Source organism: Butyrivibrio sp. MC2021, from assembly GCF_000621605.1.
In the GTDB taxonomy this organism is placed as follows: Bacteria; Bacillota; Clostridia; order Lachnospirales; family Lachnospiraceae; genus Butyrivibrio.
On record NZ_JHXX01000010.1, the window covers coordinates 57,672 to 146,650 of the forward strand.

Annotated in this window: 74 protein-coding genes, 6 tRNA genes, 1 rRNA gene and 1 other RNA gene (1 of these 82 only partly in view); 6 read left to right on the forward strand and 76 right to left on the reverse strand. The window is 46.2% G+C overall.

What is annotated here, in order from left to right:
- From gpmI to T359_RS0113675, 11 genes are all read right to left on the reverse strand, one after another.
- A protein-coding gene (gpmI, locus tag T359_RS0113620) for a 2,3-bisphosphoglycerate-independent phosphoglycerate mutase (protein ID WP_026517958.1) crosses the window boundary here: on the reverse strand, positions 1–378 show its beginning. The gene continues 1,197 nt to the left of window position 1, outside the view; the window shows 378 of its 1,575 coding nt (coding positions 1–378); the start codon lies at positions 376–378; the stop codon falls past the left edge of the window.
- Positions 379–405: 27 nt separating this feature from the next.
- Entirely contained in the window at positions 406–1,032 is a 627-nt protein-coding gene (locus tag T359_RS0113625; protein WP_026517959.1) for an HD domain-containing protein, read from the reverse strand.
- Positions 1,033–1,043: 11 nt separating this feature from the next.
- Entirely contained in the window at positions 1,044–1,589 is a 546-nt protein-coding gene (locus T359_RS0113630; protein ID WP_026517960.1) for an NUDIX hydrolase, read from the reverse strand.
- A gap of 177 nt (positions 1,590–1,766) precedes the next feature.
- A complete protein-coding gene (locus T359_RS0113635; protein WP_026517961.1) occupies positions 1,767–2,342 on the reverse strand; it encodes a dTDP-4-dehydrorhamnose 3,5-epimerase family protein in 576 nt (191 codons plus the stop codon).
- 162 nt (positions 2,343–2,504) lie between these two features.
- Complete coding sequence (locus T359_RS0113640) at positions 2,505–2,999, reverse strand: NUDIX domain-containing protein (protein WP_026517962.1); 495 nt, start codon at positions 2,997–2,999, stop codon at positions 2,505–2,507.
- A gap of 90 nt (positions 3,000–3,089) precedes the next feature.
- Positions 3,090–3,599: a hypothetical protein gene (locus tag T359_RS21730; protein WP_051545419.1), complete on the reverse strand. Its 510-nt coding sequence runs from the start codon at positions 3,597–3,599 to the stop codon at positions 3,090–3,092.
- 125 nt (positions 3,600–3,724) lie between these two features.
- The gene (locus T359_RS0113655) at positions 3,725–4,420 is read right to left on the reverse strand and encodes a polysaccharide deacetylase family protein (protein WP_026517963.1); all 696 of its coding nucleotides are present in this window, start codon (positions 4,418–4,420) and stop codon (positions 3,725–3,727) included.
- Positions 4,421–4,634: 214 nt separating this feature from the next.
- On the reverse strand, positions 4,635–5,432 hold the full coding sequence (locus T359_RS21735) for a response regulator (RefSeq protein ID WP_051545421.1): 798 nt from the start codon (positions 5,430–5,432) through the stop codon (positions 4,635–4,637).
- Entirely contained in the window at positions 5,422–8,886 is a 3,465-nt protein-coding gene (locus T359_RS20435) for a DegV family protein (protein WP_081795588.1), read from the reverse strand. Before T359_RS20435 ends, T359_RS21735 begins: the two co-directional genes overlap by 11 nt.
- The gene (locus T359_RS0113670; RefSeq protein ID WP_026517964.1) at positions 8,883–10,952 is read right to left on the reverse strand and encodes a hybrid sensor histidine kinase/response regulator; all 2,070 of its coding nucleotides are present in this window, start codon (positions 10,950–10,952) and stop codon (positions 8,883–8,885) included. Before T359_RS0113670 ends, T359_RS20435 begins: the two co-directional genes overlap by 4 nt.
- Positions 10,953–11,106: 154 nt before the next feature.
- Positions 11,107–11,754 (reverse strand): hypothetical protein, encoded by a 648-nt coding sequence (locus tag T359_RS0113675; protein WP_026517965.1) that lies wholly within the window; start codon positions 11,752–11,754, stop codon positions 11,107–11,109.
- A gap of 163 nt (positions 11,755–11,917) precedes the next feature.
- Here T359_RS0113675 and T359_RS0113680 point away from each other — a divergent pair, with 163 nt between their 5' ends.
- On the forward strand, positions 11,918–12,490 hold the full coding sequence (locus tag T359_RS0113680; RefSeq protein ID WP_026517966.1) for an Hpt domain-containing protein: 573 nt from the start codon (positions 11,918–11,920) through the stop codon (positions 12,488–12,490).
- Here T359_RS0113680 and T359_RS0113685 read toward each other — a convergent pair.
- The 3 genes from T359_RS0113685 to T359_RS0113695 all read right to left on the reverse strand — a co-directional run bounded on the left by T359_RS0113685 (position 12,487) and on the right by T359_RS0113695 (position 17,968).
- Positions 12,487–13,788 (reverse strand): ABC transporter substrate-binding protein, encoded by a 1,302-nt coding sequence (locus T359_RS0113685; RefSeq protein WP_026517967.1) that lies wholly within the window; start codon positions 13,786–13,788, stop codon positions 12,487–12,489. The genes T359_RS0113680 and T359_RS0113685 overlap by 4 nt on opposite strands.
- Positions 13,785–16,292: a response regulator gene (locus tag T359_RS21740; RefSeq protein ID WP_051545424.1), complete on the reverse strand. Its 2,508-nt coding sequence runs from the start codon at positions 16,290–16,292 to the stop codon at positions 13,785–13,787. The genes T359_RS0113685 and T359_RS21740 overlap by 4 nt, the downstream gene beginning before the upstream one ends.
- 107 nt (positions 16,293–16,399) lie before the next feature.
- Positions 16,400–17,968: a hypothetical protein gene (locus tag T359_RS0113695; protein ID WP_155840130.1), complete on the reverse strand. Its 1,569-nt coding sequence runs from the start codon at positions 17,966–17,968 to the stop codon at positions 16,400–16,402.
- A 221-nt stretch (positions 17,969–18,189) separates the two neighbouring features.
- Here T359_RS0113695 and T359_RS0113700 point away from each other — a divergent pair, with 221 nt between their 5' ends.
- A complete protein-coding gene (locus T359_RS0113700; protein ID WP_026517969.1) occupies positions 18,190–18,993 on the forward strand; it encodes a hypothetical protein in 804 nt (267 codons plus the stop codon).
- Positions 18,994–19,051: 58 nt separating this feature from the next.
- On the opposite strand, the gene T359_RS22220 is transcribed toward T359_RS0113700, so the two are convergent.
- The 7 genes from T359_RS22220 to tig form a co-directional block, all read right to left on the reverse strand.
- Positions 19,052–19,993: a GNAT family N-acetyltransferase gene (locus T359_RS22220; protein WP_081795589.1), complete on the reverse strand. Its 942-nt coding sequence runs from the start codon at positions 19,991–19,993 to the stop codon at positions 19,052–19,054.
- 35 nt (positions 19,994–20,028) lie between these two features.
- Entirely contained in the window at positions 20,029–20,862 is an 834-nt protein-coding gene (locus T359_RS0113710) for a hypothetical protein (RefSeq protein ID WP_022778998.1), read from the reverse strand.
- 888 nt (positions 20,863–21,750) lie between these two features.
- Positions 21,751–23,301: a glutamine-hydrolyzing GMP synthase gene (gene guaA / locus T359_RS0113715; protein ID WP_026517970.1), complete on the reverse strand. Its 1,551-nt coding sequence runs from the start codon at positions 23,299–23,301 to the stop codon at positions 21,751–21,753.
- Between the two features lie 180 nt (positions 23,302–23,481).
- Positions 23,482–24,294 (reverse strand): alpha/beta hydrolase, encoded by an 813-nt coding sequence (locus T359_RS0113720; protein ID WP_026517971.1) that lies wholly within the window; start codon positions 24,292–24,294, stop codon positions 23,482–23,484.
- A 1-nt stretch (position 24,295) separates the two neighbouring features.
- Positions 24,296–25,648: a C40 family peptidase gene (locus T359_RS0113725; RefSeq protein ID WP_026517972.1), complete on the reverse strand. Its 1,353-nt coding sequence runs from the start codon at positions 25,646–25,648 to the stop codon at positions 24,296–24,298.
- Between the two features lie 254 nt (positions 25,649–25,902).
- On the reverse strand, positions 25,903–27,288 hold the full coding sequence (gene asnS / locus T359_RS0113730) for an asparagine--tRNA ligase (RefSeq protein WP_026517973.1): 1,386 nt from the start codon (positions 27,286–27,288) through the stop codon (positions 25,903–25,905).
- Positions 27,289–27,326: 38 nt separating this feature from the next.
- Positions 27,327–28,580 carry a trigger factor gene (gene tig, locus T359_RS0113735; protein WP_026517974.1) on the reverse strand — a complete coding sequence of 418 codons (1,254 nt, stop codon included), beginning with the start codon at positions 28,578–28,580 and terminating at the stop codon, positions 27,327–27,329.
- 173 nt (positions 28,581–28,753) lie between these two features.
- Between tig and T359_RS0113740 the strand changes: the two genes are divergently transcribed.
- The gene (locus tag T359_RS0113740; protein ID WP_026517975.1) at positions 28,754–29,230 is read left to right on the forward strand and encodes a hypothetical protein; all 477 of its coding nucleotides are present in this window, start codon (positions 28,754–28,756) and stop codon (positions 29,228–29,230) included.
- Between the two features lie 44 nt (positions 29,231–29,274).
- Here the strand turns inward: T359_RS0113740 and T359_RS0113745 are convergent, their stop codons facing one another.
- Positions 29,275–29,727, reverse strand: coding sequence for a DUF1934 domain-containing protein (locus T359_RS0113745; RefSeq protein ID WP_026517976.1), 453 nt, complete (start codon positions 29,725–29,727; stop codon positions 29,275–29,277).
- Between the two features lie 17 nt (positions 29,728–29,744).
- The gene (gene ispE, locus T359_RS0113750) at positions 29,745–30,614 is read right to left on the reverse strand and encodes a 4-(cytidine 5'-diphospho)-2-C-methyl-D-erythritol kinase (RefSeq protein ID WP_026517977.1); all 870 of its coding nucleotides are present in this window, start codon (positions 30,612–30,614) and stop codon (positions 29,745–29,747) included.
- A 216-nt stretch (positions 30,615–30,830) separates the two neighbouring features.
- Here ispE and T359_RS0113755 point away from each other — a divergent pair, with 216 nt between their 5' ends.
- The gene (locus T359_RS0113755; RefSeq protein ID WP_026517978.1) at positions 30,831–31,454 is read left to right on the forward strand and encodes a hypothetical protein; all 624 of its coding nucleotides are present in this window, start codon (positions 30,831–30,833) and stop codon (positions 31,452–31,454) included.
- Positions 31,455–31,517: 63 nt separating this feature from the next.
- Here the strand turns inward: T359_RS0113755 and T359_RS0113760 are convergent, their stop codons facing one another.
- The 3 genes from T359_RS0113760 to T359_RS0113770 all read right to left on the reverse strand — a co-directional run bounded on the left by T359_RS0113760 (position 31,518) and on the right by T359_RS0113770 (position 34,616).
- Positions 31,518–32,423, reverse strand: coding sequence for a dihydroorotate dehydrogenase (locus tag T359_RS0113760; RefSeq protein ID WP_026517979.1), 906 nt, complete (start codon positions 32,421–32,423; stop codon positions 31,518–31,520).
- Positions 32,424–32,434: 11 nt separating this feature from the next.
- Positions 32,435–33,235: a dihydroorotate dehydrogenase electron transfer subunit gene (locus T359_RS0113765; RefSeq protein WP_026517980.1), complete on the reverse strand. Its 801-nt coding sequence runs from the start codon at positions 33,233–33,235 to the stop codon at positions 32,435–32,437.
- Positions 33,236–33,299: 64 nt separating this feature from the next.
- Entirely contained in the window at positions 33,300–34,616 is a 1,317-nt protein-coding gene (locus T359_RS0113770) for a dihydroorotase (RefSeq protein WP_026517981.1), read from the reverse strand.
- Positions 34,617–34,733: 117 nt separating this feature from the next.
- Here T359_RS0113770 and T359_RS0113775 point away from each other — a divergent pair, with 117 nt between their 5' ends.
- On the forward strand, positions 34,734–35,462 hold the full coding sequence (locus tag T359_RS0113775) for a lysophospholipid acyltransferase family protein (protein WP_026517982.1): 729 nt from the start codon (positions 34,734–34,736) through the stop codon (positions 35,460–35,462).
- Positions 35,463–35,514: 52 nt separating this feature from the next.
- Here T359_RS0113775 and T359_RS0113780 read toward each other — a convergent pair whose 3' ends face one another.
- The 7 genes from T359_RS0113780 to tadA form a co-directional block, all read right to left on the reverse strand.
- Positions 35,515–36,723: a D-alanine--D-alanine ligase family protein gene (locus tag T359_RS0113780; RefSeq protein WP_026517983.1), complete on the reverse strand. Its 1,209-nt coding sequence runs from the start codon at positions 36,721–36,723 to the stop codon at positions 35,515–35,517.
- A 41-nt stretch (positions 36,724–36,764) separates the two neighbouring features.
- On the reverse strand, positions 36,765–38,396 hold the full coding sequence (locus T359_RS0113785; RefSeq protein WP_026517984.1) for a Mur ligase family protein: 1,632 nt from the start codon (positions 38,394–38,396) through the stop codon (positions 36,765–36,767).
- A gap of 24 nt (positions 38,397–38,420) precedes the next feature.
- The gene (locus T359_RS0113790) at positions 38,421–39,212 is read right to left on the reverse strand and encodes an alpha/beta fold hydrolase (RefSeq protein ID WP_026517985.1); all 792 of its coding nucleotides are present in this window, start codon (positions 39,210–39,212) and stop codon (positions 38,421–38,423) included.
- Positions 39,213–39,461: 249 nt separating this feature from the next.
- On the reverse strand, positions 39,462–41,030 hold the full coding sequence (locus T359_RS0113795; RefSeq protein ID WP_081795590.1) for a glycoside hydrolase family 9 protein: 1,569 nt from the start codon (positions 41,028–41,030) through the stop codon (positions 39,462–39,464).
- 35 nt (positions 41,031–41,065) lie between these two features.
- Positions 41,066–43,357 (reverse strand): hydratase, encoded by a 2,292-nt coding sequence (locus T359_RS0113800; protein ID WP_026517987.1) that lies wholly within the window; start codon positions 43,355–43,357, stop codon positions 41,066–41,068.
- A gap of 82 nt (positions 43,358–43,439) precedes the next feature.
- Complete coding sequence (locus T359_RS20450) at positions 43,440–44,984, reverse strand: DUF3502 domain-containing protein (protein ID WP_035784537.1); 1,545 nt, start codon at positions 44,982–44,984, stop codon at positions 43,440–43,442.
- Positions 44,981–45,514, reverse strand: coding sequence for a tRNA adenosine(34) deaminase TadA (tadA, locus tag T359_RS0113810; RefSeq protein WP_051545426.1), 534 nt, complete (start codon positions 45,512–45,514; stop codon positions 44,981–44,983). Before tadA ends, T359_RS20450 begins: the two co-directional genes overlap by 4 nt.
- A gap of 169 nt (positions 45,515–45,683) precedes the next feature.
- Here tadA and T359_RS0113815 point away from each other — a divergent pair, with 169 nt between their 5' ends.
- Entirely contained in the window at positions 45,684–46,124 is a 441-nt protein-coding gene (locus T359_RS0113815; protein ID WP_026517989.1) for an RrF2 family transcriptional regulator, read from the forward strand.
- A 228-nt stretch (positions 46,125–46,352) separates the two neighbouring features.
- On the opposite strand, the gene ffs is transcribed toward T359_RS0113815, so the two are convergent.
- The 43 genes from ffs to T359_RS0114035 form a co-directional block, all read right to left on the reverse strand.
- Positions 46,353–46,452, reverse strand: an RNA gene (gene ffs, locus T359_RS22225) — signal recognition particle sRNA small type.
- A 93-nt stretch (positions 46,453–46,545) separates the two neighbouring features.
- The gene (locus T359_RS21745) at positions 46,546–47,334 is read right to left on the reverse strand and encodes a response regulator (RefSeq protein ID WP_051545428.1); all 789 of its coding nucleotides are present in this window, start codon (positions 47,332–47,334) and stop codon (positions 46,546–46,548) included.
- A gap of 27 nt (positions 47,335–47,361) precedes the next feature.
- Positions 47,362–48,885 (reverse strand): alanine/glycine:cation symporter family protein, encoded by a 1,524-nt coding sequence (locus tag T359_RS0113825; RefSeq protein WP_026517990.1) that lies wholly within the window; start codon positions 48,883–48,885, stop codon positions 47,362–47,364.
- A gap of 29 nt (positions 48,886–48,914) precedes the next feature.
- On the reverse strand, positions 48,915–52,337 hold the full coding sequence (locus tag T359_RS20460) for a DegV family protein (RefSeq protein ID WP_051545431.1): 3,423 nt from the start codon (positions 52,335–52,337) through the stop codon (positions 48,915–48,917).
- Positions 52,334–54,385, reverse strand: coding sequence for a response regulator (locus tag T359_RS0113835; RefSeq protein ID WP_026517991.1), 2,052 nt, complete (start codon positions 54,383–54,385; stop codon positions 52,334–52,336). Before T359_RS0113835 ends, T359_RS20460 begins: the two co-directional genes overlap by 4 nt.
- A gap of 37 nt (positions 54,386–54,422) precedes the next feature.
- Positions 54,423–55,514 carry a PucR family transcriptional regulator gene (locus T359_RS0113840; RefSeq protein WP_026517992.1) on the reverse strand — a complete coding sequence of 364 codons (1,092 nt, stop codon included), beginning with the start codon at positions 55,512–55,514 and terminating at the stop codon, positions 54,423–54,425.
- 698 nt (positions 55,515–56,212) lie between these two features.
- Positions 56,213–57,322, reverse strand: a complete 1,110-nt coding sequence (locus tag T359_RS0113845; protein ID WP_022778831.1) for an ABC transporter ATP-binding protein — start codon at positions 57,320–57,322, stop codon at positions 56,213–56,215.
- Between the two features lie 236 nt (positions 57,323–57,558).
- Positions 57,559–58,374 (reverse strand): YesL family protein, encoded by an 816-nt coding sequence (locus T359_RS20465; RefSeq protein ID WP_051545432.1) that lies wholly within the window; start codon positions 58,372–58,374, stop codon positions 57,559–57,561.
- Between the two features lie 51 nt (positions 58,375–58,425).
- The gene (locus T359_RS0113855) at positions 58,426–58,923 is read right to left on the reverse strand and encodes a GNAT family N-acetyltransferase (RefSeq protein ID WP_026517993.1); all 498 of its coding nucleotides are present in this window, start codon (positions 58,921–58,923) and stop codon (positions 58,426–58,428) included.
- Complete coding sequence (locus T359_RS0113860) at positions 58,910–59,860, reverse strand: alpha/beta fold hydrolase (RefSeq protein ID WP_026517994.1); 951 nt, start codon at positions 59,858–59,860, stop codon at positions 58,910–58,912. The genes T359_RS0113855 and T359_RS0113860 overlap by 14 nt, the downstream gene beginning before the upstream one ends.
- Before the next feature lie 149 nt (positions 59,861–60,009).
- Positions 60,010–62,055, reverse strand: coding sequence for a methionine--tRNA ligase (gene metG / locus T359_RS0113865; RefSeq protein ID WP_026517995.1), 2,046 nt, complete (start codon positions 62,053–62,055; stop codon positions 60,010–60,012).
- A 95-nt stretch (positions 62,056–62,150) separates the two neighbouring features.
- Positions 62,151–63,026, reverse strand: coding sequence for a methionyl aminopeptidase (locus T359_RS0113870; protein ID WP_026517996.1), 876 nt, complete (start codon positions 63,024–63,026; stop codon positions 62,151–62,153).
- A gap of 165 nt (positions 63,027–63,191) precedes the next feature.
- The gene (locus tag T359_RS0113875) at positions 63,192–64,724 is read right to left on the reverse strand and encodes a bifunctional metallophosphatase/5'-nucleotidase (protein WP_026517997.1); all 1,533 of its coding nucleotides are present in this window, start codon (positions 64,722–64,724) and stop codon (positions 63,192–63,194) included.
- A gap of 131 nt (positions 64,725–64,855) precedes the next feature.
- Positions 64,856–65,539 (reverse strand): methyltransferase domain-containing protein, encoded by a 684-nt coding sequence (locus T359_RS0113880; protein WP_026517998.1) that lies wholly within the window; start codon positions 65,537–65,539, stop codon positions 64,856–64,858.
- A 23-nt stretch (positions 65,540–65,562) separates the two neighbouring features.
- Entirely contained in the window at positions 65,563–66,585 is a 1,023-nt protein-coding gene (locus T359_RS20470; protein WP_242839099.1) for a glycoside hydrolase family 43 protein, read from the reverse strand.
- 265 nt (positions 66,586–66,850) lie between these two features.
- A complete protein-coding gene (gene bglS / locus T359_RS23295) occupies positions 66,851–68,128 on the reverse strand; it encodes a beta-glucanase (protein WP_035784540.1) in 1,278 nt (425 codons plus the stop codon).
- A 307-nt stretch (positions 68,129–68,435) separates the two neighbouring features.
- Entirely contained in the window at positions 68,436–69,092 is a 657-nt protein-coding gene (rpe, locus tag T359_RS0113895) for a ribulose-phosphate 3-epimerase (RefSeq protein WP_026518000.1), read from the reverse strand.
- A gap of 2 nt (positions 69,093–69,094) precedes the next feature.
- Positions 69,095–70,036, reverse strand: a complete 942-nt coding sequence (locus T359_RS0113900; protein ID WP_026518001.1) for a transketolase family protein — start codon at positions 70,034–70,036, stop codon at positions 69,095–69,097.
- Between the two features lie 16 nt (positions 70,037–70,052).
- A complete protein-coding gene (locus T359_RS0113905) occupies positions 70,053–70,883 on the reverse strand; it encodes a transketolase (RefSeq protein WP_026518002.1) in 831 nt (276 codons plus the stop codon).
- A gap of 149 nt (positions 70,884–71,032) precedes the next feature.
- On the reverse strand, positions 71,033–71,737 hold the full coding sequence (locus T359_RS0113910; RefSeq protein ID WP_026518003.1) for an L-ribulose-5-phosphate 4-epimerase: 705 nt from the start codon (positions 71,735–71,737) through the stop codon (positions 71,033–71,035).
- Positions 71,738–71,748: 11 nt separating this feature from the next.
- Positions 71,749–73,344 carry a xylulokinase gene (locus tag T359_RS0113915; RefSeq protein ID WP_026518004.1) on the reverse strand — a complete coding sequence of 532 codons (1,596 nt, stop codon included), beginning with the start codon at positions 73,342–73,344 and terminating at the stop codon, positions 71,749–71,751.
- Between the two features lie 15 nt (positions 73,345–73,359).
- Entirely contained in the window at positions 73,360–74,436 is a 1,077-nt protein-coding gene (locus T359_RS0113920; RefSeq protein WP_197027099.1) for a GntR family transcriptional regulator, read from the reverse strand.
- 888 nt (positions 74,437–75,324) lie between these two features.
- The gene (locus tag T359_RS0113925) at positions 75,325–75,867 is read right to left on the reverse strand and encodes a flavodoxin family protein (RefSeq protein WP_026518006.1); all 543 of its coding nucleotides are present in this window, start codon (positions 75,865–75,867) and stop codon (positions 75,325–75,327) included.
- An 87-nt stretch (positions 75,868–75,954) separates the two neighbouring features.
- Positions 75,955–76,200 (reverse strand): hypothetical protein, encoded by a 246-nt coding sequence (locus tag T359_RS0113930; protein ID WP_026518007.1) that lies wholly within the window; start codon positions 76,198–76,200, stop codon positions 75,955–75,957.
- Between the two features lie 254 nt (positions 76,201–76,454).
- On the reverse strand, positions 76,455–77,060 hold the full coding sequence (locus tag T359_RS0113935) for a helix-turn-helix domain-containing protein (RefSeq protein ID WP_035784541.1): 606 nt from the start codon (positions 77,058–77,060) through the stop codon (positions 76,455–76,457).
- A gap of 126 nt (positions 77,061–77,186) precedes the next feature.
- The gene (locus tag T359_RS0113940) at positions 77,187–77,738 is read right to left on the reverse strand and encodes a hypothetical protein (RefSeq protein ID WP_026518009.1); all 552 of its coding nucleotides are present in this window, start codon (positions 77,736–77,738) and stop codon (positions 77,187–77,189) included.
- 73 nt (positions 77,739–77,811) lie between these two features.
- On the reverse strand, positions 77,812–78,225 hold the full coding sequence (locus T359_RS0113945; protein WP_026518010.1) for a WapI family immunity protein: 414 nt from the start codon (positions 78,223–78,225) through the stop codon (positions 77,812–77,814).
- An 18-nt stretch (positions 78,226–78,243) separates the two neighbouring features.
- Positions 78,244–79,059, reverse strand: a complete 816-nt coding sequence (locus tag T359_RS20475; protein WP_051545435.1) for an esterase/lipase family protein — start codon at positions 79,057–79,059, stop codon at positions 78,244–78,246.
- 316 nt (positions 79,060–79,375) lie between these two features.
- Positions 79,376–80,917 carry a hypothetical protein gene (locus tag T359_RS0113960; RefSeq protein ID WP_026518012.1) on the reverse strand — a complete coding sequence of 514 codons (1,542 nt, stop codon included), beginning with the start codon at positions 80,915–80,917 and terminating at the stop codon, positions 79,376–79,378.
- Between the two features lie 133 nt (positions 80,918–81,050).
- Entirely contained in the window at positions 81,051–81,344 is a 294-nt protein-coding gene (locus tag T359_RS0113970) for a hypothetical protein (protein WP_026518013.1), read from the reverse strand.
- A 68-nt stretch (positions 81,345–81,412) separates the two neighbouring features.
- The gene (locus T359_RS0113975) at positions 81,413–81,769 is read right to left on the reverse strand and encodes a hypothetical protein (RefSeq protein ID WP_026518014.1); all 357 of its coding nucleotides are present in this window, start codon (positions 81,767–81,769) and stop codon (positions 81,413–81,415) included.
- 139 nt (positions 81,770–81,908) lie between these two features.
- The gene (locus T359_RS0113980; protein ID WP_026518015.1) at positions 81,909–82,499 is read right to left on the reverse strand and encodes a guanylate kinase; all 591 of its coding nucleotides are present in this window, start codon (positions 82,497–82,499) and stop codon (positions 81,909–81,911) included.
- Between the two features lie 38 nt (positions 82,500–82,537).
- Entirely contained in the window at positions 82,538–83,947 is a 1,410-nt protein-coding gene (gene pyk, locus T359_RS0113985) for a pyruvate kinase (RefSeq protein WP_026518016.1), read from the reverse strand.
- 69 nt (positions 83,948–84,016) lie between these two features.
- Positions 84,017–85,468, reverse strand: a complete 1,452-nt coding sequence (locus T359_RS0113990; RefSeq protein ID WP_026518017.1) for an aminotransferase class I/II-fold pyridoxal phosphate-dependent enzyme — start codon at positions 85,466–85,468, stop codon at positions 84,017–84,019.
- Positions 85,461–86,054, reverse strand: a complete 594-nt coding sequence (locus T359_RS0113995; protein ID WP_155840131.1) for an HD domain-containing protein — start codon at positions 86,052–86,054, stop codon at positions 85,461–85,463. The genes T359_RS0113990 and T359_RS0113995 overlap by 8 nt, the downstream gene beginning before the upstream one ends.
- A gap of 82 nt (positions 86,055–86,136) precedes the next feature.
- Positions 86,137–88,044 (reverse strand): M3 family metallopeptidase, encoded by a 1,908-nt coding sequence (locus tag T359_RS0114000; protein WP_026518019.1) that lies wholly within the window; start codon positions 88,042–88,044, stop codon positions 86,137–86,139.
- An 85-nt stretch (positions 88,045–88,129) separates the two neighbouring features.
- Positions 88,130–88,202: transfer RNA gene (locus T359_RS0114005), tRNA-Phe, on the reverse strand.
- A 6-nt stretch (positions 88,203–88,208) separates the two neighbouring features.
- Positions 88,209–88,282: transfer RNA gene (locus T359_RS0114010), tRNA-Met, on the reverse strand.
- Positions 88,283–88,343: 61 nt separating this feature from the next.
- Positions 88,344–88,425 (reverse strand) — tRNA-Tyr (locus T359_RS0114015).
- A 4-nt stretch (positions 88,426–88,429) separates the two neighbouring features.
- Positions 88,430–88,502, reverse strand: a tRNA-Thr gene (locus T359_RS0114020).
- Positions 88,503–88,531: 29 nt separating this feature from the next.
- Positions 88,532–88,604 (reverse strand) — tRNA-Val (locus T359_RS0114025).
- Positions 88,605–88,641: 37 nt separating this feature from the next.
- Positions 88,642–88,715: transfer RNA gene (locus T359_RS0114030), tRNA-Asp, on the reverse strand.
- Between the two features lie 75 nt (positions 88,716–88,790).
- A 23S ribosomal RNA gene (locus T359_RS0114035) occupies positions 88,791–88,979 on the reverse strand; the annotation flags it as partial.

An 88,979-nucleotide genomic window follows, 5' to 3' on the forward strand; every position in this document is an offset into this window, starting at 1 on the left:
GGAATGGACATTTCCATCGGATAAAAGACCTAAGAAATGGAGAACGGAATTCTTGCTCTTTACGTTGGACATAGCTTCCTTCCAGGAATCGGAAGCAAACATTTTGCCGTTGTCGATGGACTCGTTAACAAGCTTGGCGCCCTGGGAGTAGATCTGGCCGCAGCCAAGGGCATTGTGGCCAACTTCTGAGTTACCCATGTCGTCGTCCGAGGGCAGGCCTACGGCGGTGCCATGGGCTTTGAGCCTGGTGTTGGGGCAGGTCTTCAACAGCTCATCAAGTACCGGTGTATTGGCTTCTGTAACCGCATCGCCAATACCCGTGGTGCTAAAACCTACGCCATCCATAACGATCAGTACTACCTGTTTCCTGTTCTCCATGTTATCCTCCTTTTTCTGTTGTAAAGTTTACGCTGATACCGGTGGTTTCCAAGGCTTGGGGGGTAGAAGACTCGTCTTGCCTATATCCGGCAAAACATCATAGATCGAGCATCCCATGCGGGCCTCGAAGTCCTCTTTTATCTTGAAGGCAATCTCCCAACCCTTGATGTAACCTTCCATGATGCCATATCTTCTGGTGACATCCACAAATCTTTTTTCCAGGATGACAAAACCGTAATCCACAGCCAGTGAATCGCAGAGCTGAATAAGTCTGTCGTAATCGTCGGGCTCGCACTCTGCGATATAAGCCTTTATGGCCTTCTCGTGCTCTGTCTCAGGCTCGTAGTCGAACTCATCGCTCATCTGCAGGTAGGAATGGGTCATGCAGATTCTTGCGACTTCATCCCAGCCCTTTGACATGGCATATTTGTACCCGTCATATACGTGGGTAGGAATGTCTGTGATTCCTTCTCTTCGTCCAATATCATGCAGGATTCCCACGATATAAGCCTTCTTGGGATCCATTCCCGGGACTTTCTCCGCGATATATTTTGCGGCAGCTCCTGTATTCAGTGAATGTTTGATCCATGGTCCCGGATTAAGCTTTTCAGCTACTTCCAACTCCCTTAGTGCTTCTTCCTTCGTCGGTAACATAACTCCTCCAATCATTTATAAAATTGCAACGCATACAGAATCGCCAAAATAGTGACTCCATCCTTGGTTCCGTTATCTTTAAGCAGTTTCATATACTCATCTTTTGAAAACCACTTTTTGCTGCTTATCTCATCAACGTCCGTCAATTCCCCTTCTTTCAGGACTTTTGCCGCAAAGCAGTGGATAAGCGAATCCGACATGCCATTGGAAGGGTTATACTCACACAGGTATTTAAGGTCTGCCAGCTCGCAGCCGGTCTCTTCCATGGCTTCTCTTCTGGCAGCCTCCTCCAGGGATTCCCCATCTTCGATCCTGCCTGCAGGTATCTCCCACTCCAGTTGTCCCACGGTGTATCTTCGATTATGGATAAAAAGAATGTTGTCGTTCTCATCGAAAATCACGATGGATACTGCTTTTCTGGGATAATGGATCTGATGGTAATCTTCGATTATCTGACCACTTGGAAGTTCCACTCTGTCGGTATAAAGACATACGAAACTACTCTCGTAAATAGTGGTTCTCTCAAGCCTTTTGGGCATTTTGCAATCTTCACTCATTAAAATTTCTCCTGTTTTTACAAGGGCCTGGTGCCTGACCGGCATAGACTTTGACCTGTGCCTGACCCCATCAACAAATTGTGACCTTCTCAGACTAGCGCCAGACTATGTTGGTCACAGTTTGTTAATGGGGTCAGGCACCAGGGCGTTAGTATACTGGGGGCAGGCGCCAAAGCTTCAATCAACCCCAAGCTTCTCTCTAAGCTCCTGAAGTGTTGGCGCTTTGGAATCTTTCTCTGATATCTGGTTAAGGTCTGTTGTATCTACAGCGATAGGCCACTTGATATCAAGCTCGGGATCCAGGGGACAAAGAGCTGTTCCTGGCATGCCGGGAGCCCACTCATTGTCAAAGAAATAGAGGTACTCTGTATCTTCCAGCGCCTGGAAGCCGTTGCACACGCCCTGGGGAACAAAAACCTGAACTCCGGGAGTGATATGCACGGTCTGAACAGCACCGAAGGTCCTGCTGCCGGGTCTTGTATCAACATACGCTCCAAATACGGAACCGTAGGCCACTGTCACAAGTTTGTTCATGGCTTCACCGTGAAGGCCTCTCACAGCGCCTTTCTTTGTTCTTGTAAGATTGATCTGCTTCCAGCTGTTAACTTCAGCGGGAAGAACATCATCGTAAACACTGCCTCGGAAAAGTTCTCTCACTGTTCCGCGATCGTCGGTCACCATCTTGGCACTGATGACCTTTAATCCTTCTATGTTGGAATCTTTTGCTGAAAAAGGCTCTATCTGTGTACCCATTTCTGTATCTCCTTAAATCACATTATTTTTGCAAACTCATATACCTTCTCGGACAACTTCATCATAACATTCCCCTGCCAATCATATATTCCGCCGCTGCTTTAAAAGCGGTGTAGTTACTGTGTATATCTGAAATTACGCCTATCTGTTTTGTCATATTTTTTATACCAAATATTCTCTGCACATGTCAAAATGCATTCCGGAGCAGTTATTAACTCTGGCTATCACAGGCTCTACTTCATCTATCTTATACCATTTGAGATCGTCTACCTCAACAGAATCGGCAAAGTCGCTCTTATTTACATAGGCAATGAAGCCAATCATGATAAGCTGCTTGGGTTCAAAATAGTAACTGGATACATACTGGCATCTGGTTACGGTCTGGCCGGTCTCTTCCTTTACCTCTCTGGCAACAGCTTCCTCTATGGTCTCGCCCTCTACCATATAGCCTGAAACTACGGTCCACTTATCCTCGGAAATGTAGTTTTGCTTCAGGAGAAGGACTTCGTTGAGCTCGTTCACCACCAGCACTTCCACTACAGGCAGGGGATTGTTGCCGTATATTCTTTTGCAGGCTGGGCAGATCTTGCAGTCGTCATCCCCAAGCCTTATTTCATCAAGTTTGTGTCCACATTCTGCACAGTATTTAAAAACCATTGTTGCTCTCCTTTAGATGTTTACTTTCTCTTTTTCCATATTAGTTTTACTTTGGCATGTCGAATTAAGGTTATGGTCATTCTCTTGTTTTTAGACTCCCTTTAAACTATAACGCAGCATTATCAGATAGCTCTTTATTTCTTTGAGAAGTGCTCCTATTGCAATTCCGAATTTCGCGTAGGGCTCGCCTTTTTTGGCTCCGAGAGTAACCTTCAAAGGAATCGGTGCGTCGTGATAAATGCCGGAGATCTTGTAATCAGTCAGTTCCGCGCTCTGTACATAGTTGGCAAGCTGCCTGGCAGCAATCTTGTACACCAGATCATTTCCTGCGCCGCCTATAGCCGGGCCTGATGGGCCATGATAAGCAGTGAGAATCAGTTCATTCCCCTCGGGATCCGTGGCTGTAATGCAGTATTCAAAGAGATTTTCCATATCATTTGAAGTGCGCATAGGCTCCCCAAATCTGGTCTTCAACTGTCCCAGGGCCTTCGCTTCGTTCTCCAGAAGCTGATTCCAGCTGTCGAACATGTCATATAACCCGCATATCCATGACGTTCCCGCCATCTTGTCTTCTTCACATACCGTAAATGTAAAACTCATAAACACTTCCTCTCCAAAACTCCACCGCACTTTTCCACAGTCTTCCAAGAGGCGATGATGCTTTCATGTACCCCAATAAGCACTTTGTATATCTTCTTTGCTCTGGCCTCTTCCAGCATCATTTCTCAAATAAACTCAGGCTCCTTAAAAGTAACACCGTTCTCCATTATATGCTCGATCATAATCTTGTAGTAATCAGGAACCATGGCCAGTGTCTCCTCGTGGTCATGCATAAGGATGATATGGTTGCTGCCCTCCTCAAGAAGAACTCCGCCGCTGCCGGGATTTGTGTCATGAACTCTCTTAAACACATCCTCCATGGTAAAGCCGCTGCCGGGACGGATCTGATACTCCGCAAAATCAAAGGTCCAGAGGGTATCTATGTCCTTATCAAGGCCGGTCTCTTTCCACCAGGGATAGGAAATTGCCCTGTCGTCCAGCTTGCTGAAGCCATGATCCCTAAGATACTGCTCATACTTCTCTTTATTTTCACCACCCTTGCTTCCGTAGGGGAATCTGAAAGGTCTGTATTTCCTCTCAACACCGGCCTTTTTATAGATATCATCAAGAATAGACTCTGTCTTTTCAATCTCAGCTATTCCCTCTTCAAAAGAAATCTCGGCAAAATTGGGATGAGTATAGCTGTGGTTTCCGATGATCATCCCATGCTGCAGGGCATAAATCGCATTTTCAGGATGTTTTTCTACATTTTCTCCCCAGGCAAACATCAGGACCCTGATCCCTTTTTCCACCAGATAGTCCACCAGGGCAGGGGTATTATTTGTAGCTATGTCATCAATTGTAAGTACTGCTGTGCTCATGAGCCTTTTCTCCTTATCCTCTTTTCACAATCATAGCCCTTATTATATTAGATTTTATCTGAGTTTGAGAAGTCGCAAATGTCATAAAGCCGCACAGTTTCTATTATTAAATTCGCCCAATAAAAAATCGTATTCTCAGCATAAATTTTCTACGACTGAAAATACGATTTATTTCGTAACTAAAATGGTCCACTAACCCCGTCCCCAGGGACCATTATTTGCATTCTGAGGCATACAGCTTCTCAAATATGGTCTCCAGTGATTTCAGCAGTTCCTCTTTTGTGGCGGTTTTCAGGATGTAACCCTGGGGCTTCAGGTTCATAGCCCTGGTAATACTCTCTTTTGTCCCTACTCCGGTCAGAAAGACCACCGGAATATTCGCAGTTATCGTATCGCTCCTTAACATCTCCAGAATCTGGGGTCCATCAACAACAGGCATCGCATAATCCAGGAGCACCAGATCGATCTGATTCTGCATAAGAAAAGTAATTGCCTGCATGCCGGCCGTAACAATGCTTATAGAATAGCTGTCTTTAAGCCATTCCCTCACCGTTTTGGCATAGGAGGGATCGTCGTCAACAATAAGTATTTTCTTTGTTTCCTTCATCCTGACTTCCATCCTGAAGATCTTGTTTACCATGTCCGCGACTTCTTCGAGTTTTAGCGGTCTGTTGATCCAATGTGTCAGCTTGATCTCCGGTATGCGTTTTAATAGACCATTGTGATAGGACTTGTTGCCTATCAGAATGAGATATTTATTCTTATTCAGGATAGAATCGATGATTTCCTCAAGGGCCTCCTGCTCCGCGGAATCACTCATGATCTCTTCGGGAACAGCTATTACATACATGCTGGTCTTATCCAGGGTCTTCAGGATCTTGTCGATATCAGCCATCATGATTTCAGTAAAATGCCCCAGATCCTTTATGGTCTTCTCAATACCTCTCACTTCCGTATTCTGCTGAAAAGTGATAACTTTTACGTATTTTCCTCTAATCTTTTTACTGATCATCCGCGTTCTCCTCTATAAAATCCAGTATTTTCAGCATCCCGTCATAGTCAAAGCTGTCATAGCACTCCTTTAGTCTGGCCACTTTGTCCGCCTCCTCTTGGGAGAGTATGCAATCCTCCAGCTTTTCAAAAGCGCCATCTATCATATCAAGGTTCATTGCCCCTGCTCCCTCTTTCAGTTCCTGATAGACTGTCTTAAGCAGGAACTTGTTGGCAATAGGCTTGGAATCATCATCAGCCTCACTATTGTCTCCTTCAAAGCATGGTGCAAGGCTGGTCAGATATTCTCCGTATTCCTCCATGACTCTGTCATGATTTGATCTGATATAAGAAATATCTCCTTCTTTTCCGGCAAATTCCAGCAGTCTTGCATCTATAGAAAGGTCCATGGCACCTACCAGTTTTGCCGAGCTCTTTAAGGCATGGACTTTTATCGTGTAATTCTCCCAGTCCTCGGTCTCGAAATATCTCTGAAGCTCTGCTTGTTTAGCCGAGATTGAATCATAAAAGATTTTTAGTACCGTTTTAAAGGAATCCTGGGATCCGCTGTTTTTGAGGCCTTCCTCCACATCTATTCCGGATATGTTTTCATACCAGCCCAAGCCGCTTTCCTGCTTGCTTTCTTCATTTAAGACACTTGAAAAGCTGCTATTTTCATGATAATTATCCTGATAATCCTCCTGATTGCTCTCTTCCGTAATGTCATCTTCTTCATCCAGTATTATCTGCTCCTTAGGAAGAAGAAGTCCCAGATTATAGCGCTGTTCACCTTTGTTAATAAAAGCCATTCCAATGGTTCCGGGACCACAGTTCAATGAAGCAGCAGCACATGCTTTTTGAAAAATGATATTTGCAAAGTTATATTTTTTCTTTATCTGCTCTTCAACCCTGACCAGATCCTTTTCCTTAAGATCCGCATAGGTCACAAAAAGTACATCCAGATCCGGGGATATCCCGGGTGTAAACACGGTGTTGATATATTTCTCATAGCATTCCCGCTTACCACCGGTAAACATCTTATACAGCCTGAATTTATTATTTCTGACTATAATCGAAGGCTTTAGGGCAAGGTTCTTGATAATGCTGTAAACCGCATAGCTCATGAAGCCCTGCCTCATCATAAACTCCGGCTCCGGTACAATGAAGCTGCAGTGGATATGCTTTTTAATATTCTCAAGTTCTTCTACTATCTTCTCCACAGACAGGTTCTGCTGTGCCATTCTGTAGGCTATAAGAACCATAAGACCCATAGCGCTGGAAATACTCTCTGAGTCAACGACCGTTACATTGTCGAAGACACTGGCAGCTTTTCCGGCCCTATGGTACTCTTTGCTCATGCCTGAAGAAAAGGCGATATGGATAATGTTATGGGCCTTCTTTATGTTATCTGCAAAGAATTTTTCGAACTCTCCAACCGTAGGAGGCTCAGATTCAAACATCTTGCCATCATTATTCATATAGGAGATCAGCTCGTCGGCGCCGGCTTCCACATTATCGGAAAAGGTCTTACCATCCACGTGAATATTGAAAGGTATTGTTTCAAGCTGGATCAGATTTCTTACAACGCTCTTGGGCAGATCACACATGGTGCTTGTGGTGATAAGAATCGGCAATTTACGGCTGTATCCCCTGGCCATGTTCATTTCTTTACCGGAGTTTTCAACGTAGTCTTCGGTGCTGATCTTGTAATCCGGCAGATACTTTATAAGCATATCTTCCAGCTGTTTTCCCGATACGGGTTTTACAAGATAGTCGTCAAATCCACTGTTAGTGTAAAGTTCCCTATTCTCAGTACCGGCATTTGCGGTAAGGACTATCACCGGAGCATTATTGTTCAGACCTCCGGTCTGGCGTCTTATCCTCTCAAGACATTCGATACCGTCCATTTCCGGCATGAGGTGATCCATCAGAATGACATCATAGGTTCTGGTAAGGGTCTTTTCCAGGGCCTGCTGCCCTGTAAGAGCCACATCAATGAACATTTTTGTGGATTCAAGAAGCTTCTTTTCAACCTCAAGATTCATCTCGTTGTCATCCACAATAAGGAGCCTTGCTTCAGGGGCTTCAAAACTGCATTCATAGGTATTCTGGAATCTGGCAGAACCAAAATTCGCTATATTGATCTCACCAACATGCTGAGCATTACTTATCTTTTGCCACAGGGAAACTGTAAAGATCGAGCCCTGGGTATAGACACTGTTAACAGAGATCTTTCCACCCATAAGCTCTACAAGCTGCTTAACGATAGATAATCCCAGTCCCGTGCCTTCTATAAACCTGTTCTTCTCTTCATCTTCTCTGTGAAATGCATCAAAAAGATACGGCAATGCCTCCTGCTTTATGCCCATTCCGGTATCAGAAATGCTGAAAACAATGAGAACTCTGTCCCCTTCTATCTTCTCTCTTTCCATATGGAGGCTTATCTGCCCCTCATTGGTATATTTGACTGCATTATTAAGAATATTGACCAGGATCTGCTTTATACGAACCTCATCTCCATACAGCTCTGTGGGTATGGCCGGATCTATATCCACTTCAAACTGAAGGCCCTTCTGCTCTGCATTAAGCCAGATCATGTTAACGATCTCTGATACCAAAGAAGCTACACTGTAATTCACCGGAATGATATCCATCTTATTTGCTTCGATCTTACTGATATCAAGAATGTCGTTTACCAGGGCCAGCAGCATTTTTCCGGCGCCCTGAATATTTCTTGCATCTTTTATGATCTCTTCAGAAGCATCGTTCTGTCTCAAAATGATCTCATTCAGACCAAGAATTGAATTGATGGGTGTCCTGATCTCATGGCTCATATTGGAAAAGAATCGGCTTTGCTGTCTGTTTGCTTCTTCTGCTTTCTTGGTCTCTTCCTGGGCACGCCTGTTTTCCTGCATGAACATATCCTTTTGAAAACGAACCATGGCGTATATACCGGTGCCCACCAAAAGCACTGAAGCTATAGAATCCACGCAAAATTGCATGTCAGTATGGCTATAGATATATTCAGGATGGAAAAAGTACACCACATAGTTCACTATTGTAAGAAGGCCGAGAACTGTCCTGAACGCAGTGCGCTTTGCTCCGGAAAGGGTGAAACCCACATACATATAGATGAACGGAACCCATATTATTCCGCCACCTTTAGGTCCTCCTCCGAAGAAAAATGTGACCGGCACAATAATGAAGATCAAAGTCGCAACCTGAATAATCGCCCCGGCTGTGATCTTTTTAAAGTGAACGCTAAGACATGTCACAACAGGACAGGCTATTATAACAATCCCTAGAACAAAAACTTCCACAGGATGCTCTTTTATCAGAATATCCACAATAAAAGCCAGAGCAGCTGTCACGCCGCCCATAATTGCCATGAAACTTATGGTCCGTTCCTCAAAGCTTCTTTCGGAGCTATGGAGTTGTTGGTCAATGTAACGAATTTTATCCAAAATTAGCTTCATGACTGTTTTCCTCCCTCATCATTCGAAATATAATTTGGAAGTACTTTTATCATGACTTTTTCGAAATCACTAATATTTATGGGCTTACTGATGAAACCGTCAAAGCCCTCTCTGATAAACATTTCCCTGGCCCCGGCCACTGCGTTTGCTGTAAGGGCAATGACTTTGATGTCTTTTCCGTTATCCCTGGCCATCTGCTTAATGATCTTCATGGCCTCAACGCCGTCCATCTCCGGCATCATGTGGTCCATAAAGACAACATCATAGTGGTTCTCGGAGATCTTCTGTATGGATTCTTTTCCGCTGCCTGCCGTATCGGTCACCATCTTGTAATTCTTCATAATTCCCGTTGCAACAACCAGGTTCATGGGTTCGTCATCTACAACCAGGGCACGGATTCCGTCAAATTCCGGCTTCTCCACAAGGAGCTCTGTTCCAACAATGCCCCTTGTAATCTCTCCGTTAAGTACCTTGGCAACAGGATAGCCATACAGCGGTTTTTGCATAACAATAACTCTGCTTCCCAAATTCACCTTAAATCCGGGATTTGCAGAAATAGCAACTATTATTCCCTCATCACTGAGCTTGTCAAAAAAGAAGGGTATCTCCGAATACTCCTCGGGGCCTGTAAAAATATGAGTGATGTTTTTCTTTTCCAGCAGTCTCTTCAGTTCCTTGATGCCGTTTACAGAGTAAAGATTCTGCTTGAGAGCCGATGCAAAATTAAGAGCCATGGCATCATAGAATTCACGGAGCTTCGGTATCTTAAATTTCTCACTTCTAACATAAAAAACTATGTTTCTTGCAACATTCTGATCCACATAAAGGCACTGGCTGGAGTCGATAACCTCCTGTGGTACACTGACACTTACGGTGGTTCCCATGCCTTTTTCGCTCTCTATCTGAACAAAGCCGCTCATTCTGCGGACAAAACCATAGACAATATTAAGGCCTATTCCTATTCCGCCGGTGCTTCTGTTTCTTGTCTTATTCGCCTGATAGAGCCCCTTGGAAGCGCTGGCAACCTCTTTTCTGGACATGCCTATTCCGGTATCGGAAACTTCTATATTCAGGTTTATTCCATATTTTCTTCTGGTGGCGTCAATCTTGAGATACACCCCTCCATGTCTGGTGAACTGCAGGGCATTGTTGAGAAGGTGCCTTATTATCTTGTGGAGCTTTTTGATATCTCCCTTCATCATTGTGGGAACATTGGGACTTAAATCGATTATGAATTCCAGCTTACCCTGATTTACATACCCCGAAAGTTCCACAAGAATATCATTGATAAGAGAAGTGATCATATACTTCTCCTCTTCCAGGGGTATCTCTTTCCTCTGAATATCAGTGTAGTCCTGAATATCCTCTATCTGCTGGGCAAGCCTAAGTCCTGCATCACGGACTGATGCTATATCCTGTCTGTCTTCCTTTTGCAGGATCAGGGTTGTGAGGCCGTTGACCACATTTATAGGGGTTCTGAGCTCATGGGAGATGTTAACAAGGAAATCATCCGTCTCTTTTTCCGCGGTCTTCCTTTCTTCTTCGTTTTCCCCTATGACCGCCGCATAGCCTTCCCTCTGCCTCATGACACGAATGCAGACATAGTAAATACAGACTTCTGCCACAATATGCAAGATAATTCTTGATATCACAAGGGATGTGAACTCAACAGAATCACCTCTGATCGCCATAATAAGGTTAAGGAGTATCAGAGAAAAGAATTCCAGCAATATACAATTTAGATAAGCAATTTTATCAAACATTGAAAAAGCGACCAACATAAGTGAAGATACCACTTCCAGGTCAAAGAAACTGGTTCCGTGAACACCATGGAACAGCGTCGCCATGGAGGCAAAGATAAAATAGAAATTTTCGCGAAAACTTACTGTGGAATACTGAAATAAGTGCATCACCCAGGATGCAACGAGACCGGCAATCAAGAGAGGTGGAACCCAGAATTCCCACCCCTCTGATATACTCTCTATCACCAAACCGGTGCCGGACACAGATATAAGAATCATCAAAGCCAAATGCACACTGGTCTTTGTATTTATTCTATCCTTCATATAAGGCTCCAAGTATATATAATAATCCCATTATCAACGTTATTGTGTGCATAATTATGATAATATGTTTTGCAAGATTACATATAAACTCAGAGTGAAATTTTATAGAAAAAACAATAAAGCCAATGTAGTCGCTTATATAAACTGAAAAGCTTTATAAAATAAACAACAGGATGATAAGCGGAAGTGCCTTTCTGTAATCCTTATTCACAAAAAGATATGCTGTTCCAAAAAGGAATCCGGCAACCAGGGAAAATAAGCCAACCATGAGGCTTCCCCTTGAACCGATGTGGGCAAGGCCCCAGGTAAGACCGAGAATTATGCCGCCGTAGGGGATCTTCTCGTTGCCAAACCACTTCTCGCAGGCCTTCTGAGCATACACGATAACAAGGGAGATCAAAAATCCCTCAGCAATATAGTAAATGTACTGGAAAACAAATAAAGGAAGACCCAATCTCTGGAACTCAAGTGCTATCTTGAATCCGTTCCAGTCCAGATACTTGGTAATGATATTAATAACAATGCAGGCCGCTATGGCGATGTACTGCCAGCCCTTGATCCTGGCCTTTGTCTCTAATATCTCGAATCCGGTGGTCTTTTTTCCGATGAAAATAACAAGAATACCGATGGCGATCCAGCCGATGGTAGTTACGATAAAATGAACAATGTTCTGTGCGGTAGTCAATTCCCCGACGCTGAGCCCCATCATCTTTTCGATCTGCACCAGCAGAAGCTCAAAGGCAAATCCCGCGCAGGCATATAATGCGCACCATAAATAATCAAAACCCGTTACTTTTTTCATTTTAAACTCTCTCCTATATCCCCAAATTATAACTTGATTTCCGCCTAAAAAAGCGGAATCGACTAGAAAAATGTACACTAAACAGGCCCCAAAGTAAAGCACTGGAAAGCGTTTATTCAGGCACTTAATAGTGATATACTCAAAATATCGGAGGGTGACTTTTATGGATATTAATATTCCCGGAATTGATATAGAGAAAGCCATTGTGAATTCTGGCTCAGAGGAGCTTTTCATTGAACTTTTGGGTGATGTTTACAAGCTCATGGATGAAAAAAGCGATCTTGTAGAAACATACCTGAGAGAAAAAGACCTGCAGCGCTACACCGTTCAGGTCCATGCCCTGAAGACCACCTGCCGCATGATAGGCGCCATGGATCTTGGTGAGGAGTTTTTTACCCTGGAAAAGCTCGGAAAAGAAAATAATCTAGAGCAAGCGGTTAAGCTCACTCCAGATGTTTTGGATGCTTTCAGATCTCTAAAACCATTTCTTGAGCCCTATGCCTCCACCGGCAAAGGCCCACAGAAAGAATTCGACAAGGAAGCCTTTTCTGCTCTTCTTAATAAACTCCTTGAAGCCATAGATGATTTTAATCTGGGCGCCGCTGAAGATATCACAAAGCAGCTGCTCTCCTATAGCTGCGATGAAGATCTTGCAGACAAACTCAGCACCCTTGACAAATACGTCTCTAATCTCGATTATGATCAGGCAAAAGAGCTGATCCGGCAGCTAATCTAGTTCGATAACGTTCCGTACCCTGCCACTGCTTCATCCACGGTCAGTTCGCCGTTGATGACAGCGTAGGCTGCAGCCCTGAACTCTTTTACCGCAGTATCAAGAATCTCTGTGTCACTGGCGCTGATAGTCCGCTTCTCCGGGAAACCGGAAAGAGAAGCATAGACCTCATCCAGGGAGTAGTCCTTAGTGGGGGTTATAAGTCTCTTCATTTCCGCCATAAGCCCCAGCTCCTCTTCGCTGGTAAGGAATCTTATGAATTCATTGGTCATGTCAAGGTTTGCACTGTTCTTATTTACGCTGAAGGTAATCGACACTGAATCCATGTAATATCCGCCGTCATCCCCGGAAGGCGCCACATAGAAGTCATATTTGAAAGGATTGTCTGAAAAGGCCTCCGATTTACTCTCACGCTTTTTTGTTCCGGAAACCACATCGCCGGAGCAGAGCATCATTGGCACATCTCCTTCAAAAAACCGCATGATAACCGCATTGTAATCATCTTCAATCTCAGCTTTGCACTTATCTATATCTATGCAGCCGCTGTCCACAAGCTCTTTTAACCTGGTAAGGGGCTCTCTCAAGGCTTCCCCGGCAGAGGGTACAAGATTATTAAGGTCCGCCTCTATGCTCCTGTCATTCTTTACCACGTTTGCAAACATGGGATAAGCAAAGGCATAGCCTATTCCCGGGGTGGTATTGGTATTGCTGCCCATGAGAGGTGATTCGTAGCCCGCTGCCCTTAGCTTTTCACAGGTTTCCTTAAGCTCGCTGAAATTCTGAGGCACCTTTAGTCCCTCTTTTTCAAAGATATCCATATTAACCAGCATTCCGTAGGAGGTGGCAAAAACAGGCAGTGTCAGCATGCTTCCATCCTCCATCTCCCTTTTGACTCCGGGCCTTAAGCAGTCAAGATCGATCTTGAGGCTTGGGTCCGAAAGCACCTCAGCTGCTTCAAATAATGACTCGAACTTCTCATTTCCGTACATCCAGGGCTGGACAACGTAGATATCCGGAGGCTCCTGTCCTGCCAAAGCCTGGACTATGGTATTGCTATAGTCATCAAGGGAGGTGTACTGGATCTCACCGTTGGGATAATGGGCATAGAATCTTTCAAACTCTCTTTCAAGGGACTCAAAATTGGAGTAGGTTCCCACCACTGACAGCTTGTACTGGGTATCCTCTGAATATTTCGGAGAAAACTCCTTGGGGGCGCCTCCGCTCTGCCCGCAGCCTGCCACACCCAGGATCATAGCTGCCGTAATGGCAGTAGAAACAATTCTCTTAATTCCTTTATTCATGATTCGCTCCTTTCGATAAACTCTTTTATCTGGGAAGTGATTTCGTCCCGATTCATTCCCTTGAAACTACCTCTCAAAAGCTTTCCTTTGTCAAAATCGTTTTGCTCCGGCATATGGTCATCCATAAGGATCAGGTCCGTTTCATGCTTTTCCAGGTATTCACAGGCCTGTTCCACAGATTTGACCACCACGAGGTTATAGCTGCCCGACAGCCACTCCCTGAGCTTTCGCAAAAAATCTATATCATCATCCACCGCAAGAATATTTTTGACTGCAGCAGGTTCTGATTTTTCTTCTTCCCCGGAATCCTCCGGCGACTCCACCAGGTCGGAGGGCAGGTACATAAGAAGCATGCTCTCAAGCCTTCCCGTATCAATGGGCTTTGTCAGATAGTCATCAAAGCCGGCATTTATGTACATTTCACGCATTCCGGAAACCGCATTGGCCGTGAGGCATACCACGGGAGTCTTGCTGTTTGGTGTGTCCTTGCACGCCTTCATCTCCCGGATGGTCTCGATGCCATCCTTGTCCGGCATCATGTGGTCCAAAAATATCACGTCGTAGAGATTTCGCTTAAAAAGAGCTATGCAGGCATCTCCGCTGTCTGCGGTATCTATCTGCATTTTTGTCCTGCTAAGGAGGTTCACAAACACCTTGAGGTTGACCTCCATATCATCCACCACCAGTATCCTTGCTTTAGGCGCCGTAAACTGGACTCTGTAGAGCTTTCTTTCGCTGACAAAGCGCTTAAAAGCTTTATCAAACTCGCCCAGCGGCTCCCATTTCACTACTTTTTGTTCCAGGTCAAAAGAGAACTCGGAGCCCTTTCCATACTCGCTTTCCACCTGTATCTTGCTGCCCATCATGTTAAGAAAACTCTGGGCAATGGCCATTCCTAGGCCCGTACCTTCAATATTTCGATTCCTCTTTTCCTCGATTCTCTCAAAGGCCACAAAGAGCCTGTCCAGCTCCTCTTTCTTAATTCCTATTCCGGTGTCCTTTACGCTGACATGGAGGATCACCGTATCGGGCTTGTCCTCGCATTTTCTGCCTGATACAGAGAAGACTACACTGCCTTCCTTGGTGTATTTGACGGCGTTTGAAAGGATATTTGTGATGACCTGTTTTATCCTTATCTCATCACCATGAAGTATTCTGGGTATGCTTTTGTCCACCTCAAGACTGAAGTTGAGGCCTTTTTCATCGGCCTTTCGCTGAACCATGTTCACAAGGTCGTTTAAAAGGGACACAAAGTTATAGTCCACATCGATGATTTCCATTTTGCCGGCTTCGATCTTGGAGAAATCGAGGATGTCATTGATGATTCCAAGAAGGGTGTTGCCTGCGGCCCTGATGCTCTCGGAGTAGGTCAGGATTGCCTCCTCATGACTGTCCCTCAGGACCATTTCATTCATGCCGATAATGGCATTCATAGGAGTTCTGATGTCATGGGACATGGTGGACAGGAAGTAGGATTTGGCCTCATTTGCCTGATTCGCTGCCTCTGCTGCCACCGCCAGCTTGCGGTTGAAGCCCATGAGTATAAAGAGATTGAAATGTAAAAGAACCATCAGTCCCGCGGATACTATTCCCAGCAGGAGCCAGTCAATGGACCTGCTCACCGTCAGCTCATTTGCCGGAATATAAGCCACAAGGAACCAGGAATCAAGACCGGTCAGAGGGGTATAGGCTATGACACAGTCCTCATTCTTGGAGTTTCGGATATGCATGGAGCCGATGCCGGTGCGGATGGTCTCCACCACCTTGTTGTATTCCTGAGTGGTCATGGGATTGTAGGATTTGAAATATTCAAAGAAATTGCTGTTTTTCAGGGATTTGCCGTGGATCATGTAGTCGCCGTCCCAGTCAATAAGGGATATTTCCACTTTTTCATACTCACCCTTTAGGAAAATCAGCTTCTGCTCGAGGCGGCTTACGGGAACCACGCGGAAAAGAAGCCCTTCTCGCAGGACTCCGGTCTCACGGTCCAGAACCTTTACTTTTTTCAAAAAGGCAATGGACTGAACGCCGTTCAAAGGGTTGGTATAGGCCCTTGTCAGGTTAACCACGCCATCGGCAACATTATCGATTTCAAAATTGTCAAAAATACTGATATGGGAATAATTTACGGAAAAATTTGACGGATCCGTTGTGCTGGCGGAAGTCGAAATTCCCTTCATGGAACCGTCATCGATGTAGATAAGATGTCCCTGGATCTCCGGGGATATCTTAGCTTTTCTTATATAAGAAATGGCCTCATCAACGGTCATTGGAGTTCCAGCCTCCGCAGACCTGTTGATGTAATTGGACCAGATATCGCACAGATGCTGCTCATCCTCCAGGTAGTTGGCGATGATCTGCTCTGTGGTGATTGTCATCTTCTCAAAAGACGCAATCGAAGCATGGTTTGATTCTGTCGCCCTATCGTTGGCATATTTCACGATGATAAAAAGAATCAACCCTACTATCAAAATATTAATGATGATAATAAATCTCTTCTTCAATCTGCATCCTCTGTAACAAAAGTGATTTACATAATAATACAGATTAATTTTACCATTTTGCGTTTGTTGTTTTTCTTAAAAAAGTATAAATGGGCCATCCGCTTGCATCAATCCTCAATGAAGTGCATATACATTTTGTTGTCTATATAGTTCCGGATGTATTCGTCTGAAGTCATACCAAAATCTTTTTCAAAGGAACCCGAGGATTCAACAAGGCTATCAAGGCCATACTTTGCGATAAGGTCTTCTGTGATAACCATGGCTGCTTGGTAGGTAAGGTCAAATCCAAGGTCATCCATTTTTTCCATGCTACCGGCTATGTCGTATACGTCTCTTATTGTTTTTATATGCTTCAGATTCTCACGGGTTTCCGTTCCAAAGAAAGACAGATCGGTAAGACCATTTGCATATTCATAGCAGGTATACTGATTATTCTGATCCTTATCTTTTTCTCTCAATTTCTGATAGTAATCTACTATTGTCAATTCATATTCTGCTGCTCCATCCTGTTCCATTTTTGCCATGGATTCATCATCTATAATGCCTTCTTCATACCATTTCTGGAAGGAGTCACCAAACATGTTATGACCACGCACATAGGCCTCCTCATAGTCCCTGCTGTAGTATACTGCCAGCCCTTCAGCAATCCAGCCTTCCTTAAAGGAATAGTTTAACGTATGATGGATATACTCATGAACGAAAGTAATTGGATGAAGTAGTCTTATTACTCCATCTCTATATGTTGATAATTCGCCCTTGTCCGTCAGAGTAATCTGAACACTTTTGTGAAAGCTTTCTTCAGTATAAATGTCTGATTCTGCTGCGATTCTTTTACACAGATTTTGGATTCCCTCCTCCGCCTCGTACAGAAGACAGTAAACATCATCCACAGTTTTCAGCCACTCAACCTCTGTTATATCCCAGATGTTTCCGGCGCACTTAACAGTGGCGCCTGTTTGGCTTTTAACGGCTGTGGCAGCTTCTACTAATTCATCTATCTCATCGAATCTGAAATTGCCTGTGGATCCAAGATCTGCGAGCCATTCACCTCTGTGATCATTTACGGAAAAGTCGTTAAATGAGTATTTATCCAGAGCGTATCTAGTCAGGTAATATGCGCAGTCTCTGGACATTTGCAGGTCACTTTCTTCTGAAAATTCCTCAAAAAAGTATAAAGCGAAAAGAGGAAGTGTTTTCTCTTCTCTTTTATCAAGGTATTCTTTTACCTGATCCTCTGTATTAACAGGAGTATAGCCAAATGCATATTCTGTCAGGCCAACTGTTTTCCAGTATGCTAAGTCTGTGCACTTATCAGTGAATACCTCATAGAAGTTGTCAGCGCTGATCTCCTTCTCGGTAAAGTTGACAAGTCCGTCTCTTTTTATCTGCTTGCCGGAAGGTCCAATACCAATTTCAACGTCTGAAAGAGATACAACTTCATTTAATCTCTGCCATGCATCCTTTACCTTATTTACGGATTCTTCGGTCACATCCTCTGAGAAAAGTGTAACATTTACGTCTGTGGTACTTGCTAAAGTGGTGCTTGCTTCTATGATGCTCGCTGAAGTTCCTGCGTCTCCTCCTATATTCCCCATGTTCCCCTGAGCGCCGCATCCACAAAGCATTGCTGCAGAAAGCAGAACTCCTAAACTTTTATAAACAATTTTTTTACCCATTTCTTTCATACTCGCTCCCAACTGATTTGTTGTTTTTTCTCATAATAGCAGAGCCTGTCTTTCAGACAATGCGTATCCTCTGAAATATACAAAATCGGAGCTGAAATGTCAGAAAAGGGAGGTATCTATATATAAAAAACCCGAAAACCATTGACAACCCCCGGCTCAGGAGCCTAAAATCCTCATTAAATTGAAAAAAGTAACAGTTGGAGGAAATTTTAATGAGAAGAAAAGCAATTACTGCAGCTGCTTTGACCGTCCTTATGACCATGTCATTGGCAGGATGCGGTGAAAAAGCAGAGACAGTCTCTGCCAGCAGCGAGCAGGCATCTATTGTTGATGAACCGGCTCCTGCTACAGCATTCCCATCACCAGAAGAGAATGCAGCTGTGGAAACAACAACCGAATCTGCTATTGTAGTACAGAGCACAGAAGCCCCGGTTGGTGATGCGCCCGTCGGTGATGGTGCTGTTGGGGATTCATATGTCACAGATGGCGATGAATACGCAACCTGGCTTACCGGCAGATATGTCTGCACAAACAAAAATGAAGAATCTCTTGCTTTTGAGTTTTTTGAAGATGGTACTGTAGATACTCCGTCCGATGGCAGCGGTACATATTATATCGATTTTGACTGCAACTTTACTGTAAATCTTGCTATGCTTACCGGTAAAGGCAATTATGACCCAACCACTGATACTATAGATTTTACATTTGGAAATAGTGTCTATCACATGGAGCGCGATAAGAGTTACGATAATTCTGACGTAGAAAAGAACGTTTTATATCTTGAAGGCACATACTACTGCCCTGAACATCCTGATCCCAGCGATGACCTTCATTTCCAAAAAGATGGTACCGTAGAGCAGGCCGGTATGACAGGAACATACCACATCGACTCTGACAGAACCATAAGCGTCTCATTCCCGATTATTGGTGGCAGCGGAACCTACAACCAGGACGGTTCTCTGGACATAACCGTTGGTAAATTAAAGTATCACTACATACCGGATGACAGACAATAAAAAACTTAAGCTCAGCTGGTTACAATTTGTAACCAGCTGAGCTTTTTATATCAGGTGATTATAACCCCCGATCTATCTGATAATACTTAAAGTCAGCATCCTCATTCACATATTTAAAGCCAACTTTCTCCAAAACATGCTGGCTTCTCGTATTGGGTTGTATGGAATCTGCATACAGCGTTGGTATATCCAATTCATTAAAAACATAATCCACAGCAAGCTTCTCTGCCTGCGTCCCTATGCCTTGATCTTTATACTTTCCGTTTTTCAAACATATTCCTAATGTAGCGCAAGTATGATCTTCTATATTTTTTATGATTACTTCCCCGACAATCTCTTCGCCGTGCATGATTGCAAGAGTTTTTCTCTTAAGAGTCATCTGGCGTTTAATATATTGATCAACCTTTTCCTCACTGTACTCGTACGGAACGTACTTTGTTTTATCAAGCCATAGATCCGGGTCATTTTCATATTCTTTAAAATATCTGTGATACATTTCCGGAGTCATCGAAGTAAGATAAATGGCTCTATCTCTATTGCCTGCAGTCATCTCAACCATCTTAAGATCACATTCATCAACATAACCGATATCTTCCTTTAAATCCCACAGACGGATTCGTTCCATTTCATCTCCTTCAGAGTGAATGAATGGCTGCAGTTCTGATAATTCACCGGTAAATACTGCCTGATATTTGATAATTCCCCTGCAATCCCTGACTTTAAACAATCCAGCAAATCTAAGATCCCGGTGTGCCTGATGAGTCTCTTCAAACAACTCACGAATCGCTGCCTCACGGGCTGTTTCTCCCTGCTCTATTCTTCCAGCAGGAAATTCCCACTGCCCTCTCCAGAAATTATATCCAATAAGGAATTCACCATTTACCGATATAACAGCAAACGCACCTGTAACCGGATCGTAATTCTCTATTTCTTCTTCACTGACCTTTAAATATTCAAGCAGCGTCCATCCGCTTTTATTCTGTGCTAACATATCCTCCATCTATATTAAGTCCTCCTGCCCCCGGCGAGTTTTAACTAAACCAGGTAATTTTCAATCATAGCCTTTATTATATTAGAACTTAAGGCATGTTGAGAAGTTTCAAATGTCATTATCATGTTTTTTCCCTGAAAATATCCATTCTGTTCATAGGTATTAATCTTCGCTACATTCTTGTTGGCATAAGCTATGTTATCCATCATTCCAAAATGTTCCCATATAAACTCTTGTCTTGTACTCACATTTAGGCACATAAAATCAGGACGAACCGTTTCCTGTCCCTTTAGGGTGATTGGATATTCATAACGATAAGGGATGCCCTTTTGCTCAAGCATGTTAGCAATAATCAGCTCTGACTTGGATCTTACCCTGACTCCACAAGTTGAATAAAAGCTTATATCCTCGCTGACTGACATCGGCTCATAACTCACGCTAGTCCACCTCTCAACGAATTGCTCACTAGATAGTTCTGTCGGAACAATCAACCTTCTCCTGCCGTCATGTAATGATTCATAGACGTCGGATATCATATTTTTTTCTAGAAGTTTTTCATATTTTTTTGTTAGCTTTATTTCTGCCTCTGCAATCTTTAATACTCTTGAATCATAGTCTTTCTGGGCAAGTTTACAGGCTAACTGGCAATTATCATCTTTAATGTACTCTCCATTAAAGTCTTTCGGATCAGTTCTATAATAATACTGAATACGATTTCCACTTCTTGAGATCCGTAATAGCCCTTCCGGCGCTTTGGCTATTGTCTTTTCTTTTTCAGTGATTATCTTTTTTAGGTATAAATTTCTCGCCTTTAGCGCTTCAAGAAGCTCTTTTTCTTTATTTGCTCCAATAATTTCATTATACGTTTTTACTGTCATTATCATTTCCCCTTAGTATTAGTTATATTGACAGATAGATTCGGAAATTATCCTTCTCATATCCGTCGTAAATTCTTTAATCAGCTCGCTCAAACGGATATGATTCCAAAAACCAGCTTATCTATCCGTCAATTTCGCTCTATATCTCGGAACTCCAGCAGATATAACCGCACAGATTGCCTCAGCTATCCGCCAACATTCTCACCATAATTCTCTTTTATACAGATAGGTTGTGCCAAAACAACCAAGCTATCCGTCATAATAATTGTTAAATGCATTTACTTGCAGATAGATAACACAAATCTCCTGGTTCTATCTGTATAATCTACAAAAATACTCAACAAGTGAAATCCTGGCCGCTCCAGAAAGAGCAACCACTTCAAAAGATACTTTGAAAAAAGAATTCTCTTGAAAATACAATGCATAATATACAGCAAAAAAACATGAAAGTAAAGGCTAGCTATTTCCGCCTTCCCCCTTGACCACCAAAATGCCCTCTCTGTGGGAAGGCGGTTTATCACTCCTCTTATAGAAATCGCTTGAAAACGCAGCGATTTCTAGAAGCGTCTGTTGTCGCCAGATACTTCGATAATTCATATGAAAATCCCTTCAGGATTTCCGCCGATAACAAAGGAGCCAGGACTGAATGCGAGCATTCATCCTGACTCTCTCATCACTCCTCTTCTAGAAATCGCTTAAAAACGCAGCGATTTCTAGAAGCGTCTGTTGTCGCCAGATACTTCGATAATTCATATGAAAATCCCTTCAGGATTTCCGCCGATAACAAAGGAGCCAGGACTGAATGCGAGCATTCATCCTGACTCCTTTGTTATCGACTAAAACCACTGCGTGGTTTTTCATATGAATTATCTCGTGCCTGGCTCGTTATCACTCAAGTTCTACAGTTCCCGGGGGCTTGGAGGTGAGGTCATACATTACGCGGTTAACGCCCTTGACCTCGTTGATGATGCGGCTCATAACGCGCTGGAGTACCTCGAAAGGAATCTGTGAGGCTTCGGCTGTCATGAAGTCGATGGTCTCAACTGCGCGGAGGACTACTGCGTAGTCGTAGGTACGCTCATCGCCCATAACACCTACGGAGCGCATGTTGGAGAGAGCTGCAAAGTACTGATCAGGGAGCTTCTCCAGGCCTGCGGCTGCAAGCTCTGTGCGGTAGATGTAGTCGGCATCCTGAACGATGCGAACCTTCTCAGCTGTAACTTCACCGATGATACGGATGCCAAGTCCCGGTCCGGGGAATGGCTGACGGTAAACAAGATACTCGGGAAGCCCCAGCTCAAGGCCTGCCTTTCTTACTTCGTCCTTGAAAAGAAGACGAAGGGGCTCGATGATCTCCTTGAAATCTACATAATCAGGAAGTCCGCCAACGTTGTGGTGTGACTTGATAACAACGGATTCTCCGCCGAGACCTGACTCTACTACGTCGGGATAAATAGTTCCCTGGGCAAGGAAGTCAACTTTTCCAATCTTCTTGGCCTCTTCCTCAAATACACGGATGAACTCCTCGCCGATGATCTTGCGCTTGCGCTCGGGCTCTTCTACGCCCTTGAGCTTGGCATAATATCTCTCAGCCGCATTTACGCGGATAAAGTTAATATCGAAATTACCGTTGGGTCCGAATACGCCCTCAACCTCGTCGCCCTCGTTTTTACGAAGAAGACCGTGGTCTACGAATACGCAGGTAAGCTGCTTGCCGATGGCCTTGGCAAGAAGAGCTGCGAGAACCGATGAATCAACGCCGCCGGAAAGAGCAAGAAGAACCTTGCCGTCTCCAACCTTATCTCTGATCTCCTTAACCGTATTTTCTACGAAGGAATCCATGCGCCAGGTTCCGGAAGTCTCACAGATTCCGCGAACAAAGTTGTGAAGGATCTCTTTTCCCTTAACTGTGTGGAGAACCTCAGGATGGAACTGGATCGCATAGAGCTTCTTCTCAGGGCAGGCTGCTGCTGCAACGGGACAGTCCGCTGTGTGGGCCACTACTTCAAAACCCGGAGCAATCTTACTGATATAATCGAAATGACTCATCCAAACGATGGTGTCATCTTCGATACCTGCAAAAAGAGTATTCTTCGCACCATCGATATAAGTCTTGGTCTTACCGTACTCACGAACGGGAGCCTTCTCAACATTACCTCCCATAAGAAGCATCATAAGCTGTGCTCCGTAGCAAAGACCAAGAACGGGGATCCCCAGTTCAAAAAGCTCTTTGGTATAAGTTGGAGCGCCCTCCTCATAACAGGAGTTAGGGCCCCCTGTAAGGATAATACCCTTGGGATTCATCGCCTTGATCTGGTCGATGGGGGTGCGATAAGAATAAATTTCGCAATAGACGTTACATTCTCTGACTCTGCGGGCAACCAACTGATTGTACTGCCCACCGAAGTCGATAACTATGACCTTTTCTTCTGAAGCCATGCTTTCCTCCAATGTTTTATATAAACATAATTACTGCATAACTACTACGACAGGAATCTGCCATAAGCAAATCCTCAATTGCGTTGATTATACAATAGGACCCTCGATTGCACAAGCAACATAACTAACAAAACCATCCTGTTCAATCAGGATGGTCTGTCATCTATGCACAATGCACTGTCATTTCTGTACATTACCACTATTCATGCCCTGACTGCTCTCCTCAAGAGGAAGCCAGTCTATCACCTTTTTAATCTGCTGATCCCAGAAGTCCCAGTCATGGCCGCCCTTTTCTTCATCCCAGGTAAGGTCAGCACCGTTTTTGACAAAAAAGTCTCTGAGTTCAATGTTGGCAGGATACAGGTCGTCCTCAGTTCCGCAGGACATATAGATCTTGGGAAGTGGCTTTCCATTGCTAAGAAGCTCATTAAAGGCAACAGTGGGATTCATATTGCTGTCGGCCGCCTCGTCCACATCCCCCATAACAGCATACTCAAGGCCGAGATGTCCGATATTCTTGTCAAAAAGATGTACGGCTGAGGACAGTCCTGCTATAGCCCCGAAGGTATCAGGGTTATTAAGTCCGTTTACGATCGCTCCGTAGCCGCCCATGGAAAGACCTGCAATATAGGTATCTTCCCTTTTATCAGATAAGGGGAACATTTTTCTTGTTATATTAACCAGCTCTTTTCCGATAAAATCAGCATAATTTACCTTAGTCACAGGGCTGTTCAGGTAAAAAGAGTTATCTCCTGAGGGCATCACCACTGCAAGATTCTTCTCTTCTGCCCATCTCTGGATTCTGGTTCCGCTGACCCAGTCTGTGTAGTTGCCAAATACTCCGTGGAGAAGATAAAGGGTCTTGAATTTACCTCCCTTAGGCATTGCATAGTCGAAGGTGGTGTAATCCAACTTGTCTGCCGGAAGAATGACATTCACCGGCACGGTGCGCATAAGATTTTTGGATAAATAGTTTACCTGAATAAGTGCCATTTTATAAAAACCTCCTTACGGAAATAATTGACCTGTAGGTGGCGGGACTGTATTTGATTCCCGTCTTCTGAGTGCTGGCATGGACAATCTGTCCGCCGCCGATGTAGATTCCCACGTGTCCGCCATAGTAGATGACATCTCCGGGCTGGGCGTTGGCATAGGATACCTCCTTGCCGTAGGCTCCCTGAGCCCAGGAGGTTCTGGGAACCGATATTCCGAAGGCCTTGTAAACAGACTGAACAAAACCTGAGCAGTCCGCTCCGTTGGTGAGGCTTGTTCCCCCGGGAACGTAAGGATTTCCAACAAATCTGCAGGCATAGGCTGCTATATTACTACCTGTGGCACTTCCGGGATTGGCTGTGTTTCCGCCTCCTCCGGAACTGTTATTCCCTCCGGAGCTGCCGGATCCACCGGTATTTCCACCGGAATTGTCCGAGCCGCCTCCGCCGTCTCCGTTTTCCTTCTCCGCCTCAGCCTTGGCTGCATCCTCTGCTGCCTTGGCTGCCTCCGCAGCCTTCTTGGCGGCGTCAACTTCCTTCTGCTTGGCTTCAAGCTTCTTCTGAAGGGATGCGATGCTGGCCTGCTGGCTCTTGACCTGGGCTGTGTAAACCGCCGCGTCCTGCTTTGCCTTGGCGAGCTTCACCTCATAGTCAGCGTACTTGGCCTTGTAATCCGAAAGAAGCTGCTCCATGTAGTTCTGCTCTTCCTCAAGCTCATACTCAGAAGCCTCCAGCTCGGCCTTTTCCTCCTCAAGTTGATTTCCATAGGCCTCAGCGGCATCCTTGGCTGCTATATACTCCGCCAGCTTGATCCTGTCGTATTCGTAGAGTTCTTCCACATACTGGGCCTTGTTAAGGGCATCGGAATAACTGGTCGCTGTCAAAAGAATCTGCATATAAGAGAGATTGCCCTTCTCGTACATGAACTTGACTCTTTCCACCATGGCAGTGTACAGGGTCTCTTCCTGGGCCTTGGCCGCCTCATACTCCTGTTGTGTCTGCTCTATCAGATTCTGCTTGTTCTCAATATCTTCCTTGATAAGCTCAATATCCGCCATAAGCCCCACCAGTTCAGCCTGGGTCTCGTCAATAGCTTCCTGGGTCTCCGCCTCTGCGTCCGCAATATCACCGATCTTGTCATTGGCCTCATTAAGCTTATTCTGGCTGGCATTCTTCTCGTTCTCCGCCGCCTTCTTCTGCTTCTCCAGTTCCTTCTTTTCCTTCTCCAGCTTCTTCTGCTGCTCCTGGAGCTCCTCACTGGTGGTGGCAAAAGAGGTCATGGGACTGGCCGCAAGCATACTGACAGCCAGCAGCGCCGCCAACAATCTATTTCTAAGTAATCTTCTTTTCTTCATATCCACCCGATTCAAATGAATCACAAAATGTACAGACTAATAAAAAAACACTACTAAATATAGTATAACATTCCCGCTAACTTCTATCTATAAGAAAACCCCCTTGCCGTGATACGCAAGGGGGGTGATGTATGATTTATGAATAATTAAATTTTTTAATGATATACGAATTGCTCCATGGCTACGCCATTCTCGCAATTCTACAAAAATTCGGAAATCGCGGGGCCCCTGCCCCACTTTATTCCCCTATATCATTAAAAATCGCAATTTCTCGGAGTCCTAGGATAAGGAATTACGTCACGGATGTTCTCAACGCCGGTTAAGTACATGATAAGACGCTCAAAGCCCATACCGAAGCCGCTGTGGATGCATCCGCCGTATCTTCTGGTGTCGAGATACCAGTCGATGCCTTCCTTATCAACGCCCATCTCATTCATTCTCTCAATGAGCTTGTCCAGATTCTCTTCTCTCTGGCTGCCGCCCATGAGCTCGCCTGCCTGAGGAACAAGAAGGTCTACAGCAGCAACAGTCTTGTTGTCAGGGTTAACCTTCATGTAGTAAGCCTTGATGTCCTTCGGCCAGTCTGTGATAAATACAGGGCCGCCAAAGTGCTCAACGATGTATTTCTCGTGCTCTTTAGCTATATCCTCGCCGTAGTCAGGCTCGAACTCCCACTTAACATCAGCTTTCTTGAGGATGTCTACAACATCATGGTGACTGATACGTGTGAAGTGTGCATTAACGATATCATTAAGCTTGTCCTTAAGTCCCTTGGATACGAACTGGTCGCAGAAATTGATCTCCTCAGGGCACTTGTCACAAACATATTTAACAACGAACTTGAGCATATCCTCTTCGATATCCATAAGTCCCTCAAGATCACAGAAAGCCATCTCAGGCTCGATCATCCAGAACTCGTTGGCATGGGTCTGGGTGTTGGAGTTCTCTGTTCTGAAGGTAGGTCCGAAGGTATAAATATCACCGAAGGCCATAGCGAAGGTCTCGCCCTGAAGCTGTCCTGAACCTGTGATAAAGGACTGCTTGCCGAAGAGGTCCTTGCTGAAATCAACCTGACCGTCCTCGGTCTTGGGAAGATCGTTCATGTTGAGAGTTGTGATCTTGAACATCTGATCTGAACCCTCACAGTCAGCACCGGTGATCAGAGGAGTGTGAACGTAAAGGTATCCTCTGTCCTGGAAATAGGTGTGAATCGCCATAGCTGCCACACTTCTGATGCGGAATACAGCGCTGAAGAGGTTTGTACGGGGACGAAGATGTGCCACGGTACGAAGATACTCTCTTGTATGACGCTTGGGCTGGATAGGATAATTCTCAGGGCAGTCACCTAAAAGCTCAACTGCAGTAGCCTTAACTTCGAAAGGCTGCTTATTTTCGGGAGTGAGCACCAGGCTACCTGTTACCTTAACGCTGGAACCGACTCTTATCTTGGAGATGTCATCAAAATTATTAAGTTCCTGATCGTAAACAACCTGCAAATTTTCAAAGAATGAACCGTCGTTTACGTTAAGGAATCCAAACTGTGCCTGTGCGCGGTTAGTACGTACCCAAGCGCAGATGGTCACTTCTTTGGAAGCATACTCAGAAGTATTTCTGAACAGCTCTTTAATTTTTGTTCTCATCTTTTTTCTCCTCTTAGTTAATATTTATTATGTAAAAATTATTCTGCCTCACCGTCAACAACATTGGCGTGCTCTTTAAGGAACTCTACAACCTTCTCAGCCATAAGTCCTTCTCTGTAAAGCTCAAGATCGAGAGAAGCCTTGTACTCCTCAAAGCTGCTGAAAGCGGTAGAAGAAGCGCTCTCATAAGCCTCCTTGAGATACTTGTCAATGTCTGCATCTGTAATAGTGATGCCCTGCTCATCAGCGATAGCCTTGAACATTACATACTGATCAGCCATATCTTCGGCTGTCTGCTTGAAGAACTCCTCCTCAGTGCCTGCAAAGCCCTGGGCCTGAGCCATCATTGAAAGAATGTTGGAAGCAGAGTACTGCTGACCGTACATATATGAATACATGCTTGCATAGTAATCAAGCTGATCAACCTGCTCCTTCATGAATCTGTTAAGAAGCTTCTCAGGGAGCTCTTTGAACTCTGCGCCCTCTGTTACAGCCTTGATAACCTCGTTCTCAAGCTCTGTCTTATAGTTGCTCTCACCCTCTTCTGTAAGGGTCTTCATTACATGAGCGCTGAGCTCCTCAAGATTGGTAACGTCCTCATAGCCAAGGCCTGCTGCCCACTCATCTGTAAGCTCTGTGCTGGTCTCGCTGATGGTGTTAACTGTTACGGTAAATACTACATCCTTGCCTGCAAGATTGGCTGCGCCGTAGTTCTCAGGGAAAGTGAGGTTAAGATCTCTTGTCTCACCAACCTTGGCGCCGATAAGTCCGTCCTCGAAGCCGTCGATATAAGAATGGGAACCGATAACAAGATCAGCGCCCTGAGCTGTACCGCCGTCAAAGGCCTCCTTGGTATCAGCATATTTGCCCACATAGTCGATATTTACTGTATCTCCGCTCTTAACAGGTCTGTTTACCTGGGTAAGAAGTGGATTGGACTGGGTCAGAGTGTTGTTGATGTAGTCCTGAACATCCTCCTCTGTAACATTAACAGCGGGAACCTCAACGGTTACGCCGTCATACTCGGTAAGAGTAACATAATCGGATGCATTGATCTCGCTGAGGGTCATCTCCTCAAGGCCGTCAACATATGCGGCAACATCAAATCCGTCTGTCTCTGTGGTTGTCTCGGAAGCTGTCTCTGTAGAAGCGCTCTCAGCGGGAGCCTCTGCTGTCTCGGCTGTCTCGGCTGTCTCAACGCCGCTGCCGGCATTCTCTGTCTCCTTGCCGCAGGCTGCAATTGTTGTAGCCATTACAGCACCTATAAGTATAACTGCTATTTTCTTTTTCATAATTTCTCCTTTAACATAAGCTAATTAACGGTTAGCCCACACCTTTCTTTCAAACAATATTTTTTATACTACCACACCTTCGCTTCTTATTAAAGTATTTTATTTGCCTTACGGACCAATCAATGCTACAATAGTTTAGCATTTTTATTCAGAATCATTCGGAGGGTTTTGTTGTGAGTACTGGACTTATAGTATTAATCGTTGTTTTAGTCGTTTTGGCAGCCTTAGTTGTAGCACTTATTTTCCTTGGAAAAAGAGCTCAGAAGAAGCAGGATGAGCAGCAGGCTCAGCTGGATGCTATGAAGCAGTCAGTTACAATGCTTATTATCGATAAAAAGCGCATGAAGCTCAATGAAGCAGGTCTTCCTCAGGCAGTTATCGAGCAGACACCCAAGCTCCTTCGCAGATCCAAGCTTCCGATCCTCAAGGTTAGAATCGGTAACAGAGTTATGAGTCTTATCTGCGACGAGAAGATTTTCGACAAGGTTCCTGTTAAGAAGGAAGTTAAGGCGTCCGTAAGCGGAATCTATGTAACAGAGGTCAAGGGCCTTCGTGCCAACAAGGGTCCCGCTGTAGAGGAAAAGAAGGGCTTCTTCAAGAATCTTGTTGCTAAGGCTCAGGAAAAGGCCGGCGCCAAGATGGTTAAGTAATTAAATAAGAAATTGAATATTGTATGCAAAATAATCGGAGGTCCTTAAAGGGCCTCCGAATTTTTTATCTCTATTACCATCATGGAATCCGACAAAACTTCGCCACCCATCTCCAGGGCGTACTCCGCCATAAGCTTCATCTCTTCATCCTGTCTGGTTCTTATAAAATCAAAATTGTTGGTGCGAACCTTCATCTGCATTGAGCCGTAGGGAGTGTGATACTCCGTGTCGTACTCAAGCCTGTCCGCAAAGGCGAGCTTGGACTTGATATCTCCGCCTCTGATGATCTCCATGCCCTTTCCGTCAGGGGCTATGGACACCTTGTTGTGGACCTTCACGGTTCCGCCGCCGGCATCCTGCTCCTCGTCATATTCAAGGACGCACATGCCGTCTTCCATTTCTTCAAAAACACCTGCGGAATTGGTAATGATCTTTTCCGTAGGCTCACCGGCTCTGGAATGAATGCCGGTTACTGTTACATCGACATTTTTTTTCATAATATTGCTCCCTCAGATCAGTTGTTAGGGTTGATCGGCCCTGATAAAAACACCTCTTTCGTTATATGACTTGATAAAACCTTATCCACTGCCTCTTTTGCCTTGTCCTGATCCTCAAATATAGCAAAAACTGTGGGGCCGCTGCCGGTCATAAATGCTCTTACAGCGCCGGCCGCTTCCAAAATCTCCTCAAGCTGCCCTATCTCCTGATATCTTGATGCAGTTACGGGCTCAAGAACGTTGCCTATAAGGTCGCACATCTTTCTGATATCACCGGCCTCGATGGCTGCTCTTATGCCGTCTATATCCGGGTGGCTCTCTATCTCCTTGCTGTCCAGCTCCTTGTAGACCCAGCCTGTGGAAACATCAATGGGGGGCTTGGCAATTACAATGGGACAGTACTTCATGTCCTTCAAAATAGTGAGCTCCTCGCCGATACCCTCAGCCAGGGCTGTGCCTCCCAGGATGCAGTAGGGAATGTCCGCTCCCAGCTTGACCGCCAGTCTGCAGAGCTCCTCTTTGGAAAGTCCCAGGCCCCAGAGCTCATTCAGTGCGGTGTAGGCCGCTGCTCCGTCTGTACTTCCGCCTGCCATGCCCGCTGCCACGGGAATCCTCTTGATAAGCCTTATATCTGCGCCTTTTTTGACGTTATACTCTTCCTGGAGCTGCCTTGCAACCTTGCAGATCAGATTGCTGTCATCAGAGGGAATCTTGTCGGACTCTGTAAAAAGAGCTATCTCCCCAGTGTCGTTGTCGGAAAAAGTAAGGGTGTCATACAGATCCACGTTCTGCATTATCATTCTCACTATGTGATAGCCGTCAGCCCTTCTTCCGGTGACATCCAGTCCCAGGTTTATCTTGGCATAGGCCTTTTTTTCAATCGTCATAATTACCTACCATTTTCTTACATATTTGCTAAATCGATTAAGTGCAGATATTCTCTGCTTTTTTAATCTTCCCACTATCCATCTTTAAACTCAAGAAAAAAAATTCAAAAAAAGACTAAAGTTTTTTGAAATTCTGCCGATAAGAGGATTAGGTAAACCATGGTTTTCGTTTCAAGCGCGGTATTTAGTAAACCTGTCGCGGAAAAGGAGTTCGGTATGGGCGTAAACGGAGTTACCGAGGTTACTAACAACATCGCAACAGCTTATACTTCCACTGTAAATCCTCAGGTTGAGGAAAAGAAAAAAGATTCGGAAGTACAGGCAAAATCGGAAGCTGCAGCCGTTTATGAGAAATCTGATGAAAGCGCGCAAACCACCACGATTTCTCAGAAGGAAGCGGACAGAACCAAGATCATCAGACAGATGCAGGCTGACGTAGAGCAGCGCAAGGCACAGCTCCTTGACATCGTCCAGAAGATGATGGGCAAGCAGGCCAAGGCCTATGGCATCGCCAATTCTGACAATGATGAGGATTCCATCTGGAAGTTCCTTGCAAAGGGCGACTTCACAGTGGATGCAGCTACCAAAGCACAGGCACAGGCTGACATAGCAGAGGATGGATACTGGGGCGTTAATCAGACCTCGGAAAGAATCCTCGACTTTGCCAAGACACTGGCCGGGGACGATCCCGAGAAGCTGGAAAAAATGAGGGCAGCTTTTGAGAAGGGCTACGCACAGGCTGAAAAGACCTGGGGCGGTGAGCTTCCTGATATCTCAAAACGCACCTATGAAGCAGTGATGAAGGGCTTCGACGATCTCACCGGAAAAACAGAAACTTAAACGTTGCTAGTAACACATTGAGCCGGGTACTCACAATACCCGGCTCAAGTTTTGTTATTCTTATTATTCTACAATTCCTCTTAATTCGTTTATATCCTGCACTCCGTATCTGGTCATGTACTCCTCGATGCCTTCTACCACCTTCTCTGTGGTGTAGGGATCATGGAAGTTCATGGCTCCCACGGCTATGGCTGTGGCTCCCGCCATGATAAACTCTATGGCATCCTCAGCGTTGGCGATTCCGCCCATTCCGATAATGGGAATGTTCACCGCATGAGCAGCCTCGTATACCATGCGAACTGCCACAGGCTTGATGGCAGGGCCTGAGAGGCCTCCTGTCTTGTTGGCCAGGGCGAATTTCCTCTTGTGGATATCGATCTTCATCCCGGTAATGGTATTGATAAGGGAGATGGCATCCGCTCCCGCAGCCTCTGCGGCCTTGGCCATCTCAGCGATGCTGGTGACATTGGGGCTGAGCTTCATGATAATGGGCTGCTTTGCCACCTCTTTTATTCTGGAAGTTATGTCATAAAGAGCTGCGCTCTTTTGTCCAAAGGCGATGGCTCCCTCTTTTACATTGGGACAGGACACGTTGATCTCCAGCATGTCCACTCTCTCCTCATCTCCAAGGCGCTCCACAACCTCTAAATAGTCCTCCACGGATTTGCCGCAGACATTGACGATGACCTTGGTGTCATAATCCTTGAGGAACTTCAGGTCTCTGTTTGCAAAAACCTCAACTCCCGGGTTCTGAAGGCCGATGGCATTGAGCATTCCGCCGTAAACCTCAGTAACTCTCGGGGTGGGATTGCCGGGCCAGGGCACATTGGCAACGCCCTTGGTAACCACAGCTCCCAATTTATTAAGATCAACAAAATCCGCATACTCCATGCCGGATCCGAAGGTTCCGGAGGCTGTCATTACGGGATTTTTGAATTTTACTCCTGCAATTTCAACTGATGTATTCATGTCCGCCCTCCTCACATATCTAAGTCATCCGCGTCAAACACCGGTCCGTCGGTGCAGATGCGGGCATTGTTAACGTGGGAATGGTGATCCACCTTAGTGGTCTTGCAGATACATCCAAGGCAGGCTCCGACGCCGCAGGCCATGCGCTCTTCCAGTGAAAGGTAAGCCTTGATGCCCTTTTCCTGAGCGTAATTCTTGATAGCCCTAAGCATAGGCATGGGGCCGCAGGCAAAAATTACATCGGCTTCTATGTTCTGCTCTCTCATGGCGTCAATGACATTTCCTTTGGTTCCGATGCTGCCGTCCTCTGTGGCGGTGAACATGTCCGCATATTTGGCAAACTCCTCGGAAAGGAAGGTCTCAGAATTTCTATAGCCCATAACGGCGCTGACCTTAACAGGCTTAACAGCTGTTTCTGCAGCCGCAAGTCTCTTGGCTGTTTCAAGAAGGGGAGGGACTCCGATGCCGCCGCCCATGACAACGACCTTTTTTCCCGCAGCAGCTTCCAAAGGGAAACCGTTGCCGAGAACCCCCAGGATCTTGATGTAATCCTCGGGCTGATACAACGCAAACTCTGCGGTGCCGCTTCCTACAACCCTGTACACAAGACGGATCGCGGATCTCTCCTTGTCCACCTCGCAGATACTGATGGGTCTTGGAAGAAGTGTTGATTTATTGGTGGGATATACCCCAACGAACTGCCCGGGACAAGCGTCCTGTGCTATAGGGGTCTCAAGCCACAGATCATAGATACCCTCAGCAAGAAGGTTCTGGCTCAAAACCCTCGCTGCCGCCATACTTTTCTTAGACATCACAAGCTACCTCGTTTCAAATCTCTGTTTTCAAAGCATTCGCAATAAACAATACCATATATGCTTAGTCCATGTAAACAATCTTGCCGCGGCAAATTGTGTAATGTATCCTGCCGGGAAGTCTCTCTCCAAGGAAAGGTGTGTTGGAGGATTTGGACTTGGACTGAACAAAGCTCCACTCCTCGTCTGGATTAAAGATCACAAGATCCGCATCGGCTCCCTGTCTGATATATCCCGCATCAAGGCCGTAAACAGCAGCGGGGCCCCAGGTCATTCTGGCGATAAGCTCAGCCAGGGTCAAAAATCCGGGCTTAACCAGCTCTCTGATTCCAAGAGCCAGGGAGGTCTCAAGGCCTGTAATGCCGCTGGGGGCCTTGGTGAGCTCTTTTCCCTTCTCCTCTCTTGAATGAGGGGCGTGGTCTGTGGCTATCATCTCGATGGTGCCGTCCTTAAGGCCTGCGATGATGGCCTGCCTGTCGCTCTCTCTGCGAAGGGGAGGATTCATCTTGGCCAGAGCCCCGTATTTAAGCACAGCTTCCTCTGTCAGGGTAAAATGGTGAGGTGTTGCCTCTGCAAAGACCTTAACGCCGCGCTTTTTGGCTTCTCTTATCATATCCACGGCTCCGGCGGTACTGATATGCTGAACCACGATTCCGGCGCCGGTCTTTTCTGCGATCTTGATATCCCTGTCCACCATGGACATCTCTGCGTTTCTGTGGGAACCTCTGATTCCCAGGGTCTCAGCCACTTCTCCTGCGTTGATGCCGTTCTCTGCGATGAACTGGGGATCCTCCTCGTGAAGGCTGATGAGCATTCCCAGGTCCTTGGCCACTTCACAGGCCTTCTCCATGAGCTTCTCATTGAGGACCGGCACGCCGTCATCGGTAAAAAGCACTGCTCCCGCCTCAGCCAGGGCCTTCATGTCCACCAGCTCCTTGCCCGCCATGTTCTTAGTTACATTGCCGCAGCAAAGAACCTTGATTCCGGTCTTCTCGCCCCTGGCGATCATGTCCTTTACGGTCTCTGTATTATCGGGATGGGGATTGGTGTTTCCCATCATGACAACGGTGGTAAAACCGCCCCTTGCGGCAGCCGCAGCCCCGGTGTCTATGTCCTCTTTATAGGTAAAGCCCGGGTCTCTGAAGTGCACGTGGCAGTCCACCAGTCCCGGAGCCACAACGCAGCCTGTGGCGTCGATCTCTGTGACCTCAGCCTTGCCTGTGGTCTCATCCGCCCCGTACATGGCAGCCTCTGCGGCCACGTCGTCGAGACTTCCGCAGGCGCCTACCATGGCGATATTTTCATCGTCGATCAAAATATCATATAACCCGCTGATGCCGCTGGCGGGATCAATCAGATTTCCGTTCTTAATAAGGATCATTCCCTGTTCCTCCCTTTTTCTGTCCAAAACTACATCTACTTTAACACCGGAACTTTTTTACTGTAAATGATTATATGTTATAATCATCATTGAAAAAATAGAAATGAGGTAATTTTGATGATTCGATCAATTCTGGCAGTACTGTTTGTGGTTATTTTCCTGATAGTGAGCCTTCCCATCCAGGGAGTTCTGCTTATAATCGGCAAGTTCAATCCCATGGCAAAAAAGAGAGCTTCTCTCGCCATCGTAGGCTGGGCCTTCAACGTGGTTTCCTTTATCAGCGGTGTTAAAAGAACCGTCATCGGCGAGGAGAACGTTCCCAAGGATCAGGCCGTTTTGTATGTGGGCAACCACCGCAGTATTTTCGATATAGTTATCGCTTATCCGAGGGTTCCCAATCCCACAGGCTTTATCGCCAAGAAGGAGATCCTGAAGGTTCCCCTTCTTAACATCTGGATGATCTACCTGGACTGCCTCTTCCTTGACAGAAGCGACATCAGAAAGGGCCTGGAGATGGTCCTCACCGCAATAGAGAAGGTAAAAAGCGGCATTTCAATATTCATTTATCCTGAGGGAACAAGAAACAAGACAGACCAGCCCCTGGGGGAATTCCACAAGGGAAGCTTCAAGATAGCCCAGAAAACAGGCTGTCCCATCGTTCCCGTGGTAATCAACAAATCAGACGAGATCCTCGAGAAGCATATGCCCTTTATCAAGAGCACACATGTAACCATCGAGTATTGCAAGCCTATTGTAATTAAGGATTTAGATAAAGAAGATCAGAAGAATATCGATCAGTACGTGAAGAATATCGTTGAAGAAACATATTTGAAAAATGAAAAGTAACGGAGAAATGGACCTACACCCCCGTCCCCCAGGTCCATTTCTTTGTTACTTTTTACATCTTGCTTCCTTTAGTTCCGCCGCCCAGGTGAACGCCCTCCAGGACGTTGGTCTCGAAGGAGTAAACCACCTTGTGACTCTCTCTGTCTGCTTTAAGGGCAAGCTCAATCATATTGTCCAAAAGTGTCTCGTACTTCATTCCCAGGGGCTCCCAGAGATAGAAGGAAAGGGATCCAGGAATGGTGTTGATCTCGTTGAGATATACCTTGCCTGTAGCCTGATCCAGCATAAAGTCGATACGTGAAACGCCGCTGCAGCCAAGGCAGATGAAGGCATCTACAGCCATCTTTCTGATGTCATCGCGCATCTGGCTGCTGATCTCAGCAGGAATCTTTCTCTTAAGAGAAGCCATTCCCTTGCTGCCGCCGGTCTTGGCACCGCCCTTGGCTGAACCCTTGGCGCCGCCTATATATTTATCCTCGAAGGAGAGGATATCGTCTGAGTTAACAGGTTCTTCGCACTCGGAGGCCTGAGCATATTCATAGTCACCCAGAACCGCGCAGTTGATCTCCTTGAGATCTGTGATGGCAGGCTCTACAAGGATCTTTCTTGAGAACTCAAAGCCCAGCTCCAATGCCTCAAGAAGTCCCTCTCTGTCAGAAGCCTTCTTGATTCCGATACTTGAACCAAGGTTAAGGGGCTTAATAATAACAGGATAGGTGAACTCCTTCTCGATCTTAGCCACAAGGCCGTCCACATCCTCGTAATCCTTCCAGGTGTAGCACTTGCAGTCAAGAACAGGGATTCCGTTGTCCTTAAGAACTGTCTTCATTACATATTTGTTCATACCAACTGCGGATGAAAGAACGTCGCAGCCCACAACGGGAAGTCCCAGAGTAGCCAGGAAGCCCTGAAGGGTTCCGTCCTCCACGTTGGTTCCGTGAACGATGGGGAATGCCACGTCAACAGTGGTGATGACGTTGTTTCCAAACTTCTTCATGGGATAGCGCACAAGAGAAACCTTCTCTTTTTCCTTGATCCATACAACCTGTGTGCTCTTGGCAAGGAGCTGGGGGATATGGGTGTACTCCTCGATCTTGCCGATGTCCTCGCCCACATAGAAGTCATTTTCCTTGGTGATGTAAACAGGAATCACCTCGTACTTGTCCTTGTTGATATGGCCAATGGCCTGGATGGCAGAGATAATGGAGATCTCATGCTCTGTACTTTTTCCGCCGAATAAAACTGCAACTTTTAAACTCATAATATCCTTCTTTCTATTTCTTCAATAATAGGACACCTATATCAATAGTTGTCCGGTAAATCATTCTCCAAAAGAATTACCTTTTCTCTTCCTGCATCAAGCTCATACATAAGGGCTGAAGCCTCATTGAAACTGTTCTTTACAAAGAGCCTCTCGCTGTCAAAGCCCGCCTCAAGGATTCCCTCCTTAATGGCCTGGGTCTGCTTCTCACCCACCAGGATGATGTAATCGCAGACAGCTGCTGCCTGCTTACCGAATTCCTTGTTGTACTCATCCTCTTTTTCACCCAGCTCCACCATTCCGGGGGTAACCAGGATCTTGACGCTTCCTTCAAAAAGAGAAAGGGTCTCCAGAGCCACCTTGGCTCCGTTGGGGTTGGAATTGTAGGCGTCGTCTAAGATTGAAACATTGCCGTGCCTGGTAAGCTCAAGTCTGTGGGGCACGCTCTGGAGCCTTCTGACCGCCATCTTAAGCTTGGTAAGCGGGATTCCAAGGCTGCTTGCGCAGGCGATGGCGCCCATGATATTCTCAACGTTGTGTCTACCCACAAGTCTTGTGGAGAACTCTGCGGTCTCGCCCTTTGGTGATGTGACGGTAAAAGAGGTTCCGGCGCCGGTGACCTTAAGGTCCGTTGCCCTATAGTCGCAGCCTTCTGAAAGTCCGTAGGTTATGGCATCCTTGTACTTCATGTTGGCGCGGATTATCTCGTTATCTGCGTTTACGAATTTGAGATGCTTGCCTTCCTGCCTGCCCTCAGCCTTCTCCTTCTCATCCACAGCATCAAGCAGCTCGTACTTGGTGCTGATGATGTTATCAAGGCTGTGGAAGGTCTCCAGGTGCTGGTATCCGATGGAGGTGACAATACCGTCATCGGGATGAACGAAATCTGTGATTTCCTTGATATCGTGTAAATGCCTTGCACCCATCTCGCAGACGAAGATCTGGTGGGTAGGCTTCATATGCTCTCTTATAGTTCTGACAATACCCATGGGAGTGTTGAAGCTCTCGGGAGTCATAAGGACTCTGAAGCCCTCTGATAAAAGAGTGGTCAGATAATACTTAACGCTGGTCTTGCCGTAGCTTCCTGTGATTCCGATGATACGAAGGTCCTTGTTGCTCTTAAGGATCCTCACCGCATCATCAATGTAGTGTTGATTGATGCTCTTTTCAATGGGCTTATTGATGAAATTGGCCATTGCGGGGATAAAAGGAATCAACGAAACATAAATAAACGCCGGCCTGTAAACATCTCCGCCAATAAAAGCATTGCCCCTTGCTGTTTCTATAATTAACACAATCCAGGGAAGGAAAAGTATCAGAACTGACAATACAGTGTAGGTTGCAAACAAGCGCTTAACTCTTGCTGTCACCACGAACTTTTTCTTGGCAGGCTTTGGTATATACCTAAAAAGAAGCCACAGGTAAGCCGCAAGCAGCGCCAGAGCACCGACAATTCTCACAGACTTGGGAAGGATCTCCACCGCCCTCTGGGCAATTCCCCTTATTAAAAAAAGAAGATGCGCCAGCAGCAACAGCTTACTGTTCCGCAGGTGTCTGAAATACCCCTGGAACTGATAGCTGGAGAGCTGCAGCATATGGGTGTGATAACGAAGTCCCAATACTGCAAGTATAATCGGCGGCGCGTACACCATAAGTACTATTGCAAAAACCATAAAAAACCTCACATTAAGTAAACTTTAGTTAATTCCCAAAAAGCTTCCGAGAATCTTGTTGTAAAGGAACGGATTCTCCAAAAATGAGTAGTGTCCCACGCCGTTAATGACCGCAAGACCTGCCTCAGGCATAAGCTTCTCCATCTGCTGACCGTCCGATAAAGGTGTGGCGGTGTCCTGATCTCCCCAGATAAGAAGAGCCGGCATGGTCACGGAAGGCATGTAGGGCGCCAGGTCCTCATTAACAACCTTCACAAGGCTCTGCCTCATAACAGGAGAAGCCGCGGCGTAGTCCGCACTTCCAAACTTCTTCTGAAGGGCATCGAGAGTTCCCGGGAAGAGCTTAACGATCCCGGTCCTGGTTATGAGATTCTTATAGAACTTGTATCTCTTTGTTCTCTTATTCTGAGCCGCTGTCCTTACAGGCTTGATGCCCGCTGCGTCCGTAAGGATGACCTTAGGCACTGTGAAATCAGCCTTGATCCTGCCGTCGTGGATCCCGGCGGTAAGCTTGATGATGATCCTTCCTCCCATGGAATGGCCCAGGAACATGATCTCTTTTTCCTGAGGATACAGCTCTTTAATAAAGGCCAGCACAAAATTCACGTAGTCGTCCACATCCATGGGCTCCTTCGGCTCATCGCTCTTACCAAAGCCCGGCATATCCATAGCCACCACGTGATATTTGGTGCGGGTGAAATCAATGACACCCTTAAAGAGCTCAATATTGGAGCCCCAGCCGTGTAGAAGCACAAGAAGCGGTCCCTGTCCCTCATCTATATAATTTATATTTAGTCCATTAATATTCGTATTCATATTTTTCCACTCAATCCTGTCAACATCTTAGCACTGACCCTTCAGAGGTGCAAATCCTTATCCTTGCATGTACATGGTAAAAAATGCTGTGACCCTTTTTACTGTTACTATTCACAGTCTTACGCCTGCTCATAGTAACATTCGGGGCGATATTAAAGTTTTGCTTCGCAAAAGATCGCCCCTCACTCTTGTATCATATTCTCACGAATCACGCAGCTAGTGCGTGATTCTACTGTGAATAGTAACTTTTTACTTCCCGGTTATGGCACTGAGCATCAGTATCAGAAGGGCATTCTCTCCGGGATCGTTCATGACGCCGCTCTTATCAGCATCAAGATAGGTCCTCTCGGTGTCCTCCGAAAGGAAATTGATGGCCTCGGGATTCATTCCCAGCATATAGTGGGCGTGATTCTCTATTATAGTGGTATATTCGTGATTGTAAATAATGTGATTGGTTATGGAAAGACATCTCATGTCATCCAGGATCTTATCAAAGTTCCCCTCGTTCTCGGGATCGGAGACCCTGAATACCTCCTCCTGGGAGGTCTTGGCGATGGCCTCAGCCCTCTTCATAAGAGCCTTCATGATAACGCTGCAGCGGTCCATATCCACGGGCTGACTGGTGGAAATATAAGTTACAGCCCCGAGGAAAACATTCTCATCCTCGCCGAAGTTATCCAGAAATCCCTTGGTGGAAAAACAGTCCTCCAGAACCTTGGCATAGGTCTCACCGCCGGTGGCGCGATAGAGCTGGGCTGCAGCCTTAAAAGCCTCCGGTGTGTTGGGCGCGGTCTGATTATTCAGATAACAGTTAAAGGCCCTGTCAGCGGCTCTAAGACAGGTTGTTGCATATTCAGAATCAAACTTCTGATAAAAATAGGAAAATCTCGCCATCATGGAAGCAAAAGCTATGGTTGACTCCATGGAAACAGGAGTTACTGCAACCGGCGCGGTGAAAACATCACTTTCCTGGCCCATGACCGTAAGGGCTGCCCCATACTCGCCTCCTGAGGTGGAATCCTGCATCTTAAGAAGCCAGTCCACTTCGTATCTTATCTCGTCCAGAATATCCGGAACTCCGTTGCCACTCTCGGGGATACCGCACTCATCGCAAAAGACCTTCTCGTTGAGCTCATAGGCAATAAGAAGCTGCTCCGCTATCCTGCTGCCAAGGGCTGTGTCCCTGTCAGCCTGGGCATCCATGTGCCAGCCTCCGGTGACATCCAGCTCCTTTGCCGGGTCCTCCTGAAGATGGGCCATGGAGGTGTGGCAGGCGCTGCGGGCACTGTCCCCTGCAAAGCCCTCGGAAAGGCTGCTGCCGCATCTGTTGAGGTAATATTTCCTGCAGGCGGTATTAAACACGCCTCCGTATACATCATCATCAATAGAAAAAGAGTAGGATTCTCCGAGAGTATCGGTGTAGATACAGTATTTTCCCCTGGTCTTAAAATCCGTGAACCTGGAAAGGGTGTAGGTCCTGCCCTCAGATACTTCCGGAATATCCCCGGTATATACCACTTCACCGGTCTCTAAGTCCTTAATGGAAAAACTCTTGGGAAGGTTCTCACCCTTAAAAATAACTATCTTGTCGGAGCCGGTATTAAAGCCCACCTGGTCCACCAAGGTCCCGGGAATCTGCACCGGAGACTCATAGTCAGTGTTGACGTTGGTTGCTGCCACCTGGGCCTGCTGCACCGCTTCCGGTTCCTCAGTTTTTGTTTCAACCGAAGAAGCGCCGCAGCCTGCGACGCTTCCAAGCAGCATAACCGCTGCAAGATATTTAGAAATCCTTTTTGCCCCTCTTAGAAAATGTGCCATAAAAAACTTTCTCGAATTATAGTGTGTGAACACTCTTACTTTACTCGATTATAGTTAATTAAGCAACCATCAAGAATGATCTGTCTCTCATCATCTGTAAGTCCGCCCAGTGTAAGAGTAAACTCCTTGAGCTCGCCATCCTTAACCGCAAAGGCCTTAATCTCGCTGTCCTTGTTCTCAACGGCCTTCCTGATGCCGGGAAGGAAGATGTAATCAAGGTTCCTGAAGGGAAGCTCGCCCTCCTTGATTATGAAAGGAAGCATACCCCAGTTGATAAGATTGGAGCGGTAACGCTTGGTGGCGTACTCGTTGGCGATGTTAGCCCATCCGCCAAGAACCTTCTGGCAGGAAGCAGCCTGCTCTCTTGCGGAGCCATCTCCGGGCTTCACTGCAAAAATGGTGGAGCCGATGCCGGTATTGGATGAGGTAACATCAGGATAAGACTTAAGGATAGCTTTAACAGCCTCTGCAACCTCAGGCTCCAGTGTATCAAGAGCAGTATTCTCACGTCTCTTGAGCTCCTGGGCATAAACCTCTTTTGCTCTTCCTACGTACTCAGGATCCTTTCTTGAAAGAGTGAACTCTGCAAGGCCCAGAGGATTGGATCTGTAGGATGAGGTCTCTCCTGAAGGGATCAGCTCATCTGTTGTGGTAACAGGATCATGGATCTCTGATACAACCTTGAGAAGCAGGTTATCTGTAAGAGCCACCATGCTGGGCCAGTCCTTGATGTTGGGGCCAAGCTGCAGCTCTACTGAAGGGTCTGCCTTACCCTTGGAATCAAATACGCGGTTAGCGTAGATCTTGCTGTCATAGTGATATTTATATTTCTGAAGCTCACCGTCGAACTCTGTAGCAGGAGTGAGAACACCCTGATTAGCAGCAGTTGCGGCGATGGATCTGGCATCCATAAGTGCCACGGAAGCAACCTGACCGTTCTGAACCTTGGAGCCCTCACGGTTAGGGAAGTTTCTGGTGGAGTGTCTGATACTGAAGGCGTTGTTGGCAGGTGTGTCGCCTGCGCCGAAGCATGGTCCGCAGAAAGCGGTCTTAAGGATCGCACCGGACTCCATGATAGCTGCAGCCGCGCCGTTCTTGACGATCTCCATATATATAGGTGTTGAAGCAGGGTAAACGCTGAGGGTAAATCTGTCGTTTCCGATAAATCTGCCCTTGAGGATGTCAGCTGCAGCGCAGATATTCTCAAATCCGCCGCCGGCGCAGCCTGCGATGATTCCCTGATCAACCATTAACTTGCCGTTCCTGATCTTATTCTGAAGAGAGAACTCAACCTTGTCACCGAAGCTTACTCTTGCGCGCTTCTCAACGTCAGCCAGGATGTCGGCTGCGTTTGCGTTAACCTCAGCGATCTCATATACGTTGCTGGGGTGGAAAGGCATGGCGATCATAGGATTAAGAGCTGAAAGATCAACCTTAACTACACCGTCATAGTAAGCAACCTTGCCGGGCTTAAGTTCCTTGTAACATTCGCTTCTTCCGTGGATATCATAGAAATCCTTTATCTCATCATCTGTCTGCCAGATTGAAGACAGGCAGGTGGTCTCTGTTGTCATTACGTCCACACCGATACGGAAGTCTGCGGAAAGCTTCTCAACACCGGGGCCTACGAACTCCATTACCTTATTCTTAACATAGCCGTCGCCGAATACCTTGCCGATGATAGCCAGGGCAACGTCCTGAGGACCTACACCCTTCTTGGGCTCTCCCTCAAGGTAAATAGCTACTACGCCGGGCATGTCAACGTCATAGGTCTGTCCCAGAAGCTGCTTAACAAGCTCGGGGCCGCCCTCTCCGATGGCCATGGTGCCCAGAGCACCGTATCTGGTGTGGGAGTCGGAACCAAGGATCATTGCTCCGCTCTCAGCCAGCATCTCTCTTGCAAACTGATGAATTACCGCCTGATGAGGTGGTACATAGATTCCGCCGTATTTCTGCGCAGCGGTAAGTCCAAACATGTGGTCATCTTCGTTGATGGTTCCGCCTACTGCGCAAAGTGAGTTATGGCAGTTGGTCAAAACGTATGGAATAGGGAATTTCTCAAGGCCTGAAGCCCTTGCTGTCTGAATGATTCCTACGTAAGTGATATCGTGAGAAGTAAGCTTATCGAACTTAACGCAGAGCTTGTCCATATTTCCGGAAGTGTTATGGGCCTTTAGAATGCCATAGGCAATGGTATTCTGTCTGGCGGTCTCCTTGGTAGCATCACCTGCTCCCAAAGCAGAAAGCTGCGCCATAGCTTCTGAATTATCGGGTACCAAAGTATTTCCATTTACCAGATAGCATCCGGTTTCTAACGTTGTAACCATAAAATCCCTCCTGCCTTATACATGTATACAATTCTACAAGCGCAATCATATCATAATTATTTCACAGTTGGTAGTGGCAAAATTAATGAGAATCCAGGATTTTCTGCAATTCTTTTGTCACAAGTTCAAAGCCCACCAGCCTTAGCTGCTCTCTGAACTCCGCCACCTCTTCCTCGGGAGTCTGCCTATAGGTTCCATAAACGATCTCAGGAAGGTACCGGGCACACACTCTGTTTATCCTTCTGAGCCTGTCATTTATATCCGCCGCCCCAAAGGGATACCGGTCCCAGGGATAATCTATGGCTGTCTTCTCGTACTCTTTTACCAGCTCCTGATAATCATCCCAGGCATTCCCGGAGTCCCTAAGCTCGTACTCATCCCTCCGGCCCCACCAGAAATTCAGGGTCATGCTGTCCTTATCGGGATTGTAGCCGTTGGGTTTTTCAATGCTTCCGTCCTCTAAAAGCTCGTACTGAACACCGTTTATTCCGTAGCACATAAGCCTGTAGCAGGTCTCATCATTTCTAATGTAATCATAGACCATAAGGGCTTTCTCGGGATTCTTGGATCCGGAGTATACCGCCATGGCGCCGTGAAGAATGCTGTTTCGAAGAACATTCCCTGACTCCTTGCCGAACCAGTAAAATCCGGCATCTGAGCCAATCTGTGACAGCTCCACATTGGGCTTTATCTCGTTAAAATAATTCTGGGTATGGTGCTGCTCCACAGAGGAGAGCCCTGCGTAAAACTCCGCCTCATTATCTCCGGCGATGGCGAAATCCCCGCGCCAGACGCCCATTTTACCCCATTGCTTCATGAGGGTGGCAAACTCAATGAGCTCATCCCCCTTATAGAAAGGTGAAGTGATTTTGGTCATATCATGCTGGTAGGCCCCCCAGAGGCCGTAGGTTGTTATCTCATAAATAGGAACATAGTCCGACTTGGACATAAGATATCCCAGAGCTATGACCGTATTGTCCCCGGTGGCATCCCAGGGTATCATATCCGGTCTGTTTTCCTTAACATAGGCAAAATAGTCGGTGAGGTCCTCCCAAGAATTAACTCCCTGAAGCCCCGCCGCTTCAGCGATATCACCTCTGTAAATGAAGCCGTGATTGGTCCACTGGGTGAACTCATTCTCAGGGATAAAATAGATCATTCCCTTGTATCTGCAGGCTTCCCACTCTTTTTCGCTGACCTTGGCATAGGTTCTGGGGCAATAGGTCTGGAGCATATCCTCCGTCAGAGGGCGGAAATTGCCGTTGACCACATTTGGCCAGGCGTCAAGCCAGTCCGTTCCGGTTCCCACCAGATCTATGTTGACACTGTCTTCATTCAGAGTCTGGTTGTAGTTATCCAGATAATCTGACCAGCTTATGTAAAAAACATCAAGTCTTGCATTAAGTTCTTTTTCCAGAATCCTGTTTAGCTCCGCCACAACGGCCTCGGTTCTTCCGTTGGTGGGCTTATCTCCGATAGTCATATAGGTTATGGTCACCGGCTCCCTGCTAAAGTCAATATAAGGGTAAAGCTCGCTCTCTGCGCTGCGTCCGTCCAGATCACAGGCGCCCAGGCAAGCCACCGTCAGCAAGGTAATTAGAATTACGGAAAAAAATCGCTTTTTCAATCGGGAGTCCCTTTCTGCTCTTTCTCAGCTTTATTTCTGATCCTAAGTTCCACAAAAAAATCCTTCAGAAGTTTACTGCACTCCTCCTTAAGCACTCCCCTTTTTACTGTGACCTGATGATTAAAATCAGGATTGTTCAGAATATCCAGTACCGTTCCTCCGCAGCCGGCCTTGGGGCTCTCCGCCGCCATGATGACCTCCGGTATCCGGGCCTGGACTATGGCCCCGGCGCACATCTGACAGGGTTCCAGGGTCACATAGAGTCTGCACCCCTCCAGTCTCCAGTCTCCGATGACCTTACTGGCCTTTTTTATGGCGGTTATCTCCGCATGCGCCAGGGTTGTCTTGTCTGTGTTTCTTCTGTTATAGCCCCTTCCTATAATCTTGTCCTCGTAGACAATTACGCAGCCGATGGGTACTTCCCCCAGCTTGTATGCCTTTTTGGCCTGAGCGATGGCAGCCTTCATATACTTGATATCCTGCTGCTCCTCAGGACTTATCCCTTCCCTGGGTAATATTTTCTTAGCCATATAAAAATAAAAACCTCGTATTTCCTGTTTTCACACATTTCATATCAAATTAGTAGTAATTGAATAGATTTTCTGATATAATAACAACCACGCTATTTTCATTATAAATAATAATTTACAGATTTTAATACTTCTAACGAGTATTTCATTGAAATTTAAGGAGTCATAAATGAAAATTTCCACAAAAGGAAGATATGCTCTCAGAGTCATGATAGATCTTGCCCTTCACAACAACGGGGAATACATAGCCCTGAAGGATATTTCCGCAAGACAGAACATCACCATCAAGTATCTGGAGCAGATCGTATCCGTTCTGAACAAGGCCGGCTTCCTTCGCAGCATGCGAGGCAACAACGGCGGCCACAAATTGGCCCGGGATCCCAAGGATTACAGGGTAGGGGACATCATCAGAGTCATGGAGGGCAACCTTACGCCGGTTGAGTGCTCCGCCCAGATAAACGGCACCACCTGCCCCCTTTCAGATAACTGCGCATCCCTGAACTTCTGGCAGGGTCTTGATAAGGTGGTCAATAATTACGTAGACAAGTTTACGTTAGAGGACCTGGTAGCCCAGTACCGCCAGGGCGCGAGAGACGATTACTCCATTTGAATGATATAGGAGTCAAAATTAAAAGTGCTTAACATACTCGTATGTTAAGCGCTTTTAATTTATGACCCGAACAAACATGAGGAATTAGCAATTTACGCAGTAAATTAGCGGTTTCCGAATGTTTGTAGAATTGCGAAAATGACGTCAGTCATGGAGCAATTCGTATATCATTTATATATATTCCTACATAAAGAAGCGGCTCTGGGAGAGATGCATACAGGTCCAAGATGACAACAGGCACCCTTACAACACATGAGAGGTTCTACTTAGTGCTGCTTCGTTCCCGACCTGACACGGTTCGTAGATTCCCATTGCATAAGACCCGCTGCCAAACAAGAAGGACACTGCATACACCTCTCGCAAAGCCGCTAATATAATATACTTAATTTTCTAAAATTTCGCAAGTCTAAATTGTTTTCCCTTAATACTCCGATATCCTGAGTTTGTTCTTTAAAAAGGTTAGAAGATTCGCCTTGCTGGTGGATTTAAGAAGATATCCATCGGGCTTAAGGCTCATTACTCTTGTTACGCTCTCCCTGTCTCCTACACCGGTGAGGAACACTACAGGGATCTTCTCCGTGACGGGGTCAGACCTTAACATCTGCAGTACCTGTGGCCCGTCCACCACAGGCATCTCATAATCAAGAAGTATCAGGTCCACCTGGTCGTTAGCGGGGAGCTTCATAAGGAAATTGATTGCCTGAATTCCCGCAGTTACGATATCCACCTTGAAAACATCCTTTATCCACTCTTTTACGATCTTGGCATAATCCGGATCGTCGTCCACGATAAGGATCCTGCACTTGGCTCCGGGAGGCCGCACTCCCGCCATGGCTTTCTCAATGGCCAACGCCAGTTCCTTCATCTCCACGGGCCTGAAGAGCCAGACGTAGCTGGTTATTCCGGTATAGACCTTTCCCAGGTCCTCCCAGCCCTCCGGGTCTCCCACGATGATCATCTTCATATCGTTGTCTTTCATCTTATCGCAGATCTGCACCAGAGTATTGATCTCCTGGGAGTTCTCCGCCACCTTGGCAGGAAGATGGAAGATAAAAAGATCCGTGAACTCAAAATAGGTATCCAGTTTTGAAAAATCATTAACCAGGGACGTGACAAAATTGCCGGTATCCGAAAGCTTTTTTTCAAGGCCTCTGGCAACGATACTCGGCTGGAACATAAGCATCACGATTCTGAGATTATTGATTTCCATGTCGTCCTCCAATCACGTAAAACAAGGTCAGTCAGCTCCCTTATTTATTGCTTTTATGGCTTCCTTCTGAATATCGGGATCATAAGACAAAAGAGGCTCTGTCTCTTTTCCCTTTATCCTTCTGTCTATATAGTTCCTGGTGAGTCTTATAAGAAGGGGTGTCATAACCACAAGTCCGATGAGATTTGGTATCATCATAAGTCCGTTAAAAGTATCCGAGATATCCCAGGCCAGATTGGATTCCATGACCGCTCCAAATACCACCAGCAGCAAAAAAATCACCCTATATACTCTGGCAGCTGCGACCCCCAGCAGATACTCGGTAGTCTTAGCCCCATAGTAGGACCATCCTATGACAGTGGTGAATGCCACCATGGTAATGGCAATGACCACAAACCATTCCCCGGGCTTGCCATAGTATTTTCCAAAAGCCTGAGCCACCAGGGTTGCATCGTTGATTCCCTCTTTTGCAAGGCCTGTCGTAAGATCAATATATCCTGAATCAAGGACCACAAGGGCTGTCATGCTGCAGATGACAATAGTGTCTATAAATACCTCTGCAATTCCCCACATTCCCTGATGTACCGGCTCTCTTGAGCAGCTGGTGCTGTGGACCATAACAGAGGATCCAAGGCCTGCTTCATTGGAAAAAACGCCTCGTTTACAGCCCTGCTTAATGGTGCCGATAGCAAGCTGCACAGCTGTTCCTGCCGCTCCGCCTTTTAACGCTTCCGGCCCCAGGGCGAATCTGAATATGGAGGAAAAGACCTCCGGAACCCCAGTAATATTCCTTGCTATCACCAGGAGGCAGCCTGCAATATATACAATTGATATCACCGGCATCAGCTTCTCGGAAACCTTGGCCACGCGCCTGAAACCGCCCATGATGATGGCTCCTGCTGTGATCATGAGGACAATTCCGATACCCCAGTCAACTCTGGGGATGCCCCAGAGGGTTCCAAGGTCCGCTTCCGCCAGGAATGCTGATGCCACATTCAGGGTTATCTTGTTTATCTGTCCCATGTTTCCTATTCCGAAGGATGCAAACACGGTAAAAATACAGAAGGCAATACCCAGAACTTTTCCCAGCTTTTTGCAGTGCTTAATGGAGCCAAGGCCGTCCTCAAGATAGTACATAGGGCCGCCGGACCAGGCTCCCTCTGTGTTTCTGCGTCTGTAATAGATACCGAGAACGCACTCGGAATACTTGACCATCATTCCCAGGAACGCCGCAACCCACATCCAGAACACCGCCCCCGGGCCTCCCAGACATATGGCCGTTGATACTCCCGCAATGTTTCCTGTTCCGATGGTGGCGCAGAGGGCCATACAGAAGGCTCTCCACTGGGAAAGGGCGCCGGCATCATTGATGATCCTGCCCTTGCCCTTTATGATTCCAAAGGTATTTTTAAACCAGTGACGAAGATGTGTTATCTGGAAAAGCCCGGTAATAAGCGTGCAGAGAAGTCCCGTTCCAAGAAGAAGCGAAAGGCCCACGTTGCCCCAGGCAAAGGAATTCAGGGCATTATTTATACGTACCACGGTTTCCATATAGCTTCTCCTTTCCCGGTTTTGTAACTTTACTCACTGAGCTTTTTTACAATTCCATCGTAGTCAAAGGCTGCTGCCAGCTCCTTCAGGGCCTTGTACTTCTCCTTGTGCTCCTGAGGGATAGCATAGTCCTCTATCTCTTTAAATACTTCGTCTATAATATCGCAGTCCATGGCCTTTGCGCCGTCCATAAGGCCCTCATAGACGCTCTCCATGAGGAATTCATCCGCAACAGGCTTTCCCGCATCCTCATCTTCAGAAGTTCCCTCACCCTCAAATACCGGGGCCAGGGCCTCCTTGTAGCTGCAATATTCCTTCATGAAGCTGTCGTGATGTTCCTTGATATAATCAATATTTTCTTCTTTTCCCGCATTCTCAAGATGCTGGGCTTTTTCTGCGGTGTCCATGGCTCCTATGAGTTTGGCTGAGCTCTTAAGGGCATGGACCTTGATGGTGTAATTCTTCCAGTCGCCGCTGTCGTAGTAGCCCTGTATCTCCGCGGATTTATCTCCTATGGAGTCGTAAAAGATCTTGAGAATTGTCTTAAAGGCATCCTCAGAGCCGCTGTTCTTAAGGGCCAGCTCTTTGTCGATTCCTGTTATGCAGTCGTACCACTTGGGCTCCGGGGTGTCCGTCTTTGCAGGTGTGGTCACAGCCTCTGCTGCCACAGTCTCTTCCTCTTCATATGACTCTTCCGGTTCCTCCGGCTCTTCCTTGTCGCTTCCAAAGCTCATCATCTCAGGATCCAGGAAGGAGCTTATGTTGTAGGACTTGTTGGACTTGATAAAATACAGGATTCCAAAACATCCCGGTCCGCAGTTGGAGGAGATGGCCGCGGAGGCCTGCTTGAATACTACGTTTTCAAAATATGCTATCTTACTGATCTCCTCTTTTACCCATAAAAGAGTATCAATAGGAACGTCAATATAAGTGATGAAAACCACCTCGGGATCCGGGATCACATCCACAGGGAAGGCCTTGGCGATGTACTTCTTGTAGGCTCGCTTTCTGGAGCCGATCCAGGCGCCGCCCACTCCCGACTTGTTATCCCTGATAACTATGCAGGGGTGCAGGTACAGAGCTCTGGCAACCCTGTCTATGGTGTTGCTGATAAGGCCTTTTCTTGCCATATACTCGGTGGTGTCCGCGATAAAGCTGCACTGAAGCCTCTTTTTTACCTGGTTGATCTCTGCCACGATTTCTTCGATGGAAGTGTCCATCTGGGCAAGCTTGATGGCGATAAGCACCAGAATACCTGTGGCTGAGGACAGGCACTCGGAGTTGATGACCGTCACATTGTCAAAGGACTTGGCGGCTTCGCAGGCCATATGATAGTCCTCACTCATGCTGTCAGTGATGGCGATATGTATGATGTGGTGTGCCCTTCTAAGCTGCTCTGCAAAGAAGTCTCTGTAGGCCGTCTCGTTAGGCGGCATGGATTCCACATTCTTGCCGGTGGACATGTATCTTACCAGCTCGTCGGAGCCAATCTGAACGCCATCCTTGAATATACCCTCCTCTGTCCTTACCATGAAAGGCAGGGTAGGGATGTAGCTCTTGCTGGTGAGGGAATCCGGCAGGTCGCACATACTGGTACTGGTGATGATGACCGGCATTTTGCCTGAATAGCCAAGGGCCGCGTTGATATCCTCTCTGGTGCTCATGAGCTTGTTGCTGTTGACGATCATCTTATCCGGTGAAATAAATTTCATCAGGATATTCTCAAGAGCCTCTCCGGAGACAGGCTTAACCAGATAGCCGCTAAAACCTGCTCTGTTATAAAGCTCCCTGTTATCGCTTCCGGCATTGGCGGTAAGCACTACCACAGGGGTTGTGCGGTTAAGTCCTCCCACCTGATTGTGTATCTTTTCAAGGCACTCGATGCCGTCCATCTCAGGCATCAGATGATCCATGAGGATCACGTCGTAGTGGTTCTGAAGAGAAAGCTCGAGAGCCACCTGTCCGCTTATGGCCTTATCTATCGTCATTTCTGTGTCAGTAAGGAGCTTGCTCTCAACCTCAAGGTTCATCTCGTTGTCGTCAACAATGAGGATCCTGGCCTCGGGAGCCCTGAAGGTGGCTTCGTAGGTCTTTCTTGTGACATTCTGGCTGTGTATGTTCAGCTCACCGATCTGGGTGGCATCAGAGATACCCTGCTTAACCACAAAGGTAAATGTGGAGCCCTCGCCGTATACGCTGTTTACGGTGATGGTTCCTCCCATAAGCTCCACCAGCTGTTTTACGATGGAAAGACCAAGTCCTGTGCCCTCGATATGGCGGTTCTTTTCCTCGTCCACTCTCTTAAAGGCATCGAAAAGATAAGGCAGGGACTCCTTCTTGATTCCCATACCGGTATCGATAACTGAAATCGACAGAGACACAGTCCTTTCATCCTTCTGATCGCTCTCTATATGAAGTTCCACAGAGCCGTGCCGGGTGTACTTTACGGCATTATTCAAAAGATTGATTATGATCTGCTTGATGCGGACCTCGTCGCCATAGAGGATGGTGGGCACCTTGGGATCCACGGTGACATTCAGGGTCAGGCCCTTATCATGGGCCTTTATCCAGATCATGTTTACGATCTCGGACAGCATATCCCCCACGTTATAGTCCACCGGCACAATTTCCATACTGCCGGCTTCCATCTTGGAGAAGTCCAGAATATCGTTGATAAGTGCCAGGAGCATTTTTCCTGAGCCCTGGATTCCCGTGGCGTTTCTGATGACATTATCGGAGCAGCTCTGGTCACGGAGGGTGAGCTCATTAAGTCCCAGAATGGAGTTAATGGGAGTCCTGATCTCATGGCTCATGCTGGAGAAAAATCTGTTCTGGCTCCTGGTGAGCTCCTCAGCGATCTCTGCAGCTTTTCTGGCTTTTTCGGTTTCTATGTCAAAAAAGTGCTTCTGACACCAGGTCATTATAAAGCCGATCATTCCTACCAGTATTATGGACACAAAGGTATCAATGTAGGCCATGCCCCTGTCGTGATGGTATACAAGCTCCGGAAAGTTATAACCCACAATAAAACAGATGGTGGAAACTATAAAGCAAAGTGTCAGCATGACCTTTCGCCATCTTCCGCTGAGCACCAGGCCCATGTAGATGAATACGAAGACAATCCAGACCATGCCTCCGCCGTCGATACCTCCTCCATAGAAGAACAGCTCGGGAATTGTGATAAATACGAGACTTATAACTATGAAATTCTTGGCAAAGTCCAGCTTATTCTTTTTCAGGCAGATATATACCATGATAGGAACAAAAAAGAATGTTCCCACCAGCAAAAAAATCTCCTTAGGGTTGTCTTTAGTTATTATGTCTACGATAGTGGCGATTAGAAGCGGAATCTCCGTAATGTATGTCAGCGTCAGGAATACTCTCTCCTGGAAGGGCCTGTCGGCATCTCTGATGGCATCAATGACTGTTCTTATATAGCCTTTTATGTTCATGCTCTGTCACCTCCCTTTCCTGTATTGAATTCGGGAAGTTCCCTGAGCATTACGTGCTCAAAGTCCGCTATATTTATGGGCTTGGCAATGAAGCCGTCAAAGCCCTCTTTGATAAACATCTCCCTGGCGCCGGACACAGCATTGGCGGTAAGAGCGATGATGATTATGCTCTTTCCAAGATCGGAAGCGGCATGCTTTATCTTCTTCATGGCCTCCACACCGTCCATTTCAGGCATCATGTGATCCATGAAGATAACATCATATTCATTTTCTCTGAACTTCTTAAGGGCCTCTTTTCCGCTCTGTGCGGTTTCGATAATCATCTCATATTCCCTGAAAAGTCCGGTGGCCACAATAAGGTTCATGGGCTCATCATCCACAACAAGGGCTCTGACGCCTTTAAATACGGGCTTCACATGCTCAGCGGCACCATCAAGGTCTCCGGCATTTCTGCCCTCGTTAAGAACCCTGACTACAGGATAAGCGTAGAGAGGCTTGGGCATAACAATAACATTGCTTCCCGGAGTCGCCTTAAAGCCAAGGGATGCGGAAACTGCCACAACAACGTCGCCCTTACTGAGGTCATCAAAGTACTGAGGATTCTCCTCGTACTCCTCCTGGCCCATGAAGATAATGGACACATCCTTCTTTTCACGAAGCTGCTCTATCTCCTTCACAGACTGGGTCGGATACAGGGGAACTCCGGTCTTGGTGGCCAGATTGGTGGCCATGACACGGTAAAAGTCCCTGACTCTTGGGACCTTGTATTTGTCCTGACGGACATGGAAAAGAACATCTCCTGAAAAATCCCTTGTCAGGGCAAGGCAAGGAGACTTGTCCGAAACCAGCTGAGGGATTGTGACCCTGACGGTGGTTCCCACGCCCTTTTCGCTCTCGATCTTGACAAAGCCGCCCATTCTGTGGGCAAAACCGTATACGATATAAAGCCCCAGGCCGATTCCGCCTGTGCTTCTGTTTCTCTTTTTATTTGCCTGGTACATGCCCTCGGAAATCGCAGCTATGGCCTTGGTATCCATACCGATACCGGTGTCTGTCATCTCTATGCAGAGGTTGACACCGTAGTCCGTGTCCTCGGTGTACATCTTTACATAAATACCGCCCTTCCTGGTGAATTTAAAGGCATTCTCCGTAAGGTGGCGGAAGATCTTGTGGAGCTTTTTCACATCTCCCCTCATCTTGGTGGGCACCTTGGGATCCAGGTCCACGATAAGCTCCAGATGCTTTTCATTTTCCAGAAGCCTGAAGCTGGTGATGACATCATTAATGAGGGAGGTGCTAAGGTAGTCGTCCTCTTCAAGAATTACCTTATCTCTCTTGCACTCGGTGTAGTCCTGAATGTCCTCGATCTGGTAAGCGAGCCTTATTCCGGCGTTTTTGATGGACATGGCTTCAGAGCCCACGCCTTTTTTCAAAAGCATCTCGGACATACCGTTTACAACGTTTACCGGGGTCCGCAGCTCATGGGAAATATTGGATAAAAAGTCCTCCATGTCCGCATCTACGGCTTCGATGAAAGTGTCCTTTTTTTCATCCTCATCTGCCCTTTCCATCCTGTCCTTAATGCCCTTGGCGCAGGCAAAAGAAACCAGAAGAACAATGCAGAAATGAAGTACTGTCCTTGAAATATTCAGTTCATCAAAGGTGACATAGTTGCTCCTTAGAGCCAGAGCGATCTGAATTCCCAGAACAATCATATATTCCAGGAGAAAAAGATTGATCATGTAAAGATCATCAAATAAAGAATAGGTCACAATTAAGAGCACCACAACAATTGCGACATCAAAAAAGGAGATCACATGAACACCATGGTAGAACACCGCAAACATACCGAAAAGCAGGTAAGCCACCTTTCGGTATTTGTATTCCGGCATTCCCATGATATGCATAGTCCAGATTGTAACTGTTCCAACAATGATAAGGGGCGGTACCCAGAACTCCCATCCAACAAGGATACTCTCTACTGTCAGTGCAATACAGCTCAGCGACACCAGAAAGATGATAAATCTCTCGTTTTCCGTCCGATTCATGTTCTGTTCCTCTTAAGTTTGTCGACAGCCCATAGCCTTATCCGTTTCGGTTCTCCAGATATTTCATATAGCTGATGACCATGAGCGCGATCTTAAAGGTTAACGCATCATCAAATTTTCTAACATCGAGACCGGAGCTCTTCTCCAGTTTCTCGATCCTATATACAAGAGTGTTTCTGTGGACAAAAAGCTGTCTTGAGGTCTCAGAAACATTCAGATTGTTCTCAAAGAACTTGCTGATGGTGTTAAGAGTCTCCTCATCCAGGTCGTCGGGAACCTCTTTTCCTCCGAAGATCTCGTCGATAAAGATCCTGCAAAGGCTCTCGGGAAGCTGATAGATAAGGCGGCCGATGCCCAGCTCGTTGTAGGCGTTGACTCTTTTTTCAGCGTAAAAAATTCTTCCTACGTCCAGAGCCATCTTGGCCTCCTTGTAGGATTTGGAAAGATCCTTGATCTCCTCAACAATGGTTCCGTAGGATACTCTTACATTGAGCATAGCCTCAGTATTCATCATATCCACGATGGTTGTGGCGATCTGAGCGATCTCGTTGTAGCTCTGGCTTCTGGCCAGAGTCTTGATTAGGATGACGTTGTTCTCATCCACAGCGGTAACATAATCCCCGGAGTGCTGCCCGTACATGCTGCTAAGAAGCTCCTGGGCTGTGTTGTCCTGGGAATGTCTTGTCTCCACCAGGATAATAACTCTGGGAACATTGACCTCGATCTTGAGCTTTCTTGCTCTGTTATAAACGTCGATAAGAAGCATATTGTCCAGGAGCAGGTTCTGGAAGAAGTTATTCCTGTCAAACCTCTCCTTATATGCAACTATAAGGTTCTGGAGCTGGCTTACGCCAATCTTGCCGATCATGTAAGCATGCTCGCTGTCTCCCTTGGCAAGGAGCACATATGCGGGGTCACCTTCATCTAAAACCTTGAAAAGATGCACATCCCCGATAACCTGTGAGTCCACAGGTGAATTGGCGAAGTTTATAATAATTGAAATATCAAGGAATTCTCTCTCCGAAGTGGCAGCAACCACCTCTCCTCCAAGGTCCATGACACAAAGCTCCACCTTGGATATGCTCCCCAGCTCCTCAATACTTGCCCTAATTGTCTGCGCAGAAATCATTTCATACTCCTTTTCCCCAATAATTCGTTAATTCCCACCACAATTATAATATCATATCAGCCGCGTCATTCAATGACAGGTTGAAAATGCCCGTGAATTTGTCGTACCAACCGGAACTGATTTACACGCATCTAGTCGTGATATGTTAAATCCCATACATCATAATAATACGACATACTGTCTGTAAATGATATTAAATAGCGATAAATTTTTATGATAAAGAGTGTACTTTTTCTTGAGGGCCAGCTAGGTACAGTAGTGACGGTTCTTACTGTACCTACCTGCCTTCATTAAACTCCCTGACCTCAATTAAGTAGTAGAAGCCCCAATCACCCGGGCCGCCCTTAAATAGTAGCATAGGAGCAATTATGTGCGGGGCTATATTTTTGTGGATTCAGAGGGAGGCTGCGAGACGCCTCACTTTCCGGGAAGTTATGCCGGAGAGATAAATATAAATATGAGCCTTTCGAATATCTTCGCAAAAGCCCGACTGTCTATGAATCTGACGTGCCTTGTGGAAACGTAAATTGCGAGACATTCGGGCACAGCGGGTTCATAGGCAGCCGGGCAATTCGCAATCATAATTGGCTCATATATATATTTATCTCTCCACAAATCCCCGGAAAGTGAGACGGACTACAAACTCCCTCGGAAGCACAAAAAAAGAGCCGCACATAATGTGCGGCTCCGAATATACATTAGTTGGTGATTGTCTTCTCTGTTTCTTTGTCGAATACGTGGATCTTCTCAACATCGAAAGCAAACTTAACCTTATCGCCGGGTCTAGCTGTTGTTCTGGAATCAACTCTAGCAGTGATAGGGAACTCAGCGAGATCGAAGTACAGATAAACTTCTGCACCAAGAAGCTCGTATACGTTGATTGTTGACTCGAATACAGCCTTAGATGTGCTAACAACCATCTCTGAATCATCAACATCCTCAGGTCTGATACCGAATACAACCTTCTTGCCAGCGTAGCCACCCTCGATAAGCTTCTTAGCCTTTGCAGGAGGAAGCTCGATTGACTGACCAGCGATCTTAAGGAATGCCTTGTCGCCCTGAACTTCGCAATCAGCATCAAGGAAGTTCATCTGAGGTGATCCCATGAATCCAGCAACGAAGAGGTTGCCTGGCTTGTCATAGAGGTTCTGAGGTGTATCTACCTGCTGAACAACACCGTCCTTCATAACTACGATTCTTGTACCAAGAGTCATAGCCTCTGTCTGGTCATGTGTTACATAGATGATTGTTGTGCCAAGTCTCTGGTGAAGCTTAGCGATCTCAGTTCTCATCTGTACACGGAGCTTAGCATCAAGGTTTGAAAGAGGCTCGTCCATAAGGAATACCTTAGGGTTACGAACGATAGCACGTCCCATAGCTACACGCTGTCTCTGTCCACCTGAAAGAGCCTTAGGCTTACGATCAAGGAGCTTCTCAAGATCAAGGATCTTAGCAGCCTCTCTAACCATCTTGTCGATCTCTGCCTTAGGAACTTTACGAAGCTTAAGTCCGAAAGCCATGTTATCATATACAGTCATATGAGGATACAGAGCGTAGTTCTGGAATACCATCGCAATATCTCTGTCCTTAGGCTCAACGTCGTTAACAACTCTGTCACCGATCTTAAGTGTACCTGAAGAGATATCCTCAAGTCCTGCGATCATACGAAGTGTTGTGGACTTACCACATCCTGAAGGTCCAACGAAAATGATAAACTCTTTATCCTCGATGTTGAGGTTGAAATCTTTAACAGCCTCAAAACCGTTAGGATAAACTTTAGTAACATGCTCAAGTGATAAACTTGCCATACCTTTAAATCCTCCTAAAAATATACATAGCTTAATTGCCATTCAACAATAAAAGTATATCTTTTAAGAATTTTATTTACTATTCACTATTTTCACAAATATTTCATCATTCATTAGCAATTCTGCCAAATAAAAAAGGTGGTTATCCACATGTCAAAAAAAATGACGGAGAATAAAAAATAACACTGTGCAATTTGCATATTGCTTATTGCACAGTGTATATATCTTACCAAATATCATTCTTTTTCAGTGTCATTTTCCAAGCCTTCATCTATCTTTCTGATGGCTGCGTCAAGCTCCTCCTCCTCGGACAGGTCCTCTTCCTTGGGCTCGAAGCGCTTGAAGGTTTTGTTGTAAAGCATTGCCAGAAGATATCCCGGTCCGGCGATTCCCACAAGGATCAGAACAGGAACTGCTCTTAAATCAAAGAAGTACAGGATCAAGAGAGGAATACCTGTCACTACTGCCATAAGAATTGTCTTGGGCAGAGCAAGAACCGCCATAAGGAATGAATTCTTGATAGTTCCAAAGATGGTATTAACAAATTTGGACAGCAGCGGAAAGGTATAAAGTGATGCCATGTACAGTATCAGTGAAAAGGCAATTACTATATATCCGTAAATGGTATTTCTTCCCAGCATAAGGATGTAATCCAAAAACAGGATTCCTGCAACGGTAAACTTGATTGCCTGAAGAATGACTCCCTGCTTGAAATTCTCCTTAAAGGACTTAAAGAAGGACTTGGCAATATAGCTGTCTTCATCCCTGACCATTTTAAGAAGCACATAGTGCATACCGGTGCAGGCAGGTCCCAAAGGAATTGAACAGATGATTCCTGCGAGCCAGGCAAGAACAATAAGCCCTAAATATGCCTGAAGATCAACGGTGTCCGGAGTGTCCATCAGAGCTCTGTAAACCGGATAAAGGAAAAATACCTGCTCGAAAATCAAAGGAAGTGCAAACAGAAGTGTCAGAAGGTTGAGAATCATAATGTCCGCTACTCTTGTAAGGACACGCATAAGCGGACTGTCGAGATCAAAAAACTTACCCATAAAACAAAAACCTATTCTTTCTAAAAACTAATTAATATATCAAAGACTAACTTACCGTCTGTATCTTCCAATGTCAAGCTCCATCGGAGTAAATCTTATGCCGTCTGCAACGGCTTCCTGCCCCAGATCCCTAAAGCCTCTTCTGTGATAGAAGCCCACCGCATAGGGAGAGGCATTCACAGTCAGCTTATCCAGGCCCTCTTCATTGGCCACATAGGATGCGACAAAGTGCACAAGAGCGCTGGCAACACCGTTGTGGTGATATGCAGCGTCCACAAATAAAAGTGAGATATGCTTCCTCTCCCTGAGAGAAAGCATACCTACACATCTGTCCTCATCCTTTGCCACAAAAAGCTGGTAATTACCGGCTACAAACATCTTTCGAAGATTATCGTCTGTGACAAACTTATGAAAATTGTCTATTCCTTCCTGAGAATAGTCGGGGGCATCGAACTTAACGAAGGTATCCCAGGCCAGCTCCATGGCCCCGTCCCAGTCAGAGTGGTAAGCACATCTTACCATTATTTTTGAAGTATCAATTCTTCGCAACTTTTTCTGCCACTTTCTTGATCCATTCATACTGATCAGCAAAGACCTTCTCTCTGCCGATTTCCTGCTGAAGCTCATGACGCATGCCATCATACATCTTGATCTCAACATTCTTCAGTTGAAGAGTATTTTTGTAAATGTAGAAAAGTTTCTCGGGGCCCTCACCGTAGTTTCCTACAGGGTCCTCTTTTCCGGCTGTAATAAGAACCGGAAGCTCCTTGGGAATATCCTCCATAAGCTCAACATTCTGAACTCTCTTTAAGATATCCGCCATAGTCTTAAATCCGTTAATGGTAAACACAAAGTTACATGCAGGATCCGCAATGTATTTATTTACACTCTCTTCGTTATGAGAAAGCCAGTCCTGCTTTGTTCTGGCATTGGGAATCTTCTTGAGATATCCCTTGAAGGCCATATTGTTGATCATGTTTGATCTGGTCTTCTCGCCAAGGAAGAAGCTCATGAAACTGCACAGGCTTCCCAGGGATTTAACTGTTCCGCCCGGCATAAATGCTGTGCCCTGAATAATGGCACCGGCAATACCGGTTCCGTATCTGGTAATATACTCTCTTGCCACAAAGGATCCGAAGCTGTGACCCAGGATAAATACCGGAACACCGGGATATTCTTCCTGAACCATCTTTTTAAGTCTGTGGGCATCACGTACAAGAACAGTTGCAGCGTCATCTCTGCAGAAATAGCCATAGGTACCATGCTCTCCGATTGATTTGCCATGTCCGAGATGGTCATTTCCCATTACGAGAATACCCTTTTCAGCTAAAAAGCGGGCAAACTCATCATAACGGTCAATGTATTCCTGCATTCCGTGGATTATCTGCAAAAGGGCAATAGGCTGTCCCTCAGGAATCCACTTAATAGCATGGATCATGGTCTGTCTGTCTCGTGACTTGTAAGTAAGTTCTTCTTTGCGTACCATCTGGAAATCCCTCCATAATAAAAATAGTTACTACATCTATCATATCATAAATTTGACGCCTTATTGGTACACTTTTGTTGATAATATGTATCATGGTGTATAAGCTTTTCATGCAAGCATGAAGCTTATATACTTTGATACATTTATCATCAACAGATCTCTGCTCCTGAAGGCATTGATTTCTCGGGAGTCATGAGGGCAAGGTTGCCTTCTGCATCCTCTGCGCAGAGGAGCATTCCCTCTGAAAGTACGCCTGCAAGCTTGGCGGGCTTAAGGTTTACAAGAACCATAACCTTCTTGCCGACCATCTCTTCAGGGGTGTAGTACTTTCTGATTCCTGAAACAATCTGTTTTACCTGGCTTCCGATCTTAACCTGTGAGCAAAGAAGCTTCTTGGACTTCTCCACTGCCTCGCAGGCGATGATCTCACCTACCTGGAACTGCATCTTGCCAAAGTCGTCGTACTCGATCTCTTCCTTGGCAGGGATGTCGATAGGAGCCTGCTCTGAAGCGTCTTCCTTCTTCTCCTCAGCCTTAACAGGAGCAGGAGCAAGGCCTGCCTTTGCAAGGTTCTCAGCAGCGATCTTCTGGGTTCTCTCGAACTCTTCCTTCTGCTTTCTTGTGATCTCAGCTGCCTTCTCAAGAACGTCCTTTAAGTCCTTACGGGCAAAAAGCATCTCGGGAGCCTCTGTTACCTTGGTTCCGCTCTTGTATACGCCGAAGTTGCCGAGGCTGTCGAAATCTCTCTCTGAAGAATTGAGCTGCTGTCTGATCTTCTCAGCTGTCTCAGGCATGAAAGGATCAAGGAGAGCTGCACCGATGGAAATGGACTCTACAAGGTTGTAAAGCACGGTTGAAAGTCTGTCCTTCTTGCTCTCATCCTTGCCAAGAACCCATGGCTCTGTCTCGTCGATATATTTGTTGCATCTCTTGAAAAGAGTAAAGATCTCGGTAAGAGCATCGGCTACGCGAAGCTCATCCATCTTTTTCTCAACCTTGTCGTAGCAACCGGTTACAACTGCCTTAAGGTCTGCGTCAACATCCTCTGTAACGCCCTTGTCCTCAAGAACACCGCCCAGGTACTTGTTGCTCATGGCGATGGTTCTGTTTACAAGGTTGCCCAGTGTGTTGGCAAGGTCTGAATTGAAGCGCTCAACCATCAGCTCCCAGGTGATAACACCGTCGTTGTCAAAGGGCATTTCATGAAGAACGAAATATCTTACGGGATCAACGCCAAAGAGGCTTACAAGGTCATCTGCGTAGATAACGTTGCCCTTGGACTTACTCATCTTCTCGCCGCCCTGAAGGAGCCATGGATGTCCGAATACCTGCTTGGGAAGGGGCTCGCCGAGGGCCATAAGGAAGATAGGCCAGTAAATAGTATGGAAACGGATGATATCCTTACCGATAAGGTGAAGGTCTGCGGGCCACCACTTCTTGTAGTCCTCAGAGCTGTTGCCGTCTGCATCATAGCCGATACCGGTGATGTAGTTGGTAAGGGCGTCAAGCCAAACATAAACTACGTGTCTGTCGTCGAAATCTACAGGAATTCCCCACTTGAAGGAGGTTCTGGATACACAGAGATCCTGAAGTCCGGGAAGCAGGAAGTTGTTCATCATCTCATTTTTACGAGCCACAGGCTGAATGAACTCAGGATGTGTGTTGATGTGCTCAATAAGTCTGTCGGCATATTTGCTCATTTTGAAGAAGTATGCTTCCTCCTCAGCGGGATGAACGGGGCCGCCGCACTCAGGGCACTTGCCGTCTACCAGCTGAGACTCAGTGTAAAAAGCCTCACACTCTGTGCAGTACATTCCCTTGTAAGAGCCCTTGTAGATATCGCCCTGGTCATAGAATTTCTTGAAGATCTTCTGAACCTGCTTAACGTGATCGTCGTCTGTGGTTCTGATGAATCTGTCATAGGATGTGTCCATCAGGTTCCAAAGGCCCTTGATGGTATCTGAAACCTGGTCTACGAACTCCTTGGGAGATGCGCAGCCGGCCTCGATTGCTCTTGTCTCGATCTTCTGGCCATGCTCGTCGGATCCTGTCTGGAAATGAACGTCATAGCCGTCTCTTCTCTTGTATCTTGCGATCGCATCTGCCAGCACAATCTCATAGCTGTTGCCGATATGGGGCTTGCCTGAGGTGTATGCAATGGCAGTGGTAATGTAGTATTTTCCTTTGTTCTGCATTTTTTTATATCCTTCCAACTAATATTTTTCACAAGGAAGTTACGCAAAACGCGGAAGCGTTTTCCGTAACAAAGTAGTATACTAGGTGATTACTTTTACCAGCAAAGTAACTCATATCCGGTCTCTGTAACCAGGATCTCAACCTCCCACTGTGCGGAGGGCTTCATATCTGCGGTGTATACAGTCCAGTCGTTCTCATCATCGATAAAGATCTTGTCCTTACCCATATTTACCATGGGCTCGATGGTGAATACCATTCCGGGAACCATGAGCATTCCGGTGCCCTTCTTACTTACGTAGCTGACAAAAGGCTCCTCGTGGAAGGCGTTGCCGCAGCCGTGTCCACCGATTTCCTTAACTACTGTATATCCGTTTTTAAGAGCGTGCTGGTGAACGGCGTAGCCCATGTCTCCGATGGGAGTCCAGGGAATAACTGCCTTAAGGCCCACTTCTACGCACTCTTTTGTTACATCTACAAGTCTCTTTTTCTCGGGGGAAACATCTCCGATACAGAACATTCGTGATGAATCAGAGAAATATCCATCCAAAATAGTTGAGCAGTCAACGTTGATAATATCGCCGTCCTTCAGGATGATGTCCTCTGATGGGATACCGTGGCAAACCTCTTCATTGATGGAGGTGCAGACGCTCTTGGGGAAGCCCTCGTAGTTCAGGTCCGCTGGGATACCGCCCATCTTGATGGTGGTATTGTAGACAATGTCGTCGATCTCCTGGGTTGACATGCCTGCCTTGATCTTTTCTCCTATCTCATCGAGAACCGCCATATTGATAACGGCGCTCTTCTTGATTCCTTCAATATCCTTTTCAGTTTTCAAAAGTCCCCTGTCGGGAATTATCATTCCCTGATGCTCGAAGCCTATAAGCTTATCGTCAAAAGCCGCATGGCAGCTCTTGTACTTCTTGCCGCTTCCGCACCAGCAGGGATCGTTTCGTTCTAATCTCTTATACATTTTTTTCCTTCTTTACTTAAAAAAATCCACAAAATCTCTACTATAGTATGCCTTCTCACCAATCAAATGTCAAATAAGAGGAAATGGACCATGGGGACGGTGTTACAGGATCATTTTGTTTTACCAAAATGACCCTATAACACCGTCCCCATGGTCCATTTCCTCTTACATTATGCAGTTAAACTTGCTATTCACTATCTCCTTCACAGGAGTATGTCTGCGAATAAAGTCAATCAGCAGATCCGGCATCTCATCTGTTGTGCTTCTGATGGTCTTGCAATTTCCGATGCACTGGTAGCCGCCGGTGCCGGTGGCGCGGTAGTTGCTGGTAACCAGGGTGTAGGTTGCGTCATCAGACAGCTCTGTTCCGTCCATTTTTCTCAGTACCACAACCCTGTCTCCCACAGGTCTTGTGAGGTCAAAGGTGTACTCAAGGCCTGCATAGTAGTCGTAGTTGTAGTGCTCGATCTTGGGCTGAAGGAAGATATTGGAAACCTTAACTTCCTTGGTCTCGGGATTGTAGTCGAAATACTCGGCGCTTCTCTCAAGGGCCTGCTTGATCACAGCCTTGGTAACTTCCTTAACTTCTATAGTATTGGCAAACTGGTAGATTCCAAGCACGTCTCTTACGGTGATATCCTTCTTAAGTCCCAAAGGATCGTTGGATAAAGAGGTGCAGGAGAAGTCCGCCCCTGTCTTTTCCAGCTGAACTTGGTTAAATATGGCAGCAACCTTGCTTCCGTGGGTTGCCGCATAGATCTTCTCCTCGGGAGCGATCTCTTTTTCAAGGCATCCGATGGGCTCATCAAGCCACACCTGAACCTTGGAAGTCAGATCATCCATGAAGCTGTGCTCCTTTAAAAGAGCATCGAATCTCTCGCCGGGCTCCTCAACAGCCACAAGCTTGGATGTAACCTTAAGCTCAGGGCCTTTTCCGGTCGTCTCGAGATAGCAGTATTTAAGGGCATTTGACGGAGGCTGAACGCCGTAGGTTCCCTCAATCTCAACACCCTCCACAGGAATGTGCTGATGTCCTGTGAGAAGGATATCAAAGCCCATCTCTCTCATGATCCTGCAGGCCTGATTCTCTGCGGTCTCAGACAGAAGTCGTCCTGTCTTCAGGTCCTCCTCAAAGCCGCCGTGATAGATGCAGACTGTGATGTCGCACTTATCCTTAAGGTACTCATACTGCTCTTTTATAAGAGGCAGGGGATCTGCAACCTTGATCTTTTCCAGGTGCTCTTTTGCCTCCCAGACATTGACAAAACCGGTGACAGCAGCGGTGATTCCCACTGTTGTGCCATCCTCCAAGGTATGAATAACGTTCTTTTTGATATCCAGCTCCCCGCCCAGGTCTGTCACGTTACAGCTGATGAGCTGTGCCTTCATATTCCTGGCGTAATCAGCGATAGCTTCATAGCCAAAGTTAAAGTCGTGATTGCCCAGAGTATAGTAATCAAGCCCCATGGCATTGAAGCCCTCCGCCATAGGGTTGAAATCATATTCGTCCCTGTGCTCCAGATAGTAAGAAAGAAGGGGTGTGCCCTGAAGGGTATCTCCTCCATCCAGCACCAGTGTGTTGCCATCCTTCTCTATCTGGGATGCCAGGCAAAAAACTCCGGACCTCTCCGGGCGGTTGCCGGCATAGTTTATGGGATATAAATGTCCGTGTGTATCTGATGTGAAAATAATTCTCATGTTTACCTCGAATCTTAGTATTGGCGCGGATATCGCCATTAATTAAAAGAACTCATGCGGAAAAATATCTCCCCACATGAGCACTTTATTATAGTTTATTGATAATACTAAGTCAATTAACTGCGTATTTCTTATTTCTTAAGAATGAATAGCCTGCGTGTCTCTTTCTCTTCCATGGGCCAAGCGAAGTGATCCAGCTTCTCCACTGTAAAGAACTCGGAAAAGATCTCGCTCCACTCCTCATCACTTCTTGAAACCATTCTCAGAACGCCGTCCACGAAGACAAAGCCTTCATCGGTCAGGTCCTTATCGTTCTCCTTGGTAGCAAGGTAATTCATGCCAATGACCAATGTAGCTCCCTTAGCTGTGATCCTTGCAAACTCAGAGATGATATCCCTTGATGTCTCCGGAGGCACCACATCCAGCACGTTTGAGCAGAACACTCCATCAAAAGTACTGTCGGCAATGCTGTGCAGATAGTCCGGTGCAACACATGCAGTCTTAATCTTGTCCTGAAGCTTGTAAAGCTCTACCTGAAAAGCTGCGAGATCGGCAGCAGCGGCAGCCACATCAACAGCAGTAACATCATCACAGCCATTCATTGCCGCAACGATGCTTGCCCAGGCATCTCCGCAGCCGTAGTCCAGAACCTTTTTGCAGGCTCCCAGGGACTTGGCCCCATTAAAAAGCTTCTCGCTGGGACAGATCTGCTTCAGATCCTCTTCAGCTGTAGCGCCCTGCTTCTCCTCATCCGAAACTGTATACACCTTGTCCCAGAAATTAACCAGTGTCTCGTTGGTACTCTTAACGTCCATTGTAAGTCCTCCAAAATACTTTTTTACTCTATAGCGCTTACCCCTCCGCACTTGTCGATGGTGTCGATTGAACCATCCTCATTGTAAGTGAACTCCGCCACGCACACACTTCTGTGGAAAAGACTTCCCCCGGGAAGATCTCCTGTGTGGTAAAAGAGATATGAATGTCCCTTGAAATCACAGATTCCCGGATGGTTGGTGAATACACCGCCCTCCTCTGTCATGAGAACACCGCCGTAAACCCAGGGTCCTGTCGGTGAAACCGATGTGGAATAGGCCAGGTGCTCCATATTTTTGCCCTCGCCGAAGGCCGCATAAACCATGTAATACAGGCCGTCCCTCTTGTAGAACCATGGTCCCTCGCCATAGGATGTGCCTGTGTCGTGACTTCCTTTTGCAAAGGATTCCTCGGTCATGGGAACCTTCACAATGCCCACTTCTTTGTCATAGGTTATCATATTCTCATTGAGAAGAACATAGCGAAGCTCCGGATTGCCGAAATAAAGATATGCCTGTCCGTCATCATCTATGAACACTGTGGGATCGATGTCGTTCCAGTCGCCCTCGTCAACCAACGGATGACCCAGATCCTTGAAGGGGCCTGCAGGGCTGTCTGAAATGCCAACAGCTATGGCCATTCCGCCGTTTCTCTTGTGAACGGGACAGTAAAGGTAAAACTTGCCGTTTCTCTCTATGCACTGGGGCGCCCAGGCTCTGTCGTCGGCCCAGCCGATATCATCCAGTGAAAAGATGCAGCCGTGGTCCTCCCAGTTCACCATATCCCTGGTGGAGAAGCATCTCCAGTCCTTCATGGTATAAAAATCGTTGACCAGCTCGTCCTCATCATGGGTTGTGTAAAGATAAAGTGTATCTCCGTAAACCATGGGCGCGGGATCCGCTGTATAAATCCCCTTGATTATGGGATTCTCGTGAAAACTCTTCTCAGTATTTGTCTCTGCCATTTTCGTATCTCCTCCACATCCTAATAAACTGATTCCCAGCATCACCGCCAGGACAACACCTGCTATACGGGTTCTTTTTATCATGGTAAAAGCCCCTTATTTTCTCTATAATCCGTTTCTTTTCCCATCATATCCCCATTTATTACGATTAACCACCGCCATTTTGCTGAGTAAAGGGTACATCTTGCTATTGGCGGTTGATATAATTGTGAATCATCTGATAACAGAGACAAGGGCAGATATAACTGAGTAATACCCCCTAGCAATACCCCACCTACAAGAAAGCAGCGGACACTTTTTCATATACTAAGTGCCCGCTGCCTGTCAATTGGGGAGACAATTATTTAATTTAGTTAGCTATATCAATCCACCACTTCTCAAAGTTACTTGAGGCATCCTTGTACTGCTCGATATTTGCATTGGCGCTGGTGCTGCCATACGCGATGTTGAGTAACTTGCCGCTCTTGTGATTGATGATCTTGTAGGTGTTATTGGCTGCCGGGTAAATCTCCCATTTCTGGCTGGCATCGCCGTAGTAATCCCACTGATAAACATTGGCTCCGTCCCAGGTGGCTGAATCCTGTACCGTCAGGACCTTTCCTGTAGAAGCGTTCTTTATGATGTAGCAGTTGCCGTCCTTAACAAAATACCATTTCTGGTTGGCGTTTCCTTTGTAATAATACTGAAGGACGTTGGTTCCGTTGTCTCTTCTGTTGCCCTGAACGTCCATAGCCATTGAGCTGCCGAAGTTGATGATCTTATAGGCCTTGGAGGAATCAAACATTGCTCCGCTGTTGTTTGAAGACTGGGCGGGCTGCTGATTTCCTGAATTATTCCCCGAATTGTTGTTATTGCCGTTATTATTGTTTCCTGAATTATTGCCTGAGTTGCTGCTGCCGGTGTTGGCATCATAGGAAGCCCAGTCATAATATGCTGTGATTCCGGTTCTTCCGTTATAAGCCTGAAGCCAGTCATCTACGCCGGTGCCGTTCCAGGCGTTCATCATGATCTTGCCGGGTGTTGTGGGAATATCTCTTGTGGCGGTGTAAACAGCCTTGCCATCCACATACCAGGTGATGCTGCCCTGTCTCCAGTCAAAGCCGTAGGTGTGGAAGCTCTGGGATGCGTCAAAGCCCAGGTTGTACAGATACTCGTGATTGCCCTGGCCGCTGGTGTAATAGTTGAACTGAACCTTGGTGGTGTCTTTTCCAAGGAATTCGATATCTATCTCATCCCACTTTGTACCGTCACTTGGTCCTGTGTAGGTAAAAAATGATGATACAACGCCGGGGTTCTTTATAGGCTTCATGTTAACCTGGAAAAGGCCGTAGCCGTAATAATTCTTGGTGCGGTATTCGCCCGCTGTGTAACCCTGCCAGTTGCGATCAATGGTAATAGCCATCTGGCCGCCCTGGAATTTGATATTGTTAGGTGAAAAAGTGCAATTAAACATGCCGCCGTTGCTCCAGGTGGCCATGTCAAATTTGTTGCTGTCGTGATAATCCAGTGACATTCCGTCGTGAGTGCCACCCCAAGCACTGGCTGCGGAAGCTGTTACAGCCATTCCGAACAGGCTGCAGACAGTTAATACGGTTCCCAATACAGTTGATATAATTTTTCTTCTCATACAAATAACCTCCTTTCCCAAAATAATAACCGCAGAAATATTACAAATATATTAATTTCTTGCAATTAATGTCATAATATTGCGAATAATTTAGCAAATTTACATACAACTTCCTTTTGAGCAATCGAGGCTGACTCCTACTCGATTTCACACACGAACATTCCGCACTTCGTGCTCCATGTTCTTACAACCGGCAAATGAATTTGTATGCAAGCATCCATTCGCTTGCCGGTCTTGTGCAACAAAAAACGACACACAATCCTACAAAAAAGGTTGTGTGTCGCCTTGATTTATTATGCTAAACTTCTTATTTCTTCATTATCTTCAGGTAGTCAGTAACATTTTTCTCGATGTCACCCTTGAAGATTCCGGAACCGGAGACGATGACATTGGCACCGTAATCCAGCACCTCCTGAAGGTTGCTGAGGTAGATACCGCCGTCAACCTCAATATCTGTGGAAAGACCACGCTCATTGAGGATACCGCGAAGCTCTTTTACCTTCTCGCCGCAGTGTGGCAAAAAAGCCTGGCCTCCAAAGCCGGGTTCTACGGTCATGACGAGGATCATCTCCACCTTATCCAGGTAGGGAAGAAGCTCTGAAACCGGAGTTGCAGGCTTGATGGAAATGCCTGCCTTTTTCCCGAGGCTGTGGATCTTGTCGATGACAGCATTGACATCGGAAGCAGCTTCAAGGTGGAAGGTGATGATATCGGAGCCGGCTTTGGCAAACTCCTCTATGTATCTGATGGGCTCAGTGATCATCAGATGTACGTCAAACACCTTGTCGGTGGTCTTTCTCAAACTGCTGACAACATTCATTCCATAGGAAATGGATGGTACAAAAGTACCATCCATCACGTCGATATGAATATACTCAGCGCCGGCTACATCAGCTGCATGGATCTGCTCACCAAGCTTTGCACAGTCAGCAGCTAAAATTGAAGGGCTTAGAATAAAATTCATCATTATTTCAAAAATTCCTTTACAGATGCGTAAACACCATCTCCGTCGAGACCATACTTCTTAACAAGAGCAGCTGCAGATCCTGACTCACCGAATCTATCCTGCATACCGATCTTCTTAACAAGTGTAGGACACTCCTCTGCAAGAACGTCACTTACAGCACTTCCAAGACCGCCGATAACTGAATGCTCCTCAACGGTTACAACCTTACCGGTCTTCTTAGCTGTTGCAACTACAAGCTCTCTGTCGATGGGCTTAATTGTGCAGATGTTAACAACCTCAGCATCGATGCCGTCTGCTGCAAGCTTCTCAGCTGCCTCAAGAGCTGCACCTACTCCGATGCCGGTAGCTATAATACTAACATCTTTACCCTCTCTAAGTACAGTACCTTTTCCGATTTCGAATTTGTAATCAGGTCTGTCGTTAACTACAGGGCAGGCTGCACGGCCGAATCTGATGTAAACAGGGCCCTCGTGCTCAGCTGCTGCTCTTACGCAGGCTCTTGCCTCGATGTCATCTGCAGGGCACATAACAACCATTCCGGGAATTGTACGCATAAGTGCGATATCCTCGTTACACTGATGGCTGGCACCGTCCTCACCTACTGTGATTCCAGCGTGGGTTCCACCGATCTTAACATTAAGATGAGGATAACCGATTGAGTTACGAACCTGCTCGAAAGCACGTCCTGTTGCAAACATGGCAAATGTGCTTACGAAAGGAATCTTGCCTGTTGTAGCAAGTCCTGCTGCGATGCCCATCATGTTGCACTCTGCGATACCGCAATCGATGTGGCGATCAGGGAACTCCTTCTTAAACCAGCCTGTTCTTGTTGCTGCTGCAAGGTCTGCGTCAAGTACAACTACCTTGTCATTAACCTTTGCAAGCTCTATAAGTTCTTTACCATAGCTATCTCTGGTAGCAATCTTCTTAACTTCGCTCATTATGACATCCTCCTTCTTACGCCAGCTCTTCGGAGATCTTGTTGAGATCTTCCATAGCCTTTGCATACTCTTCATCGTTAGGTGCAACGCCGTGCCATGAAACCTGGCCTTCCATGAAGGAAACGCCCTTACCCTTCAGGGAGTGAGCAATGATGGCTGTAGGCTGACCCTTAGTCTCTCTTGCCTCCTTGAAAGCTGCTCTGATGGCATCGAAATCATGAGCGTCTATGTTGATTACGTGGAAGTTGAATGCCTCAAACTTCTTATCGATAGGATAAGGTGAGCAAACCTGGTCGATAGGTCCGTCGATCTGAAGTCCGTTGTTATCAACGATAACTACAAGGTTGTCAAGCTTACGGAAGCCTGCGAACATAGCTGCCTCCCAAACCTGTCCCTCTTCAATCTCACCGTCTCCGAGAAGTGTATATGTTCTGTAATCCTTGCCGTCGAGCTTAGCTGAAAGAGCCATACCGCAGGCAACTGAAATTCCCTGTCCCAGAGAGCCGCTGCTCATGTCAAGGCCGGGAAGATACTGCATACTTGGGTGTCCCTGAAGTCTGGAACCAAGCTTACGAAGAGTAGTAAGCTCCTCAACAGGGAAATATCCCCTCTGTGCCATTACTGAGTAAAGACCGGGAGCTGTGTGGCCCTTAGAAAGTACAAAACGATCACGATCAGGATTCTTGGGATCCTGAGGATCGATATTCATTTCCTCGAAATAAAGATATGTGAAAATATCTGCTGCTGAAAGAGATCCGCCCGGGTGTCCTGCACCTGCTGCGTGAACCGCTGTAACAATGCCCTTGCGGACTTCATTGGCTGTTCTTTTTAATTCTAGATTGGTCATAGCCATACTTCCTTTCCCCTTTTTATAAAACAAAAATTGATTGTTAAACAAAAAACGCACTTACAATTTAACACATGAAAATACATGCGTCTATAATACAAATTGCTCAAGTTTTTACTTATGTTGCCATTGAAAATCTCGCTAAGTGATTACTTTGCGGATCCTTGACCGTAGTATGCATTAGCACCATGCTTGCGGTAGTAATGCTTATCCTGGAGTTCCTGGGGTGCGGGCTTAACCTCAGGGTTGATAACCTCACATCTGTAAGCCATCTTGGCAACTTCCTCTGTTACAACTGCGTTGTGAACTGCCTCGTGGGCGTCTTTTCCCCAGGAGAATACGCCGTGGTTCTTGCAAAGAACTGCAGGAACTGCCACAGGGTCTTTTCCCATGCGCTCAAACTCGTTGACGATAAGGTGTCCTGTGTTCTCCTCGTAAGCAGTCTCGATCTCGTCCTTGTTAAGGCATCTTACGCAGGGGATCTCGCCGTAGAAATAGTCAGCGTGAGTTGTGCCGTAGCAGGGAATGCTTCTTCCTGCCTGGGCCCAGCTGGTGGCGTAGGATGAATGGGTGTGAACAACACCGCCCACCTCCTTAAAGGCCTTGTAGATCTCAACGTGAGTAGGTGTGTCGGAGGAAGGATTGAGCTTTCCTTCCACCTTGTTTCCATTGAGGTCCATAACTACCATGTCATCGGGAGTCATGGTCTCGTAATCAACGCCGCTGGGCTTTATTACAAAAAGACCGCTCTCTCTGTCGATGGCACTGACATTTCCCCAGGTGAAAGTAACAAGACCGTACTTGGGTAAAAGAATATTTGCTTCATATACTTTTTTCTTAAGTTCTTCTAACATTTTTTATCTCCTTACTTAAGGTTCTCGACTGCAGCGCGTTCTACAGCGAGTCCTGCATTGTAATCCTTAATAAACTCATCAAAGCCCTTAACATCCTCAGCTACAGGCTCGAAGGTCTCTACCTTTCCGCCAACGAATACCTTCTCGTTAAGGTATTTCTCAAGGGTCTCACCCTCCTCTTTCTGCATCATGAAGCCTGCAAGGATAGCCTGTCCCCAAGGACCGCCCTCTCCTGCTGTCTCCATAAGCTTGATAGGAGTATCAAGAGCTGCTGCCATTACTCTGTCGCCGACGCCTCTTACCTTGAAGAAGCCGCCCTGACCAAAGAAGAAGTCAGCCTTAACGTTCTCTTCCTTCATAAGGATGTCGTTACCTGCCTTAAGAGCTCCGAGAGCTGTGTAGAGGTGGCATCTCATGAAGTTTGAAAGGTTGAACTTATCATCAGGTCTTCTTACAAAGAGAGGTCTTCCCTCGTTGAAGCCTGTGATGCTCTCTCCTGAGAAATAGTTATATGCAAGAAGTCCGCCGCAGTCTGCGTCGCCTTCCATTGCTTTGCGGTAAAGTGTTCCGTAAAGGGTGTCGTCGTCAACATCTTTGCCGATGGCCCCTGCGAACTCTCTGAAAAGGCCTACCCATGCGTTGAGGTCTGAGGTGCAGTTGTTGCAGTGTACCATGGCAACCTCTTCGCCTGAAGGTGTAGTTACAAGGTCAAGCTCAGGATATGCCTTGGAAAGGCTGTGCTCAAGAACAACCATTGAGAATACTGAAGTTCCTGCTGAGATATTACCTGTTCTTACGCCGACTGAGTTGGTGGCAACCATTCCTGTGCCTGCATCTCCCTCGGGAGGGCAAACAGGGATTCCTGCCTGAAGTGTTCCTGTGGGATCAAGCTTTTTTGCACCCTCTGCAGTAAGTGCGCCGGCCTTGTCACCTGCGGGAAGAGACTTGGGAAGAACCTCTCTGATCTTCCAGCTGATGCTCTCTTTTGCAAGGAGCTCGTCGAACTGATCCAGCATCTTCTCCTGATAGTCGCAGGTTGCTGAATCGATAGGGAACATACCTGATGCGTCACCTACGCCCAGAACCTTCTCTCCTGTGAGCTGCCAGTGGATGTAACCTGCAAGGGTTGTGAAGAAATCAACCTTGGAGATGTGCTCTTCCTTATTAAGGATTGCCTGATAAAGGTGAGCGATGCTCCATCTCTGAGGGATGTGATAGCCAAAGAGCTCTGTGAGCTTGTCGGAAGCCTCCTCTGTGATGGTGTTTCTCCAGGTTCTGAAAGGAACAAGAAGAGTTCCCTCTTTGTCAAAAGCCATATAGCCGTGCATCATGGCTGAGAAGCCCATAGCGCCTACTGTTGTAAGCTTTTCCCCATACTGCTTCTCAACGTCCTCTGCCAGCTTTGCGTAGCAGTCCTGAAGTCCGGTCCAGATGTCATCCAGTGTGTAGGTCCAGATGCCGTCCTCAAGTCTGTTCTCCCAGCCGTGTGAGCCGGATGCGATAGGTGTGTACTTCTCATCTGTAAGTACAGCCTTGATTCTTGTGGAACCGAACTCGATTCCCAGGAATGTCTTTCCCTGTGCAATAAGTGTTTTTACGTCTCCCATTCTTTTTTCCTCCGTTTAGTGCCTACTAATTGATTCCCTTATAATAACGTCCTCGGCAAACTCGTAGGTTGCGTTAAAGCCTGCGTTTCCGCCGTGTATCAGACGTATCATGTTCTGTGCTGCTTTTTCCCCAAGAAGTTCCTTGGGATGTGGGATTGAAGATATCGGAACTCCCACGGTTCCTGTCTTGGCAAGGTCCGAGTCGTCCATGCCCACCACGGACATGTCCTGTGGAAGCCGAAGCCCCGACTCAGCCAGTACCTGCATCAGCATTCCCGCCACCTGGTCGTTGTAGCAAAAGACCGCAGTACAGTCCTTCAGTCTCTCTTTTACCCTGGTGAGGGCCCCGGGGCCGTCCTCAATGTCTATGGTGTCGATCCAGTTCACGTGGTCATAGGCAAAAGAAAGCCCATACTGAGTCATGGCCTTGAGATAGCCACGATATCTTTCTCTGCCCTGTCCATCGTCCAGCTTGAGGACGCAGCCTATATTCTTATGTCCCGCTTCTATGAGGGCCTTGACCGCTCTGAAAGCGCATTCCTCATCATCTATGGAGACGTGGGGAATATCAAGTTCAGGGTAAAAAGTATTAATGAAAAGAAGCCTGATTCCCTTGTCGGTGAGCTTCTTATAAAGATCCAGATTGGGATTGGGAAGAGCGCTTTTTACCGGCTCCATGATGACTCCGGCAATATCAGAGCGCTGACAGAGGTCAGATAGAATCTGTCTCTCCTTGGTTGCTGTATTATTGGTAAAAGAAAGCTGCATGGAATAGCCCTTCTGACTTAAGGTATTCTCCATGCCTCTGATGGTGCTGGGAAAAATGTAATCGTCCACATAGGTTGTGACAACTGCCACAACGGTTCTCTCGCCTTCTCCGGCGTGAAGATCGGCCACATAGGTGCCGCTGCCCCGCATGCTCTCAAGAAGTCCCTCCTTGGACAGCATGGCAATGGCGTGCCTTACGGTCTGGCGGCTTAAGCCGAACTGCTCACAGAGCTCATTCTCGGAAGGTATCCTCTCCCCGGGCTTAAGGGTTCCGTTGTCTATATTCTGATTTATCCAATCAATAACCTGCTGATATTTAGCCACAATACTCTCCCTCTCACGATTTTTATCATAAGTCGGGAAAAGAATTTGTGCAATGATAAATATATACAATTTTAGCAAGTTGTATATGTACATGTTTTTGGGAAAGAAAGGGAAAATTGGTCTCCCTTATACGCTGTGAAAAGCCTAGCCCCCAAAGGTAGACAAGGGATGGCACTCAAGGTGCCATCCCGGAAGATAAGGGTTGGTCGCTCCATTCCGTCAAGGACTTTCGCGGCATAAATCCTCGCGCGGGGTAGTATATGGCTCCCCGCAGGGCTGTGGCGCTGCGGTTTATTCCACGGTTCCTTGACTTCATTCCCGCTCATGGGGGAAATGGCGGCTGAAGTAGCAGTGAATTCCCTTACTAAGAGCAAAATAGGATAAGATTCGTCGCAATGGACAGTCTTATCCTATGTTTTATCGATATTGCAAACTTGAATTATCGCGCCTCCGCATTTTTTCGAAAATTATAGGATAAGATGCTCTATTTCTGCGATTCTTATCCTATTATTTCTGAAAAAATATAGGATAAAACAATTGAAACTGTAGAGTCTTATCCTATTTCCGCTGTTTTTGCCACTCCGTATGAAGCCGTATAACTTTTGACCGGAGCGGCTCACCCTTATTTCCGGGATGGCACCACGAGTGCCATCCCTTGATTACCCCTTGGGGACCCTGCTTGTCGCTATGCTGCCGTGAAGTCATCTCCCACGTAATAGCTCTACCAGCGGAAACAGATAATTAATCCTGACAATATTAAAATGAATCCCGCCGGACGGGTGGCCGATAGACCACCGCAAATCCAGCGGGATTCAATTCATGCCCAAAGGGCAATTCATGTGCCGTAGGCACAATTCACGCCACCTATTGTGGCATTTCATCTTTTCTTCACGCTTCCTTCGCCATAGCACCCATCACATACTCAACCACGGGCTCAATGAACTTTTTATCCGACATATCAAAGGAGTGATCCACCAGATTTCCCATCTCCCTTGTCTTCTCATTTTTGCTCTTCTTAAGTGAATTAGCATAAGCCTTCATCATAAGTCTTGAAGGAAGGCTCATCTTCTCATAATTAAATCCCCCCTGGCAGTAGAAAGCCTTGATATACTTCGCCTGCTCCTCTGTAAGGACTTTGCTTGTCTCGGTCTTGGCTGCCTGCTCCTCGTTGGGGCTTCCGCCAACACCCACAACCGCCAGCTGCTTGTCCTTCCAGTTCTGGGCCTTATCCAGGAACCAGTTTACCTTTGCAATCTTCTCTGCCATGAACCATCCGGCATAAACGATTGCGTCGTACTCGTCAAAAAAGCTGTTTTCCTTCTTCTGAACATCCTTTACATCAAAAAGGTCTGCGTTCATGCTCTCTGACATCCACTCAGCGTACCTCTTGGTAAAGCCGGTCTGTGATGTGTAAATTACCAGTGTTTTCATATCTCCCTTAGTCTCTTCCTCTTATGTCTGCCGGTGCTGCTGCCCCGGCGCCTGTTGTTGTCATCACGTTCCATTTTACCCCTTATTTCATTTCTGCGGAAGCATAATTCCCCCAAAATACTCCGGATTACCGTCTTTATCGCTTAAAACAAAACCTTTTGTGGTAATAAGTTCATAGCTTCCATCAGGCTTGCGGGCCCTATAATATATTGACCGAAGCTCCGCATTTCCGGACAAAATTACCGCAAACTCGTCTCCACCTATCCTGAACACCGGGCTATGCTTGTAAACATTGCAGGTTCGCCTGCTGCTCTTCCTTTTCTCTGAATTCACGCTCGATATTCTCCATGCAAAAAAGAATATGCTTCTTGTCATCGCACAATATGTTAATATGGCGGATGTGAATGATTTTTCCGTTTATCAGGAGCCTGCATCTTATTATGGTCAGCGGAGAGGATTTCCTTTCAGTAATAATACCTTCTGACAGTTGTCCTATTATATATTATAGTTAATTTGTGAACGTCATTCAATTTATCGGATTGCAAAAAGGGGGGCTGTCCTCATCGACAGCCCCCTATCGCCATAACTTATATTCCAAAAATATTCACTAACACCAGTTTAACAATCGCCGCTGCGCAAAAAGCAATTACCGCCGCAAGCACGAACCGAACCGGCTTTGGAACACTCTCAAAGGCCAGCAGCTTCCTGCTCCTGTTTCGAAGCTTGCTCAGAGCATTTGTGGAATACACCGCCATGAGCATTACCGATACAAAAACCAAAGTCTCACAATACAGTGCGATATTTCCCAGCACATCATTTATCATGTATGCGCCTGTCTCATGAAGGATCATGTAAATCACCAGCGCACAGGCACCCATGATACTCTGAATTCTCATTTCCTTAAAAATCTTTTCTTTTTCTGCAGTGGCATAATCCGCCATTGAGTCTGCTACTTTTCTTTCCTGTTCGTCCATAATCTCGCTTTTCCTTTCTCCATTGATGATCTCGGGAATACTTACGTCGTAAAAATCTGCGATATCAACAAGAATGCTGATATCAGGCATATTGTTTCCGGTCTCCCATCTGGAAACCGTCCTTCCGGATACCCCCAGAGCCTCTGCAAACTGCTCCTGTGTTATTCCTTTTCCCTTTCGAAGCTCCTTTAAAAAGCCCCCAACTTTTGTCTGATCCATGACAGTTAAGTGTCCTCCTTTCAACACCCAGAATAAAAAATATGCCCAATTTTAAACACGACACAAAGCGAGAAAATGCCGTATTTATGCATTAGACACTCTTGTCTAGTAGTCTGATTGTGTTCATCATATACATAAAACGTCTGCTCTGGAAACGGTCTCTGAATTTGCATCTGCTGCCCCCGCAGTGCCCTCCACCTTATCCATATAATCTCTTATGTTAAAAGTCTCTTCGGTTCGCTGTTCCTCGTCAATTATCCCTGGAACCAGCTCTGTAGTATATGTATCTCCTGTATTCGGGTCCACATAATAGCGAATCTGGGCTCCGGTGTAAGACCTGAACAGCACAACAATCTCTCCTGCTTCGCTGTTTGAAACCTCAAAGTAAGTTGTGTAATCCTCAGAACCCAGCATTCCCTCCAGATCCGGGTTGTTGGCGATGCAGTAATTCTTTACCGCTTCCAGTGCCTGCTCCTGTGTGATCACAGTATCCGCAGCATTTTTCTCTGCCTGCTCTGTCTGCTCTGCCGGTGCGTTCTCTCCTTGTGCGGCCTGCTTCCCGCTCTCTGCTACCGGAATTGGTTCTTTTTCCAGGCCTGTGGCATTTTCCTTTTCCGGTCCGCAGCCAGCCAGCGCCAAAACCACGCCGCAGGTCAGCAAAATAAGTCGTTTCTTCATAATTTTCCCCTCTCATTCTACTACTTAATAGAGCTGAGGTATTAACCCTCAGCTCTGTTTATCACAATATTTATTATAACTTATATTTGGAAAAGTCTGCATATAAATCGCGGACAAAGTCTTTTAAATCGGTCTGATCTATCTCGCTCTCATAGCTTAATTCCTGAGTATGGCCGTTTCTTCCCATACTGCTCAGCTTCCCTTTTACCACAATATGACCTCCGGTCTTGGCAAAAAATTCGATGAAATTATGCTCACCATAGGGCTCCTCTAATCTAACTTTTCCCTCTAATATATCATAGACTTCTTTCAAACCTTCAGCGAATACAGCTATTTCTTTTGCTCCAACATCCATTGAAGAATCAGCAGAATAGCCATCACTGGTCAATCTCACGCTTAAAATAGTATTGGTTGGACACTTCAGATCTTCTTCAAATACCTTGGGACTTAATTCTAATGAAAAACTGCCTGACTCGATGTTATACATTTATTTTTCTCCTTAAATTTAGTACCCCATACCTGCAAGACCTTCCACTACGCCAAGATAAAAGTCTGTAATGTCCGACACGCCTTCACCTTTTTTCCTGGTAAAGCGCATCCTTCGCATATCAACTTCATCGCAGTGAGAAATCCCGCGCCTGCTGTTACTTTTTATAATACCCTTGAAATTGGCCCATTGTACAGAGTTTGTGGACAAAAGTCCGTCATTTGGCCCGTCCAGTATCCACACCACAAGGCTCGGGAACCACATAAAGAAATCACTGAAGGGCGAACCCATCTGGAAAGCATAGCTCTGATAATAAGTCCGGGGGTCATCGGGATGAGCGTTGTTGAATTTCTCAGCTTCTTTTGTTGTGAATAAATGAAAAATGCTGTAACAGTCAGGATTTTTATCCCCAAGAACCTTGAACACCATATCTGTGCATTTACCTGCGAATTTCACAAGAAAATCCGGAAGCTTAAGAAGTTTATCCACTGTGACAGACCCGTGATGGGGCGTGCTCATGGTGGTAACGGAAGCGATTTTGTCTCCAAGGTCGTATTCACAAATAGCACATCTGATATCCAGACCGCCCTTGGAGTGGGCTATGACATTTATGCGCTCCGCGCCGCTCTCCTCAAGGATCTCTTTTACCCTCTCCGCAAGATGCGCCGCGTTGGATTCCACCGAGCCGGAACTGTCCTGATTGCCGTAATAAATCCTGCAGCCTGCTTCTTCAAGCTTTGCCGGGATCCTTCCCCAGTAATTCAGGTACTTGCGGTCTCTGAAGCCCATTCCATGCACCATAAGGATTGGATATTTTAAATCTATCTTATTCATACAAAAAGCCTCCGGGAAATTTAGATAACCTAAGTATACCCCCCGAAGGCTCTGATAAAACTCACGGATGTGTGTCGTTACAGCCTCTTGTTTTACCTGATATGTAAAAATATGCCAAGAATCATCTTGTGACAATAAAGATCACAAGCCCAATGAAAATGGCAAGGATGATAATGTCAGAGATTATCTGCTCCTTCCACTTGTCATGGACATTTCCGGTTCCGTCGTTAATCTTTTCCATTCGGTCTAGGCCTTTGGCATAAGTTTCTCCTTTAAAGAAATTTCTTATATTATGATTTTTAAGGCTTCCCATAGCTCACTCCTCTATAAAATGCATAAATAGTTTGTTGTCTATATAGTTCTGTATGTATTCGTTCGATGTCACTCCAAAGTCTTCTTCAAAAGAGCCTTTAGATGAGATTATGCTGTCAACGCCGTACTCTGCGATAAGATCTGCTGTCACAACCATTGCGGATTCATATGTAAGGTAGTTTCCTAATTTATTATTGGTGCCGTTGCCTTTATAAATTTCTCTGACAGTTCTTTGCCTTGCGTTCTCACGAAGTTCTGTCCCATAATAAATCAGGTCCGTAATACCAATAGCATAAGACAAACAGGAATACTGGTTATGCTTGTCGCTATCTTTTTCCCTAAACTTCTGATAATAATCTATTTTTGTCTCTTCGTATTCAAGGGCTCCATCCTGTTCAATGAGAGCCATATGTTCATCCGGGATAATACCTTCATCATACCAACTTTGATAGACATCATCCCACACGTTATGTCTGTACACATATTCATCATCGTAGTCTGCGGTGTAGTACTCTGCCAGCCCTTCAACAAGCCAGCATTCTTCCGGAGAGTAGCTAAGCGTACAATGAACGTACTCATGAATAATCGAAAGAGGATGCTTAAGAACTATTACCCCATCCCTGCTTGTGGATTTATCGGATTTATCTGTCGGAATAATTTTAACATTTTTCCTGAAGCTGGCTTCATCTACAACGCTTGATTCTGCCGCGATTCTCTTGCAAAGCTTTCTTATCCCATCTTCTGCATCATATAACATGGAATAAACATCATCAGCAGTTTTCAGCCATTCAACTTCATGTATCTCCCAGGTATTCCCTTCACACTCAACATAAATTGCTGTTCCCTGTTTCTGTGCTGTAGCTGCCTCCACGGCTTTATCAACATCATCAAACCTAAACTCTTTGTCCGAATCAATCATCTTCAGCCATTCTGCTCTGTATTCATTGTCTGCAAAATCGTTATAGGAATACTTATCCAGGGCATATTTTGTCAGGTAATACGCACAGTCCTTGGACATCTGAATATCACTATCTTCTGAGTACTTTTCATAAAAGAACAGAGCAAATAATGGGAAAGTTTTTTCTTCCCTTGCCTCAAGGTATTCTTTTACCTGATCCTCTGCATTAACAGGTGCGTAGCCAAATGCACATTCCGACAGCCCCACTGTTTTCCAATATGGTAAGTCTGTGCATTTGTCAGTAAATATCACTTCGAAATCATCAGATGCAATCTCTAATTCGGTAAAATTGATCAATCCATCACTCTGTTCATGTCTGCTGGAAGGCCCTATGGCTATCTCATAGTCCGGAAGTATTGCGACTTGCAACAATCTGCTCCATGCATCTTTGACCTTATTTACCGATACCTCGCTGACATCATCTGACAAAAGAGTAATATCCACCTCTGACAGGTCCCTTGCCTCAATGCCTGCGTTAGCGCTTTCTTCTGCACTTGATATATTATCGCTCTGCGCTCCGCACCCGCACAAAAGCGCCATAGTCAGTACAGCCCCGCAGCACCTATAAAGAATCTTTTTTATACTCATACAACCGCTCCAATTACAATTTCTTTTTTTGTCATCATATCATGATGACTCTTCCACGCAATATGAAGCAGCTGAAATATACAGAATCTTGACTGAAATGTCAGAAAAAGAGAAGTGTTACCACCTCCCCCGATCACTTTTTTATGCTCATATATGCAATAGATTTTCTTGCACGATCCCGGATAAAAATATCCTCATCATTCTCATATTTCTTAAGTAATTCAATGTTTTTGGCAGAAGAATAATACTTTATTCCCGCCATAGCCGATAATTTCAGATTCTTCCTGATAAAACGTCCGGAAAAATAGTACTCCGCACCTTCTTTGATTCCCAGCTCCGCATCAGTTATATCATCGCTGTTTAAATACCTGAGAAGCAGGGGCTCCATCTCCGGAATCCTCGCTGAACACAGCTTCTCCATAGCCATAGATAAGTAAAATGCGTCCCTCGGATCTGATAGCAAAGAGACCAGCTTCAATCTGTGTTCTTTGTCTTTCATCCTGGCAAAAACAGATCCGTACTTAGCACAAATCCTACGGAAAATGATACTTCATTCACATCCAGAAAATTATGCTCAGTTTTTACACAGGCAGAAACCACATAATACCTTTTCCCATTTATCTGTAATACAGTAACCTGTTTATTATCTACTTCAGTTCTTGTCTTAAGATACTCTAAATCAGAGGCTGTGGGCTTCTCCACCTCAACCTCATCAAACATTGTCGGAATCTCAATATAATCAATCCCCTCAAAGAAAAAATCATCATTGGTATCATCTTCATTTCTTCGCCTGAGAAGCATCTGATCATGTGACCATGTGAAATAACACAGTCTATATTGACATTTTGACATGTTCACTCCCTCCAACGCGCATGAATACTCACTTCTTCAAGTGTACCATTTTTTCATTCAAATGGGATAGTCCGCCGCAACATCCAACAAAAAAGCTGCGCTACGGATAAACTCCGTCGCACAGCTCTGTCAGCTCATTTTATAAAAAACTTTTGATATACCCCGCTATCTCCTCTATGCAGCTCTCGATCTCTGCATTATTGAAGAAACGTTTTGTAACGCCGGCCTCTGCGATCTTCTCCTCTGAGAAGTCCTCTTCATCAGCCAAAAAGCGTCTGCACATCTCGTCGTACTTGGGATGTTCCTGCTTGGCTTCGCGGTGCATGGCACGCTCAAGACGAGTTCTTGCGTCCACGTCGATAAGAAGCGGAACCACGTTTTCTTTTCCGAAGTAGTCCCTTGTATAGCAGTAGGACTCCAAAGTTCCGATAACCAGATAGTTGCCTGTCGCAAGATCAATCTGCCCGTCATCCGCAGTAAAGTAGCGCCAGGGACCATAATTGGTGTGATATGTGCGCTCCTCGATGATCTTTTTTGCCGCCTTAAGAGACTGGTAATCCTCTTCACTCTTGAAGAAATACTGAACCCCATCAGTTTCTCCGTCCCGCATCGGGCGGGTAGTGTAGAGCACCACCATCTTAAGCGCCAGCTCCTCATCCTTGATCAAAGACTTGTAGATGGTGTCCTTGCCGGATGTGCTTTTTCCCATTAAAAGAAATATCTTCCCCATTACATCATTACCCTTAAAAAATCATTATTCCTATATGATCACAGTTCCTCAACACGGATCATGTTTGTTCTGCCCGGAATACCAAGAGGTACGCCTGCTGTAAGAACAACCTTGTCACCGGCCTTGAGATAGCCTGCGTTCTTGGCTGAGTTGATAGCCTCTCTGAAAAGCTCGTCAGCTGTATCCTCCTGTCTGATGTGCAGAGGTGTTACACCCCACATAAGGTTGGCCTGTCTGCAAACAGTAGGATTGATGGTGCAGGCAATAATCTGGCAGTTTGGCTTGTATTTTGAAACCATGCTGGCAGTAAAGCCTGACATTGTAACTGTAAGAATAGCATCTGCGTTAAGCTCAGCAGCGATATTGCAGGTTGCGTGTGAAATAGCTGTTGTGGCATCGATAGGCGCGTAGTCTCTCTTGTGAAGTCTTCCAACATAATCGATGTCAGCCTCTGTACGCTCAGCAATTCTAGCCATGGTCTTAACCGCCTCAACAGGATAATCTCCTGAAGCAGTCTCACCGGAAAGCATGATAGCTGTGGTTCCGTCGTAAATAGCATTGGCAACGTCAGTAACCTCGGCTCTTGTGGGACGTGGATGATGGATCATGGAATCCAGCATCTGTGTAGCTGTGATAACGTACTTACCCTCAGACTCAGCAAGCTTGATCATTTCCTTCTGGATAACAGGTACGTCCTCAAAAGGAACCTCAACACCCATGTCACCTCTGGCAACCATGATTCCGTCTGCCTCCTGAAGGATCTCCTTAAGGTTCTTGATACCCTGCATGCTCTCGATCTTGGCAATGATCTTCATCTGGCTGTTCTTTTCCTTGAGGATCTCTCTGATATCGAGAACGTCCTGTCTGGTTCTTACAAAAGAAGCAGCAACAAAATCAAAGCCCTGCTCGCAGCCGAAAATGATATCGCTCTTATCCTGCTCTGAAAGGTAAGGCATTGTGAGCTCTGCTCCGGGAAGGTTAACACCCTTCTTGTCGGACACAGGTCCGCCGTTAACTACTGTGCAGACAACATCCTCGCCTGCAACCTCATCAACCTTAAGCTCGATAAGTCCGTCGTCGATAAGAATAGTATTTCCGCTCTTAACATCATTGGGAAGCTGCTTGTAAGTAACGGAAACTATATCCTTTGTTCCCATCACATCTTTTGTTGTAAGAGTGAACTTCTGGCCTGCCTCCAGCTCTTCCTTGTGGTTCTCGAAATCCTTAAGTCTGATCTCCGGGCCCTTGGTATCAAGCATTACAGCCACAGGGAGCTCCAGCTCATCACGAAGCTTCTTTATTCTGTCGTATTTTCTCTTGTGCTCCTCATGTGAGCCATGAGAAAAATTGAATCTGGCAACATTCATGCCTGCCAGCATGATCTCTCTGAGCTTCTCCTCGCTCTCGCTGGCGGGTCCGATAGTACAAATAATCTTGGTCTTACGCATATTATTCCTTCCTGAAAAAAATAAAATCTCCCAATAATCAGTTTTCTGCTAAGACCCGTTTATTCTCAATTAGGATAAAACCGAAATGATGCCCCCACCATTCTCGGAAATATCCACACCTTGCAAATTCATCTTCTTGTCCAAATATCCCTTTAACTGAGTGATGATTTCCCCTGAAACCACCTCTCCCGGTGCAAGTATGGGTATTCCGGGCGGATAGAGATTAATGAACTCTCCCGAAACCCTGCCGGCTGCCTTCTCTAAATTAACCTTCTCCTTCACTGCATCCCAGGCCTCGTAAAGTGGCACTGCCACCTCCGGCAAAAGTGAAGCGGAAACTCCCTCGCACCCCTGCGATGTCTCCGAATCCTCAGGATTATCAATGATCCGATCATCGATTTCCTTAATAGCCGTTATAAGCCTGTCTATGCCTGCCTCCTTATCCCACCCCGAGATAATGGCCAAAGCATAGTAATTTCCTGCCATTTCCAGCTGCAGCGAATATTCCTCACGAAGTATATCATATAACTTCTGTCCTGTCATGGCATGTTTGTTTACAAAAATCAGTACTTTTGCGGGGTCTTCTATGTCATTTCTGCCAACAACCTGTAAATGTCTGCATCCCGCAGTTTCCTTCTGTATCTTTTCCCTGTAATACAGTAATTTGTAAAAGAACTCTTCTCCGTTTTCCTCAATTTCCTTCATGCACAGGTCTATGGAAGACATCAGCACATAGGAAGGGCTGGAGGACTGATATATCCGCAAAAAGCGTTTCAGAAGCCCCTTATCCACCAGGTTTCCCTGAACATGTATAAGCGCAGTCTGAGTCATAGACGGAAGAGTCTTGTGCACACTGTGGATCACAATGTCCGCTCCCTGATGCACCGCACTGTCCGGAATTCCAAGCCCGTTTTCCCCGTAGCCCTGCGCCTTCCTCAGGCCAAAATGCGCTCCGTGAGCCGCATCCACAATAAGAGGAATCCCTCTCTCTTGACAAACCTTCGCTATTCCCGCTACATCCGAGCACTTTCCTTCATAGGTTGGGGATGTGATAAATACCGCCTGGGGTGCTTCATCGCACTGATCCAGGGCCTTTTTTACATCCTCCGCAGTGTAGCTGTCGGGAATTCCATACCTCTCATCCTGCTTATAGGGCAGGTAACTGATATCCAGCTGCCTTAAATACGCCCCATGATAAAAGGACTTATGGCTCCCTCTTGCCGCCAGGATCCTGCCACCTTCCCTGACCGCCGCAGACACCGCGCTGAGCACGCCGCAGCTGCTTCCATTCACCAGGAAAAAAGTCTTCTCCGCTCCGTAGAGCCTGTTGGCACGCTCCTGCGCCTCAAGAATTATCCCCTCTTCAGCGTGAAGATTGTCAAAGTCGTCAATTTCCGTAATATCACAACGAAAAGCACCCTTCAACGGGGTGCTCTCAAGGTTTCTTTTATGTCCCGGCATGTGAAACGGATACATCTCACTGTCGGCGAGTTTATTAAGTTCCCGGTAAAGCTCAGGCATAATTAACTCTTATCTTTCCCTTCTTAAGCTTTAGTGTCTCCAGTGTAGAAGCATACTTGTCGGCCATGCATACAACCCAGGCCTCTCTGCAACGAGGGGGCTTAACAGTCAGCGGCCACATGTGCTTGCGAATTATCTCTTTTTCCCTCTCTGAAAGAGAAAAATCTCTGGTGGCATTCTTCAGGGCAATTCCCGGATGATAGAATCCGTGGAGCTTGGGATGGATGTTTCCCGGAGCCTCCCCATCATGCCAATCATAGAGGAAATAGTCATGAAGCAGGGCTCCCCTGACCATCTGTCTCTCTTTTGCATTAACCCCAAGCTTTCTGTTGAGCTTGATTGCGCACAAAGCCACATGGATACTGTGCTCGTAAACAGTCACATTTCCATGCTGAATAAAGGTCTTAAGTCTGTTATATTTCTCAGAAGCCAGGATATCTGAAGCATGCTTTTTAAGCAGCTCCTTGTAGTCCTCGTCTGCTTCCATCTGATCAAGGATCTCCGGATCAAAGGCGTCCTCATCATATCCTCTGACATCGAAAACGCGCCTCAGGATCTCCTTTTCCTCTTCATTAAATCTATGCATAAAAACTCCGAATAAAATTCATTTTCTTTTTTGGACTGTTAACATAATACCATACAATCGCTAATAAACTATAAAAATCTTATTATTTTTTTATCAGTCTTTCGTACTCATCAACTAATGAAGTAAAGTATTCCAGCGCATGATCATAGGTCTTTGCGGACAGAGGATCGATGCCCGCTCCGCTGAGAAGATCCACCGGTGTAGCAGAATTTCCCTTTTTCAAAAATTCAATGTACTCATCTACAGCGCCCTCTTCTCCGGCTGTAATTCTCTCAGCGATGGAAGCCGCATAGGCCACATCCGCAGAGTACTGATACACATAGTAAACATAGTAAAGATGCGGTATTGAAGCCCACTGATATCTGTTCTCCTCGAAGTTTACAATGCTGTCTCCTCTGTACTCCTGGACCAGCTCAGCCCACTTGTCACTGAGTCCCTCTGCATCCAGCGCCTCTCCTGACTCCACGATCTTGTACATATAGTCCTCAAACTCCGAATACATCATCTGGGTAAAAAATGTATTGGCATACATGGTGATAGCACATTCCAGATAGAAAAGCTTCTCTTCATCGGTTTCAGCCTTATTCATCATGTAGTTATAGTACAAAAGCTCATTGGTTGTTGACGCAACCTCCTGCGTGAAAATCGTAGGATTCTGATAACCGGGAATCTGATTTTCAGATGAATACAGATCGTACACAGCATGTCCCATCTCATGGGCTATGGTACTTACGTCATCCGGATATCCCTCATAGTTAAACAGTACCCATGGCAGATAGTCAGAAGAAAGTCTGCTCTCATAGGCCCCGGAGGTCTTATTATCTGTGGGATATACATCCACATGTCCGCTGGTAATGATCTCCTTGAAGTGATCTATATAATCATCACCCAGAACAGACAAAGCATCTATTACTTCATCCACAGCATCATCATAATCTGTCCGTCCTCTGTAATAATAGGACACCGGCTCCGTCATATTATAGGCATACTGCTCCTTAATACCGAGGCCCTCGGCGTGAAGATCAAGGTATCTCTGATACTCAGGAATCCCCTTATGGGCAGCCTCCACCAGCATATCAAATACGCCGGTATCCAGGTCATAATCTGCAAAAGCGTCATCAAGAGTTGTTTCTTCATTATTAAGAACCGCTGCGGCATAGGCCTGAGAACAGTTTTCCTCCAGAAGTGCCGCAAAGGTATTGGCAAAATTCTTATATCTGGTCAGATATACCTGATTGGCTTCTTTCTTAAACTCATCCTTATAAACAGCGCTTCCCAATATCTTGTAATATTCTTCATCCGTAAGTTCCACAGTCTTTCCGTTAGGCAGCTTTATCGTTGGATAGGGCAGCTCCACATCATTCAATATGTCAAAGATCTGCTCCGCATATCCATAGCCCATGGAAAGAGTTGAAGCCACCAGCTTCTCATCCTCAGAAAGTGGTTCGTAATCAGGATCCACATAACTCCTTAACCAGTACTCAAGACCTTGAAAAACAGGATCTGAGAATATCTCCTGTCTCTCCTCAAGAGATAACTCAAAAATCTCTGTATCAGCAAAAGCACATTTCTGCTTTTCTATTCTGTCCATATTATCAAGCTTTGCCAGCATATTCTTGAAAACACCGTCTGTGGCATCAAGACCGTTTCCAAGCTTTGCATACATCCAGAGCTTTTTCTGAATGGCTGTAAGCTCTGTAAAATAGGCAAAGTCCAGATACTCCTTAATCGTCTGTGCATTGTTCAGATTTCCTTTGAACCTCTCGTAGCCGGACAGCATATCCATAGCCTTGTCATAATCCGTCTGCCAATCCTGCTGGGAAGCATACACAGATTCCAGATCCCATTTAACCGGATATTTGCCGCTCTCCTCAGTTTGTTTCTTGTTTTCCAGATTATATTTATTTATGAAGTCTTCCTTACCGCAGGCCACCAGAAGTGACATGGTAAGCACAATCGCTGTTACTCTCCTTATTATCTTCCAATTCATATTAAGATCCTCACTCAGTGATACATAAATTAATACAAAAAAAGCCCGAACTAAAAGTCGGGTTTAAGAATTAATAAAAAAAAGATGCCTAGAGTCGGAATCGAACCAACGACACGAGGATTTTCAGTCCTCTGCTCTACCAACTGAGCTATCTAGGCATGTAGTAGCGGGGACAGGATTTGAACCTATGACCTTCGGGTTATGAGCCCGACGAGCTTCCAGACTGCTCCACCCCGCGTCATTATAAATCCGTACCTCGTACGGTTGTATTGGTTTATTGCTTGATTGCAATAAAAAAATGGATGGCGGTGGATTCGAACCACCGAAGCAATTTGCAGCAGATTTACAGTCTGTCCCCTTTGGCCACTCGGGAAGCCATCCATAGAGCCGATGAGCGGACTCGAACCGTTAACCTGCTGATTACAAATCAGCTGCTCTGCCAATTGAGCCACATCGGCTTACACACGAATTGTGTTTTGTGGAAAAATGGGGCCTACAGGGCTCGAACCTGTGACCCTCTGCTTGTAAGGCAGATGCTCTCCCAGCTGAGCTAAGACCCCGTCCAAACAAAAAAGCCAAAAACAATATGAAGTTGAGCGACCCGAAGGGGGTTCGAACCCCTGACCTCCGCCGTGACAGGGCGGCGCTCTAACCAGCTGAGCCACCGGGCCATATTAGGTTTTGTACCTTCAAAACCGAACACTGAATATCTTAATCCATTTCCCTTGTTCCTATACCAACTATCGTTGGATAAGCCCTCGACCTATTAGTACACATCAGCTGAACACGTTACCGTGCTTACACCTTGTGCCTATCTAACCTCATACTCTCTAAGGGGTCTTACTGCTTGCGCATGGGATATCTCATCTTGAGGGGGGCTTCACGCTTAGATGCCTTCAGCGTTTATCCCTTCCGGACGTGGCTACCCAGCCTTA

Excerpts from the sequence above, each read along its gene's own strand:
- T359_RS0113835 (WP_026517991.1), bottom strand. The coding sequence starts at position 54,385 with ATGAATCGGACGGAAAACGAGAGATTTATCATCTTTCTGGTGTCGCTG.
- T359_RS0113800 (WP_026517987.1), bottom strand. The coding sequence starts at position 43,357 with ATGGTTACAACGTTAGAAACCGGATGCTATCTGGTAAATGGAAATACT.
- T359_RS0113940 (WP_026518009.1), bottom strand. The coding sequence starts at position 77,738 with ATGAAGAAACGACTTATTTTGCTGACCTGCGGCGTGGTTTTGGCGCTG.
- T359_RS0113755 (WP_026517978.1), top strand. The coding sequence starts at position 30,831 with ATGGGCGTAAACGGAGTTACCGAGGTTACTAACAACATCGCAACAGCT.
- T359_RS0113875 (WP_026517997.1), bottom strand. The coding sequence starts at position 64,724 with ATGAGAATTATTTTCACATCAGATACACACGGACATTTATATCCCATA.
- T359_RS0113825 (WP_026517990.1), bottom strand. The coding sequence starts at position 48,885 with ATGGAAACCGTGGTACGTATAAATAATGCCCTGAATTCCTTTGCCTGG.
- T359_RS0113780 (WP_026517983.1), bottom strand. The coding sequence starts at position 36,723 with ATGAGTTTAAAAGTTGCAGTTTTATTCGGCGGAAAAAGTACAGAGCAT.
- T359_RS0113635 (WP_026517961.1), bottom strand. The coding sequence starts at position 2,342 with ATGGGTACACAGATAGAGCCTTTTTCAGCAAAAGATTCCAACATAGAA.
- T359_RS0113915 (WP_026518004.1), bottom strand. The coding sequence starts at position 73,344 with ATGGGAGACGTAAAAACACTTATTGCACAGGGAAAGACATTCCTGGGA.
- T359_RS0113695 (WP_155840130.1), bottom strand. The coding sequence starts at position 17,968 with ATGGGTAAAAAAATTGTTTATAAAAGTTTAGGAGTTCTGCTTTCTGCA.
- T359_RS0114000 (WP_026518019.1), bottom strand. The coding sequence starts at position 88,044 with ATGAATTGGAAGATAATAAGGAGAGTAACAGCGATTGTGCTTACCATG.
- T359_RS0113790 (WP_026517985.1), bottom strand. The coding sequence starts at position 39,212 with ATGAATACGAATATTAATGGACTAAATATAAATTATATAGATGAGGGA.
- T359_RS0113900 (WP_026518001.1), bottom strand. The coding sequence starts at position 70,036 with ATGAGCGAAGTTAAGAAGATTGCTACCAGAGATAGCTATGGTAAAGAA.
- T359_RS0113775 (WP_026517982.1), top strand. The coding sequence starts at position 34,734 with ATGATTCGATCAATTCTGGCAGTACTGTTTGTGGTTATTTTCCTGATA.
- T359_RS21735 (WP_051545421.1), bottom strand. The coding sequence starts at position 5,432 with ATGATCAGTAAAAAGATTAGAGGAAAATACGTAAAAGTTATCACTTTT.
- ispE (WP_026517977.1), bottom strand. The coding sequence starts at position 30,614 with ATGACGATTGAAAAAAAGGCCTATGCCAAGATAAACCTGGGACTGGAT.
- metG (WP_026517995.1), bottom strand. The coding sequence starts at position 62,055 with ATGCAGAACAAAGGAAAATACTACATTACCACTGCCATTGCATACACC.
- T359_RS0113655 (WP_026517963.1), bottom strand. The coding sequence starts at position 4,420 with ATGAGCACAGCAGTACTTACAATTGATGACATAGCTACAAATAATACC.
- T359_RS0113815 (WP_026517989.1), top strand. The coding sequence starts at position 45,684 with ATGAAAATTTCCACAAAAGGAAGATATGCTCTCAGAGTCATGATAGAT.
- T359_RS0113980 (WP_026518015.1), bottom strand. The coding sequence starts at position 82,499 with ATGGGGAAGATATTTCTTTTAATGGGAAAAAGCACATCCGGCAAGGAC.
- T359_RS0113840 (WP_026517992.1), bottom strand. The coding sequence starts at position 55,514 with ATGATTTCTGCGCAGACAATTAGGGCAAGTATTGAGGAGCTGGGGAGC.
- T359_RS22220 (WP_081795589.1), bottom strand. The coding sequence starts at position 19,993 with ATGGAGGATATGTTAGCACAGAATAAAAGCGGATGGACGCTGCTTGAA.
- bglS (WP_035784540.1), bottom strand. The coding sequence starts at position 68,128 with ATGAGAAGAAAAATTATATCAACTGTATTGGGAACCGTATTAACTGTC.
- T359_RS20470 (WP_242839099.1), bottom strand. The coding sequence starts at position 66,585 with ATGATAAAAAGAACCCGTATAGCAGGTGTTGTCCTGGCGGTGATGCTG.
- T359_RS0113795 (WP_081795590.1), bottom strand. The coding sequence starts at position 41,030 with ATGGCACATTTTCTAAGAGGGGCAAAAAGGATTTCTAAATATCTTGCA.
- T359_RS0113870 (WP_026517996.1), bottom strand. The coding sequence starts at position 63,026 with ATGTATAAGAGATTAGAACGAAACGATCCCTGCTGGTGCGGAAGCGGC.
- T359_RS21745 (WP_051545428.1), bottom strand. The coding sequence starts at position 47,334 with ATGGAAATCAATAATCTCAGAATCGTGATGCTTATGTTCCAGCCGAGT.
- tadA (WP_051545426.1), bottom strand. The coding sequence starts at position 45,514 with ATGGCTAAGAAAATATTACCCAGGGAAGGGATAAGTCCTGAGGAGCAG.
- T359_RS0113880 (WP_026517998.1), bottom strand. The coding sequence starts at position 65,539 with ATGGACGTTAAGAGTACCAACGAGACACTGGTTAATTTCTGGGACAAG.
- T359_RS0113725 (WP_026517972.1), bottom strand. The coding sequence starts at position 25,648 with ATGAAGAAAAGAAGATTACTTAGAAATAGATTGTTGGCGGCGCTGCTG.
- T359_RS20460 (WP_051545431.1), bottom strand. The coding sequence starts at position 52,337 with ATGAACATAAAAGGCTATATAAGAACAGTCATTGATGCCATCAGAGAT.
- T359_RS0113700 (WP_026517969.1), top strand. The coding sequence starts at position 18,190 with ATGAGAAGAAAAGCAATTACTGCAGCTGCTTTGACCGTCCTTATGACC.
- T359_RS0113995 (WP_155840131.1), bottom strand. The coding sequence starts at position 86,054 with ATGCATAGATTTAATGAAGAGGAAAAGGAGATCCTGAGGCGCGTTTTC.
- T359_RS0113765 (WP_026517980.1), bottom strand. The coding sequence starts at position 33,235 with ATGTCTAAGAAAAGTATGGCGGCAGCGAGGGTTTTGAGCCAGAACCTT.
- T359_RS0113630 (WP_026517960.1), bottom strand. The coding sequence starts at position 1,589 with ATGAGTGAAGATTGCAAAATGCCCAAAAGGCTTGAGAGAACCACTATT.
- T359_RS20435 (WP_081795588.1), bottom strand. The coding sequence starts at position 8,886 with ATGAAGCTAATTTTGGATAAAATTCGTTACATTGACCAACAACTCCAT.
- T359_RS0113745 (WP_026517976.1), bottom strand. The coding sequence starts at position 29,727 with ATGAAAAAAAATGTCGATGTAACAGTAACCGGCATTCATTCCAGAGCC.
- T359_RS0113785 (WP_026517984.1), bottom strand. The coding sequence starts at position 38,396 with ATGGTTTTTGCAATAGTACTTATGGTGTACGCGCCGCCGATTATACTT.
- T359_RS0113945 (WP_026518010.1), bottom strand. The coding sequence starts at position 78,225 with ATGTATAACATCGAGTCAGGCAGTTTTTCATTAGAATTAAGTCCCAAG.
- rpe (WP_026518000.1), bottom strand. The coding sequence starts at position 69,092 with ATGAATTTTATTCTAAGCCCTTCAATTTTAGCTGCTGACTGTGCAAAG.
- T359_RS0113910 (WP_026518003.1), bottom strand. The coding sequence starts at position 71,737 with ATGTTAGAAGAACTTAAGAAAAAAGTATATGAAGCAAATATTCTTTTA.
- T359_RS0113640 (WP_026517962.1), bottom strand. The coding sequence starts at position 2,999 with ATGGTTTTTAAATACTGTGCAGAATGTGGACACAAACTTGATGAAATA.
- T359_RS0113960 (WP_026518012.1), bottom strand. The coding sequence starts at position 80,917 with ATGAGTATAAAAAAGATTCTTTATAGGTGCTGCGGGGCTGTACTGACT.
- T359_RS0113845 (WP_022778831.1), bottom strand. The coding sequence starts at position 57,322 with ATGGCAAGTTTATCACTTGAGCATGTTACTAAAGTTTATCCTAACGGT.
- T359_RS0113670 (WP_026517964.1), bottom strand. The coding sequence starts at position 10,952 with ATGAAGGATAGAATAAATACAAAGACCAGTGTGCATTTGGCTTTGATG.
- T359_RS0113770 (WP_026517981.1), bottom strand. The coding sequence starts at position 34,616 with ATGATCCTTATTAAGAACGGAAATCTGATTGATCCCGCCAGCGGCATC.
- T359_RS0113760 (WP_026517979.1), bottom strand. The coding sequence starts at position 32,423 with ATGAATACATCAGTTGAAATTGCAGGAGTAAAATTCAAAAATCCCGTA.
- asnS (WP_026517973.1), bottom strand. The coding sequence starts at position 27,288 with ATGAGAACAAAAATTAAAGAGCTGTTCAGAAATACTTCTGAGTATGCT.
- T359_RS20475 (WP_051545435.1), bottom strand. The coding sequence starts at position 79,059 with ATGAATAAGATAGATTTAAAATATCCAATCCTTATGGTGCATGGAATG.
- T359_RS0113860 (WP_026517994.1), bottom strand. The coding sequence starts at position 59,860 with ATGGTACGCAAAGAAGAACTTACTTACAAGTCACGAGACAGACAGACC.
- T359_RS0113970 (WP_026518013.1), bottom strand. The coding sequence starts at position 81,344 with ATGGCTATGGAGAAGCTGTGTTCAGCGAGGATTCCGGAGATGGAGCCC.
- T359_RS0113675 (WP_026517965.1), bottom strand. The coding sequence starts at position 11,754 with ATGAAAAAAGTAACGGGTTTTGATTATTTATGGTGCGCATTATATGCC.
- T359_RS0113925 (WP_026518006.1), bottom strand. The coding sequence starts at position 75,867 with ATGAAAACACTGGTAATTTACACATCACAGACCGGCTTTACCAAGAGG.
- T359_RS0113975 (WP_026518014.1), bottom strand. The coding sequence starts at position 81,769 with ATGTCAAAATGTCAATATAGACTGTGTTATTTCACATGGTCACATGAT.
- T359_RS0113680 (WP_026517966.1), top strand. The coding sequence starts at position 11,918 with ATGGATATTAATATTCCCGGAATTGATATAGAGAAAGCCATTGTGAAT.
- T359_RS0113710 (WP_022778998.1), bottom strand. The coding sequence starts at position 20,862 with ATGACAGTAAAAACGTATAATGAAATTATTGGAGCAAATAAAGAAAAA.
- tig (WP_026517974.1), bottom strand. The coding sequence starts at position 28,580 with ATGAAAAAGAAAATAGCAGTTATACTTATAGGTGCTGTAATGGCTACA.
- T359_RS0113905 (WP_026518002.1), bottom strand. The coding sequence starts at position 70,883 with ATGACCAATCTAGAATTAAAAAGAACAGCCAATGAAGTCCGCAAGGGC.
- pyk (WP_026518016.1), bottom strand. The coding sequence starts at position 83,947 with ATGCGTAAGACCAAGATTATTTGTACTATCGGACCCGCCAGCGAGAGC.
- T359_RS21730 (WP_051545419.1), bottom strand. The coding sequence starts at position 3,599 with ATGAGTTTTACATTTACGGTATGTGAAGAAGACAAGATGGCGGGAACG.
- T359_RS0113935 (WP_035784541.1), bottom strand. The coding sequence starts at position 77,060 with ATGGATCAGACAAAAGTTGGGGGCTTTTTAAAGGAGCTTCGAAAGGGA.
- T359_RS0113625 (WP_026517959.1), bottom strand. The coding sequence starts at position 1,032 with ATGTTACCGACGAAGGAAGAAGCACTAAGGGAGTTGGAAGTAGCTGAA.
- guaA (WP_026517970.1), bottom strand. The coding sequence starts at position 23,301 with ATGGCTTCAGAAGAAAAGGTCATAGTTATCGACTTCGGTGGGCAGTAC.
- T359_RS20465 (WP_051545432.1), bottom strand. The coding sequence starts at position 58,374 with ATGGGTAAGTTTTTTGATCTCGACAGTCCGCTTATGCGTGTCCTTACA.
- T359_RS0113720 (WP_026517971.1), bottom strand. The coding sequence starts at position 24,294 with ATGGCACTTATTCAGGTAAACTATTTATCCAAAAATCTTATGCGCACC.
- T359_RS0113685 (WP_026517967.1), bottom strand. The coding sequence starts at position 13,788 with ATGAATAAAGGAATTAAGAGAATTGTTTCTACTGCCATTACGGCAGCT.
- T359_RS0113990 (WP_026518017.1), bottom strand. The coding sequence starts at position 85,468 with ATGCCTGAGCTTTACCGGGAACTTAATAAACTCGCCGACAGTGAGATG.